Consider the following 115343-nt stretch of genomic DNA (forward strand, 5'->3'; position numbering starts at 1 on the left):
TTCTTTTAAAGCTTCATAATCATCTTTTATCGCCTTAAGCGCAAATTTACGATATAACGATTTATCAGGTACGCCAGACATAAAAACAACAACAGCACCAACCATCGCTTTACCTTGCCAATGTGCTTGATCAAAAACTTCAATATGCTGCGGTGGAGATATTTGCAAAAAATGCCCTAATTCTTGCATACCTTTGATATGCCTTTTATTCTGATGAATAATGATACTTTTTTGATCCTTAAGTGCTAATTTAGCATTTTTAATCGCCATGGCAACAAGTTTTTGTTTTGGTCCCTCCTTAGGTACCAACACATTATAGCTGGGCATAAGTTGACGAACAGCACGTGCTAATTCTTCATCTTCTAATAAAATTTCATCAGGATGTACCTTATTGTTTTGATAAAATTGTGCTAAATAGGAACAAACATCCTCAAGATGTTCATGGTAATGTTCCATCACATGTGAAGCTTTTTCTAATAAATTACCCTGCCTAACTAAAAAGACTTGAACAGCTAACCACCCTTCTTCGGCAAAAAAACCAAAAACATCTCTATTTAAACCGTCAGAAAGCATGACGCTTTGTTTAACAGCAATCGAAGCAATATCTTTCAATAATACATATAATTCCTGCGCTCGTTCAAAATCAAGCCTTTGAGAAGCATCTTCCATTTCTTGTTGTAAAGCAGACACCTTATCTTGATGCTGCCCTTTTAAAAATAACGATATCTCCTCACATATATCATTGTAACAAGCCAAAGATACGTCTTTAATACAAGGGGCAAAGCATTGATTAAGATGATAGTAAAGACAAGCTTTTTTAGGAATAACGCGACATTTACGTAAAGGAAATAAACGATCTAACAAACGTTTAATCTGTTGCGCAGCTCTAGCATGTGGATAAGGCCCGAAATAACTTGCACCATCTTTTTTAACCGTACGTGTAATCGATAAACGAGGATGTACCTCTTTACTTAAACGAATATAGGGATAATTACGATCATCCTTAAGCAGCACATTGTAAAAAGGTCGATATTTCTTGATCAAATTACACTCTAATAATAATGCCTCAATAGCATTATCCGTAACAATATACTCAAAATCAGCTATCTCTTTAACTAAATAAAAAACCTTGCCTTGTAGCACCCCTGAAAAATATGAACGAACTCTTTTCTTTAGATTACTAGCTTTACCTACATAAATGACGATTTTTTTTTGATTGTACATCAAATAACAACCAGGATTTTCTGGTAAACGCGACAACTTATCCTTAAGATTTATGTTCATAAAAGCCCCCTTAAAGAAGATTAAATATTTATGAGTAAAAAATCATAATATTAATTATAAATTTCAAAAAATATATAATTTAAATTATTGAAAATGCTGCATCATAATCATACAAATACAATTCATCGCATAACTATTGCTATATTATAATCTAAAAACTAAGATGAAAAAAATAACAAGAGTTATGCTTAATCATAGTACCTAAAAATGAATATTGTTATTAAAAACACAAAATTTATAAATCTAAAAATTAATAAAACTTAAATATCATAATTGTAATCTAAATCATTCTCCAGGATTAACAATTTATTTCTTATTATTAATAATTTATTTAATGATTAGAATTACTAGATAAATTATTAATACTAATGATTTAAAATATAATTAAACACTAGTATGAAAAATTAACAAAGATGATTGTTATTTTTGTAATCCTATGAAAAAACTTAAAATTAAAAAATACAAAAGGCGTTATTTTTTAATTTTAAGTTTTTTATTATTAATAGTTTTAGATTTATTTTAAGAAATAAATTAAAATTAATTCTGTTATTTTTTATAATATATTTAGATTATAATTATAATATATTTTAATAATATTTATGTAATTAAAACAAAAAAGTAGTAATTACCATGGCTTTTAGTGCATTCGCTTAGGTAATTAAACTTTCTTTAAAGCAATTTTTAGAAAAGTTCATAAAGCTACAACAAGATTAAATTGTTCTATATAAAGCATTTTAATACTTATTAAACAGTTTGGTAAATTTGTCTATGAATATTACGAGCATGTCCAAAAACCTATGTAAAAGCGAGTTGCAAAACCTAATGCAAAACACTAAAAGCTTATAATAACGGATATTTTGGGGTTTAAATTAACACACAACTAATTAGCTATTTAAAGTTTCTAGACAAGGCCTAATTACACGGTATAAACAAAATACAAATTTACTAATAACTTCTATTTTATAAAAATAATAATGCGTTCCATAAATAAAGATAAACAGATTTTTTTATGATTTAAGCAATATAAAATCATAAAAAAATCTGTTTATTAAGATAATAATTACATTGCTTGCGGAGGTATCTGCGATCTTAATGAATTAATTTCTTCCTTAATCTTACGAGTTTGATAACTAATTGACCTCCTTAAAATAACAAGAACACTTGATTGTATAAATTGTGGATTACGAAGATGAGGATGATCTCTTAAAATAGGTGTATTAGCTACAAAAATATCAAGTGCGGCCATATTGCCACTCATGATACGCCTTAATAAGTTTTGTAAAATAAGCATCTGCTGGAAATTATCGCGTAAAACAGCTGACCTAGGCCAAAATCTTCTCACATCTTCCATATAATCTTCCTCTAGATAAGTAACTGAAGCACTATATGCAACATCATTATGCAATACTTGTTGCGATACAAATTCTATTTCTGCCAACAAATCCGGTGGCAGTACATCTACTTCTGATGCATAATAAATATGCCCTTGATCTGCTTCTGGTAAATAGAAAACTTGAAATATAGGCGGCGGAAGTTCGATTGAATTCATATAACGATCCGGGATATTAAAGTCCCCTTTACTTAAATCACCATATTCTAAAAATTGTTTATCTGATCTAAAAGGTAATGTACCAACGATTTCATGTGGTAAATTAAATCCCGGGTTATTTAAATCTTCATATGGTGCAAATAGCTTATCTGAACCAAAAGGTAAAGTAACAATTGTCCCATTATAAAGCGGTCTATATTTTATTCTTGGAGAAGACAAAAATCGATCAAGTATCGAGGACATATGCCTACCAGAAGAACTTAAAGCTGTTGATTCTGGTCCAATATTACTAACTGGTACTAAAAATTCACGAAATTCTTTTGCTGTTTTAAATTTAGATCTAAACTCAGGGGATATATCTTCATAGAACTTATTGAAGAAATTATTATATGCTACTTTATTAATATCCTGATAGTATTCATTCAAAAAATCTATATCATTTTTATTGAATGAAGTACTTAAATCTGAATCCTTGCCTGTTATATGCAACCTTTCTTTTTCAGTCTTCTTAATCTCTTCAAATAAAAGCGCTATAAGTTTTCTATTATTTTTAGCACCCATGTTGGATAACGCCTTGTCACTCTTAAGATAGTCATAGGCTATTTGCCGTATCTCTTTGACTAATTCTGTAAAAAAATCTATATCAGACTTATCCCATTCTTGATCATTGTAAATTTTATTTTCTAAAGTCTCTAATTCCATCAAATTTAATGATGAAGAAGGTTTTTTCATGTATTTACCTAGGTAAAATTTAGCTAGGTAAATAAAATTTAATAAAAAATATTTATTTTTAGTAAAATTAAGGATAAACGGATTGATTAAAATATGGATAGCATTATCAGTATCGACTAAATTTAATAAAAACGGTGATTTATTTTTATATAATTTATATATATAAGATAAAATAAAAAACTTCTGCTCATAATATAAATACTGATGAGATCTTACTTTGAACAAATCAGCTATTTTCATACCAAAAATCGGATAATTCCAAAAAGATAGTATAAATTCCTTAAAAATATCATCGTCACCATTAGCTTTATCTCTAAAAAGAGCAGCAAAAAAATTATCAAAATTCTGATCATTAACTTCCGGAAATGAAGAAAATAATTCTTGTAACTTATCAGCCGTTATTCCTAATTCTAACAAAATCTCGGCTAACAAATAAAAACGTTGGTCTTTATCTGAAAAACCTAATCTATCTTTCTCTTCTTGAAAAAACAAATTAACTTTATCGATAATTTCTTTATCTGAAATATTACCCTTAGTATCCATACTATGCGTAATAAAATCAATGAGGCGCATCGATCTCAAATCATCTTTAATAAGATAATTATAAAAATTATCAAAATCCTTAAAATGTCCTTTTACTGTACTGGATAAATTAAAAAAAACAATACCCGCAATATGTTTAAAACCATATTCCCATAATTCATAAATACTTTTCGCTAAATCTGACTGATATTTTTTATCAAACTCTAGATCTTTTAAAGAATTTAAATTATTTAGCTTTTCAATAAATCTATAGTAAACATCATCATTAATTCCCGAAAGTAAACTTTTCCAATTATCTAGATTATTTTTAAACAATTGCAATTTTTCACCTGATAAATCTTCGAAAACATATCTTATACCGTTAATAACTTTAATTGAATTAAATATTCTTTTATATACACTATCATCATTTATCGTATCTCCTGCAAAATTTTTATCATTAAAAAAACCTTGCAATTTACTCAAAATAATATATTTAATCAAAGAATCTACTTCAATATTTATAACATCCACTAACTCTGGTTGTGTCTTAATAGAAACCATATTTAGTTTATCAGATAAAACCTTAATATTTAAAGTCGGCATCAACAAAAGGAGTATAATAAAAATCTTATTATACCTTGATATATTCATATAATTAATTCAATCCCTTAATTACATTTAAATGCTACAATATAATACCAAAAATGAGCTATCAAATAGACCTTTTGTAAAATATCAAAACATATATTATAAAAGAATCAAATATCGTCAAAATTCCTAGGCCTAAAAACTAAAATAAGTACTTGTTATTACATTGGGAATTTATAAATAATATTAAATCATAAAAAAATATAAGCTAAATATCCTCCTTATAAAAAAATAGCTATATATCGCTATAAATTTTTAAGAAAAAATCAAAATTAGGTTTTCATTTATATTATAAAAATCAAAAATAAGCACCGTTACTAATTAATAAAAAAATGCACAATAATACTCATTAATAGTGGTATATTTATAAAAAAATATATTTTTTTATAAATATTATTTTCTTTATATTTTAATTTATATGTTTTAATTCAAAAAATGTGAAAATTAAAACATATAAATTAACTAAGGAAGTAAACCGTTGACTTAATTTTTAATTAAAATTTTATATTATCCCCAAAAATCTTAAATAACAAAAAATAAGTAGTTATTTTACAATCGAATATAAAATTAATATCGTCTAGCCATAAGGGAAAAATAAATCAAAAACAAAAAATTAAAAAACAAAAAATTAAAAAACAAATCTTAACATAAAGATATAATTAGCTTATATACTCTAATAAAATAAAAAACTAATTAAGCTTATTCATATATATAAAAAAACATTATTTATTTTTTATACCTACCAGCTTGTTCCAATAGAACTGGTCTAAAAATATTAATATAGACAATTAGTATGGTCTAATTGAATGCAAAAAAATATCCATTATCATGGCTTTTAGTACCTTTGATTAGACCCTTAAACTCCCTTCAGATTGATTCTTGGACAAGTCCATTATTTGTAACTATAATTTGAACACATATATAAATATATAACAAATAAAATAATTATATCTGGCCTACAAAAATCTAAATATCGTTTAAAAACCTAATAGCATGAACTAAAAAATATATAAATGAATATTATAGATAAACATTATTATGAAAATATAATTTATATCCAAAATCAATTTAAGTCATCAAGAAATTATGAATATAATGATTTAGCTAATTATGATATAGATAATATATTTTTGTTTAAATTAAAGCATTACTAATTTTCTATATTATTAATAATCAGCTATATTAAAATTTTATGATAAGTACAATAATAAAAATACAACTAAAATTATATTATACGCACACAATAGTTAAAAATTAACATTAAGCATATTTATAAATATAAAAGATTTTTAAAGTCTGATTTATAACTTCTAATTTATAATATAATTAACTTTTCCAAAAAATATCAAATAAAAATAACATAAAGTATAATTACCTTAGATTTTAATTTGCTTAAATAATATTATTTTGCCTATACAAAAAATTAATGCTATAATCTTTAAAATAATTACAAAAATAGCTGTGCTCCTTATTGTTTCTTTCAGATATATTAGTATTCTTGGACAAGTACATATAAACACATTATTAAAAATAATCAATTATCTTTGGGCTTGCTCGGAAATATTAATATAGACGATCAGTAATAATGTAATTTAATTTAGGGACCAAAATAGCGATGATCAGCGTAGTGCCATCAATGAAGTTATTAAACTCCCTTTACAAGGGTTTTAGAACAAGCCCATACTATTCAAATATAAAATAAGTATTAACTTATAACTTCATTAATTTAAATATTAAAAATAATCATAAAAATAAAATTATACCTTTGTACCTAACTAAAAAAGGGAATCAATTGCCTGATTTTTTAAATTTGTTTTAATCTATAGATTATAATTATAAATCAAGAACATCAAGCTTCTCCTCTAAGATTTATATATTTATATATTTATATATTTATATATTTATATATTTATATATTTATATATTTATATATTTATATATTTATATATTTATATATTTATATATTTATATATTTATATATTTATATATTTATATATTTATATATTTATATATTTATATATTTATATATAAACCTAATTATTTTTGAAAAACTTTTTAAGGTTTAGGTAAAACCCGATAACATGAACCAGGTATTCTAATTAATGAAACGTTGAAATTTTATGTCGAATGTTCTCTTTTTAAAGGTTTTGGTTTGCTCTTTTTATAGGTGTAATTTAATGAAAATGATACTATAATTCGTAATCATATATTAAATCTATTTATTATAGCAGATTAATATTAGATTGTTTTATAGATATCAAAATAATTTGCAATATCTATATCAAAATTTATAAAAAACATTTTTTAGTTAAAATAAATTTTTGGTTACAAACTTTTTGGTTGTTTTTTTGGTTATTTAAAGAAATTAAAAGCAAAGCTTTATATGAACTTGCCTGAAAATATTAATATAACATATTAGTAATTATGTAATTTAAACTAAAAAATAGCAATGATTATGGCTTTTTTGTTTCATTAGATTAGGTACTTAAACTACATTTATATGGGTTATTTTGTACAAGTTTAAAGATAGAGTGCATAAAAAACAACCCCTTGTGCAATTAGAGCTAAAAAGGGGTTGTTTTTTATGACTAAAAACTACTATTAATAGTTGCAATCATTTCATCTTCTGTTTTTAAACCAGTTATTTTACCAACAATCTTGCCTTGATCAAACAGCACACAAGTCGGAATACTCATGATACCATATTTACTAGCTGTGGCTGGATTTTCGTCAACATTAACTTTAAATATTTTTACCTTGCCACCCATTTTTGCTGATACACTTTCTAAAACAGGTGCTAACATTTTACAAGGTCCACACCAAGGCGCCCAGAAGTCCACTAAAACCTTACCAGAATCTTTAGCCTCTACACATTTAGCAAAATTATTATCTGTCATTTCTAAAACAGCCATGATAAAATAACCCCCTTATTGTTAAAAACAAACATAATTACTTTATATAGAAAGTCATCAGTTACTCTCTCTGGTAGTATACCACTTATGACCGCTACATAATTAATTTAGCACTGTCTAACCATTTTGCAAAGAATTAATTAATTGAGGCAAAATAGTAAATAAATCCCCTACAATACCGTAGTCAGCTACTTGGAAAATATGAGCTTTTGGATCAATATTAATAGCAATAATTTTTTTTGCTTGTGAAATCCCAGCAATATGTTGCATAGCTCCTGAAATTCCAAAAGCAATGTATAAATCAGGTGTAATGGTTTTACCTGTTTGACCAATTTGTAAAGAATAGTCACAAAATTTAGCATCACAAGCACCTCGTGAAACACCTACAGCAGCATTTAATAAAGTTGCAAGCTTATACAATTGTAAAAAACCTTCCTTGTTCTTCATCCCCCTACCACCAGCAAGAACAACTTTGGCCTCTTCAAGACGCAGAGCTTGTTTTTCCTTTTTACATACTTCGATAACTTTTATTCGATCATCTGGTTGATAATTAAAAAATTGTTCATGCACGTTGAATATTTCTTTCGAATTAGCCAAAGGCATAAAATTATTAGGCCTAATGGTCAATACACATGGCCATTGATTTAAATGATAAGCCCCTTTAATTTTACCTGAATAGAGCAATCGCTCAAAAATATATTTTCGTTGTTGTATATTTCCCTCTCTCTCTATATCTTCCTGTTCAAGGGTAGCAATTTTTTTAAAATTTACAACATCTGTTAACAAACCCCAGTTTAAATTAACAGCAAGTCTTGGTGAAACATCACGCCCTATAGCTGTATGTCCTGTGATGAGAATGTCGGGTTTAACAAGATCTACGAGCTGTTTCCAAGCTTGAAGATAGGTATGATTAACATAAAATTCAAAGTTCTCATCATACATGGTAATAATCCGCTCAACAGGATAAGCTTCCAGATTAACTTTTTTTGCTGAAACAATGGCTAAGGTAATATGCTGTGTTAGTTGTTTAGCTAAACCTAAAGCTTCTAAGGTAACTTTTTTTAAAGTACCTTGCGAAGATACATCAGCTATCACCAATGCCTTCAAAGAATCTCCTCCTTTAAAGCAAACAGTAATCATAAGTTGTGACCAATAATATCAACTAAACCATCAGAATGTTCTAAAAACTGACATTGACGTTGCCCCACCATCTTACTCATAGCTTGTAATTTAGTATGAGGTACCGTTGCTTTCAGCTCAATCTGATGCAACAATTTACGCTTAGCCGACATAATTCCTGGCAACGTAGGATAACGTGGTTCTTCTGCACCTTGTTGAAATGTAAGAAGCATTGGTAGCGAGCCGATCAGTTTTTCAACATCCCCTTCGGCATCTCTTTCACAAAACAACAACTTATCATTACTGTTACTAACAGATAATACAGCTCCAACATGTGGCCAAGATATCATCTCCGCTAAACGCGGGCCTACTTGTCCATGTCCACCATCAATAGAAAAATAGCCACAACAAATTAAAGACATTTTTGGTAGATGATGTTTAAGTGCATCAGCTAAAAACGTTGCTAAAACATGACTATCATCAACGTTAGCATAAACAATACGCCAAGCAACATCAGCACCCATAGCTAAAGCTGTGCGAAGCATAGCTTCTGTCTGATCGCCACCGATAGTTATAACATGAATTTTAATATCTTGACCCAATTGCTCACGTAAGCGTAAAATCGCTTCTAAAGCATAAGCATCATATGGATTCATTACTTGTTCGCCCTCAAGGATAACTTTACCCTGATCAAGCAAAATCTCTTCCTCCGCAGCCAGTGTTTGTTTCAGGGAAACTAAAATATTCATCCAGATACTTCTCCCCTTTCAAACTATTTATCGCGCAAAACATTATATAAAACCTTACCTAAAACACTTTTAGGCAAATCATCTAAAAAAACATAATGTTTAGGCACTTTATAGCTAGCTAAAGATAAACGAGCAAAATTATCTAGTCGTTCTTCACTAACCGTAAATCCTGGTTTAAAAACAATATAAGCATATACTGTTTCGCCACGATAGTTATCAGGTTTACCAACAACTGCTATTTCCTGAATAGCAGGATGAGTCATAAATACACCTTCGATTTCACGCGGATAAACATTGTAACCACTGGCGAAGATAACATCCTTTACTCGACCTTGGATCATAAAATAACCATCTTCAGCCATAGAAGCTAAATCACCGGTAGCTAACCAACCATCATAAAAAACATCAGACGTAGCTTCTCCTTGTTTCCAATAGCCTTGCATAACTTGCGGTCCTTTAACAAATAATTCCCCAACCATATTAAAAGGTAATATGTTCTTCGTATTTCGGTCAACAATCTTCGCCCCTGTACCAGGTAAAGGTAAACCAATGGACTTACGTTCACTGCGATATCCTTCATAAAGTAAATTAATATGCGTCACAGGTGATGCTTCAGTCATACCATATCCTTCAACTAAAATACCTTTCGTAACAGCTTCAAATTGTTTTTGGACTTCAAAAGGCAAAGGCGCTGATCCACTAATACATATAAGATCTTTAAGTGTTTGTGGTTTTTTTTGTGCTTCTTTCAACAAAGCAATATACATCGTTGGTGTACCAGGAAAATATGTTGGTTTTCGCTTACCAAGAAACCTCCATATTTGCCCGGCATGAAAACGGGGTATAAGATATAATGTAGCACCTAAATAAATACCATAGTTCATTCCGACAGTCATACCGTAAGCATGAAAAAAAGGTAAAACAGCTAAAATACTCTCCTTACCTAACCTAGCCTTGTAATTCCAAGCAACGATTTGTAAACAATTCGCAATTAGATTACCATGACTAAGCATAGCACCTTTAGGAAAACCGGTCGTACCACCCGTATATTGTAAAACAGCCAAACTATGCTTATCAGCACGCGGTAATGGCATAAGCGTTGCCACTTCTTTAGCTAATAACGAGCGCCAAGAAGAAACATGTTTTGCTTGCTGTATATATGGCGGAACATTTTTAAAAAAATAAATCATACGTTTAAAAAAATTTAGATAATCACATAAGCCTGTCCAAATCAAATGCTGCAAAAAGGTTTTTTTATAAATTTTCAAAATACGTACATAAAGTAAATCTAATAAAATTAACAACTTCACTTCAGCATCTTCTAAAACTTGCTGTATTTCACGCCCTGTAAGTAACGGGTTTATAAAAACCACAACAAAGCCCGCTAACGAAATAGCATAGTAAGCAATAACAGCTTGCGGACAATTAGGTAATAAAATGCCAATACGTGTTCGTGGAGGGAAATTAAACCGTGCTAAAATACGTGCTAATTTATAAACTTCAGCTAATAATTGCCGATAAGTCATATTACCGCCTAAAAACCATAAAGCTGTCCGGTCAGGAAAAGCGTGTGCTGTGTTAATTAAAATTTGTGGTAACAAAAGTTTGGTCTCAAAATCCGGTTGTAATATTTCCGCTGGATAATGCTTTAACCAAGAATCGTTCATCGGCATCCCCCCTTTCAAACACCAAAAAGGTAGATTAAGGAAGGTTGAAATACATGTTCCCAGAGAATTTTATCCAACAAATGAAACCTCTCTTAGGCCAAGATTGGAAAAACTTTGCCCAAACATTGACACAAAAACCCCAAAGAAGTATCCGTGCGAATACCCTGAAAATATCTTTAGAGGACCTATTAAAACAAATAAACTTAACACATGAACCAGTACCATGGTGCAAAGAAGCCTGTTATTTACCAACTGAAGATAAACCTGGATTTCGTATAGAACATACACTTGGGTTATATTACGTCCAAGAACCAAGCGCTTTAGCTGCTGTTGAAATACTAAACCCACAACCTGGTGAAACAATCTTTGACTTATGCGCATCACCAGGAGGAAAAGCCACACAAATAGCATCGCGTTTAAAACAGCAAGGTCTTCTTTTATTAAACGAAATTAATCAACAACGTCAAACTGCCCTAATCGATAATATGGAAAGATGCGGCATAAGTAACGCTATCATCTTTAATGACCACCCTTTAAATCTAGCAAACTACCTACCAAACATATGCGATGCTATTCTAGTAGACGCACCTTGTTCTGGTGAAGGTATGTTTCGTAAGAATACCAAACTAAAAGATACCTGGCGATTATCTTATACAAAAAAATGTATGCTTAGACAACAAAAACTACTAACATCAGCAATAAAAATGCTTAAACCTGGTGGGAGAATCCTATATTCAACATGCACCTTTAATCCATATGAAAATGAAGCTGTCATCGATTATATATTAAAAGATCCTAATATAACATTAATACCAATAAAAAAACCAGGCTTTTCTCAAGGAGAAACCACATGGATTGAAACAAAGAACCAAAGTATACACAACTGCGCCCGCCTATGGCCTCATAAAATAAGGGGCGAAGGCCATTTCTTTGCCCTATTAAAGAAAAAAAATAACGATTATCAGATAAAAAAACAAAATAATAAACCATGGCCAACCAATGACCCACAATTAATCAATATGTGGAAAACATGGTCAAAAGACTATAATATAAACCTCCCCACAACAACAAATAAAATCATCACACATAAAAACAACGTCTATGCCACAGCAAATAACTTACCTTTTTGGCGACACCTACGTTACCATCGACCTGGACTACTCCTTGGAAAACGAAAAAATAAAAGCTTCATACCTTCACATGCATTAGCACGTATACAATCTACTTCTAGCAACAAAGTACCATTTCCTGTTATAGATATTGAGAAAATAACAGCAATTCAACTAGCAAAAACAGGATGGATACCTATGAACAATAGCAAGGGATTATACCTAATAACAGTACACAACTACCCTTTTGCATGGGGGAATATTAAAAACAACATCCTCCGACTACAACATCCACAAAAAGGTTTAAGAACACCAGAAGAAAAATAATAAGTAGTAAGTAGAATAATCATTTATGTAGTAAGTAGAATAATCATTTATAATGAAAATTTATAATAATTTAGATTATATAATACAATATAAAATATAATAATTAAATACATAAAAAAATAACCTTATCAAAAGGTTATTTTTTAAAGATATAAAAATAATCATATAAAAATAATCATATAAAAATAATTAAAAACTGATAATAATATTATAAATTAAAAACTAATTTTAAATATCAAAATATAGCCAGAAAAAAACTGTAAATGCTATCATAATAAAAAATTTAAAAATTAAATTTGTAAACAAACCAATAAATGAACCTAGAGCCATCCGTAATGATTTATCAGCACTATACTTTTTATGAAAAAATGCAAAAGAAAAACCAACAGCTATAGGACCTGCGATAATAGATAAGGGTCCAAGAAAAAAGAATAATGGTGTTACAAACAAAATACCTACTACCAAAGTCCAAAGAGGAACTGTAGCGCCATTTGAAATATCATTACCCCAACTAATTAATTTTTTATCCATTAACCAAAAAATGATACAAAAAATAGCAAATGCTAACCAAAAATACCATGGCAATTTAGTTGGAGCATCAAGAAAAAAACTATAAACAAAAAAAGTTGATAATAACAAAGGTAAAGCCGGAATAAAAGACACAAATAAACCTATATAAGATAACAAAATAAAAAAAATCAAAAAATACTCTTGAGTAAAATAAATAAAAATCACCCCATCTAATCATCATTATAAAATTTATAAAAAAATACATGCTATAAGATGTAAAAGATGATTAAAAACCAGTGAAGAAAGTTAAGATCTTAACTCCAATTTACGACAAAATTTGGCCAAATATGATTTATTTATTAAACTAGAGCTTGTCCAATAACCCATATTAAAGAGTGTTTAAAAACCTAATTTAATACCCAAAAAGCTATGCTAATAGCTATAATACAACATTAATAACTGGCTATATTAATATTTTTGGACCAGTCCCCTAAAATTAATAGACATTCTTTATTATACTCTTGTTTTTTGTTAATAAAATTTGTATTTTAAACCACGGGTCAAAGAATGTCTATTTTTTATGTAAAATATTAAAATATAAGATATTTAAAACTTTGAAAAGTACAGAAATTATTCTGACGATTTTAACCAATTATGCATCATTAATCCATCTTTAGGGAGATCAGGTCTATCTTTCCGACGATATTGTTCTGAAAAAAGCTCTGCTTCTTCAGGTGTCTTAACATGCCTTTTTTTCCATGTATGTAAAATACGATCTATATATCGCACATGCGGACGATCGCAAAAAATTGCCTCTCGTAAAGCAGCAAATATCATATCCTCCGTATATATACTCAACCAATTACTTACAATCTCTAACTCTAATGGCGACAAAGCTCGTCCAAAAGTTCTTTCCATAGAACGAAAAATACTATCAGGTGACTTTTGTGCCTGGTTTTTTTGTAAAGAAATCATCGTAGATATTTTCTCCCATAAAGGCAAAAAATCATATACCCCTGATATATGCTCATGTTTCTGCAAAAAACCTCCCTTAAACATCTCTATTAACATATACTGTATTTCATCTATCCCCCGCTGCATATTAGCCGCTAAAACCTCAAGCGAAGGTGGTCCATAACTTTGTTCTTGTAATAACTTTAATTGCAACAAAAAAATTAACTCCTTATCATTAAGACCAAGCTTACGGTAATGTTGCAATAATAAAACCGATATAGAAATAGCTCCCGCTTGTAAGGCTAAAATCACGATATTTTAACACCCCTCATATGCAATAAACCATCACTTTATATTGTTAAATAAAATAATTAGTATTTTTTATAAATTTTATCATCATAAGTTGGTGAAGAGAAGATTGATACAAAGTCGCTGCGCGAAAGTGATCTAATAGGAATTGCGCAATCTTGAGATAAATTTATAAAAAATCCTGAACTCGAAAAAAATAAGGACATAATTTTTGATTTTTAAAAACAAACTCCTCTGGGTTATGCACTATGTTAAATGCCCCATATCTTTAGAGGAATTCAAAAAAGTTAAAGAAGATAAAAAGTTAAGCTTGCAAAACCAAAAATATCGTAATAATAATTTTTATGATATCCAATTTCATCTTATAGAAATATAACTTAATTATATTTTATAGCTTGGCAAAAGATAATTAAAATGCTTATTTTTTAAATATTTTAAAACTATTAATAAATTTAAAACTAATAATTAATCATTATTATAGTTTATAGACCAATTTATGTATTTTTTCAAATATTTAATTCTACTTAACATGGGTTATTGGACAAGCTCATAGTAGAGAGTGTGAGAAAATATGACTTTGAAAAACAATAAAAAAGGTGGCAGACCAAACATACTCGACCCAGAAAATCAAGTATTATTGTTTTTTCATAATTTTTTCTTTGATAGCACTTATATAAGTATTGCACAAACTTTTGATGTTACTAGCAGTACTGTTAATAAAACTATAAAAAAGGTACTAGCTGTTGCAATAAAAGTACTCAATAAAGAAAATCCTAAAAATATGAAAAAACATCTAACTAGATTAACATATTGTAGATTAATTATAGATGGTACAGAAGAAATATGCATTCGACATCCTAAAGTAAATTACAAACCCTATTTATTAAAAAACAAAAAAATAAGAACTCCTTACTTTTACTTTGCTCTAGAACTGCCAAGATTTATTTTAAAAATTACACTCCTGGTAGTGTACATGATTTTAATCTTTACAAAAAATCACATATACCATTATCAGAAAACGAAACGTTGAAGGTGATTTAGGTTTTAAAGGCCTAAATCAATGCAATCATACCGTATCAAAACAGTAAATAAAAGGTTTTAAGCCAATAAGAAAAAGAGTATAACCATATTTTATCCCAAGAAAGATCCTTAATCGAAAGAGTTATAGAATGGCTAAAAATATTCAAGCTAATTGCTAATAGATATCTTAATAAACTTAAAAATTTCTCGAAGTAATTTGATCTAATCTAAGCAATCATCATTTATCTTTAGATAAATTCAAAAAATCTATATAAAATCCAAAAAAGGAATTAAAAAATCCAGACAATTTACATAAGAAATCAGCTAGGTGCAATCGATATAATTTTAGTAATTATTTAAATCTAAACAATTAAATAAAACATAAAGGGAAAACAAGTAAAACTTAGTCCCCTGATTAAACCATGTTTATTTATATTTTAACATTTTTTTAAAATTTTTTTAACATTTATGATAAAATATAAATAAATGTAGTGATAATAAAATATTTTAAGACACTTTATTAATCTTAAATACACAATGCATTAAAATTTATAAAAAAGTCCAATATCTAAAAAATATAGATAAATTTATAAAAACATTCTAATCAAATATAATAAATCTCTAATCACAAAAATTTATAATAAATATATTTTTGTGATTAGATTAAATTAAATAGAAAACGTTGATTCCAAAAGTCTATACTACCAAATCGATATATTAAATATAAATAATTTTAAAAAAATATATTAATAAAATATTTAATATAAAAAAAGACCAGCATTATAATTATAATAGGTCTTTTTTTATATAAGATAATAGATAATACATCATATCATATGTATATCATAATAAAAAACCAAATAAGAAATGCTGTCATAATAAAAATCTTAATAACCGTACTTGCTAATAAACCTACTATAGTACCAGTTGCAATACGCAGTGCTGCATCAATACTTTGCCTATGATAAAAAAATTCTAAAGCAGCAACTGCTAAAAATGGGCCTGCTATGATTGCTAATGGTCCGACAAAACCTAATAATGGGGTAAAAATCAAAAAACCAATTAAACTTGCCCAAATAGCATATTTTGAACCACCAGAGACCTTCACTGCCCAACCACTCGCCAGCCAATCGATAATAAAAGAAAAAAAACATATAATAACAGCAGCTGTCCAAAAATACCAAGGTATATCAACTTCATTTATCATAAAACGATATATTAAAAAACCAACTAAAATTAAGGGAACATCAGGTAAAACAGGCAAAACCAATCCTAGATAAGCTAGTATAAAACATATAATAACAAAAGACCAGCCAAGTATATTAGAAGTATCACCTATCATCATATGGTCATCCCTCCTAAAATCATTTTATAACTAATATTTATCCTAAAGGGAAACTGATTATAGCTGACTTATATCTACCCTATTTTTACATTTTTCATAGCTTCCAAAAGTGCCCATTTGGTATGTGCGTAACTTAAACCTCCTTGGAAATAAAGTGTATAGGGAGGCCTTAAAGGAGCATCTGCTGACAATTCTAAACTTGATCCCTGGATAAAAGTACCTCCAGCCATAATAATTTTATCACAATATCCTGGCATTGGTGCAGGTTCAGGCATAAAATGGGCATCAATAGGTGAACTTTTTTGTATGCCATGACAAAATGCAATTAACTTTTCTTTCGATCCAAGGTATAACTTTTGTACAATATCAGCACGCTTATCACGCCAATGAGGATACACATCATAACCTAGTTCATCCAAAAAAGCAGCAGCTAATACAGCACCTTTAAGCGCTTCACCAATCATCATCGGTGCCAAAAATAACCCTTGATAAACATCACGCAACCAACCCCATGTAGCACCTACCCCAGATCCCAACCCAGGTGCTGTTAAACGTTGCGAAACTCTGTTAACAAGATCAGCGCGTCCAACCACATAACCGCCACTCTTAGCTAAACCACCACCAGGATTTTTAATCAACGAACCAGCCATTAGGTCCGCACCTTGTAAATGCGTCGGCTCAAGTGATTCAACAAATTCACCGTAACAGTTATCGACAAAAAAAAGACCGTCAGGATGAAGATATGGCCGGAAACAATGCATAGCGTGCCGTAATGTATATGTATGCAAGGAAGGTCGTAATGGATCATAGCCACATGAACGTTGAAAAGCAATGACACGCGTCTTATTATTTAAATGTTTTAAAACACCATCTCGATCAATTGAACCATTATCTGTAAGGGGCACAAAATGTACTTTAACACCTAAAGAAGCTAACGATCCTAAAGAAGGATCAAAAGCCTTAGTACCTAAAACAGGTAACAATGTATCATAAGGGGTACCTGTAGCATAAATCAATTCATCCCCTGGACGTAGTGAAGCATATAAACAGGTAGCAATCGCATGCGTACCTGAAACAAAATGCGGACGAACCAAAGCAGCTTGCGTACCCATTAAATGAGCAAAAATACCCTCTAAAATTTCTCTTCCCTGATCGTTGTATCCATAACCAGTCGATCCATTTAAACAGCTCTCAGTTACATTATGACGCCGAAAACAGGCCAAAAAACGGGCCTGTTGACGTTGTACATGTTTTTCTATAAGCTGCTTTACTTCGCTTATTTTTTCTTCTGCCCTAAATAAAGAACCGAACAAAGTCGAGGAAGAGTAACCGCTCTCACATGAACCACGCATAAAACGCTTAGCCCTCCTTCAAAAAAATTCCATAATGGATAATTTATAAAATTTAACTCATACTATCGTCAGAAAGAGAAACAGGTGAAAGAGGGGTGAAAGTCGAAACAGCATGTTTATAAATCATCTGTTGCTTACTACCATCTTCATTGGAAATCATAATCGTAAAGTTATCAAAACCTTTAACAAAACCCCTCAATTGAAAACCATTGATTAAATGGATAATAACCTGAACCTTGCTTTTGCGAATCTTGTTAAGAAACGTGTCCTGAATATTGATGGATGGTTTCAAAATGGTTTACCTCCTGGCTCTCGCCAACGCAAAAGATGGACTTAAAACATCACATACAACTTTTACGCCAAGTTTACTATTTCACAAACAAAACAAAACACAAACTAAGGTAATTTGGCATGGTATCTCATTTTTACCTAACCATCAAACGCCATTTTATACCCATCATTATACTTCCTACGCAAACGAGATTCAACGTTAGCAAAAAACCACAACCTCTTCATAGTATAATAACGGTTATGGGAAATCATAAATAATCAAAAATAAAAAAATCTAAAATAAAGAAAACTAAAAAATAAAAACATTAAAAAACAAAAAATAAACAAAACCAACAAAAATGATCTAAACTTAGAATATCAATTTAAATCATACTCGATCAAGTCCTCACAGGTAAAGAAAAAGCACCTTCAATATCAACTAATAATTTTACTAAATAATCAGGCTCTAATAAATCAACTTGCACCATATTAGGCCAACGACGCCACCAAGTACGCTGTTTCTTTGCCAACAACTTTGTAGAAGACCAAATATTGTCCATCGTTTGCGAAAAACTACACTTTCCTTCAAGATATAAAAACCAATCTCGATAACCAATCGCTTGCATAGCATGCCAAGAATCATTAGCACCTAAAGATTTTAACCAACGAACTTCATTTAACCAACCCTCTTGCACCATTTTATACAAACGATCTTGCAAATATTGCACCAAAACATCAGGCGGTAACTTAAGCCAAAAAACAAGTGCATCAAAATTAATACTTTTCTGCACATGCAACGGCTCTCTATGAGCAGACATCAAAGATACTTCAAGCGCCCTAATAACCCTTTGTGTATTATGAGGATGAATCTTCGTATCAGGTAACCGCTTACATAAAACATCATACAAAGCATGCCGCCCAAAACGTGTCACAAAACGATCACACGCTGCACGAAACAACTTACAAGGCGGAACACTTGATGCCGTAAACCCTTGAAGCAAAGTAGCTACATACAATCCTGTCCCACCAACCAAAAAAGGTATCTTACCCCGCCTATGAATATCAGCAATAGTCTCCACAGCCAACCTATAATAATGAGACAGAGAAAACGTATGCCATGGATCACAAACATCTAATAAATGATGACATACCTTGTCCTGTTCCATAAACGTCGGCTTAGCCGTACCCACAGAAAAACCCCTATATACTTGAAAAGCATCAGCAGAAACAATCTCACCATTTAACAACTTAGCCAATTTAATTGCAATATTTGTTTTACCAACACCTGTTTCTCCAGCTATAACAACGAGTTTCATGATGCCTCCTTTATCTAGCATCCAAAAATAAGTACAATAAATAACAAAATACAAAAATAAAATAATAATATAACAACATGAAAAAATAATAATATAACAACCAAAAATAAATAAAACTTTACATACATAACGGGCTTGTAAAGAAATATTAATATAGCCGGTTAATAATGGTGTAATTTAAACACAAAAATAGCCATTATCATAGCTTTTTTTGCATTAAATTAGATTCTTAAACACTATTTAACATGGGTTATTGGACAAGCTCAAAGATTGTAAATTAAATATAAAAAAAAATTCTCTATAAAAATGTTGCATGAAAAATATTATATCAAAAAATAGTAAACACATTTGTATAAGATTAAAAATATATAAAAAGTTAAAAAAACCAAAAATAGTTTATTTGACTAAAAACAATATCGTAACTGTACATGCCGGAAAATGCAGTAAAAAATTGCAAATTAATTTTAGGCGCAGTTTTCCTATACAACTCTTAGTTGTTTTTGAATTTGGCTAAGAGAAACACCTTCTTGAGTTTGTTCATATATATATTTAATAAAACAGCGTTTATTTTCTTTTCTATATATATTTAGACCATTAAGCAGATTTACTTCACCTATATATATGCATAAAATTGAAACAAACAATATCAAAGAAAAGTAACGATCCAAGGACTTTGTGGATCTAACTTGATATCTATCAAGGGATAGATTAACTTTTACTGTTCTAAAATAAGTTTCAATTGACCATCTTTGTTCATTAATCAACGTTATATCTGTGCTAATAAAAACTCCCATTTTAGCAGGATCAAAACCGTGACCATATTCTAGGGAAAGAAGAAGAACAGCATTATCAATTTTATTAAGCTTTCTCTCATAACGATATATCATATAACGGCCATTTTTGATGATTACAACATCAGTATCTGACTTTTTGATATAGGCAGAAAATTCAGTTATATATTGCTTAATTCCTTATGGATAAAAAAAGCGATTGGTTTTGAATCCAGCAATAATATAACAACCTTTTTGACCTAATTCCGGTAATTGTTTAATTATATTATCTGCTATATTAAGTTTATTATTTTATTTTATGTTTTATTTTGTTTTTTAGGAACATATCTTTCTGTAGCGAATGGATATATCGAATAACCAGTACGCAGCATCGATTGAACAACAGCATGACCATAAACTTGTTTTTTATCTAATAAAGAATAATGACAAATAGCTCCTTCTATAGAATTAACAGCCCGTGACGAGAGCTCTGTTTTTCTACAGACAGTATCGTAAATTATAAAAAAGATTAGTTGGTCATTTTTCTTAGCTTGCGTCTGGATTTAATCATAAAAAACTTGACTAACTATTGTTTTTAAAAATCCTTCATCCCATTTACCAGGTGAAAGCATATCACCAATGCTTCTTATATCCCGATTATGCAAGCTTTCACGATGAATATCTGTCAATGTACCTTTAAAACCCATCGTATAATATTTCACCTACTATATGTGTAATATTATTTAAAGAAGGCTTGGCAAAATAGATTTATAGCTTACATTCTTTAAAACATTTGCTTAAACCCTCTTTTTGTGGTAAATTATTTGTACTAGACATACTTTTCTCCTCCGCGTGGTTTATTTTTGCTACTTATATCTTACAAAGAGGAGAAAGGTATGTCTATTTTTATACCTGTTTTCCTTCTTAAAATCTAATTTACAATTTTTTACTGCATTTTCCGGCATGTACAGCATTATCATAACTTCCCGTACATTCGACTAGTTTCTTACAACTTATTTACATTCCTTTGCGTTTATTTACATGGTTTTTTGAACAGGCTCAAGTAAATTATTCGTCATAAATATCCCTTTTTCTGCTCTGATCAGGTTAATACTTATATCTTACATAGAAAAGAAAGTTATGTCTATTCTAATTTTTAAAATTCAATTTACGTATTTTTATTCTATTATTTAAGAAAAAATATTGAACTTGCCAAAAAAATAATATAGAAGATTAGTAATATAGAAGATTAGTAATAATGTAATTAAAACACAAAAATAGACATTATAATAGTTTAAAATGCATTAAATTGAATTTTTAAACCCTATTTAACATGAATTTTTGAACCAGCTCATTATTAAATTTATTTTTTTAAACCAAAAACTAATGAAGGAATCCTCGATATAAAAAAATAGTTTGTAATCGTAATTATCATCCAAAAATATGATGATAAATTTAAAGAAATAAATGAAATTTGATTTATCCGAGAAGGTAGATCAAAATATGAACTATAAATACAAGGAACAATAATTCCATAGAATAAAAACGCAAAACATAACATCTTATTTATAAAATAATGATTAAATTTAAAACAATCCCCCAAAATTTTATTTTCATATATTTTCTGAATTTTAATAACCAAAAACCATATAAAAATACCAACAGATATAAATAATGAATCATAAATTAAAAATACTAGAACAGAAGTACCAAGTAAAATAAATAAGCTAAAAAGATAAAAAAAGAAAAAAACCCTTGTGTTATGTTTTTGTTTTCGTAAGCATATTTATATCTATTTTTAAAATCTAAAACAAGATTTATCCAGTACTCTTTAGTTACAGATGAATAATTAAATCCATAAATTTTTTCAAAATTTTTTTCTAACATTATCTTTTGATAAAAAATCATCTTTTGTTTTATTATTATACAAACCTAAAAATAAACATAAGCAACATAAGATTACAACTGTTGACAATATAAATTTTATATTCAGAAAATTCTCAATAAATATTTTTGGACCAAAAGCTATATCTGTCACAAAACTAAGCAGTAAAGGTAAAAGAATAAAAAAACCACAAGTTAAATAATAAAACAAACGAAAAATAAAAATACTTTTATTTTGATCTTGTAAAAAATTTAATTTATATATAACATAACCCCCTTGTTTTATCGAGATATAAATGTAAAATAAAATTATATCTAATTAAAAAATAATAAAAGATTAATAAATGTAAAATTAAAAATTATTATAATTGACATAAGCATAATTCATATTCATATAATAGAATTGCAACTTTTATTGCTATAAAAGTTGCAAAAATAATGATTGATGATGTTTTTATATCAAAATTAATTTATAATACATGTATTTATCCTAAATTCGCAATTTTAGATCAACCATCATGAAAAAAAACACCATAAGAATGCTTTCTTGCACGATGAATGGCGGAAAAACAAAATTGCTCAAAAGGAAAGCAAGGTGATGCTTTAAGCATAATGGCGCGTTTGGCAACTCTTTTAGCCATTTCCATAGCTTCTAACGTAAATGGGGCAAAGTTAGCAAAATAACGCAAGCTTTGCATAGAGGATGACTTTATAACTGTATTTTTAAACATAGGGTCAAAATAAACAACATCAAATGACTTTTCTTTTAAGGTTTTTAGCTGCTTTGTATAATCCATATGGCGTGTTTTAATCTTTTGCATAGCTAAAACAAGCTCATTGTAACCGGTTTCATAATGCTTAAAACCTTCCGTCGCTAAAATAAATACTGGCCATTGACTCTCCCATCCTTCAACATAACCAGTATCCCCTACCAGATAAGATGCAACAATCGCATCAGATCCTAAGCCCATTGTTGTATCTAAAAAGGTTTCACCAGGTTTTAAATTTAACAAATTTAAAAAAGGATCTGATCCCCCTTTATTGAGATTTTTTAAACGCAACATCGCACTACCAGGATGAAAAAAAATGGTTTTTGCCAGTAAATTGGTGAAAACTTGTCCATTCGCTTTACAAACTAAAGCAACTTCATGTGAATTCTCAGCTAAAAGTTTCGGGATAGCTTTCCTTAGACGATCTTGGTAAATAAAGTTATACTTATGAGCCAATCGCTTAGCTTTTGCACAAATATCATTTTGTGCCATAATCGATGTCGTAACTAATATCTTCATTGGCCACGCCTAAACATTTTCGCTAATTCATCTGTAGAAATCTTTACCACTACAGGTCGTCCGTGAGGACATGTCGCTGGTTGATCACAACCTGTCCATTGAGAAACTAAAGATGTTAATTCCTCCGATGATAATTTGGAAGAAGCCTTAATTGAAGCTTTACATGCAAAACGACTTGATAAATCAATCAACCACATATCCTTATTTACTACTCCTTTCGAAGCTATATCACGCAACCAATCAGGCAAAATCGCCATCGCATCGCTTTCTTTCCATACAGCAGGATAAGAACGTACTAAAATTGTACACTCACCAAATAAAGTAATATTAATCCCAACAGACTGCAATTGATCAAACATTGGTTCTAGGGTACAAATTTCAGAACGCGTAAGCTCAACCTTAATCGGTAATAATAAGGTTTGCTGTTTATGTACAGAATCTGCTAATGACTTGCAAAAACGCTCATAATTAACACGTTCATGTGCCGCGTGTTGATCAATCAAATATAAGCCATCTTCAGCTTGAGCAACAATATATGTAGCATGTACTTGCCCAATAATCTGTAGCTGGGGCCAAAGTTTCCGCGAAGCTATATTAGGTACCATATTCATCTTTTCTTCTTTAAAACCATAAGATGCTTTAGCTAAATTTGATCCATCATAAATTGTCTGAGCTAAACTATGAGGTTTACCTTCACGCATATTTGTCTTTTGTGCATTTGACTGATTAAACAAATAATAATTTTGGCTTTTTTTAGCCTTTAGATCTTCACCTAGTTCTTGATTATTTTGTGAATAATAAGCTTGGCTTGTTTTAGACTTTAGATCCTCACCTAGTTCTTGATTATTTTGTGAATAATAAGCTTGGCTTGTTTTAGACTTTAGATCCTCACCTAGTTCTTGATTATTTTTTGTTTGTGCTATCTGGAACAAATCTAGTTTAGGAATTAATTGCTTACCGATTAAATTTTCTTGTATAGCTACAAAAAGCTCTTTACATAAAGCTTGTTCATTTTGGATTTTCACAATTTCTTTTGTTGGATGAATATTCACATCAATTAATTGTGGATTAATTTTTAAAGCTAATACAACCATCGGGTATCTGTTTTTTGGTAATAAAGTGCCATAACTACGTAAAATAGTATTAAGGATAGCGGCTGAACGAACAATACGTCCATTGATGATTAAAAACATATGACGCCGATTTGCTCGGGTTAAAGCAGGTAATGATAGTAAGCCATTTATAACGATTTCAGGCGTCTTAAAAGTAAAAGGTACCATATCTTTCGCTACTTTATGCCCAAAAATAGCATGAAAAACATGCAAAAGTTCACCATCTCCTGGCGTGCTTAATAACTGACGACCATCCTGTTTAAGGGTAATACGCATATTAGGTTTAGCTAATGCCAGTTTTTGAATCATATAAATACTATGTCCTAGTTCTGTTGCTATTGTACCTAAATGTTTTAAACGCGCTGGCGTATTATGAAACAATTTCGTTATTTTAATCTTTAAACCTTGTGTAAAAGGAACAATTTCTGCTGCTGAGGGTTTTCCATGAAAAACACGATAAGAACGACCAGATTGTTCATGCTCCTGACGCGTAACTAAAGTAACATTTGCTACCGCAGCAATACTAGCTAAAGCTTCCCCTCTAAAACCTAGCTCCATATGATGCTCCAAATCATCCTCTGTTCTAATCTTACTAGTCGCATGCCTAACAAAAGCTAAATGAGCATCTTCATCATCCATACCCTTACCATTATCAATAACTGTAATGGCAGAAATACCTCCCTCAACCAATGAAATTGTAATCTTGCTTGCACCAGCATCAATCGCATTTTCCACAAGCTCCTTTAAAATAGCTGCTGGTCTCTCCACGATTTCACCCGCAGCTATTTTCATCGCTACTTCTTCGGATAAAATACGAATAAAACCCATTAAAAACATCCTTTCAAATAAATTAACCCAACAAGAAACGCTTAACCTTCATTTGCCATTTTTCAACTTCTGCTAAAGTTAAAACAGGAGATTGTTTTAAATAATCCCAACCAGATATTTCTTTAAATAATAAAATTACTTCTATTGGAATTTCTCCCTTATCTTTGTTTTGTTCTTTAACTGTCTCTTTGTTTTGTTCTTTAGCTGTCTCTTTGTTTAACTTTTCTTTTGCTAAAGAAACATGCGTCTTACGCTGCTCTAATTCATCTAAAATAACTTGCGCACGCTCTAAAACCTTATCTGGCAATCCAGCTTGTGCGGCTACTTGTAAGCCATAGCTACGATCAGCAACACCTTCGATCATTTTATACAAAAAAACCACTTTGTTCTCTTTTTGGATACAATTTGCTTTCAATAATAAAAGATGAGGCAATGGATCAAGTGCTAGTTCATGATAATGGGTTGAAAAAAGAACTTTAGCCTTAACTTCATAATGCAAATATTCAAGAATTGCTTTAGCCAAAGCCATCCCATCGTAAGTAGCTGTCCCGCGTCCAATTTCATCTAACAAAATAAGGCTATGTTTTGTTGCTTGACGTAAAGCAACATTTGTTTCGCTCATCTCAACCATAAATGTACTTTGACCTCGTAATAAATCATCTGCAGCCCCAATACGTGCAAAGATCTGATCAACCAAAGCTAGCTTCATGCTAGCCGCAGGCACGAAACTACCGATTTGTGCCATGATAACTAGTAAAGCAACTTGACGCATATATGTACTTTTACCCGCCATATTAGGCCCTGTTATAAGCATGATATTTTTTTTATCATTAAAATCAGTATCATTAGAGATAAAATTAGCCTCTTCATAAGAACTTAAAATCGGATGGCGACCTTCAGTAATATGTAAGTCAACACTTGTTTGTGATGATATCAATGATGGTTTAACATATGCTTCTTTTTGGGCCAAACTAGCTAACGCTTGTAAACAATCAACTTTAGCTATCCATTTAGCTAAACGTTGGAAATGATCTATATGAGCTAATTGTTTTTGTCGAAACAAGATAAATTGTTCATGCTCATAACGGATAGCTGTTTGCTGAGCTTCAATAATCGAACGTTCTTTTTGCTGAAGTTCATCCGTTGAAAAACGCTCTACATTAGCCAATGTTTGTTTCCTCTTGTAGCGATCTTTCGGCACACTAGCTAAATGTGTTTTTGTAACCTCAATATAATAGCCAAAAATCCGATTGTAACCGACTTTCAAAGAACGGATACCTGTTAAATCACGTTCTCTTTTTTCAAGTTCTTGGATCCATTTCCGACCATCAGCTTCCTCGGTCCTTAATTTAAATAGTATTTCATTATAACTGTCACGAAAGATTAAACCTTCTTGCAACGTCAAAGATGGTGTATCACAGATAGCAGCTAAAATATCTTCCGCAGCTTTAAAACAAGAAGTTGTGTCTGTTAAAACAAAAGCGGGACAATCAGTTAATAAAGCTTGTAAATGAGGCACTTGCATCATCGACTTAGCTAACCAGAGTAAATCACGCGCATTAGCTCGTTCATAAGCGAGACGAGCAACCAAGCGTTCAATATCATAAACGCCCTTTAATAGCTGCCGTAGATCATCTAACAAAAGCGGCTTTTGTAAAAAATATGATATAGCATCCTGTCTTGCTAAAATAGCAGATATGTCTCTAAGCGGCTGTTGTAACCAACCCCTTAATAACCTGCTACCCATTGATGTCACTGTATGATCTAAAATATGCCAAAGAGAACCTTGTTTACGATGATCTTTAGGATTCTTAATTAGAGATAAATGATGCTGTGCTAATGAATCCATCATCAAATATCGTTTATGGTCTTTTTGCTTGAAATTTTTCAGATGAGGTAATATTTGACGCTGTGTCTTAAAAATATAATTATAAAGACATTGTAAAGCCTGTTTCTGTAAGGGTAAAATATCCGTCATCATCGAAGGTAGCTCACACAAAGGTTGTATATCAACTTCTGTATAAGGTATAAAAGAAGGTATCTTTTTTTGCAAAAGTTCAGGCAAAGCATATCCTACTAATTCACGCGGTTGATAACAAGTAAGTTCTTCCCATAAAAGTTGATAAGAACCCGTAAACATACCAATATGACCCTCACCCGTTGAAAGATCAACAGCAGCAAAGGCCCACTGGCTATCTGATGATTTATCTTTCGTTGTTTTTTGATAAGCCAGTCCAATGAGAAAACAATGGTCAACATCAGATGATAAATCATCATCCAAAAATGTGCCCGGTGTCACTACACGAACAACCTCACGCGGAACCAACGTTTTCTTATTAGCAGGCGTCATTTGTTCACAAATAGCCACTTTATGCCCAAGCTGAACTAATTTCTTGATATAACCATTCACAGCATGAAAAGGAACTCCGCACATAGGTACTTTACCATCGCGTGTGGTTAAGGTTAAATCTAAAAGTAAAGCAACTTTTGTCGCGTCCTCAAAAAATAGTTCATAAAAATCACCTAAACGAAAAAACACAAAAGCATCTGTATGCTCTTTTTTTATTTTTAAGTACTGCTGCATCATAGGTGTCAAATCATAACCCCCTTTAAGATATTTGTAAATATTTTACCATAATAAATGTAATAAGTTATCTCACTAAATATTAAAACATTTCTAATATTACAAAAAAATCGAATAAATACCAAACCGTATAAACTGTACCCACTGTGCCAAAAATGGGCATAGGGGGTATTTATTTGTTATCCAAGCAAAGAATTAAATTATTATCATATATCATTTGCATAATATTTCTATCACTTTTAATTCAACTTTCATGGATAAACCAAAAAAAAAACCATTTATGGGCTTTAAAAACAATCAACCAACACAAAAAAGCTATCCGTTTAGATAGCGGGCGCGGTAAAATTGTTGATCGCAAAAACAAAATTATGGTCGGCGAACGACATCCTTATTTATTAATTTTTCCACAAACAAAAAAACATATTAAACAATACAATAAAAAATTTACACAACTAGCTAATTCGTTGAATATACCTTTTGTTGAACTCATAGAACAACTTTCTCAAATTAGAAAACCAACTTTTCTAAAGAAAGAAAATAAAAATGAAAATAATAAAAACAACAACAGTAATTATAAAGAAAATACTTATACTTCATATAAAATACCAATACATATCCATCAACAAATCAATAACCTGAAAATCCCAGGTATACAACTCGTATGGGCTGAAAATCGTCTTGCGAATGATCAACCATCTATCATAGGTAATATTGCACGTTTCCATAATCATAAAAAAATTGTCGCTCATACAGGTCTTGAAAAAACATTTGATCCATTTTTAAATGGTCAAGCTGAAAAACTTCTTTGGTACAAAACCAATGTTAAAGGACAACCATTGAATGGTCACCCTACAAAAAGCAGTTGGCATCCACTTCTAGGACCAGGTTACGATTTAGTTGTAACATTAGATAAAGAAATCCAAGAAATCGCAGATAATTTGTTAAATCAATTTAGCATCAAAGATGGCGCTTTAGTTGTACAAGATATAAATAACGGTGATATCTTAGCTATAGCAAGTAAAGAACCGCAAGATGAACCCCAAGGTAATCGTGCCTTGATGGAAGCAGCTCCGGGTTCGATATTTAAAACAGTCGTTGCTGCTGCAGGAATGGAAGAGGGATTAGTAAACCCTCAAAGTACATCAAATTGCAAAGGTTCATTAGCTAAACTAGGTCTAAGAGAAAAAAATAAAACACAAGGTCATGGTGAACATAGTTTTAGTGAATCATATGCAAATTCATGCAATATTGTTTTTGGTAAACTAGCTGCTCAGTTAGGCGCAAAACGTTTAGCAGCTTATAGCGAGAAATTAGGCTTTGGCAATAAATTATTATCATATGGTAACAATAAGATAAAAAAACAGTTCATCGAAGAACACCAAGGTGTCATTTTTAAAAGAAACTTAACGGAATATACAAAAGGCGAATTAGCACAAACTGGTTTAGGACAACACGATGTACTAATTACACCCATACAAGCAGCTCATGCCATAACAACAATTTATCATCACGGAAATCCACCCTTACCTCGTTTAATTCAAGCCATTCGCAATGAACAAGGAAAAAATATCATTGAAATACCAAAAATTTGGTCCAACACAACAAAAAAATTAGCACCAGAAACTACAAAAGGCTTACAAAATATGATGCGTAATACTGCTATCAAAGGCACAGCTTCCCCATGGTTATATAATGCTAAATGGCCATTAGGTGGTAAAACAGGAACAGCACAAGTAACAGATAAAAATAAACGCAACCTGTATCATAAATGGTTTATTGGTTTTGGGCCAACAGATAACCCACGTTACGCTGTAGCAGCAATAACAAGATATGTAGATGATGCAAATGATAAGAAAGCCATATTGTTATTCCGAAATTTGATGGATAAATTGAAATAATAAACATTTATAAATATTGATAAATATCTAAAACTAATCATCATGTTATTTTATAAATAAGAATGGGAAAGCATAATTAAGTCATGGTGAGATCGATCGGCATGGTTAAAGGAGTAAGGAACCATAATGAAGATCACTATCAATTTGACAAAGGCGGAACTAGATCTGATAGAAGAAGCACTGCTACAGTATCAAAGTTTATTGCTAAAATCAGAAAACCAAGACAGCATGATAAATTATGAATTAGCACTTTGTCAACGTATTTTCGAAGAATTCGGCATGGAAGATTTAGAAGCAAATAATAACGAGCCATCTCCACCACCCAATAATTTTAATCCCCCTCATTATCCACCCCCAAATCAACCATATAACCAACCCCAACAACAACAACAACAACAACAACAACAAAAAAGAAATCCAACACATTATAACAATGCAACACATTATAACAATCAGACACCTAATCAATATCCATTTTCACGTTAAAACGAAGCTTTCTTTAACACATAAGAAAAGCTTCGTTTGATTATAAAAAATAAAATATAAATTCATTTTTATCTAGATTTCATATTTTGGACTTGTCCAAGAATCAATGTGAATGGAGTTTAGGTGTCTAATCAAAGGCACTAAAAGCTATGATAATTGCTATTTTTGTGTTTAAATTTCATAAATAGTGTTAAAATATAAAAAACGAAGATTTTTGTTTTAGGGATTTTATTAATAGGTTTAATTTGTCATTTTTGTATTTATAAACAATGAAATTCTATTAAAAGCACCTAACTAATACATATGTAAATTGTCAGAATTTTTAATTTTGCTATTTAGCTTGCTTTTTTATCTTCTTTAACTTCTTGGAATTTCCCTAAATCTAGGTGAGAATTAAACATTGCGCATATTAAATCAAATTGTTCTGGAAATTTTTTAGGATTATTAAGATATATATTAGAAATAATCTTAAATATTTTTAACCAACCTATAACTCTTTCTACCAATGATCTTTTACGAGAAATTTTTTGATTATACTCCTTTTGTTCCTGAGTCAAATTCTTTAACTTACTTCTTTTATATGGTAAAAAAATAGCTTTTGTAAGCCCTGCAAGCCTAAATCAGAGATTAAAGTGGCATATTCAGATAACCATGGAATGTACGAATCTTTAAAAAGCTTAAAATCATGTGCACTCCCGGGTGCAAAATTGGTGTAGACAATAGAAGCTGTTTCAGCACAAATTGCAAGGAAAGACTTCATTTTTGGATACTTTTTTCTTCCGGATTCATATTTTTTATTATCTTTTGTTGGTCTTTCTATGCGCAATTAAGTACAATAGAATATAAACAAACCAAATATGAGAGATGAAAAATATGGGCTCTGATTTGCAGGATATCTTTTGGATAATACTTTCTTGGCGATAACTTGTATCTTTTGTATGATGTTATTAACCATGCTTTTACTAATACCAAAAATTTGTGCAATTATTCTATTTGTAAGTCCAAGAAAAAAATTATGAAAAAATAAGTATACTTGATTTTCAGGGTTGAGTATATTTTGCCTTCCACCCTTTATTTTGGTCTTTAAATCTATTTTTCTAACTCTATTAACTATTTTTTCAAAGATGATTTTATCTACACTGATAGCATACATGAATTTACCTTCATCAAATGCTGCTATTTTGGAATATTACATATTCAAGTATTTAAGTTTAGATTTATAAATATATGCTTAATCATCTCTTTTAAATATAAAATTTTATAGTAGTATATATCAACAAAAAATCACAATGTTATATTAATATTGTGATTTTTTGTTGATATATTACAATATTAAATTCAAAAATATTAGAAAGAGATAAAATTATTTTATATAAACTTATTTTTTTTGGCATAAACTTAAAAATATTAATAAAATATATGAATTTTGATATATTTTATTAATATTCAAATAATTAAAAAATTAGTATTTATATATCTTAAAAAATATATAAAAGGCAGATTTATTGTTTATTTTAAGCTTTTTTAATAAAATTTGAAAATTGACAATCCCTACCAATAATCTGCAATAATCGGATATATTAGCATTCTTGGACAAGTCCTTTAAAAAAATTCCAAAATATTAATCATAGATAAATTAGTATTATGTTTTTAAAATTTTCTTTTTTTTAAAAAATTTTCAAAATAATAATTAATAAATAATAATTAATAAATAATAATTAATAATTAATAAATAATAAAGGATAAAGGATAATTAATCATCTATACTATGTTTAGGCAAAACTTAAAATAATATTTTGAAAATATATTATTTTAAGTTTTAGGAACAAGCTCATAAAAGTAATCCAGGTAAGTAATTATAGAGCTTGTCCAATAACCCATGTTAAATAGTGTTTAAAAACCTAATTTAATGCACAAAAAGCTATGATAATAGCTATTTTTGTGTTTAAATTACAATATTACTAATCGGCTATATTAATATTTCTGGACAAGTCGCTAGATAAATTCATAGAAATAATAAAAAGAACTTGATAATATATTATGAATAAAATGAAAGAAAATAGATGCCCATAAACCATACCGTTTAACAAACCAACCCCAAATTAAGGAATTTAAAAACAAAATTATAACTCCGGAAATATCATATTGAATATGAATAATAGCAAACCAAATACTTGTCCACACAATACCTAGCTTAGGCTGCAAAAGTCCTCTGAAAAATAATTCCTCTCCTATAACAGGGAATATACAAAGTGCTAAAATAACCCAAAAAGTTAATTGATATGATGAATCAATTAAAGTAATAGGTTGATCCATCGTACTGTTAAAAACAAATAATAAATTACGTATATATGTTTCTGAAAAAAATAACGAAATTCCTAAAACTAAAATAAGCAATATAATCTTAAAAGAAATAGCACGATTCAAACCTAAACGTTCCATAATTTGCCTAGGTGTACGATATAAATAAAAACCTAGACAAGCTAAAATAACGAAAATGCAAAACAACATTGTTTGAACCATACCCCAAATCGAAGGACTACTAAGATAATTTTCCGAAATTTTAGATAAAACATCTGACTTCCTAGTAAAAATAAATATAAATAACTGACTAATAAAAGTAATCAATACCAAATGATGCGTATATCGCTTAAAATCCAAATCAAATTTACGCATCATTTTCTTTCTTATATGCACAAAAAATGGACAGGAAAAGAAAAAACTAATAACTAAGGCAATAGCTATAACATATAAAACTTCCTGAACTTCCTGAATATGATAACGCAAATCCCAAAATATATATAATAAAACCCAAACTAACCATACACTAAAATTAATAAAAAACATCTTATATCGATAAAAACCATACCCATTAGCTAATGTCGCTCTCTCCAAAAAACATCTTTCATCTAACTTCAAAACACCAATTATTAAAAGAGGAAAGATAAAAAACATTAATAGCCATAAAAACATGATTACCCTCCCAAAAATAATAATCATGACATTTCATAAAGATATTAATTTAATAAATATTTAATTTATATAATAATAATAAATAACAAAAAAATAATTTAATAAAATAAATACTTATTTGAAATTAAACATCAATATTTTATAAAAAACAAAAGTTTTAAAAGATCGTTTATTGAAAATATAAAACATAACACCACGAACATACTCAAAATTCAATAAAAAAATATATAATAAAATGATAAAGATATACGCCAAACATAAAAATCAAAAAAATCATCACTAATTATATTAACCCTATTTAAAAAAATTCAGAAATTTCCAAAATTATTCTTCTGATAAATTTACATATAATAAGTATGGTATATATAGAAAATAATAATTAACATATAATAATATAAACTAAAATTGTTATATATATTTAGAGTAATTTATTTTATAAATAAAAAACAATAAAATAAATAAAAAAATAAATTTATAATTAATCCCATACATATATATTATAATTAATTATAAATAAATAATCAAATTAATTATAAAAAATATAATATAAAAAATATTATTATATATAAAACAATATTATTTTTAATTTTAAGATTTTTGATAAAATTTTTAAAATTAAAAATCAGATCCAATCGCTTGGAATAATACTATATATTGGACTTGTTATAAAACAGATATTATATAAAGATAAAATATAGTAAAAATACATCATTTAGCCTATAAGGACTTGCTATTACATTTAAAATTTATCGATAATATTAAAGTATCAAAAAATATAAGCTAATTCTTAAATTTAGTTTCCCTTAATTTATATTTATGTTTGATGTATATATTTAAATATCAAACATAATAAAATTATATCTTTGGCATCTAACTAAATAAGAAACATTAATTATCTGATTTTTTTAACTTTCCAATTTATTTTAATTGCTTTAAAAAACTAATTTTATTAATAAAAAATTGCATTATATTATTTTTTAAAATATAAAAAGCGCTGATTATATTTTATCAGCGCTTTTTTATTTGCTTTTATATCCTGTGTCCAAAAAACAACCAAACCCAAAACATCAATAATTTCAGAATTATCTAATTTTAATTTATGTACAAAGGTTAATTATAATAAATTTTTATTGTTTTTCAAATCATGTTTTATTACACTTTCTACTATAATTAAAAAAGTTATTTTATAAAAACCTAAAGTGGACATCAATTACTTGCCAGTGAATTTTGCTATTTTTGCATATTACATATTTACATATCTCTTTTTAATATTAGAAATAGTTATGTGCTCTTTTCTTTTAGTGTTAAATTTCATATTAATATTAATATACATATAGCTAAAAAACAACACAATTTAATAATAGTGTTGTTTTTTAGCTATATGTATAGACTTTATATTTTAATTTATATAGACGTTATATTTTAATTTAAAGATATAAAGACAAAAAAATGTATCTTTTTTAAATTTCATATCTTAATGAAATCCCAAAACTAGTAGTAATATATATAATATTTGTAAATTTATTCCTATTATTATAAAAATAAAGTTAATAAATAAGAACAGCTATCGAAATTTTATTTTTTTAATAAATTTTTAAAAATACCAATAAATAGCAATTATTGGTATTAATCGCCTATACTGTATTTAAGCACAAGTCCTTTTATATAGAGTACAGATGATAAAATATCCTCCTATTGTATTTTGTATGTAATTAAAAGTATGATTTAGCAATGTATTTGTTAATTAAATCTTTAAATATAAGATGTTGAAAACTTTGGAAGTGCCATAATATTTCCTGGTTTTTATGAACAATTTATATTTTTTTGCTTTTTTCATGTACAGTAATTTATATTATCTGGCCTTGACATGGATTCTTGGAAAAATTCCCTGTTTTGTAACAAGTCTACTTAAAACTTGTTGATTTAAATAGTATGGTAATAATATCTAACTCGTATAGTAAAATAGCCAATTGATTTTTATCTATAGTATAAATGGTTAAAAATATATAATTAATCATAATAAAAAAGAGCTAATCAAAGCTCACCATAATACCAGCTAATATATTATTTATAAAATGCATTAGTATTGTTGACCATAAACCATAACGCTTAGCAAACCAACCAAAAACTAATGTACTTAAAAAAAGCACAAAAATCCATATAACATTGTACTGCATATGGACAATAGAAAACCAAATACTAGTCCATATAATACCTATTTTTGGTTGTAAAACACCACGGAAAATTAATTCTTCACTTATAGCTGGTAAAATACCAATAAATAAAATGCCTAAAAAAGAAAGTTTAGGTATAGGTTCAGACATATCAATAAATGGTTTACCCATGGCCAGATTCAAATTCAAGAGCCAATTTATAATATAACTGGTAAAAAAATGCAATAAAATAGAAACAACCAAAATAAGTAAAATAACTTTAAGCGAAAGGGGTCTATTTAGTCCAAGACGTTTGATAACTTGCCTTGGCGTACGATGAATATATAAACCTAAACTAACCAAGGTAACTAAAAACAACAATATCGCCATCTTAAAAGCCTCAAAAATTAATTTGTCTTCCTCATCCCATTTTACAAGGTCTGAGAATATTTCAGGTGTACGAGAAAAAGCATAGTTGTAACAAAAATAGATAAACATAATAAATGTTAATAAATGAGCATATCGCTGCGGTTCTAAACCAAATTTAGACACAATTTTTTGACGAGGATAAGTAAAAAAAATACTCAAACCAACAATTAAGCAAACAAAACAAACCAGACGCGAAAATATTTCAGAAATTTCAATCCATGGATATTTTTCTATAAGCCAGATATATCGATTAATTTCTAGATAAAATAGCCGTCCTAGAATTAATGCCCATATACACGAAAAGATAAAACTAATAGTCATGATTCTTCGTTCATTAAAAAAAACTTTTTTATCTAAATTATGATCGAATGGTTCATTTAATGCTAAACGTCTTTGATCAAATTTCAAAACAGCGATTAAGACTATGGGCACAATATATATCCAAAAATCACCTAATAAAGAGTACATATCTAGCTTGCCTCCTAGCCAATTTTAAGCAAACCACCAATAACAAATCCATATAGCGGAAATAAAACCAATCAAATCAGCCATAAGACCCACAAAAGGCGCATAGCTAGCTTTTTTGATCCCTAGCGCACCAAAATAAACAGTTAATACATAAAGAGTTGTATCAGTGCTGCCTTGAATCGTTGAAGCCATAATACCGAGCAAAGAATCAGGTCCATGAGAACGTAAAATATCCTCAACAAAAGCTAACGAGCCTGTCCCTGAGAGCGGTCGAAGAATACCAATAGGAAAAACGGCCGCTGGTATAGACAAAAAAGCTAAAATAGGTTGTATAAATTCCATCAACATCTCCAAAGCACCACTATGGTTAAAAATAGCAACAGCCATCATCATAGCAATGAGATGCGGAAGAATAGAAAGAACAATTTTAAATGACTCTTGAGCTCCTTCAACAAAAGTTGTTAACAACGGCACCTTACGAACATAAGCAATCAGTGGAATAATCAAAAGTAATAAAGGAACAAAAAATTGGGCACAATTCATTAAGAAAACCACCATTGATTAATACACCTCTAATGCATAAAACATTTTATTAAATTTAAAAAAATAGTTTTTAATCTTTTTTTTTTTGTGCATCTTTGTTTTATTGTTCATCTTTGTTTTTTATTGTGCATCTTTGTTTTTTCTTTAGAAAAGTTACAAAAGTATAATATAGGCATTCATAAATAAAAATTTTTTTATTTCTTTAAATCTTGCTTTAAATCTTTATTAACGCTTAATAAGGGTACGCTGTTTGCGATAACGGCAAAAACGATCAATGAGTAAAGCAAACGTGGTAGCAATTGCAGTAGCTAATAATGTTGGCCCAATAATGGATGTTGGATATACTGCATTGTATTGTACTCTTAGACCTAGGAGCAATGTAGGGACTAAAGTTAAGCCTGATGTATTTAAAGCTAATAAGGTACACATAGCAGGTGTTGCTTCATCTTTTCGTGGATTTAATTTTTGCATCTCTTGCATCGCTTTTATCCCACTGGGTGTTGCTGCATTACCTAAACCAAATAAGTTAGCTACAATATTAGATACAATATAGCCATGTGCTTTATGATCTTTAGGTATATCAGGAAACAATTTATGCACAATAGGATGTAACAATTTAGCGATAGCCTTTAAAATACCAGCTTTTTCGGCTAAGCGCATCATGCCCATCCATAAAGACATGACACCTATTAAGCCAATACATACTTGAATCGCTCCTTGTGATCCTTGTAAAACAGCTGTTGATATTTGATCAACACGCCCAGAAAAAAATGAAACGATGATCCCTACCATAATTAATGATAACCAAATGACATGAATCATCTTATACCTCCTTGTGAAAAGGCATATTCCAACACATCAGACCAACAATCAGCTAAAGAACGTTGTTTAGAAATGAATTGCAATGGAACGGAACCGATCACTTTATTACCTAATAAGATACGCACAACACCAATGTTTGCTTTAGCTGTTGGGAAATGGTTTAATGGGTAAGTGACAATGGGTTGCATTGATACATCAGCTAATTCATTTTTACTCATCGGGTACATAAATTTTTTTGTCGCAATAATTTGAATATTCCCATCATTAACCGGTACTAATTGCGCTTCATATAATAAGACTTCTAATCTATAATGTTTGAACCCATATTCAAACATCATCATCATATCTTTCCAATCATTACCATCGTTAAGTGTAACCGCTACCAACTGCATCCCATCTTTAGTCGCTGAAGAAACCAAGGTGCGATGTGCTTTATGCGTAAAGCCAGTTTTAACACCATCAGCATATTTATATAATCGCAACATTTTATTTTTATTATAAAATTTATAATCATGATTTTCATCTGGTCCAGGCAGAACAATCGCCTTGGTACTAACAATTTCCCGAAATTGTTGATTAGAAAGTGCATAAGATGCAATTTTACCCAAATCATATGCTGAAGAATAATGTTCTGGCTGATCAAGTCCGTGTGGATTAGTAAAGTTTGTATTATACAAACTTAATTGTTGAACTTTTTCATTCATAAGATAAACAAAACCTTCAATCGAACCCCCAACATACTTGGCAATTGCCATGGCAGCGTCATTACCTGATCTTAACATAAGGCCATATAGGAGGGTTCTTAAAGGTACACAATCACCTACTTTTAAATAAATAGATGAACCTTCAACTTTAATGACATCTTCTGTAATTTCAACCATATCATCTAGATCGCTATTTTCTAATGCAATAATAGCTGTCATAATTTTTGTCGTGCTAGCAATCAATGATCGCTTATGCTCATTTTTAGCATACAACACCTTACCCGAAGTACGCTCCATGAGAATAGCTGAAGTAGCTGTAGGTGCTAAATCAGGTAAACTTTTTTGCGTCTGATCGTTACCGAAAGCAAATATATGGGACGAAATCAACGGCAAGAGTATAAAAAAATACTTAAGTAATCTATAAAGCGACATATTAATCACAGACCTTCTCTCCTGATCTGGGATTTACAAAACAACTTGTATCATCCTAGACAAAATATGTCTTATGATGTTTATTCATACCAAGCAACCTCGAAAATAATCCATCATAAACGTTGGTATATCATCTGTAGAGGATTATTTAAGCTATTAAAATATAAAAAAGAAAAGGAAGAAATATGAAAATGGTCAAATATGAAATTTCACGCGGCGGTAAACATATAAAAGTAGCTCCTGATTTGAACCGTTTCTTTGTCGTACCTGGATATAAAAAGTCATTAGAAAGAATCAAAGAGCTAGAAGGCGTACAAAATGTTAGCTATCTATCACCAACTAACTGTTTTGTCGATACTGTCCATAAAGACGACAAAAAGACGTTAGAACAAATTGAACGCGAAGTTGTAACTATGCACAATACTTACTATATGGCTGAAAATGTTATAGAACAATACAATGTAACCAATAAATTACTCTTGTCATTCAAAGATCATGTTTCAGTTACCCAAAAAGAAAAAATCATAGAAAAATTCCACCTTAAAATACTAGGGGAAGAAAAAAACCACGTCCTGGTAGAAATCAACCATAATCTAAATCCCTTAACAATCTCACGTGCCTTAGAAGACACAAAAGAAGTTAAATCTGCGGAACCTAATTTATATCAAAAATTTATCCATTACAATCAACCATATATCCCAACAGAAACCCTGTTTGATAAACAATGGCACTTATATACTAAAGAACGCCAAATACAATTAGTGACAGAAGCAAGCATCAATGCCCCCTACGCTTGGAGCACCACACGTGGATCAAGAGATATTGTGATTGCTGTGATCGATGATGGCTTTGATCTTAACCATCCTGATTTTAAAGGTATAGGAAAAATCGTCGATCCTATGGACTATGCTGATGATGATACAAACCCCTCAGCAAAATCAAATGAAAACCATGGCACAGCTTGTGCTGGTGTAGCCGTTGCCGAAGAAAATGGTTCAGGCACACTAGGTATAGCCCCTGGTTGCGCTTTCATGCCTGTACGAATGAGTATGTTCATCGATGATGCCACACTTTACCATATGTTTAACACTGTTGGAAGAAAAGCCCATGTTATTTCATGCAGTTGGGGACCTGCTATGCCAGCTTATGCACCCCAAACAACAAAACTTAATGAGTTATTTCATGAACTAATGCTAACAGGTGGCCCAAAAGGTAAAGGTTGTCTCATATGTATCGCGGCCGGAAATTCTAATCTACCTCTTAAAGCGAATAGTTTTTCATATATACATAAAGGAGAATTATATACCATCGACAAACCAATTCTCAATGGTATGGCGATACATCCTGATGTCGTCACTGTAGCTGCATCAACAAGTATGTATAAAAGATCTAAATATTCTAATTGGGGAAAAGAAATAACTTGTTGCGCCCCTAGTAACAATGGATGCCCTTATGGACATATGAAACACACCCCTGGATTAGGTATCGTCACAACAGACCGCGAACCTGGTGGTTATGCCAATTCATCTCACTATACCAATAACTTTGGTGGTACATCAAGTGCAACACCACTCGTTGCAGGTTTAGCAGGGTTAATCTTGTCTGCTAATCAATCTTTAACAGCAAGTGATGTTAAAGATATCATCTGTAAAACAGCAACGAAAATTGAAGATGATGAACCAGATGCATGCGGACAAAACTACAGTGATTATGATCAAAATGGACATAGCATGTGGTTTGGTTATGGAAAAATCGATGCAGCAAGGGCCATCCTAGCTGCGATCAACGCTTAAGCATTATTAGAACCATTAACGGATTCTCCTGCATCTTGTGTTTGCTTACTATCCTTAAATACCATATTACGAAACTTTTCCATTAACATCGGTGCTGATTCTAACAAGCGCTCATACATATGATGACTACCTTGTAGATCTAATAATCGCACCCCTTTATCATTAACGACCAAAAAAGCAACCGGTGTAATGGAAACGCCACCCCCACTACCTCCACCAAAAGGATAAGCCGCAACTTTTGTCTCACTAGAATCAACCGTTTTCTTACCAAATTCCGTCCCACCAGCGGCAAAACCAAAGCCAACACGTGATACAGGTATAATTGTTTGACCATTAGATATTTCCATGGGATCACCAATAATAGTATTAACATCAACCATTTCACGTAAATTTTCCATCGCCGTTTCCATCAAACCGCGTATAGGATGTTGTCTTTCAGTCATAAAAGCACATCAATCCCTTCTCATCGACCATAAAAAACTAATTGCTTATCAAATTCATTTCTTATCTTTGATCGTTTGCAAAGCATAGCCCCAAAGAGTATGACTAATATTCTTGCATAGACCATATACCACGGCAAGTATAGCATAACCCAGTCTAAAACAAATAATACTATGAAATTCAAAAATTAACTTTTTTTTATTAAAAAGAGGCATAACATTAATCAAAGGTTTCTTTTCCATATGAAAAATTTCTGACAAAAAACAAACAAAAAATGATTTAATCATCCACAAATAAGCAGTTAATTGCCCAACTTCTGCTGCATCGCCTGTCCCAAATTCCGTTCTAATATACAAAGATTTACAAGTAGCATCTTTAAAAAAAATCCTTAAAACACGTAAAAACAAAGGTAAATAAAAATACAAAGTTTCAAAAATCATAAAAACCTCTGTAAGTATTTTTCGATCAATTGGAATTTTCTTATCTTCCTTCGTATTAATTGCCTTTCTATGATCAGCTTGAAACTTACTTTTAACACGCGCATCCCCACTTAAACCACTCCGTTGCTTTTTAAAACCCAATTTTGATAATTCAACACGATAACGTAAAAGACCATATAAAACAGAAATAGAAATCATACTAACTTTTTCGCTAACACCTTTATGAAGTTGAAATTCAATACATAATGGACTAAACCATAAAACGAGTACAATAGTAATAATAATGACACTCAAAATTATAAGCCACATAAATATCTCCTATCAAAACAAATTAGGGATGTTATAGCTATTTTAGCCAAATTGACACGCGTTCATAATATAAGTCATTTATAAATCAAGTTATGTAAATAAAAACACAAAAATAAAATAATATAAATAAAAAACAAATAAACAAAAAAACACCTTTTCCCTTACATAGGAAAAGGTGTTTTTATCTAAAAAGTATAAACATAAACCGTTTTGCCCCCGGTCGGTGTATATTCTCTCTAGATTTATCTAAATCTACAATAATTCATTCTACAGTAAAAACTAAGTGGAATCAATACAAAAACATCTAATTATTTAAAAAATAATTTTTATTAGAATTCACAACAGTTAAGAATTATCGCAAATCATTGTAGGAAATAACATAAGCTCATACAATCAGATCGCTGCTGTTGCTATCCACTTCGTCAGCGCTTCTTATTATTATTACGACGCGCCGCCTCTGCTTTTCGCTTACGTCGCGTGCTTGGTTTCTCATACCGCTCGCGGCGACGAATTTCGGAGAGGACCCCGTCTTTAGCGCAGGAACGCTTAAAACGACGCAATGCACTATCAAAGGACTCATTCCTCCGTACGCGCGTCTCAACCAATCTTGTTCCCCCTCTCCTTACGAAACAAACAACATCGACCATATAATAACTATAAGGTAAAAAAATAATCTACCATAAACTTATTATAAGTGTCACAACAAACATAACCAGACAGCACAAACAACCAACACACACTAAATATTATATCATGATAACAAAAAAATTGTCAAAGATTAACCAGGTGGCCAAGTAAGCTGTCTATCACCTAAAATATGAAAATGCAAATGAAAAACTGTCTGACCAGCATCTTTACCTGTATTTACGACAACTCTAAACCCTTTAGGCGTCAATTTTAACAAATGAGCCGTTTTACATACAGTCTGTAATAAATTCACCGCTAAATGAGGTTCTTGCTGTTCCAAATCAACCAATGACACAAAATGACGTTTAGGAACAACTAAAGCATGTGACGGAGCAGCTTTTGCAATATCATGGAAAGCTAATGTATGCTCATCTTCGTAGATTTGCTTACAAGCTATCTCACCAGACACAATACGACAAAAAAGGCAATCGTTAATAAAGATATACCCTCTTCCTTTTATGAATTAAATAATAAAACACCAGAACTTGTTCCTAAACGATCAGCCCCAGCTGCAAGTAACTGCTGAGAGAAATCAGCTGTCTTAACTCCACCTGAAGCTTTAATACCTAACTCTTCCCCTACCGTTTTAGCCATCAAAGCAATATCTTCTAATGTTGCACCACCTGTACCAAAACCCGTTGATGTTTTAACAAAATGCGCTTTAGCCTTAGCTACTAAAGAACATGCCCTAATTATTTCTTCCTTCTGCAAATAACAAGTTTCAATAATAACCTTAACAATACGCCCCTCAGCTGCAGCCACAACTTGCGCAATATCATCTAAAACAAGATCATCATTACCCTCTCTTAAAGCCCCCAACTGCAAAACCATATCCAACTCCAAAGCTCCATCAGTTATCGCACGACGTGTTTCAGCTACTTTCGCCTCTGTCGTTGTCGCTCCTAAAGGAAAACCAATCACCGTACATACAGCAACATAACTATTAGCTAAAGCAGATTTAGCACAAGATACAAAAGCAGGCAAAACACAAACCGAGGCAAAACGATGCTCATGCGCCTCATAACATAATTTCACAACATCATCAGTTGTCGTCAATGGATGAAGTAACGTATGATCAATCCTTGGCGCTATTAAAGGTTGTGTATCATTTAGCAAAGCTATACGTGTTAAAGCTTTGCTAAAAACACGTTCATAGACATTATAACCTGATTGTCTAATCTTCCATAACGCATCATCCGCTTCATACCAACAAACAGATGAAATTTCTTCTTCCAAAGGAATGGCTGTACCTTCTATGTATGGCATTAAAAAACACTTAACACGCTTATGAATCTTCTCGTCATCTCCATAAACATAATAAACCGTCAACAAAGACTCCTGAATACCCGCTGTAATACCTGTTTCTTCTTTAACCTCACGTATCGCGGTTTCTTCTAAACTTTCACCAACCATTTGCTTACCTTTAGGCAAATTAAAATAACCAAAACGATCCTTAATCAACAAAATACACAACTTACCATCCCGATAACAGTAAACAACGCCACCTGCAGCCACTTCTTCTCTTACGATAAGCTAACACCTCTTTAATCTTTTTATATACAAATATATTAATAATACAAATATATATTAAAATTATAAAAAACTAAAACAAAGATAACAGAAAACATATATAATGCAAGCAAAAATCATAAAATACCTAAAACAGAATATAATTATACTAAAAAATTTTAAATGAATTTTTTTCAGAAATAAAATAACAAAAAATAGACATACCTTGTCCAATGTGCAAGAGTAGAAGATTTAACCAACCACACTACAAAGAAGAGAATAAAGAATGACTAATGTAAAAAATTTAGCACAAAAAGAGCTTTTGAGCAAATTAAGAAGAGATTGTCCAATAACCCATTTTAAATAGTGTTTAAGAAACTAATTTAATAAACAAAAAGCTATGATAATGGCTATTTTTGTGTTTAAATTACACCATTACTAATCGGCTATATTAATATTTCTGGCAAAGTCCGAAATAAAATAGCAAATATAATTTTACTTTAATAAACTAGCTATAAATCATACCAGCCAAAATATACTTGTTTCAAAACCACGATGAAAGATCTTTTCTCAAAACTAATAAATCATTAAAATAAATTATTATAATTGATTTTATACTTAAAATATATCCATATTATCAAAATATAGTATTTTCTTCTAATAAGTATGCATATAATAAAATATTATCTATAGCTATTTTTTACTGGCCTTGTAAAAAAATCCTAATCTAGAATATTATTTGATGATTCAGGAGGATTTGACATATATACCTCGATAAATATCAAAGGATAGGGATTGCCGGATTATTATCATGATAATTTCATCATTAAAATATAATTACAGATTTTTTTGCAGAATATAATAAGTATTTTCTCATATAGCTTGCCTAAAAAATTCATTGACAGAGCATTTAAGAACTTAATAGACTACACTAAAAGCTACTATTTTCGTGTTTAAATTACATCATCACTAAATATAATATATTAATATTTCCATACAATTTCATGCGAATATAATAAGTATTTTCTCATAGATAAATTCATAAATATATCTAAATCAAATGACAAAAAAATATTTTTTCTAAGCAATGTTCATAAAAAAAAAACACAAATTTATTAGTATTTGTGTTTTTTTTAAAATCAACATTAGAAATTAATATAAAGAAATAATATAAAGAAATAATATTGCTATCATAAAATTACTTAGATGGAAAATATAAAATTTTTAAATAATTATCCATTAAAAAATACATATATACTAACTTTTTAGAAAAGAAAGAAAAAAGTTTTATTTCAGTTTTTCTTCTATAAAATCATCCAAACCTTTTTTGTAGTGGTAGCTAATAGGGATACTAAAAATTAAACTTGAAATACGGCCTATCATATACAAATAAAGGATACACATTAAGATCATCATAAAAATGAGAATACCTACAAATAAAGATTCATTTGGAAACAAATCCCATAAATAAATAGTGAAGATAGGAAAGCTAGGTGCTAAAAAGACATATATGAAAATAATAAGAAATAATCCTTCATTAGATGACTTAGGATCTAAACCCTTAGGGCTATTGAAATGCGATTTTTCTATCTTTTTTTGTATAATAATAAGAAAACACCAAATTAAAAATCCTACACGCACACCCCAAAGAGATGGCCAAGTAAAAAACAAAGAAATTAAAGAAATAAACAATATTGTATTACTGAGACAATATAATGACATAAAATAAAATTTAGTCATTTTCTTTTTCTTAGCATGAGCTATCTTATAACAATTATCATAATAATCGATGATGAAATCCCAATATCTATTTCTATATACTTGATAAAAATTAACATAAAATGATTGGGCATCTGTTGGAATATCATTAAATAATGCGTCAGCGAAACTTGGATCCTTTTCATATTTAGCTTTAAACCTAAGATAATCAGTATTAAATTTCTCTTTCATACTCTTAGGTAATTTCCTAAATATTGACCTAGCAAAATTTTTATCTTTAACTAAGTTAATATATAAATAAAATGTAAAAGTCAAAATAAAAAAAATCATTTGTAAAAGAAAAACAATTTCTAAATTTTCTATGCTCGCCAGTAATCCTAAAATGCCACCTAAATTGTTTTCATCAAAAATGTCTCGAAATAACCAAATAAAATTATGAAAGCATAAAAATAGACCTAAAAAAAATAAGCTTTGCGTAAAAGAATCAAAAATTTTCATCACTTTAATCGTTTTATCTTTATCATGCAAAAAATAATTATTAAAATTACGCAAAATAAACACCTCATCCCATCACGAAAAATTCAAAATACTAAATTTATGATAATAATTAAATTTAAAAATTAACTTATATTTTTGAATAATTAAATATTATTAATAAATTTTAAAAATAATAACAAGTCATTATGGTATCTTTTAGGCCAAACTATACATTTTGCCTATAGTGTAGCTTCCTGTAATGTTTTGCAACATGTCTAATAAAAAATCGTTTACAAAGTATCTCCCTGTTTATTCCTAAAAATGAAGTGAAAAATCCAAACATAGCATGGAAAAAGCATGAAATCCTTGGTGATTTTTTTGATTTAATAAAGATAACCACCTGATTAAGCTTGTTAATTTATATAATAAAATATATTTTTAAACCATAAAATAATAAGCCATCAATTATGTTTAATATCTTATCCCCCCCTACTTGTTTAGTAAAGCAAAATGATAACTACCATATTATTTGACATTTCTTTTTTGCTCCCTGTATTTTGTTAACGCAGATATATTGCACAAGAGAACCATTTATATATATTTTAATTTTTAAAATCTAATTTTCAATTTTTGACTTTATTGTAATGGATGTACAATTATCTTACTCATTTTATCATAAATTTAGAATTATCGTCATGAATTAAAAAATATTATTAAAAATCTTACATTAGCATATGAAAAATTTTCATATGCACCTACCATGAAGCGGATTAAAAAATAAAAAAATTAATTACAATGAGATGAATTTAAAAAAAACAATTTTAATTAAAAAGAAAAATTAAAAGTATCAAAAAATATAAGCTAATTCTTAAATTTAGTTTTGCTTAATTCACCTTTGGACTTGTCCAAGAATGCTAATATAGACGATGAGTGCATATTATTAGTAGTTATTGTCAATTTTAAAATTTTATTAAAAAAGCTTAAAATAAACAATAAAGCTGCCTTTTACTGTACTTGCCAAAAAAAATAGGCCATAATTTTTGAAAATCAAAAATTAACTTGAAAAGTTTATTATAATCTAAGTTTGAACATTATTTGTTTATACAAAAGAGCGTTTTTTTTAGAGTACTTTAGCATCCTTTTTTGGTACGTGATAAAATAAGCTTCACAGATATATGCGTAGGGATATCTAAATATGATATTATCTCTTTCAGAGATGAAATTAATATATCAATCATATCTTCTATTCGATCAGCTTCTTTTTTAGCCTGATATTTACGTAATCCCTTTAGGAGATTACCATTACCTGTATGTATACAATACATTGCTACAAACATTTGTAAAATTAAGTATCTATCTAAAGATTTGCTGGATCTGACTTGGTATCCTTGTAAAGCAAGATAATTTTTAGCTGTTCTAAAATAGGTTTCGATTTCCCATCTTTTCGAATAATAATTTAGAATTTCTTCATTACTTAGCTCCATATCTGTGCAAATAAAAGCTTTTGCTTTAGATATATTTTGACCTTCCTTAACACAAATAAGGACAACCGTATTGTCAATAAAATTAAGATTACCTTCATATCTATAAACACGATACTTTTGTTTTTTAATTTTAACAACTTTTGTATCTGTATTTTTTATAAAATTTAAAAACATTTTTATTTGATTTTTAATGCCTAAAGGACAAATAACAATATCGATTCTTAATGCACCTATAAAATGAAATCCTTTTTTTAAGCTTGTTTTGATGATCTTTTTTGAAATATACCAAGAATCTACGCAAACATATGCTTTACGATCTGGCTCAGGAGCACTAGATATGATATAGCAAGCAGTATCCATTTTATTTATTTCTGTTTTATTAGCACATTTAATTTCTATAGGATAGCTTAAACCATCTGCATTTAACATAGCTTGAACAATAGAATGACCATATACACTTCTTTTATCTAGATTAGAATAATGATAACCCGCTGCTTGTATAGGGTGTTCAGCTAATGATGATGGCTTTGTCTTATGGCATACTATATCGTCAATTATCAGAAAGTAAGGTTTATTTTTTATCTTAGCTTGATGGATAACTTCTTCATAAGCAACATTTTTAATGGCATCACTAAGTATTTTTTCATCCCATTTTGAATTAGTCATCATATGGCTTATCGTTTGACGGAACCTGTTATAAAAGCTTTTTTTATGAATATCTGAAAAAGTTCCGTTAAAGTTTTGTGATAACATACCATCAATAATCTGCAAAATATGATTAAAAACAGATGAAGTAAATTGGGATATTAACCCCAATTTACGAAAAAATTTGACCAAATGAGATTTATTTGTTAACCTACAATTCTTTATCCTCCTGTTGTGTTTGTTATAATACTTACATTTTACAAAGGGGATTGGGGAATGTCTATTTTTGTTTGTAAAATCGGAAAATATAATATATTGTAAACTTTGGAAATACAATAACATTTTATTATTTTTATTAATAATTTACATTTTTTTGCTTTTTTTGCATGTACAGAACTAAAAAATGTGTTTTAGCATATACAACAAAAACAGTAATAATCATAATATATTTTTATACCTTTCGGTATATTAATTGCAAAAATGACGGCAAATGAATTTTTTTATAAATTATATATCCTCTCTAAAAAGGTGCGTGATAAAGTGTCGCAAGTGAATATTCCATAAATAACCTTTTTAATTTAATTTTTAAAAATTAAGAACTTGTTGTTTAAACAGTAAAAATAAATTGATATGAAAATTCAAACTAATAGATAACTAAAAAATGTGTTTTAGCATATACAACAAAAACAGTAATAATCATAATATATTTTTATACCTTTCGGTATATTAATTGCAAAAATGACGGCAAATGAATTTTTTTATAAATTATATATCCTCTCTAAAAAGGTGCGTGATAAAGTGTCGCAAGCGAATATTCCAAATATAACACCCGATATTACAGTTAATAGAAATGACGCCTTAAAAATAATGATTGCAGCTATCGCCATGAATGAATTAGGACTTAGCCACGTTTAATTTTTTTAATTAAACATATTCTAGATATATAAATATATATCTAATGTTGAAAAATCTACATGGATGAAGCAAATGAACGATATATTAAAAATGTCCAAAATAAAACTTGTATATATTCTTTATGTGGCTAAGAATATATAAGTACTCCAAGTAATTTCATCGCATCCATGAGATTTAAAAATAACAAATAAATCTTTTAAATAAAAAATTAGCGTTCTTCGGAGTTAGAAGTTGTTAATATCAACTACATGGCCAAAAGAACAGGTTGTTTATTATCATTTAAATTATCTTGATTTGAAATCGCAATCAAATTAAATGATCTAATATAACCGGAAAGCCGTATGTATTGTAAAATGCTTGTACGGTTTGGGAGGGGCTATTAATGAGCTACCTCGTATTATTAATACCGAAGGTGAAGTGCGACACGTTATTGTATAATGCCATTATTTTAATTTATATAAATTATTTAAAATAAGTGACAAAAAACAATCTTTTAATTATATAATTTTAAAATTAAGTTAATTAAAGAGAACTAAAGTGTTTTAAATATAAATGCTTACTATAAAACCTGCCTATATTTAAATAGGAAGCCAGGTGCAGAGTAGAAAATTATCTAAGGTGAGGTAAACAAAGAAATTTCTTTCAAGTAAATGATTGTTAACTTAATTTTCACCTAGGAAAACAATTATATTATTTTACTGTCTTGAATTAATATATAGGGTTTGTTCGTGTATTTTGATTATTAATTAAGAATACTGGGTTAATTATAGCATTAGTGTTATAGATTTAAAAATAAAGGACAATCATATGGGCTAGTCTTGTTGAGCATGTCCAACGATTTATTATATTTATATAAAATAAATATAATAAAATATAAAGATAAGCATAAAATATTATCATTTTACTTGCTTGATTATTTCCACCTAAGGATATGGCAAAAACACTTTGGAACGTGGTAAATAGATTTGTCTATGAAAGTAACATCATCTGATGAAGGAAAGTATCTAAAAATACTCGACAAATCGATGTTATGAAAAAAACTTTTTATAAACGCCGTATGAAATGAAGTGCGACACGTTCTTAGCTAAATACTAAGCATATATATGAACTAAATGATTAATCTATTTTAATAAATAGAAAATTCAATGCCTGTTTGTACACATATATTGGTTGATAAAAACAATTGACTAAATATCTGAAAATAGTATAAAAAGCCAGGTAAAGATGTATAAAAGATATTTAAGGCAAGAATTTTATTAAGCAGCTATACCTTAATAATTATCAAAGAAATGAATATAAAGGTTTCGGCGACAGATAAATTTGTTAAATGCTAATTTCATTTGGTAATAACAGAGTATATGTTCAAATATACATCATTATCTAACCTATAGTTTCTGCCTAAAAATATCATAGATTACTTTAATCATTTGGAACGTGGAAAGCAAGATATATAATTATATCTTGGGAGAGTGCAAATCATCTAACCTAGAATTCACCTAAAAAATGCTGAGGAATAGATTTGCGATAATTTATGATATATTTTATGGTTTTTCATTTATAAAAAATTATAAAATGTATCTTAAATAACTTAATGCCATGTGAGGTGAAAATCTCATGCGTGGTATATGTGTAAAAAAATAATTTTTATAGTATGTTTTATAAAATTATAAAGATTAAATATACAAATAGTTTCCTGTATGGTGTAAAGCAAGAAATCATATTGCTATAAATTACAATATATTTTAGGTACTTTAGAGGGCATAACAAATCCTAATCCTCCGACAATACAAGATTTGATTGCCCTTAATAAAAGTATCAAAAATAACATGTCATATATCGCTTGTCAAGAAACTGCGTTGACTTCACAACTTGATATTGCACTAAAAGAACTAAATTCATTATCCTTTGGACCTACCGGACCAAAAGGTCCTCAAGGTACTCAAGGACCACCTGGACCCCATGGAGCACCAGGGAATATCGGACCTACTGGACCTATTGGTCCTACTGGACCTACCGGACCAATTGGTCCTACTGGACCTATTGGACCTATAGGGCCTACAGGATTTCAAGGTCCTCAAGGTTTCCAAGGACCACAAGGAGCCCAAAGCATGGGACCTACTGGTAACGCTGGAAATACAGGTGTACAAGGAAATACAGGACCAATTGGACCTACCGGGGCTATAGGACCAGCCATTTTGGCCCCCGGTACAACAGGACCTACGGGATCTACTGGACCGACAGGCTTTAGCATTACAGGACCTAGTGGACCGACAGGTATCACAGGTACCACAGGATCTACCGGACCAATTGGTCCTACTGGAATTACTGGTCCAGGAATTACCGGACCTACTGGTATGACAGGTATTACCGGAAATACAGGTAGCTTAGACTTTGGTCCGATCAATCTTTATAACTCTAATCTTAATCAAACGAATGTTCAAAATACAAGCAACAGTTTTCTAGACCTAGCATCTATAAGTTTAATAAATCCTACCTATTCACCAGCAATAGTCCTCTCGGCAGATCTTACTACGTTAACCCTTTTAAATGCTGGATACTACACCGTTTGGTTTACCTTTGGTTATATGAGATCATCCTCAATAGATATGCAAAATGTCAGTATGGGTATTATGCAATTGCTTGTAAATGGTGTACCTTACCCAGGTGGCACAATCTTTGGTTCAACATTAAATCCAGGATTCACAAATGCACCTTGCGGTATAGGGGTAACCAAAGTTTTAATCAATGCGAATGCAAATACAAATATAAATATTTTACCCCTTATAGGTTCATACACTGGTGCTTCAGGCACTACTCTTCCTTGCTCAACTTTCATAGTGTCTGTGCAACAAATAGGTTAATTTATATAATTTTATAAAGTTCTTAAAAAATAAGGATGGAAAATGATGAGTATATTAGTAGGACCCACAGGCCCGACAGGACCTACAGGTGATACCGGTGTGCCCGGAGGAGCCATAGGTATTACAGGCCCAACAGGTCAAAGTATGACTGGTATAATGGGTAATCAAGGTCCAAGTGGTATACAAGGACCAATAGGTATAACAGGCATAACAGGCCCAACAGGTATAACAGGTATAACAGGAATCACGGGCATATCTATAACAGGCCCAACAGGTACAATAGGTTTTACAGGAATAACAGGTCCCACGGGATTAACAGGCCCAACAGGAGAAACAGGTCCAGTTATATTTATATCTGGTATAACAGGCCCTACAGGGCCAACAGGTCCTACAGGTATAAATATAACGGGTTCGACAGGTATTACAGGATTCCAAGGTATAACAGGTACTACAGGGTTACAAGGCCCACAAGGTCCGCAAATCTCACCAGGACCATCGGGAATACAAGGAAATCAGGGCCCGATAGGACCTACAGCAAGTGCTGAAATTGCTTCTTTCAGAAGATTTGCATTAGCAAATGTAACTACATTTACAACACCAGTAAATTTCAATAGTCAGTTTAATACTAGTAGCAGTATATCATTGTTAAGTAATAATACTAATATTAGTATACAACCAGGTACCTATATATTTAATTTTGGCGGTCTGGTATGGGCACATGGTGGAAGTTCAGTAGTCGAAAATGAATCCGTTGTCTACCTATCATTAGTTTCAGGTAGCTTAAATACCTATGGTACGAATATCAACCAACCTTATGGTTTTGCTTCTACTTTAACACGTCAAAATACCTCATCAGCATCCTACCTATACGGAGGTATGCTGTATCAATCGGCAGAGTATATGATCCAAGTCACAGCCGCAGCTGTTATTCAAATGCGTTTGTATAACTCAGTAGCTACAACTGCTCCGCCGACAGTTGTTCCATATAGCCCTATTGATAGTTATATTACTATTAGAAAAATAAAATAAGCAACAAGTATACTAAAATTAGTAGTTAAGGAGATAATCAAAAAAATGTCACAAGCAAATATCCCTGGCATATCTCCACAAATTTCCCTTAATCAGTCAGATGTTTTAAATTTATTGCTTGCGTCCTCAGCAATGACTGAACTAGGACTGAGCCATCTATTAAATGCTGAAGCTGAAAAGGTGCAATATATTCTAGGAACACTGCCTGGTGTAACTAATGGTAAGCCGCCTTCTCTTCAAGACTTATTAGCTATAGATAGAAGTTTAAATGATATTTTAAGAATTACCTCTGTAAAATTGGAGTCTATAAATGAACAATTAAATTCTGTGATAGGTACAATTTCGCAACCAGGTGCCACAGGTCCAACAGGTCCAGCAGGTCCAATGGGACCTGCTACAGGTGATACTGGCCCAACAGGACCTACTGGTCTTTATATTACCGGCGATACTGGTATTACAGGAGTAACAGGTAATACAGGACTTACAGGTGCATATGGTGCTCTTGGTACTCAAGGCCCAACAGGCCCTACAGGACCCATAGGTTTATCTATAATAATGGGTAATACAGGGATAACCGGCAACACAGGTGCAACAGGTTATACAGGCGCAACTGGTGTTACAGGCCCTACAGGTATTATTTCGCTCAATCAAGGTAACACAGGTTTTGTTGGACCTACAGGTCCAACGGGTAATACAAGTCCAACAGGCCCAACAGGCCCTACAGGTGCAACCGGAATAACAGGTATAACTGGAAATACAGGCATAACGGGAGTAACAGGAATAACTGGTCCTACAGGTGCAACCGGACTAACGGGTATTCAAGGTGATACAGGACCTACAGGGGGATTTGTGCTAGGCGCAGGTTCTTTTGGTCTAATAGCTAACGCATCCCTTTCTTTGGCTGTCAATTTACCTTTACCCATCAATTCTTTCAACAACGTATATGGTGTGGGTATTTCATTAACCAGTACCGATACCATTACCATATCACCAGGTATTTACTCCATAGATTATGGAATGACAAATAATCCGCGTGGTCCTTCGCCTTTGCCAATATATGGTTGTCAACTATTAGCAAATGGTGAGGCTATAAATGGCAGTGCTATCTTTATGGCACCCCAAAATGACATCACTATAGGTCCTTTTCCGAATTTCTTTTGGTGGATTTACGGTAATGTTGTTATTAATCCCACCGTTACAACAAATATAAATATTGTACCTTTGATATCAAATTTAGATTTTCAAACAACAACCGCTGTCATATCTTTGGCTGTAACTAATATTCCTACTTTAGCTAGTATCAATATTTTGAAATTAGCTTAAAAAATATACCTTTGCTAAAAAAATAAAAAAATTTTATTATTTCTCAAGTTTGCAAGATCTTATAATTTTAAGGGTTTTCAAAAAATATAAGTTCCAGAGAAGAATGATATAGACAATTAGCATAGATGATTTTTATTTATTATTTTTAAAAATTTATCTAAAAATTAAAAAATAGTGTTTATATATCTAAAAGTATATAAACACTATTTTTTCTTTATACATATGTATTGTTAATAGTTATAATTTAATAGTTTTAAATTTCTTTGGAAACAATATTGAAGGCAACTTCTTTTATTTCTTTACAATATATTTTATTAAAATTAAAATATATTTGATGTATCTGATTTTTTATATTTTACCATTATTTACATAATTAAAATATAAAAATTACGGGATTTAAATACAAAAATAGCTATTATCATAGCTTTTAGTTCATTCGATTAGGTTCTTAAACGCGCTTTACGTTTTTGTTTGGACAATTTCTATAGTAAGGATGGATATATTAGGCATGGATATGTTAATAGAATTAAATGGATTTCTAAGTAAATCGATTGTGAAATAAGAAATAAGTTTTTTCTTTAAAAGAAATTGCTTTTTTTTTGCTTGCGTATTGATTGGGAATCGTTTTGGTGTTGTTTTGGTATTTATTTATCTTCTATATCTATTTTGTGAATTACAATGTATAATAATATTCTGTGATAAACATAAACACAAATATCTAGAAATTGTATTTATGTTATTTATCGGTATTTAATTTTTTTAGATGAATATTTAATAATGAAAATATTTTTATTATTAATTTAAATTAAATAAAATTAGTTTATTATTATATTTACCATATCATTTCTCCTATAAACATATCTACGTTATCAGCTAACATTTTTTGCAAGTCTATTTGCATCTCTTTTCCTTTTTCAGAATTCAATGCGGTTTAAAGTTTTTCTTTGTCTGGGAATAACATGATTGTTTGCATATAGTAACTATTTTTTTTGTTTCGTCAGTCGAAGTAAGTCTTATAACTTCACAACCTAGAATATGTGGCATTTGTCTTACAATATTTAGATGTGTGCCAAAGTAATGTTCTTTGAAAACGTTTTCATCATGTGGTTGTGGGTATAGAGCTACTAATTTAGCTAATTTTTCCATCGTTGTATCATCCTTTTGTTCTGTACTTGCCAAAAAAAATAGGCCATAATTTTTGATTTTCAAAAATTAAATTTAAAAGTGTATTATAATCTAAGTTTGAACATTATTTGTTTATACAAAAGAGCGTTTTTATTTTTATAGTAATTTATCATCTTTATGTTTAATTACTATAAAAAGATAATTTATATATTTGTACTTTTATAATGAATTTAATTATATTTATGTATGGACTTGTGCCTAAACTTTAATGCAATGTGTATTTGAGACTAATAAAGTGTCTTCAAAGATGTTATTATCATTACTTTCATGATTATATTTTATCATAAGTGTTAAAATATCAATAAACATGTTTTAATAAGGAAACTAAGTTTTACTTATTCCTCTTATATGTTTAATTTAATTATTTAAATTTAAATAATAGCTAAAATTATATTGATTTGATCCAACTGATTGTTCGTGTAAATTGTCTGAATTTTTTAATTTATATTTTTGGATTTTATATAGATTTTTTGAATTTATCTAAAGATAAATGATGATTGAATATTGCTGAGATTAGATCAAATTGCTTTGAGAAATTTTTCAGTTTATTACGATATCTATTAGCAATAAGCTTGAATCTTTTGAGCCATCCTATAACTCTTTCAACTAAGGATCTTTCTTGGGATAAAATATGGTTATAGTCTTTTTCTTCTTGGCTTAAAACCTTGTATTTATTGTTTTGATAAGGTATGATGGCATACAAATGATATTGGTTTAGGCCTTTAAAACCTGAATCACCTAGCAACGTTACGTTTTCTGATAATGGAATACGTGATTTTTTGTAAAGATTAAAATCATGTACGCTACCAGGAGCGTAATTTGTAAAATAAATCTTGGCAGTTTTAGAGCAAATTAAAATTAAGGATTTCTTACTTGTTTGTTTTTTACGTCCAGATAAATAGGGTTTGTAATTCACCTTAGGACGTTGAATGCATATTTCTGTAACATCTATAATGAATCTGCCATATGTTAAGCTAGGTAGATATTTTTTCATATTTTTAGGATTTTCTTTATTAAGTACTTTTGTTGCGACAGCTTGTACCTTTTTTATAGTTTTATTAACAGTACTGCTAGTAACATCGAAAGTTTTTGCAATACTTCTATAAGTACGACCAAAGAAAAAATTATGAAAAAACAATAACACTTGATTTTCCGGGTCAAGTATGTTTGGTCTACCACCTTTTTCATGGTTTTTCAAGTCATATTTTCGCACACTTTCTACTATAATTGAAAAGGTTATTTTATCGACGCCTACGGCGGACATAAATTCTTTTTCTTTTAATTTTGCTATTTTTGCATATTCCATATTTACATATCTCTTGTTAATATTAGACATAATTATCTGCTCTTTTCTTTTAGTGTTAAATTCCATATTAATAGTAGTATATATACATAAAAAACAACAAAATTTAATAATAGTGTTGTTTTTTTATGTATATAAAGAAATTGCATTTTAATTTAAAGATATCAAAACACAAAAATTTATCTTTTTTCATATCTTAATGAAATTCCAAAAAAATAATAATATATATAATATTTTTTAGTTTATTCAGATTATTATAATAATATAGCTCATAAATAAGAATAGATATTGAAATTTTATTTTTTAAAAAAATTTAAAAATATCCATAAATGACAATTGTTCGTCTTAATCACATGTATTAAAGTTTAGGCACAAGTCCAATGGTCAAAAAACAAATCTAGCTTTTTTAGTTTTTTTACCATATCTATCCTTTTTAATTGCATTTGCAGATTTAGGCCACCTCTTTAAATTGATAACAATAGAACCTTAGTGCTGCTCTGAATCCTTTTTTCGCACGTGATAAAATAAGCTTCACAGATATCTGCGTAGGAATATCTAAATATGATATTATCTCTTTCAGAGATGAAATTAATATATCAATCATATCTTCTATTCGATCAGCTTCTTTTTTAGCCTGATATTTACGTAATCCCTTTAGGAGATTACCATTACCTGTATGTATACAATACATTGCTACAAACATTTGTAAAATTAAGTATCTATCTAAAGATTTGCTGGATCTGACTTGGTATCCTTGTAAAGCAAGATAATTTTTAGCTGTTCTAAAATAGGTTTCGATTTCCCATCTTTTCGAATAATAATTTAGAATTTCTTCATTACTTAGCTCCATATCTGTGCAAATAAAAGCTTTTGCTTTAGATATATCTTGACCTTCCTTAACAAAAATAAGGACAACCGCATTGTCAATAAAATGAAGATTACCTTCATATCTATAAACACGATACTTTTGTTTTTTAATGGTAACAACTTTTGTATCTTTATTTTTTATAAAATTTAAAAACATTTTTATTTGATTTTTAATGCCTAAAGGACAAATAACAATATCGATTTTTAATGCATCTATAAAATGAAATCCTTTTTTTAAGCTTGTTTCGATGATCTTTTTTGAAATATACCAAGAATCTACGCAAACATATGCTTTACGATCTAGCTCGGGCGCACTAGATATGATATAGCAAGCAGTATCCAGTTTATTGATTTCTATTTTATTAGCACGTTTAACTTCTATATGATAGCTTAAACCATCTGTATGTAACATAGCTTGAACAATAGAATGACCATATACACTTCTTTTATCTAGATTAGAATAATGATAACCCGCTTTTTGCATAGGGTGTTCAGCTAATGATGATAGCTTTGTCTTATGGCATACGGTATCGTCAATTATCAGAAAGTAAGGTTTATTTTTCCCCTTAGCTTGATGGATAACTTCTTCATAAGCAACATTTTTAATGGCATCACTAAGTATTTTTTCATCCCATTTTGAATTAGTCATCATATGGCTTATCGTTTGACGGAACCTGTTATAAAAGCTTTTTTTATGAATATCTGAAAAAGTTCCGTTAAAGTTTTGTGACAACATACCATAAATAATCTGCAAAATATGATTAAAAACAGATGAAGTAAATTGGGATATTAACCCCAATTTAAGAAAAAATTTGACCAAATGGGATTTATTTGTTAACCTACAATTAATAGATATTCTTTATCCTCCTGTTGTGTTTGTTATAATACTTACATTTTACAAAGGGGATTGGGGAATGTCTATTTTTGTTTGTAAAATCGGAAAATATAATATATTGTAAACTTTGGAAATACAATAACATTTTATTATTTTTATTAATAATTTACATTTTTTTGCTTTTTTTGCATGTACAGATTTTAACACTATTGATGGAATTTAAACACAAAAATAGCTATTATCATAGCTTTTAATGCCTTTGATTAGACCCTTAAACTCCCTTCACATTGATTCTTGGACAAGTCCTATATATCAAAAAAAATAACAATTTTATATTGATATTGTGATTTTTTTTGATATATATTACAATATTAAATTCAAAAATATTATAAAGAGATAAAATTATTTTATATAAACTTATTTTTTGGCATGAACTTAAAACTATTAATAAAATGTATGCATTTCAATATATAATTATCAATATTCAAATAATTAAAACATTAGTATTTATATATCTTAAAAAATATATAAAAGGCAGCTTTACTGTTTATTTTAAGCTTTTTTAATAAATTTTTAAAATTGACAATAACTACCAATAATCTGCACTAATTGGATATATTAGCATTCTTGGACAAGTCCAAGGTAAATATGAAGTATGCGAAAATACTATCATATCCAAGATATCCTGTGAATCAATTTGAATATTTTTGATCTCTAATATTAGATATGCTTACTGTACATGCAAAAAAAGCAAAAAAATGTAAATTATTAATAAAAATAATAAAATTTTATTATTTTTCCAAAGTTTACAATATATTACATTTTAATATTTTACAAACAAAAATAGACATTCCGCTATCACCTGTGTAGAATGTAAGTGTTAACAAAAAACCAACAGGAGGATAGAGAATGTCTATTAATTGTAGGTTAACAAATAAATCTCATTTGGTCAAATTTTTTCGTAAATTGGGGTTAATATCCCAATTTACTTCATCTGTTTTTAATCATATTTTGCAGATTATTGATGGTATGTTGTCACAAAACTTTAACGGAACTTTGTCAGATATTCATAAAAAAAGCTTTTATAACAGGTGCCGCCAAACGATAAGCCATATGATGACTAATTCAAAATGGGATGAAAAAATACTTAGTGACGCCATAAACAATGTTGCTTATGAAGAAGTTATCAATCAAGCTAAGAGAAAAAATAAACCTTACTTTCTGATAATTGACGACACAGTATGCCATAAGACAAAGCCATCATCATTAGCTGAACACCCTATACAAGCAGCAGGTTACCATTATTCTAATCTAGATAAAAGAAGTGTATATGGTCATTCTATTGTTCAAGCTATGTTACATACAGATGGTTTAAGCTATCCTATAGAAGTTACACGTGCTAATAAAACAGAAAGTAATAAAATGGATACTGCTTGCGATATCATATCTAGTGCTCCTGAGCCAGATCACAAAGCATATGTTTGTGTAGATTCTTGGTATATTTCAAAAAAGATCATCGAAACAAGCTTAAAAAAAGGATTTCATTTTATAGGTGCATTAAGAATCGATATTGTTATTTGTCCTTTAGGCATTAAAAATCAAATAAAAATGTTTTTAAATTTTATAAAAAATAAAGATACAAAAGTTGTTACCATTAAAAAACAAAAGTATCGTGTTTATAGATATGAAGGTAATCTTAATTTTATTGACAATGCAGTTGTCCTTATTTGTCTTAAGGAAGGTCAAGATATATCTAAAGCAAAAGCTTTTATTTGCACAGATATGGAGCTAAGTAATGAAGAAATTCTAAATTATTATTCGAAAAGATGGGAAATCGAAACCTATTTTAGAACAGCTAAAAATTATCTTGCTTTACAAGGATACCAAGTCAGATCCATCAAATCTTTAGATAGATACTTAATTTTACAAATGTTTGTAGCAATGTATTGTATACATACAGGTAATGGTAATCTCCTAAAGGGATTACGTAAATATCAGGCTAAAAAAGAAGCTGATCGAATAGAAGATATGATTGATATATTAATTTCATCCCTTAAAGAGGTAATATCATATTTAGATGTTCCTACGCATATATCTGTGAAGCTTATTTTATCACGTGCCAAAAAAGGATTAAGAGCAGCACTAAGGTCCTACTGTTATCAATTTAAAGAGGTAGCCTAAATCTGCAAATACAATTAAAAAGGATAGATATGGTAAAAAAACTAAAAAAGCTAGATTTGTTTTTTGACCATTTATAAATATAATTAAATTTATTATAACAATACAAATATATAAATTCTCTTTTTAGAGTAATTAAACATAAGGATGCTAAATTACTCTAAAAATAAAAACGATCTTTTGTATAAACAAATAATGTTCAAACTTAGATTATAATAAACTTTTTAAGTTAATTTTTGAAAATCAAAAATTATGGCCTATTTTTTTGGCAAGTACAGATGCTTATCTTAGATTTTGCTTAAGTTCTTCTAGAAAAACAAAAAAAAGATAAAAAAATAATAATACAAAGAATAATTAATAATACAAAAAATAATAAAGAATCCAGAAGAAAAAAGAACCTGCCAATAAAATTTTTACTTGTAATTTATAATAAAAAAACTTTGATTGGATAGACAAATTTTTCAACTGGGAGTTTACATGATTTTAAGCTTTTTAAGAATTCACATATTCCATTGCTTTTTAACAAGATCAAAATTTTTGACTTCATTATTTATATTTAAAAAATATAAATAAATAAATATAAATAACTAAAATAAAGACAATTGATTTGTTGGAGGTAAATTTGTTAAACACTTGGCTTGTTTCAATGCTTCTACTACAGCACTAGTAACGCGTGTTCTATCCTGAAAATCCTCAATTGAATGAAATACACCATCTTTACGTGCTTTTACAATATTTAAAGCGGCACTTTCGCCGATCCCACTAAGTGAAATAAGCGGTGGGATTAAGCGTTGTTGGTCAATAACAAATTTTTTAGCCTCAGATTTATATAAACTAAGTGGTGAAAAAGCAAAACCACGGGCATAAAATTCTAAGACTGATTCCCATACAACTTGCTGCCCTTTTTCTTTAGCTGTAACCTTTTTTCCTTGTAGGTGAAGTTGTGCTAAAGATTGTTTTAAAAACACCACACCTTTATCAATTAAATGCCAATCAAAATCACTTAGTAAACGCCGGAAATAAGTTGCATAATAAGCTATAGGGTGATGAACTTTAAACCACGCTATACGTAAAGCCATCATTACATAAGCTACAGCATGTGCCCTAGGAAACATATAGCTGATTTTTTGACAAGAATTAATATACCAGTCTGGTACATCATGTTTTGCTAAAATCTTAGCTTCTGCTTCAGTAATACCTTTTCCTTTACGTACGTTTTCCATAATCTTAAAAGCTAAAGACGCAGGACAGTTTTTACGCATAAGGTATAACATAATGTCATCTCTTGTACAAATAGCTTCAGATAACTTACAAACACCACTACGAATTAATTCTTGTGTGTTACCAATCCATACATCTGTACCATGCGATAAACCAGAAATACGAATTAATTCAGCAAACGTCTGGGGCTTTGTATCTTCTAACATCTGACGAACAAATGGTGTCCCAAATTCAGGCACTCCTAAGGTTCCTGTACTAACACCGACGATGTCTAAATCACCAATAGCATCTTTACGATAAAATAACTGTAAAACCTGTGGATCATCAAAAGGAATTGTACGTTGATCAACACCCGTTAGATCTTGTAAATCACGAATCGTTGTTGGATCTTGATGACTAAGTACATCTAACTTTAACAATTTACCACTAAGCGCACGATAGTCAAAATGCGTCGTCCTTACACCTGATTTACGATCATCAGCAGGATATTGAATTGGAGTAAAGTCATGTACATCCATACCCACAGGAATAACAATTAAACCTCCAGGATGTTGACCTGTCGTACGTTTAATCCCTGTACAACCTTGTACCAAACGTTCAATCTCCGCCACACTAAGTTGTAATTCTTGATGTTGCTCATATTTTTTCACAAACCCATAAGCTGTTTTATTCTGTACATGACCAATCGTACCCGCACGATAAATATAATCCTTACCAAACAATTCTTCCGTATAAGCATGTGCACGTGCTTGATAATCAGAAGCAAAGTTTAAATCAATATCCGGTATTTTATCATCTTTAAAACCTAAAAAAGTTTCAAAAGGAATCTGCTGACCATCTTTAATTAATGCTTCATTACATTTAGGACATGCCTTATCAACTAAATCAAACCCCGATTCATAAGAACCATCAGTAACAAACTCACTATACTGACAACCAGGACATCGCCAATGAGGTGGTAAAGGATTTACTTCTGTAATGCCACTTAAAGTAGCAACTAAAGACGAACCAACAGAACCACGTGAACCAACAAGATATCCTTCTTCCAATGATTTACTTACCAAGCGTTGTGAAATAAGATAAATAACCGCAAACTCGTTTTGAATAATACTCGTTAATTCTCTCTTTAGCCTTTTTTGTACGATATCAGGTAACGGATCCCCATACCATTTATAAGCCTGTTTATAACATAATTCCGTTAATTCTTCCTCTGCACCCTCAATTTTTGGTGTGGCTGTTTGTGCAGGAAAAAGTTCGATTGTATCATCAATCTTGTCCACAATAGCTAAAGATTGCTCAACAACAACTTCTTTCGCCTTTGCTTCCCCTAAATAAGCAAAAGAATCTAACATCTCATCAGTTGTCATAAAATGAGCCGGTGGTAACGGAATTTTTTGCCGAAACCCAGTATGATTACTAACAATGATATCGCGAAAAATCGCTTCTTCTTTATTCAAATAATGAACATTACCTGTCGCTACAACAGGTTTCTTTAATTGTGCACCAAAATCAACAATCAACTGATTTGTTTCCTGAAGATGCTTAATCTCACGGACGATACCACGATCAACTAAACTTGTCTGACATTCACAAGGTTGCATTTCTAAGTAATCATAAAAATCAGCACAAGCTAAAGCTTCTTCTTTCGTTCGATGTAAAACGGTTTCATAAAACTCACCATTCATACAACCAGAACCAATTAACAAACCTGCACGATTTTGCATCAAATGACTTTTCAACAACCTAGGCACACGATGAAACCACTTAAGATGAGCATCACTCACAAGTTGATAAAGATTTTTCAAACCCCCTTTATTTTGCACCAAAAGCGTCACATGAAAAGGACGCAACTTCTTGTAATCCACAGGATCAAGACTATTAAGATCATACAAATCAACGATCTCATTCTGACGTACCTGTTTCAACAAATGATCTAACAAATATGCCGTTGCTTCAGCATCATGAATTGCCCGATGATGCTGTGTTAAAGAAATCCGAAAATGTTCTGCAAGTGTACTCAAACGATAATTTTTAAATTGCGGATATAAATGCCTAGCCAATTCCAATGTATCTAAAATAGGATTACGAAAACCATCAAGACCCAACTTTAAAGACGCTGTTTGTAAAAAAGCAGCATCAAAACGTGCATTATGCGCGACAATAACATCTTCACCCACAAAAGTACAAAAATCAGGCCACACATCAGACAAAGACGGTGCATCTTTTAAAAGATCATCATTAATCTTCGTCAATTCCACAATTTCCGGTGGAATTTCATAACCTGGATTAACAAACGACTGCCAACGATCAACTATCTTCCCTTTATCATAACGAACCGCAGCAATCTCAATAATATCATGATAACGTACAGTCAGACCTGTTGTCTCAACGTCAAGCACAACATATGATCCATCCAACCCTTGATGCTTTGGATTAAAAACCACAGGCAATTGATCATCAACAACATACGCTTCCATACCTAAAACAACTTTAACACCATGCTTCTTCCCAGCCCTAACAGCCTCAGGGAAAGCTTGTACATTACCATGATCAGTAATAGCAACAGCAGAATGACCCCAATCCGCAGCACGCTTAATCAACAGATTAACATCAACCATACCATCCATCGTCGAATTAGATGTATGCGCATGCAACTCAACCCGCTTACATAAAGCATCATCTGAAACTAAATTTTTCTGAGACAAAACTTGACCAGTCTTAATCATCAAAACACAATCATTAATAAAAGTATCCTGCTGCATATTACCCTGCAACTTAACAAACTGACCAACATCAGCCGACAAAAAAGCATACCTACGCCCACTACTACTACCCCGCGGATGAAAAAACATCTTACAAATAAGCGAACAACGATCATCAGTAACCCACAGAATAAGCATCTGCTTACCACTCTTAAGCATCTTGAGCTCTTTTTTAAAAATACTCCCCTCAACACACACAGGTCCAGAAGTAGGCAACTGACACAAAGACATAACACGACCTTCCCCATCAAAACTACCATCCAACTTCTTCCTATCAGAAACCTCATCCAAAACAACATCTTGCACACCATCAACATCTATAGGCTTATCCGAAGAAAATACAAACGACACATCAACATCAGGTGCAAAAAACGCCTTAACATGAGCACAAAACAACTGACGCCACTGCACAAGCAAAGGACCCCTAGTATGCACAAAAACTTCCCAAGCAGCACGCTCGCGACTAACCAACACCTTAATAATCTTCGCACCAAAAAAATGCTCCCTCACATCATCAGGCAAACCAGTCTCTTTACATAAATTAGAAAAAGCAACATCCTCCGCCAACAAATCTCCCACCTAAACACCCCCATTTATCCTCTAAATACAAATAACAAACATAAAAGAAAAAATAAGAAAAAAGAAAAGAAAAAGAAAAGAAAAAGAAAAGAAAAGAAAAAGAAAAGAAAAAGAAAAGAAAAAACTAAAAAGCAATAAATAATAAATAATAAATAATAAATAATAAATAATAAATAATAAATAATAAAAAAATAAAAGAAATAAAAAACCATAAAAGAAAAAACAAATAAAATAAAGATATATCTACTAACATCATCTTAATTTAATATAATTTTTTACACATTTTTACACAAAATACCTTTATGCAAAAATACATAAAAACCAACAAACCAAGCCAATATAAGCGATGAAGACAAACTTCATAAAATCATTTTTAATAATCATATTTGATAATTTAATTTATGCTGTTTAATTGATGCAATTTAAAGATAAAAAAATAACTTTCTTGCTTTTAATTTTATAGCAATCATAATATATATTTCTGATTTTCAAATTCTGTAAAAGCTAATTTCCTTTTAATGGTTTGTTTTTATAATATGGTTTATTGTTCTCTTGGTTTATCTTTATCTTGGTTTACCTTTACCTTGGTTTGTTTTTTCCTTATTCCTTTTTCTCTTTGTTTTTTAATGAAAAAATCTTTTTTAAAAAAGATTTTACCTTTTTAAAACTTATTTAAAATCATTTCTGTTAAAATATTATATCTATGCACAAATATTATCTTTTTAAGAAATATTTTTCTTAAAAAGTACACTTGAAGTCCTTTTATAATAATTTCTTTGTAGATAATTTAGTCATAATAATTTTACGATATTTTTACAATATTTATTTTTTTTCATAATCCTGATGATACTTTATATATATATCCCAATCCAATGGTGTTGATCGTATGATACCCTGTCCCATTATTTTTCGCAAAGATGGATTGAAAAAATGGTTAGACATATCAAATCATGGTACGGCTGATCGTTGGCATCTTGCTATTGAAGCCGCATCCTTACTATGCTCCCCTTCTTTTAATCGTTTGCAATCGTTAAAATATTTAACAAATCTTAAACCACTTAAACATCAAATAGCTGTAGCTAAAAAAGTTATTCATGAACTAAAAGGTCGCGCTATTTTAGCTGATGAGGTAGGCTTAGGAAAAACAATTGAAGCTGGTTTAATTTTAAAAGAATATTGGCTACGTAAACAAGTCAAGAAAGTTCTCATCCTTACACCATCGTCGCTTGTATTACAATGGGTACGAGAATTACAACAACATTTTCAATTACAAATACGCGCCCAACAAAAGGAATGGATGTGGGAAACAGAGGACTTGTTGGTAGCATCGCTTGATCGCGCTAAAAGGTCACCTCATTGCGATATTATTCTCAAACAAAAATATGATCTGTTGATTGTGGATGAAGCACATAAGTTAAAAAAAATGGAAAATCAAAATTGGCGCTTCGTAAATGAAATCAATAAAAAGTATTTCTTGTTGTTAACAGCAACTCCTCTTCAAAACAATTTAAATGAATTATACAGTTTGACGCATTTAATAAATCCGGATTTACTGGGTACAAAAAAAGAATTTACTAAAAAGTATATCCGAGGTAAACATGGTATTGATCAAGTTGCAACATTGCAATCTTCGCTAGCAAAAATGGTTATTAGGACTAAAAGACTTGATACAGATGATTTCCCTAATATAAAACGTTATGTAAATTGTGTAAAAGTTAAGTTAAATCCAAAAGAACGGTCGCTTTATCATGCCGTAACGGATTTTGTGAAAAAAAATTATCATGAAAAAAAGATCTCTATCTTGCAATTAATTATTTTACAAAAAGAAATCTGTAGTAGCCGTAATGCCGCTTTTGAGGGACTTGTCCATTATACAAAACATAAGACAAAAGATATTGATGAGATGTTAGCACTCTTTGAACTTTTAAGAAATATTGATTATTGTAGTAAAGCTGATAAAGCCATAAAATTAATTGAAAAATTACAACCTCATAAAGTAGTGTTATTCACTACTTTTAAAGCAACGCAGAAAATGCTTATGCATTATCTAAACAAAGCTAAGATTAAAGCTGTCGCTTTTACCGGTAACTTTAGTCGTAACAAAAAAGCTTGGATGATGGAGCAATTCGACAAAAAAGCTAATGTACTAATTACCACGGAATCAGGTGGCGAAGGACTAAATTTACAATTTTGTCACAACCTGATAAATTTTGACTTACCCTGGAATCCCATGCGTATGGAACAACGTATTGGTCGTATCCATCGTTTAGGTCAAACAAAAAATATAAATGTCTATAATTTTATTACAGAAGATACAATAGACCATTATATCTGGTCCATTTTACAAAAAAAAGTGTTACTCTTTGAAAAAATATTCGGTTCTTTGCCTAAACTACTCGGAGACCAAAATATTTTACAAGAATATCGCTGGGAAAAAAATTTATTTCATAAATTAATGCATATGGAAGATCAAGCATCACCAAATCTGTTAAACAGTGCAGGTGGTTAAAATATGACGAATGATCAACAAGCACTTGCGATAACTAAACGTTATCTAATGAATTATAACGCTTCTTTAATAGATGAGAACAATGTATCAATCACAGCGGACCTACCTATGTGGTTAGATAAAGAGTTGTTCCCTAGAATAATGATGGATTTTATGAAAAAACCAGACAAAGTACAGCGTACTTTTTCCATTGATCCTAAAGCACCTATGTCTTCAAAAGATGTGAGATGGGGCTCACCCCTTTTTATGCATCTACTAAGCAGTGCAAAAAAATTAGGCCGCTTTGTCATGCTTTATACTAAAAATCATGGTGATAGGAAAGTAATATATGAACCATGGCTGCTGATGCATTTTAAAGTTCAATATATATGTTCTTGTAATAAAAGCTTTATGTTAAACTGGGCCTTCCAACTAAACGACGCTAAAATAAAAGAAAATATCTATCCTAGATGGAAAAAATATACTTGGGAATCTTTTGACAAAAATACAAAATTAAATTGCTTACCTATCCGTTTTACGTTACGCGAAGTAACAAATAAATTACAAGATGTCCTGTTAAAATCACTAGCTAAAAAAGATCATACGTGGGCACATGAAAAACAATTGAACCATATGGAAGACATAATGTATAAAATGAATAACAAAAATCATAAAATAGCCCAAATAGAAAAAACAAAAAAAATGGTACAAATAACACCTGAAGAAAAAATAAATTATAATAAATCACATATAATAATTGAAATATTTTCTATAGCATTTATGTACCTTTAGATAATAAATAGAAAACAATGACATTAAGTAATTATAAATATAAAGTATAAAGTGAAATAAAATGAAGTGAAATAAAACAAAAAATAAAGAAAAAATAAAAATGTAATAAAAATTACAAAATATAAAAATAAAATTGATAAAAAAATGTAAAAATCATTAAATAATATGAAAAAATGATTAAATAATAATCAAATCGAAACTATATAAACATCAATCTATACAAGAAAATAAACCCATGGTACCGGAACAGGATATGGTGCTGGGTAAGGTGATGGATATGGTACAGGAGGATAATAGGGCGGCCACGGATAAGGCCTGTATCCATAAGGATCACGGTAATAAGGTCTATTAGGCGGACGGTTATAAGGTCTATTAGGCGGACGATTCTGGATATTGTTGTAAGCCGGAGAAGGTTGAGAAAAGATATTTTCTTTTAATGGTGCTTTAACTTCTTCTTTGTAAGGTTTTTCCTTAATCAATTTATCAAGTCGTACGATTTGAAAACCTTTTTGATTTTTTAACATCTCAATAATCTTTGGTAAAGCATGTAACATTGATGTGCGATCTCCACCACCATCATGCATTAAAATAATGCTACCATTTTGGACATTTTTTGAGACAGTCTCTAAAATTTCCTCTGCTGTCTTTTGGACGTTCCAATCACTTGGATCTACTTCCCAACCAACCATAATATATCCAGCTTGGAATAACCATTTCCTTCTCTCTAAGTTTTCATAGCCATAAGGGAAACGAAAGTAACGCACCCATTTACCACAAGTGGCATGGATAAGGTCGCTTGTTTTTTTAAGATCTTCAATAACTTCTTCACGATTCTTTTTTAAAAAAGAATCGTGTTTCCATGAATGAGAAGCAACTAAATGGCCTTCATTCACTATCCGATTTACAATGTTTTCCTTACATGGTATATTATCACCGACCAGAAAAAAAGTGGCTTTAACATCATATTTCTTCAAAATATCTAAATAAAAAGGCGTGGCCAATGAAGGCCCATCATCAAAAGTCAAAGTCACTTCTTTTTTATTACGCGACCCATGACGTATAATTGATAAATTATCACTTATGTATTTTAAATCAGGATTATGTAAATTATTGTACAAAAAAATCCAACTTTCTTTAGGTTTTTATATCAGCACTTTATGTAAAAAACATCATACGAGTGACAAAAAAAACACAAACATGAACATCGTTTGTGTTTTTTTTGTCCTAAGAACTCCAATCATTAAAAGCACTTCCTGTTAAAGCACGTTCGCAATCCATAGCAGCCATACATCCTGATCCTGCAGCTGTAATAGCTTGGCGATATGTATGATCAATCACATCTCCACAAGCAAATACATAAGGGATATGCGTACGTGTTGTACCAGGTTCTACAACAAGATAACCATTATCATCTGTTTTAAGCTGATTATGCAAAAAAGACGTATTAGGTGTATGACCAATAGCAACAAAAATACCATCTGTAGGTATAATCTGTTCTTTGTTTGTTAAATTATGCACAACCTTTAAACCAACAACCTTATTGTTTTCACCTACAACACTTACAGGACGACACTGCAAAAGCCACTTAATCTTCTTATTATCACGTGCTCGTTCTTGCATAATCTTTGAAGCACGTAACTCATCACGACGATGAACAACACAAACTTCCGTTGAAAACTTCGTTAAAAACATCGCTTCCTCTAAAGCTGAATCTCCCCCACCGACAACCAAAATCTTTTTACCACGAAAGAAAAAACCATCACAAGTAGCACACGTACTTACACCAGAACCCATGTATTCCTTCTCACCAGGGATACCTAACAACCTAGCTGAAGCACCCGTAGCTAAAATCAACGAACTAGCCAACAACTTATCCTTACCCATCGTAACCTTAAAAGGCCTCTTAGATAAATCAACATGATCAACAATACGCTGCATCAACTCAGACCCAAAACGCGCCGCCTGCTTACGCATACGCTGCATCAACTCAGGTCCCAAAATACCCTCTTCAAAACCAGGAAAATTCTCCACATCAGTCGTCATCGTCAACTGACCACCTGGTTCAGGCCCTTCTATAACAATCGGCGACAACCGCGCACGAGATAAATATAAAGCAGCTGTATACCCAGCAGGTCCAGATCCAATAATAATAGGCCTAGCTTGATTATTCATAAATAACCCCCCAAATAACAAACATAACAAACTACATACACATTTCCATCTTATATCTTGAAATATAAATAATATATATTTAAAGATATAAGATACCATAAAAAATAACAAAAACCAAAAATAACACACAAATAAATAAAAAAATCACTAAATATCAACAAACAACATCATAATTTAGAACTAATATCATAATAAAAAACCAAAAAATAAAAACACAAGCACTTCATCTTAGCTAGCTTAAAATATTCTCCATTGATTATAATCGAGCTTGTCCAAAAACCACTGCAAAGAGAGTTTAATAACCTAATAGCATACACTAAAAGCTATGATAATAGCTATTTTTTTAAATTACATCATTACTAATCAACTATATTAATATTTACAGGCAAATCCCACAAATAAAAATGCAAATACTTCATCTTAGCTAGCTTAAAATATTCTCCATTGATTATAATCAAGCTTGTCCAAAAACCACTGCAAAGAGAGTTTAATAACCTAAGCAAATGCACTAAAAGCTATAATAATGGCTATTTTTTATTTAAATTCCATAAATATTTTTAAAATGAGCTTGTACCCATAAAAAAAGCAAATATATTATACTTTGAATATAAATACATCTAAACACACACAAAAGTATTTGAATCAGATTTATTTTTTTAAAAAAATTTAAAACTATCAACAATATATATATCGAAAATATTAGTTTTTATATATTCAAAAATATACAAAAGGTATTTTTTATTTTAAGTTTTAAATAAAGTTTTACAATAAAGTTTTATAATAAAGTTTTATAATAAAGTTTTAATTTTTAAATAAAATCTTAAAAAAATAAAAAACGTCAAGTAACTTTGATAATTATATATATCATCATTTATAGACATGTTCAGCAATACCCTACCAAACATTATAATAGGTATTTTATGGAACATCTAGCAAAGCACTAGCTATTAAAAAAAACCAAATATGGGTATCTATAAAAAAACAAAAACTAATTATAAAATAATAATATATTTTTAAAAAATATTATAAATAGATATTAATTTTTTAATTATAATATTTTATAAGAATATTATAATTAAAACCAGATGCTTAAAATTAAATTCCATTACATAATTAATACAATTAATACAATTAATACAATTAATACAATTAATAATAAGGGACTTGTGCCTAAAATTTAATGCAGGGTGTATTTAAGACTGAGCTTGTCCAATAAACCCTGTTAAATAGTGTTTAAGGCTCTAATTTAATGTACAAAAAGCTATGATAATGGCTATTTTTGTGTTTAAATTACACCATCACTAATAGGCTATATTAATATTTCTGAACAAGTCCACTAATAAAGTGTCTGAAAAGATATTATTATCACTACATTTAAGAAATTATTATATATAATTTATGTCATTATTAATAAATAAATATTTTGATAAATAATGATGAAAAGCAATAATAAAAAATAATGATATAATAATAGCTTTTTTATATGCTAATGTCATTGAAATTAAATTATTTAAAAATATAAATTTAATTTAAAAATATGTAATAAACAACTCATATGACAAACATTTGCGTGATCTTTGATCCTACTAAAAAAAGTACACTAAGTAATATTTATTTTTTTATATTTATTATCTTTTTATTTAATTTAAAAAATATTATTTATTAAATTAAATAAAAATCATTTTTTGATTAATATCAAGAATAAGACTAATAATATTATTATATTACATTAATATTTAATAAAATTATCAAAAAATAGCCATCGTAGTTTCAATTTACATTAATGGGTTATAATTGATTCGTAAACACGTCTTTACATATGAAGTACGATGAATATAACTAAGGATTATGTCTCAACATAAAAATCACAAAAGGAGTTTTTAATTTATGAATAAAGACCTCATTAAAGGTCTGCAAGAAGACCTTAAATCAGAGTTAACAGCTGTTCATTACTACATGTATTGCGCATCTGTTATTACAGGTATAGGCGCACTTACTTTAAAACCACTTTTTTTAACAGAATCGCAAGAAGAAATGGTCCACGCGCAATATTTAGCGGAAAAAATCAAATTATTAGGAGAAGAACCCCAGTTTGAAACTGATAAAATAAAGCATACAGATTGCGCGCGTACTATGCTAGAAACAATGCAAAAAATGGAAGAAGAAACAATTAAAAGATACCAACATCGTATTAAACAAGCCTCTGAATCACAAGATTTTGAGCTTAAATTTAAGTTAGAAGAATTTTTGGCTGATGAATCCAGACATCGCGATAGTATGCGTATGCTGCTAGCGGGGAAAGGTTTCTAAAAAATCACTAATTAATATAACGATAAAATATAAATTAAAATAAAAAATAAAAATTAAAAAATATCTCAACTAAATTCATGAGATATTTTTTAATTTTAAATAAACTCTTTAATTTTAAAACAGATAAACAAATCCACAAACTTCCCTGAGCTTGTCCAATAACCCATGTTAAATAGTGTTTAAGAACCTAATTTAATACACAAAAAGCTATGGTAATGGCTATTTTTGTGTTTAAATTACAACATTACTAATCAGCTATATTAATATTTCTGGACAAGTCAATAGAACTAATTAAAATGACTTTGTCTGTTGTTTACATAAAGGATAATCAATGATTAGAAAGTAAGGTTTACTTTCACTCCGATGCTTGCTGAATAACTTTTTATAAGCCACATCTTTTATCGTGTCACAAATTAATTTTTCATCCCATTGAGAATCGATCATATCATACGACTTATAGTTTAACGTACCCTATTATAAAAGCTGCGTTTATGAATAACAGACAAGGTTCTGTTAAAGTTTGAACTTATTCAAAAATCAATGTAAATAGATAAAAAAATAATCAAATACACTAAAAGCTATAATTATGGTTATTTTTATGTTTAAATGACATTGTTAATAATCGATTACATAATTTCCGGTCAATCCAGTTGGACATACAATCCATAATATGCAAAAAATGATTAAAAACAGGTGAAGAAAATTAGGAAGTTAAATCTAATGTATGAAAAAATTTGATCAAATGAAATTTATTTGTTAACCTACAATTAATAGACATTCTTTATACTCCTGTTGTGTTTGTTATAACAATTAAGTTTTACACAGGAGATCAAGGAATGTCTATTTGCTTTATAAAAGCTGATATTTTAAGATTTTATAAACTTTAGCAATGACATACATTTTATAATTCTTATGTAATTTGTATTTTTTAATTCATATTACTTTTTATGTACATAAAATGGTGATAAATCTAATCACTAAAAGCACAAAAAACAATAATATGAGCTTATGCTTCAAAAATTATATGCTTTATACATTTAAAACATATAATAAAACAAAGTAAACATGACGCCAAACTAATATACAAAAAACAACCTCTTGAAATATACAAAAACCTATTAGCACGCATACATTTAATTTTATTCAAACAAACGAAAAGAGTGGTACGGTGTCTTATCCAAACATTCCAAATATAACACCTGATATTAATATAAATCGTACCGATGCTATCAAAATTATCATAGCAGCCTTAGCTATGGAGGAATTAGGACTTAGCCACGTTATTAGCTTGTAATATAAAAAATAGGTACTAAATATACACCTATCTATAAATCTCATTGGATGAAGCAAATGAACGAAAAAACAACAACTAAATGTCCATAAATCATTTCTTGTATATACCCTTTATGTGGCTAAGGTTATATAAAAAAACATATTGTGTTTAAAAAAACACGAAAATAACAAGAAATATAACAAAAAACCGCATCCAATAGATTTAATATATCCAAAACAAAATATTACAAACAAAAAATGAATTTTCTTGCGTTAGAAGTTGCTAATCACAACTACAAGGCAAAAGAAAATGGTTAAATAAGATACTTTAAAAAGATCAAAAACTTTAATATTAAAGCTGATCAAAACTAAAAAGATCTTTGCTAACTTAAAGCCGTATGTATTGTAAAATGCTTGTACGGTTTAAGAGGGGATAAATTAAAGCTACCTCGTATCATAAATACCGAAGGTGAAGGGCGACACGTTATTAAATAAGCACACTGTATAAACAATAGACATGTTGCAAAAATATAATATAGGCGAAGGTTTGAAAAAAAATTTAATATAATTAATAACACAAAATAAATTTAAAAATTTAAAAAACAAGATAATTAATGCTGTTTATTTAGTACAAAATATATAATTTTATGTTTTTTTTACATTTAAATATATAAATCAAAAACAAAGCAAAATCTGTACTTACCAAAAAAATAAGATAATTTTTAATTTTTAAAAATGAAATTAAAAAGGTTATTATAAAATAAGAATAAGCTTATATTGTTTGATACTTTAATATTATTGATAAATTTTAAACATAATAACAAGTCATTAACTCTTGAGCCAAAAAATTTTACCCATAGCTTATCTTCCTATAATGTTTTGCAACATGTCTAATACAACGTGACGAAATTAATCATTTTATATCATTTAAATTTTATATAATTGGAACAAAAAATACTAAATGATATGAAAAAGAACTAAAATGTGAAAAAATATACCTGTTAGCATGTTTATTTAAAAAACAAATAAAACAACCATAAAAAAAACAATTTAAACAAACAAGTTAAAAGCCAGGTATATAAACCTCATCTAAGGTAAGTTAAACCAAGAGCCTTTAAACAGCACATGTTTGTTACTTTTTTCACCAAAGTAATTACTAATATATGCATTAAACCCAATATATTACGTGCTATGCTCTACCTAAGGATGACAAAAAAAAAACACATTTTGGAACGTGGTAAATAGTTTAAACCAAAAACTATGAAAGCAACATCATCTCATGAAAGACAGTATATAAAAATACTTGACAAATAGATGTTATAAAAAACGCCATATGAAATGAAGGGCGACACGTTCTTCCTTTAACTTTACGAAAAAACAACAAAAAAAGAAATAAAAACAATAAAGAAAAACAATAAAAGAAATAAAAACCTGTTGTGATAAAAGTAAAGTTAAACAGCTTAGCTATTAAAAATAAAAAAAAGCTAAGAACTAAATGATTAATGTATAAAAAATACATTCTAATTACTGTTTGCATTGTTATTAAACCATAAAATAACAAAGTAAAAAGCCAGTTAAATAGAAAACGCATACATTATTAAAGGCAAAAAATAATAGACAAAATGTTTAGTATTATCTTTCATTATAGAACAACATTTATATATTATTAATTAAACAAATAATTAAACAATAAAATCAAAAAAATATATACAATGCCTATTATACAAACAAAAACCTATTAATAAAAAAGAAGCTTTAATCATTTGGAACATGGAAAACAATAAAAAATCATACCTTTATTGTGGACTTGTGCCTAAACTTTAATACATGTGATTAAGACGAACAATTGTCATTTATGGATATTTTTAAATTTTTTTAAAAATATAAAATTTCAATATCTATTCTTATTTATGAGCTATATTGTTATAATAATCTGAATAAACTAAAAAATATTATATATATTATTATTTTTTTGGAATTTCATTAAGATATGAAAAAAGATAAATTTTTGTGTTTTGATATCTTTAAATTAAAATGCTATTTCTTTATATACATAAAAAAAACAACACTATTATTAAATTGTGTTGTTTTTTTTATGTATATATACTACTATTAATATGGAATTTAACACTAAAAGAAAAGAGCAGATAACTATGTCTAATATTAACAAGAGATATGTAAATATGGAATATGCAAAAATAGCAAAATTAACAGAAAAAGAATTTATGTCCGCCGTAGGCGTCGATAAAATAACCTTTTCAATTATAGTAGAAAGTGTGCGAAAATATGACTTGAAAAACCATGAAAAAGGGGGTAGACCAAACATACTTGACCCGGAAAATCAAGTGTTATTGTTTTTTCATAATTTTTTCTTTGGTCGTACTTATAGAAGTATTGCAAAAACTTTCGATGTTACTAGCAGTACTGTTAATAAAACTATAAAAAAGGTACAAGCTGTCGCAACAAAAGTACTTAATAAAGAAAATCCTAAAAATATGAAAAAATATCTACCTAGCTTAACATATGGCAGATTCATTATAGATGGTACAGAAATATGCATTCAACGTCCTAAGGTGAATTACAAACCCTATTTATCTGGACGTAAAAAACAAACAAGTAAGAAATCCTTAATTTTAATTTGCTCTAAAACTGCCAAGATTTATTTTACAAATTACGCTCCTGGTAGCGTACATGATTTTAATCTTTACAAAAAATCACGTATTCCATTATCAGAAAACGCAACGTTGCTAGGTGATTCAGGTTTTAAAGGCCTAAACCAATATCATTTGTATGCGATTATACCTTATCAAAACAGTAAATACAAGGTTTTAAGCCAAGAAGAAAAAGACTATAACCATATTTTATCCCAAGAAAGATCCTTAGTTGAAAGAGTTATAGGATGGCTAAAAAGATTCAAGCTTATTGCTAATAGATATCGTAATAAACTGAAAAATTTCTCAAAGCAATTTGATCTAATCTCAGCAATATTCAATCATCATTTATCTTTAGATAAATTCAAAAAATTTATATAAAATCCAAAAATATAAATTAAAAAATTCAGACAATTTACACGAACAATCAATTGTATCAAATCAATATAATTTTAGCTATTATTTAAATTTAAATAATTAAATTAAACATATAAGAGGGATAAGTAAAACTTAGTTTCCTTATTAAAACATGTTTATTGATATTTTAACACTTATGATAAAATATAATCATGAAAGTAATGATAATAACATCTTTGAAAACACTTTATTAGTCTCAAATACACATTGCATTAAAGTTTAGGCACAAGTCCTGTGTGAGTGAAAATCATCTTACCTAGTAAAACAAAAAACTGTTTAGGAATAGATTTTCAGTAACCTAGGTTACTTTATGCTAAGTGATATGAAAGTATCCCGCTTAGTATATAAGCAAAAAATAATTTATCTAGTTAATAAATAATTGAATTTACTTAAAATAACATAACAAACAAAAAACTAACAAAAAAACAAAAAAACAAAAAAATTAATTAACTAAATAAAAAAATATGCTAATAGTTTCCTGTATGGTGTGTTGCAATAAAAAATTGCTATAAACTTCAATACATTCTCGGTACATTACCTGGCATAACAAACCCTAGTCCACCATCAATAGCAGACCTAATTACCATCAATCAATATATAGCGCAAAACATGACTTCCCTAACAAACCAAGAACAAGCCATAAGTGATAACTTAGACTCCGCCTTATCTGAATTAAACACACTATCTATAGGAAAACCAGGACCTACTGGACCAACAGGTACAACAGGACCTTTTGGTCCACAAGGACCCCAAGGACCCCAAGGACCACCACCACCTTTTGCAGAAACAGGACTAACAGGACTAACAGGACTAACAGGTACTACTGGAACACAAGGACCATTAGGACCTCAAGGCCTACAAGGACCACAAGGAGCTAGAGGCGCAACAGTTTTTGGACCGGCAGGACCTCAAGGACCAACAGGTATGACAGGCTTAACAGGAGACACAGGACCTCAAGGGCCAACAGGACCAGACGGATTCAGCCCCATAGGACTAACAGGAACCACTGGCCCCACTGGACCAATAGGACCTAGCACAACAGGACCCACCGGCCCCACAGGAATCACAGGCATAACAGCAAATGGACCTCAAGGACCTAAAGGCGCCACAGGACCACAAGGAGCCGCAGGTATAACAGGCACAACAGGACCTACAGGTGCTAGCTTTAATATTTTGAATGTTATATCATGTCAAGCACCATACTCTAATACTGTTCCCATACAATCCGGTCAATATTTTATCTTAGCCGTCGGTAATACAACAAACACCGCTTATACCCCTGGTATGACCATATCTGCAGATAAAACAACCATAACTTTAGCCACCACAGGTGCTTATCTTATTTACTACGGATCAGGTATATTGCGTCCTACAAACGCAACACTAAAATCCCTGAATTTAAGTATGATCCAATTAGTCGTCAACAATCAACCATACCCTGGTAGCCAAATATATTCAGCTTTCAACTGTACCCCCGTAAGGAACGAATCAAGCTTGTACAGTACTAATAAAATTCTCCTAAACACAACAACCCCAAACTCCACAATAAAAATCATCGGCTTACTCAGCAATTACAATCCCAGTTATATAGGTGGCTATTCAAATATACAAATATCCATTCAACAAATCGGATAATACAAGGAGTTATTCAACTATGAGCATTCTAATAGGGCCCATGGGACCTACTGGACCAACCGGCCCCACAGGTTATCCTGGTGGTCCTCAAGGTCCTCAAGGACCCGCTGGTCCAAATATTTATGGTGCTACTGGTGCTACTGGTGCTACTGGACCACAAGGTCCTCAAGGTATTCCAGGCAACACAGGTCCATATGGTTTGCCAGGTATAGACGGCTTAATCGGTTCCTCCATACAAGGAGGACCAGGCCCTATAGGTAACACAGGAATAACCGGAGCTACTGGAATGATAGGTGCCACTGGCCTACAAGGAAATATATTCTTTGTCCAAGGTAACCCAGGCCAACCTGGCCCAACAGGACCACAAGGAATATCAATCACCGGACCAACAGGACCACAAGGTGCCACTGTTACAGGTAGCACAGGCGCCATAGGTTTACTAGGCTCCATTGGACCAAAAGGAACCACAGGCGCCACAGGTATAACTGGTGCCCCTTACCTTTCAAGCGAAGTAGCTTACTTCGCCCAAATCTTAACCTCACCTGTGAATATTACTAGTCCTATTGCTAACTTCAATTATCAAATTAATCGAAGTAGTAATATTACCCTCGTTAGCCCCACAAACATCCAACTCCAACCAGGTGGTTATTCAATCAGCTGGGGATTTACAAAAACACCTCAAACTGCTGGTAGTAATTATATAAATATCCTGGAGACTATCATACTACCTGGATCAGGATCTTTACTCCCTTCGGCGAATAACCTGAGTTTTCGGGATTTGGGAGGTATCGCCGGAGGAAACAATGGCATATATAACATCATACAAATTGACGAAATTTTAATCGTAACCGCAACCACTCAAATACAATTTGAGGACTACAACATAGGGGCCACCGTCAGCTACACCCTCTTCAACAACAGCCCCATATGGCCCACTGTGTTACCATATGGCCCTGTATATGCATATGCCTTAATTCGTAAAATTAAATAAATTTAAAAATTCCTAAAAAAGGGGTTTAAAGCTAAAAATGTCACAAGCAAATATACCAGGTATATCGCCAAATATTTCTTTAGACCAAGAGAATATCTTAAATCTGTTATTAGCAGCAACTGGTTTAAATGAATTAGGCTTAAGTCATTTATTAAATGCTGAAGCTGAGAAGTTGCAATATATTTTAGGTACTTTACCAGGTGTTACAAATAATAATCCTCCTCCGACGTTAGAAGAGTTAATTTCTTTAGATAAAACGCGAAATTCTTTGTTTAAAAGTATTGGTAATAAGAGTGATATTTTAAGTCAACAAACAAATTTAGCTTCTTCTGCATATACAACAATAGGGCCAACAGGTAATATTGGACCAACAGGACCAGTTGGACCAGCTACAGGTGCAACAGGACCAACTGGCCCAACTGGTATAGGGATCATGGGTCAAGCTGGTATGCTAGGATCAATTGGTCCTGTAGGATATCAAGGTCCATATGGTCCTCAAGGAGCAATAGGTCCTACAGGAAAAACAGGTGCTGATGGTGTATCTATTGCAGGTCCAGCAGGTGTTCAAGGTCCTATGGGTGCTCAAGGACCTATTGGTCCAACAGGTCCAACTGGTTTACAAGGAACAACAACTGTCCCAGGACCACAAGGTGTTGTAGGGCAACAAGGAGCACAAGGGCCAACAGCGCCAGTTATAACAGGCCCTACTGGTGATACAGGTATTAGTATAATTGGTGCTACTGGTGCTACTGGTGCTACTGGCGCTACTGGAACAACTGGAGCTACAGGCGCAGCAGGCCCACTATCACCAACATCATACTACGCATTAGGCGCAGGTTCTTTTGGCTACAACGCTACAGAATCTGTAATATTCCCCATAGATACACCTATACCACTTAATTCATTCGCTAATATATTTGGTATAGGTATATCATTAACAGACCCAGATACCATTAACTTAGACCCTGGTATATATATCGTCGACTATGGTTTAATAAGTAGTAATAACAACCCAAACCAATACAACCTTACAGCTTGTGAATTATTAGAAAATGGTACACCTGTAAAAGCAAGCTTTATGTATTCATCATCAACTAATTCAAATAACCAATATAGTAATACAAACTACGTCGCCTCATGGCTATATGGCACGATTTTATTAACTCCTACCGTACCAACAACGTTACAACTTGTACCACGCATATCACCCTTAGACTTCTATACAGATCAAGCTGTTGTACAACAAGCACTAAGCGGGGGTAATACTCCTGTTTTAGCCAATGTCACTGTAACAAAAATTCAATAAATTCTGTATTTTTAATATATAAAAGAACAACCCTTTAAGATATTTTGGGTTGTTCTTTTATATATTAACACATTATACTCATCCACTTAAAAATGCCGAGGGTCGGAATCGAACCGACACGGCCGTAATGGCCGCAGGATTTTAAGTCCTGTGCGTCTACCAGTTCCGCCACCCCGGCAGAAGAATTATCAAAATCAACAATTATGATTGTATCATAAAAAAAAACAAAATAAAAGGGGTTTAGGAAAAAAATCTTAAATTAGCTTTTTGTTGTTATTTTTGTTACTTTGCTTGTTTTATTCTTTTTCTTTGTTTTATTATTTGCATCACTTTATTTTTTTATTTGTCTCATTGTCCTTCAACATCCTCTTTATCCACTTGTTGGCGCCAATTGATGCCCTCTACTTTATATACATCTACATGTGGTGCAATTCTTTCCATTAACCGTCGTGCTTTTATTATTTCCATACCGCCCTTATCTGTTCTAGCTAAATGGTCAGTTAATTCGTCTAAAGGTAAATTGGAAGTGTATACCACAGGCTTACCTTCAGCACTTCTGTATTGCAAAAGGGAACCAAAAATTTCATCTCTTTTCCAAGGGGTTAATGTTTCAGCCCCTATGTCATCAAGGATTAATACATCTACTTCTTTAAGTATCATCATTTGACGACCTACATTGTTTGATGCAACAGCTTCTTGAAGTTCACGTAGGAAATCAGGTACATGAAACATATATGATGAACAATTGTCTATTACTAAACGATTAGCAATTGCTGCAGCAATATGGCTTTTACCTACACCAAAAGGGCCATATAAGTAAATGCCTTTGATGTTTTCTTTTTTTTCTCTTACATCACGACAAAAAGTAGCTGCTGCTTTAATTGCTTTAGAACGATCAACGTCAATTAATAGTGATTCAAACGTAGCATTACGGACATCTTTTGGAATACGATGCGTTTGAAATAGTTTAGCCTTTAATTTATCAAATCTATCTTGTTGTAAGTACTCACAAGGCCGTAAAAGAAGATCAATCGTGCCACGGTGAAAGACTAAACGTGATGTATGCCCTTGTAAAGCGTTTTTACAATCAGCTAAACTTTTACAAGAAACACAGTTATCATGTTCATTCACAAATTGACGAATCCGTGGCAAAGATTGACGCAACATCTGTTGTGTCAATTCTTCATGCTGTTCACATAACGATAATACGGTATTATGTTTTAATAAACGATCAATATCAAGCTGTTTATTATATTTACGCAACCAAGCAGGGATTGTATCTGAGCATTTCTTGATCTTCATCACCCCTTAGGAGACGTCAGATAATTCTTATTACCTTTTTGATCAAAATCACGTAATAAAGCATCTACAGCTTCTCTTTCAGCAGCCAATTCCTTAGGCAATTTAAGCATCTTTTTAGGTGATTGATACGTTGGTGTAATATTTTTCATATACTTTTCTTTCTTATATTTAACCTGATGAGCCGGTTTACTCATTTTAACAGCTCGTCCATAATAACGAAAATCAGGTTCCTGACGCGCCTGAAACACAGCCTGTTCTAACGTACCAATACCCAAACGCCGCCAATGAGCTGCTATCTTCTCCACTAATTTTTTAGGCAAACGATAGTTATGCTTCAACATAACATATTCTAATAAAACATTTACCACATCAGGAGCCAATTTATAATCATGCAACAACTCATCAACTAAACGAAGTTCACTCTCGGGCACTTTACCACCTTTTTGATAATTCGTTAATAACTTAAGAGGCGATATCGTAGCCAACATTGTAAAGTGAGCAGCCTCTGTCTCATCTTTAGCGATGTTAGCAACAAACCAACGCTTTGTATAATCTTCATGTTCACAATCTTCTGGTTTATAATCGTATTTTTGTGGATCAACATAACTTTTTTCAGCATAATTTAATTGTTCATCGTTTTGTACATTTTGTACATTATCAACTAAAATTTCCATATCTTCTTCATCATCAACAAAACTATCCTTAAGCCTATTAGATTCAACAACAAAAGACTCTGGTATTGCCACAACAGGTTGTGGCAATGGTGGAACTTGTACTTGTAGTACTTGTGATTCTTGTTCTGCTGCAAGACGACTTTGATTCGTCAATGCCGCTTGTTGTTCAAAAGCTTGTACAACAATTGTACCGTCCAATTGTACAACGCGTGGATTTTGCATAATCTTGATAATGTCCCAATTATCAAGATTATAAATAAATTTCATTGTAGCTACCCAATCACGCAAATGCTTGTCCCATTTTATTTTAACACCATTTAACAACTCCGTTGGTAAAGGTATATTCTTTGGTTTATTAGGCGCAATCGATATTGCAGGAATTGTACATTGTTCATCAATTAATTTTTGCTGTGCTTCGTTAGAAAAAAACGCATCGTCAAATTTTTCTTTTTGTCCCCATGTTTCTTCCTTAACAAACTTTTCTTTAGGCTCCCAAGATGGTTCATGGGCAATACGTTCAACAGGCTTGTTAAATACTTCTTCAAATTTTTTCGTAAGTTCAACAAACTCATCTTCATCTTCATGAAAACCTAAAACAAGTGGAAGAAAACGGTTACGTAAAGCCAAAAAACGTTTATCACCTAATAACTTTGCTAAAAGTTTTGCTAATTTGTCATTAGCAAAAAAATTCTCAGGATTATTAGGCGTAATTAATTCATACTCATAATAAATCTCACCATCATTAGTCCGATCAAACGTCCTCAAAAGACCTACTGCTTCCAAACGATACCTAGCTTCAAGCAATTTTTCAAACGTAATCCCACATGTTTTAAGAAGATCACCCGTACGACGTACAGGTGAAGTACCAAAACGTTTTGCAGGCAAATGATAAATAAGTGTTTGATATAACGATATACCAACACTACCTACTAAGGGCTGATATAAGTATAAAAGACTTTCAAGGTCGAACAAGATAACTTGACGAGTCCGACAACGCCACCCTGTCTCGCGACCTACCATTTTTAAGCCCCCTTCCCTAGAATGAAAAGTTAAGAGTTTGAACAATATTAGTTATCATATGTAATTTATGCTGCCTTTTTGGGCTAAAAAATGTGCTTTTCTACTTTTTTGTTTTTTCTTTATTTTAATTTTTCTTGGTTTATTTTCTTGTTGTATTCTTTTTTACTTTATTACTTTGTTTTACTTTATTACTTTATTACTTTATTACTTTGTTTTCTAATCTTATTTATTTCCCTATTTTTCTTTCTATCTTAATTTTTTCTTTGTTTTTAATTGTTTTATTTGTTTATTTTTACTTATATTTTTCTTGTTATTTTATTGCCATTTTACCTTTTCTTGTTGTTTTTCATTGTTTATGTTTTTTATTACTTGCTTTTGGCTTTTTTATTTATGTTTCTTATTGTTTTTTCTTTTATTGTTATTTTATTGTTTTTTCCTTGTTTTTTTCTGGTTGTGTTATTTGTTTTCTTATTGCTTTATTTGTTATTTGTTTTCTTATTGCTTTATTTGTTATTTACTTGCTTTTTAATTTTTATTTATTTTATTGCTTTATTTGTTTTCTTGCTCTTTACTTATTCATTGTTGTTTGCTTATTGTTTTATGCTTTACCCATGTATTTTAAAAGGTCAACTACTCTGCAGGAGTAACCCCATTCATTGTCATACCAGGCTAATATTTTGGCATGGTATGGCTCTAAGACCATTGTGGATAAGCCATCGATGATGACGGAAGCGTCATGACCGTTTAGGTCATTGGAAACTACAGGGTCTTCTGTGTAATCTACGTATTGATTTATTTTTGCTTCTTTTTTAAAAAATTGGTTAATTTCGTCTACTGAAACCCCTTTATTTAAAAAGAGGGAAATATCTAATAAAGAAACATTGGCGACAGGGACACGAATAGCCATTCCTTGTAAGCAACCATTTAGGACTGGTAAAATTTCTTCGATCGCGTGAGCTGCACCTGTTTTTGTTGGAATCATCGATAAAGTACAAGCTCGTGCACGACGTAAATCAGTATGGGGGTTATCAAGTAATTGTTGGTCGCTGGTATAAGCGTGGATGGTTGTAAATAAACCTCGTTTAATATGGTAGCGTTGATTTAGTAGAGCTAGTAAGGGGGCTAAAGCATTTGTTGTACAAGAAGCAGCTGAGATTAAATGATGTTTATCAGCTTCATAAAGGTGATGATTTACACCCATAACAAGCATTTTATCAAGCGATTTACTAGGTGCTGTAACTAAAACCTTTTTCGATCCTGCTTTAAGATGCTTTTTCGCACCTTCTCTATTTATAAATTTACCGGTAGCTTCAACAACAATATCAATACCTTCTTCTTTCCAAGGAAGTAATGATGGATCGCGCTGAGCTAAACAAAGTATCTTTTGGTCATTAATAATTAGATACTTATCTTTAATCTGGATATCATGTGAAAAAGTACCATGCACGGTATCGTGTTTAATAATATAAGCGAGTGTTTCTGGTGGATAACACGCATTAACAGCAACAACATCAAGCTCATCTTGCAGCACAGCACGCCTTAATACCATCCGCCCAATACGACCCAATCCGTTGATAGCTATGGAAAGCTTTTTCATGATTAAAAACCCCTAAAAAACATGTTTTTTTATTTTATTTTTGTTTTATTTTCTTGTTTTTTTGTTTGTTTTATTTTCTTGTTTTGTTTGTTTGTTTTATTTATTTAATTGTATTTTATCTACTTAACAAAATGTCCCATAATTGTTTTGCCTGAACAAATGTTTCTTCTAACGTGCCTTGGTTATCAATACACCATGTGGCTTGTTTAATTTTACTTGCTAATGTAAGTTGTGCTGCTAACCTACTATTCAGTTGTTGTTCTGTAAGTGTATCGCGTTTTTGTAAACGTTCTCTTTGTAAAGCGTAAGGTATATGTACAACAATTATCCCTTTTGGGAATTTTGTCTCCCAACCTAGCTCAAAAAGCAATGGTATGGACCAAATAATTACCTTTTTTGGCTCCGTTTTCAATATTTGTTGTTTTTCTAACATTTTTTGCCAAATCAATGGATGTAATATTTTTTCTAATTTTTCCCTTGCATCATGATGACAAAATATGTAATCAGCTAATTTTTTTCTAAGTAAGTTATCTTGTTCATCAAAAAAAAATCACCAAAAGTATCTTTAAGCTGTTTAAAGCCCTCTTCACCAGATCTAACAACTTCTCTTGCGACTTCATCAGCATCGATGATCAAGGCACCCAAGGAAGTTAACATATTACTAACCGTACTCTTCCCTGTTGCCCAGCCACCTGTTAAAGCAAAACCAAGCGGATCATTCGCTGTCTGTTCAGTACGATATTCAACCACTACTTTATCATCCCTTCACCGTACAAAAAAGTGGCTTCAAGATATTTTTTGACAATGTGGACAAATATATGTACCTCGTCCTGCTATTTTCATCCGTACAATCAATGTTTGACAAGTTACACAAGGCTGCTTTATCCTCCCATATGCACGTAGTTTAGCTTGAAAACGGCCGATTTCTCCGTTACCTGCTTGATATGAACGGATGGTCGTACCACCTAATTTAACTGCTTCTTGCAATATATCTTGTATGGCAAAAGTTAAGCGTTTAAGTTCTTCTTCTTTTAGGGTACCTACAATCCTTAAAGGGTGCAATTTAGCTAATGATAGTATTTCATCAGCATAGATGTTACCAATACCAACAATATTATGTTGATTAAGCAAAAAAGGTTTCAATTTACTCCGCTTATCTTTCATTAATGCTTGTAAATATTCCCAAGAAAGTCCGAAAGGTTCTCTTCCTAATAATAAAAGAGGTGGTTTTTGATCTGCATCATCGATATGATGCAGATCAAAAGTGCCGAATTTTCGTACATCCTGGTAGCATAGTTCATAACCTTGGTCTAAAACAAATACTACATGTACATGCGGTAAGATCTCATCACCTGTCTGGCGTAAAAAGTATTTTCCTTCCATCCTTAAGTGGGAAATTAATACCCAGGGATCTACGAAAAAAAGCAAGAATTTACCACGACGTTTAACTGTGGTAAATGTCTTATGAAGCAAGCATTCCTTAAATTGCTCAGGTAATGGTTGTCTAATCATTTTAGGTAGATGAAGTTTAATATCTAAAATTGTTTTCCCAACAACGTTTTCATTTAGAAAATTTTTGATCGTCTCTACTTCTGGCAATTCAGGGATCGTTATCAACTCCTATTTAGCTTCGTACCAGTTTTTACCACAAACAAGCTTTACCCTTAAAGGGACAATTAAAGGAACCACATTTTCCATTAAATAGACCACTTGTTTTTTAAAAGCTGTTAAATCTTTTTCTGCCTCAAAGATCAATTCATCATGTACTTGTAGGAGCAATGTAGCCTTGTATTGCTTGTTTTGTAACACATGGTATATATCAACCATTGCCTTCTTAATCAAATCAGCTGCTGAACCTTGGACAGGCGTATTAATAGCCATACGTTCAGCCATCCGTCTTTTAGCAGAATTCGCTGAATGAAGATCTGGTAATAACCTTCGTCGACCAAATAAAGTCGTTACATAGCCTTGTTCTTTAGCTTGCACAATAGTATCCTGTTGATAAGTTTTTACCTTTGGATAAGTGGCAAAGTATTTATCAATAAATACTTTGGCTTCCTTGCGTGAGATACCCAATTGTGTGGAAAGACCATAATCGCTCATACCATAAATAACGCCAAAATTAACCGTTTTTGCTTGTTGTCGCATTAAATCAGTCACATCTTCCTGTGAAACAGCAAAAATTTGTGCTGCTGTTTCTGTATGCACATCACAACCAGCTGTTAAAACTTCACATAACAAAGGATCCTGTGATAAATGAGCTAAAAGATGCAACTCAATCTGTGCATAATCAGCAGCAATAAACTCCCAATCAGGCTTAGAAGGCACAAAAGCTTGTCTAACTTTACGACCAAAAGCTAATTTGATCGGTATGTTCTGCAAATTAGGCTCCGTACTGCTTAAACGACCTGTAGCCGTCATCGTTGTTTGAAAAGTTGTATGTAAACGTTCATCCGCTGTCAAAGCTTTTAACAAACCATCAATATATGTAAAACTAAGCTTACTTAACTGACGATAATCTAATAATCTTGCTACAACTTCATGAAAAGGAGCGAGTTTCATTAAAACATCGACATCTGTTGAATACCCCGTTTTCGTTTTCTTCTGTACCGGAAGTTTTAATTTTTCAAATAAAATATACGCTAACTGTTTAGGTGAATTTAAATTAAACTCCTCACCCACGGATGCATATATCTCATCTTTTATCTGAGACAATTTTTCCGCTAAAATCACTTGCAAATCTAATAACTTTGTTTTTTCAATTTTAACACCATGCCATTCCATATCACCTAAAATAGATAATAAAGGCATCTCAACATCTTTAAACCAATTCTCTAAACCATGTTCTATTAATTTAGCATATGCTTTCTCTATAATCAAAGGCATATAATATGTTTGATAGCATAATAACAAAGCCCTTTGTTCATCAAAAGGGGCTTTTTGCTTATCCTCAGGTATATAAAGATCAGCATACTTATTAGCTAAATAAGGAATCGTTGGCTTAGCATAATTAGGATCCAAAAGATACCCTATTTGTGCTAAATCCCTGGTATTACCAGCAAAAGTATAACCATATCGCCTAAAAAACACCTGTAAACGCTTACTATCATAAGTAAACTTAGGAATCATTGGATCAGCTAACCAATGCTTAAGATACGGCCAATTATGTAACGTTTCAAGAGAAAAACAAACAAGTACATATTCGTCAATCGCCAAAACAAAAGCAACAAACGAAGCTTGCCGAACATTTTCTTCGGTCGTCTCTAAAAAAAGTGACGTCACTTTTTTTTCCTTAGCAGCTTTAGTTAAAATTGTTTCAAACATCGCAAAAATTTCTTCTTGTGATTTACTTTGATCATTCTTATATATTTTATTTTCTTTGTTGTTCTCTTTGTTGTTCTCTTTGTTGTTCTCTTTGTTGTTTTCTTTGTTGTTCTCTTTGTTGTTTTCTTTGTTGTTCTCTTTGTTGTTTTCTTTGTTGTTCTCTTTGTTGTTTTCTTTGTTGTCTTCTTTGTTGTTCTCTTTGTTGTTCTCTTTGTTGTTTTCTTTGTTGTTCTCTTTGTTGTCTTCTTTGTTGTTCTCTTTGTTGTTCTCTTTGTTATTCTCTTTGTTGTCTTCACCTAGCATAAAAACCGAAACATTTTCTGGTAAAGTAACTGTTTTACTTGGTTCGGGCATTATCTCTAAATGTTCACAACCAGGTAATTGTGGCATTCTTTTGAGTAATGAGTGAAAAGATTTATCCAGCATGTAATCATACATTGCTTGAAAATCAAGGTTTTTGATGGCTAATTTGTCAAGGTCATCTATTCTTAATGGTACATTTTTTACAATTGTTGCCATCTCTTTGCAAAGAAGGGCTTGTTCCATATATTCTTTTAGGTTAGTTTCCCATTTTTTCTTTGCTTTCGTTGATGTTTTAACATGGTCAATTGCTTTTTCTAATGAACCAAATTCTTGCAATATTTTGGTAGCTGTCTTTATACCAATACCAGGAACACCGGCTAAGTTGTCTGAACTATCACCAGCTAATCCTTTGTAATCAGGGATTTGTTCTGCGGATAGACCTAGTTCTTGTTCTAAAGTTGTATGATCATACTTTGTATGGTTGGTAAATCCTTTACGCATGATGTAAACGCTTGTATTATCATTGACCAATTGACATAAATCACGATCACCGGTTAAAATCTCAATCTGTATTTCTGGGGAAAAACGCGTTGCTAAGGTACCGATAACATCATCCGCTTCGTATCCTGGGGAAATCAATTCAAGAAAGCCTACCGCACGAAAAAAAGAGCTGAGAGTTGGCATTTGAATTGCCAACTCATCAGGTGTACGTTCACGCTGGGCCTTATATTCTTTGTACTTAGCATGACGAAAAGTCGTCTTTCCTGTATCAAGCGCAATTCCGATATGTGTTGGGCGAAGATCAGCAATTGTATTGATCAAAATAGAAATGAACCCATAGACAGCTTGGACAGGCCTTCCTGTTTTATCTTGTAAGGTAGGTAACGCATAGAACGCCCGAAAAGCTAAGCTATATGCATCAATCAATAATAGCTTATTCATCTTTTTTCTTTGTTCCCTTTCATCAATTGAGATCAGCAAGTCTCCCTGTCTCTGTATAAACGATATGTTCGGCAATATTTGTTGTATGATCAGCGATACGTTCTAAATAACGTGCTACAAAACAAAATTGCAAAGCCGAAAAAGCGCCATCGTTTTCTCTCGAAAGGTAAGCTCCCCACTCAAGAAGCGCTTCGCGATAATAATGATCGACGATATCATCTGTCTCAGATAACCTGCGCGCACCTTCGCTATCACCTTGAATATAACTTTTAATGCTTGCGCGAACCATTTGTGGAATCAATTCCGCCATTTTCATAATAGGGTCTGTCTTTAAAGGCGGCTGCTCATGCTCATGCAAACGGATCGCAGCTTTAGCGATATTTGCCGCTAAGTCAGCCATACGTTCTAAATCGGTGGCGATGCGCAAAGTAGAAATCAATTTACGTAAATCTTTCGCCACCGGTTGTTGCGTAGCAATCATCTTTAAAACCTGATCATCAATTCTTGCTTCAAGTTCATCTATTTTATAGTCAGCATCTTTCACCGACTGCGCAAGTTCAATATCTTTATTTAAAAGCGATTGAATCGACTTTTCAATCGCTCCAATAACTTGTTCACACATCTGAAGCAATCTCTCTTTAAGTTCAGCCAACTCCTGATCAATTGAGCGTATTCTCACACCCATTATCTACCTCACTTTCTCTAACCAAAGCGGCCCATTATATAATCTTCTGTTCTTGTTTCTCTAGGTGTTGAAAACAACTTTGATGTTACAGCACACTCAACCAACTTACCGGCTAAAAAAAACGCCGTATTATCAGATATCCTAGCTGCTTGCTGCATATTATGCGTCACAATAACAATTGTATAATGTTGTTTAAGTTCTCTTAATAAATCTTCAATCTTTGCCGTCGAAACAGGATCTAAAGCAGATGTCGGTTCATCCATTAATAAAATAGCTGGTTCAACAGCTAAAGCACGCGCAATACATAAACGTTGTTGCTGACCACCTGACAAACTTGTGGCACGTTTATGCAAACGATCTTTAACTTCATCCCACAAGGCAGCCAATTTTAAACTTTTTTCGACAATCTCATCTAACACTTTCCGATCACTCACACCATGAATCCTCGGTCCATATGAGATATTATCATAAACACTCTTTGGAAAAGGATTCGGCGCCTGAAAAACCATCCCGACTTGGCGCCGTAAAAGACCAACATCCATATTTGGGCGATAGATATCTTCACCATAAATATATACTGACCCTGTGACCCGAACATTAGGAACTAAATCATTCATCCTGTTTAAGGTACGTAAAAAAGATGACTTACCACAACCAGAAGGTCCGATAAGCGCCATAATACTACCACCGGTAACTGTCAGGCTGATATCACTAAGAGCATGTACCTGGTCATAGTAGAGGTTAACACGCCTTGCCTCAATAGCTGGCGATTTCACATATTTACTCCCTTCACTCAACTTGCTGTTTACATACGTGATCTCTCTCTAACATAAAGAGCGATAATATTTAACACTAATAAGACAACTAACAAAATCAAAATACCCGCTGCAGCTAGATTATGAAAAGCAACCTGGGGTTGTGAAATCCAATTATAAATTTGCATCGGCATAGCCATAAAATTATCCAAAGGTCCTGTAGGTACTTTCGTTAAAAACACCGCCGTACCGATCATAATCAATGGTGCTGTTTCACCAATCGCCCGTGAAACAGATAATAACATGCCTGTGATAATACCTGGTAAAGCACAAGGAATAACCACATTACGTAACGTCTGCCAACGCGTTGCACCCATCGCATAAGAAGCTTGTCTTAACGTTTCTGGTACACTACGGAGTGATTCTCTAGCTGAAACAATAATAATCGGCAACATCATCAGGACAAGGGTAAGCGAAGCAGCTAACACACTTGAACCCATTTTTAATGTATGCACAAAAACCGTTAAACCCAACATCCCATAAACAACAGATGGTACAGCTGATAAATTAGCTAAGTTAAGATTGATAAAATTACGCAAACGACCAGAACGCGTATACTCCTCTAAATAAAGTGCTGTCGCCACCGCTAAAATAAAAGCTAAAGGCGTTGCAATCAACATAACAAACAGAGAACCTAAAATCGGGCCAAGAAAGCCCGATTTCGTTGGAATACGCGAAGGCATTGTTTCATTAAAAAAAGTTGACGTTAAAAAAGGAAAGCCTCTGACCAAAACATCTAGCAATAACCACATAACCAAGGCGACACTAGCCCACGTAGCTAAGCCGCTTAAAAGGTGCACCAAACGATCTAACCATTTACGGCGTATTTGACGTGGTGAATTAGCATTCGACGGCCCCATAAGCGCCTGAGGAAAAACCGCTTTGTCATCATCACCTTTAACTCCGAGCAGAGATGACGAAGAAGTTTGCATACTCAGCTATGCCTCCTTTGTAGACGACCAACAATATGTACGGAAAGAAAATGCAGGAGAAAAGTAAATAAAAACAAGAGTAAGCCTACGGCATAAATAGCACGGTATGAAATACTATCGACCGAAATATCACCCGAAGCTGCTTGAACCATAAAAGCCGTCATTGTCTGAACAGCTTCTAAAGGATTAAGCGTCAAATTAGCCGTTGCACCAGCCGCAATTGTCACAATCATTGTTTCACCAATCGCACGTGAAATGGCAATCGCAAACGAAGCAACAACCCCTGAAATAGCAGCTGGTAAAGTTACCCCAAAGGATACCTCTAAACGCGTGGCACCTAGAGCATAAGCAGCATCTTTAATTCGTGGTGGAATATTCTGCATGGCATCTTCACTCAAAGAAGCAATAATCGGTAAAATCATTAAACCAACAACAATACCTGCAGACAAAGCATTAAAAAAACCAATCGATGGAAAAAATAGCTTTAAACTAGGTGTCACAGCAATCGAAGCAAAAAAACCATAAACAATCGTCGGTATACCTGCCAACAATTCCAAAAAAGGCTTCAAAATACGCCTAGACCTTGTCGAAGCATACTCACTTAAATAAATAGCACTACCAAGACCCAAAGGCATAGCAATAACAGCAGCAATAACTGTAACAAGCACAGTGCCTGTAATTAGGGGTAATACACCAACACGTTGTTGATCAGAAGCAAACAACATCGTCCACTGTGTATCTGTAAGAAATGAAACAAGCGATACCGATTTAAAGAAAAGAATAGATTCCAGCAAAAGCGTTACAATAATTCCTAAAGTAGTAAGAATAGATAAAGATGCCGCTAAAAAAAGCAAAATGGGAATTAATTTTTCAAAACGTTGTTTCCAAAAACGCATTGTTTTCATACGAAACAGCAGTTGCCGCAAATCTGCTCCTCCTTCTCATTTCACCCCTAACCAAGAATGCCATATCTTGTACTCCTCTTTAGCCAAAGGCACGCCGTGAATACCAATCAATGTGGCCAGGTTTTCTAACAAGAAATTTAAAAAAGCTCGTGTTATAGGGTTAGCTAAAGCTTGTTTGGAGGTATATAAATATAATTGCCTTGTCAAAGGATAAAGGCCATTTTTAATTGTATCCTCTGTAGGTTCAACGATACCAAACCCATCATCGATACTTAAAGCTTTCAATTTATTTTTATTTTCTAAATAATAACCAAAACCTAAATAAGCCATCGCAAAACGATTACCCGCAACCGCTTTCACTAAAATATTATCATCTTCATTTTGCTGATAATCTGTACGACAAGACTTCTCTTTACCAACAACCTTCTTCGTAAAAGCATCAAAAGTACCAGAAGAAGTACCCGGACCATACAACTCCAATTTCTCATCCGGCCAAACAGGGTCAACATCACGCCAAGTACTTACAGGACTTTTAGGTTCCCATATTCTCTTGAGTATACCTGTATTTACACTTTCCAGCAACGGATTATCTTTATTAACGATAATGACAATACCATCACGCGCTAAAGGCAACTCAACCAATTCAAAACCATTTTTTTCAGCCAATGCACGTTCATCATCCTTTATCGGACGCGAAGCAGTCGCAATATTAATCTTACCCTCAGCTAAACGACGCAAACCGCTCCCCGTACCTGACTCAGACACCTTTATCTCCAACGATCGATGCTCACGCCCATACTCTTCAGCCGTCGCTTGAACAATAGGATAAACCGTACTAGAGCCATCAATACTAATCGTCCCATCTGTTTTCTGCTGCCAATCACAACCTCCTAAGAGGCACAAAAAAACACTTAGAAAAAACAAAGAAAAAAGATGAGAAGTACGGGAAAAATAAGAAGAAACAAAAGAACGAAAAGAAGAAAAATAAGAAAAAAAGGAAGAGAAAAAAGCAAAAGAAGAAAACAAGCCCGTTTTTTTCATCTAAGCTTTCCCCAACATAGAAATCATCGATTTAACAGAATCAGCCGATTTGGTCAATTCTTTTTGTTCAGCAGACGTAAGCTGCATATCGATAACTTTCTCTACCCCCTTAGCACCGATAATAGCAGGTACACCTAAATAAAGATTTTTGTGACCATACTGACCCTTTAAATATGCAACCGTTGGTAAAAGACGTTTTTCATCCCTTAAAACAGCTAAAGCCATTTCAACTAATGACGCAGCAGGAGCATGATAAGCACTACCTGTTTGTAAATAATTGACGATTTCTCCGCCACCTTTACGCGTGCGTTTAACAATACGTTCGATATCTTCTGCAGACATCATCTGTCTTAAAGGCACGCCACCAACCGTCGTGTAATTAATAAGTGGCAACATATCATCACCATGCCCACCTAAAACAAGACCATGTATATCTTGTGCAGAAACATTTAAAGCTTCAGAAACAAAATGACGAAAACGCGCTGTATCTAAAACACCAGATTGACCCATAACGCGTGTATGACAAAAACCAGTCTCTTTATAAGCAACATAAGTCATCACATCAACAGGATTACTAAGTACAATAACGACAGCCTCAGGAGCCAATTTCGCAATATTTTTACTTATATGTCTAATAATTTCACTATTAACCCGCACCAAATCATCACGGCTCATACCAGGCTTACGTGGCAACCCAGCAGTTACGATAACAACATGGGAGCCCTTAAGCAAATTAATATCACTACCACCTGAAATACGGCTACTAAAACCTAAAACAGGTCCAGCCTGTGCTAAATCTAAACTTCGACCTTTAACAGCATTCTCAACCTTAGGTATATCTAACAAAACAATATCGCCCACATTTTGCTGAACCAACAAAGTAGCCGTCATCATACCAGTAGCACCAGCACCTAAGATAGCAACTTTTTTACGCGAACAACACATATTATCACCCCTTTTGAAATTAAAAGAACATTAAAAAACAAAACAAAAATGAATAAAAATACAAAATAAAACTCAAATCCATAATCAATCAATAATCAATCCAAAAACAGATTAAACAAAAATCATCTAAGTCATATTAGCAATAACTTGGTCAGCGAATCCTGTACAAGATACTTTTGTAGCATTATCCATTAAACGCTCTAAATCATAAGTAACCATTTTTTTAGCAATCGCGCCCCTAATGCCCGCTTCAACTAAATCGGCTGCTTTGATAAAACCAATATGCCTTAACATCATCGAACCTGATAACAATAAAGAACTAGGATTAACTTTATTTTGCCCTGTATAACGAGGTGCTGTGCCATGTGTAGCTTCAAAAACGGCATGACCTGTAACTTCATTAACATTTGCACCAGGAGCTACACCAATACCGCCTACCTGAGCTGCTAAAGCATCAGAGATATAGTCCCCATTTAAGTTAAGCGTAGCAATGCAATCAAAATTTTTCGGACGCAATAAAATTTGTTGTAAAAAAGCATCAGCAATAACATCCTTAATAATCAACTTACCAGCAGACATAGCATCCTTCTCCGCTTTATCAGCCGCTTCTACACCTTGATCACTTTTAATCGTCTCATATTGCGCATAAGTAAACACTTTATCAAAAAAATTCGCTTCAGCAAAAGCATAGCCCCACTGCTTAAAAGCACCTTCGGTATATTTCATGATGTTACCTTTATGCACAAAAGTGACACTCTTACGATTAAAACGCAAAGCATACTTAATAGCTGATAAAACTAAACGCTCCGTACCACTTTTTGAAACAGGTTTAATCCCAATACCACATGTTTCAGGAAAACGAATTGTTTTAACATGCATCTCATTTTGTAAAAAACTGATCAAACGCTTAGCTTCTAAAGAATCAGCTTCCCACTCAATACCCGCATATATATCCTCAGAATTTTCACGAAAGATAACCATATCAACATCTTCAGGTCTTTTCATCGGCGAAGGAACAAACGGAATATACTTGACAGGTCTCAAACATACATAGAGATCCAAAGCCTGCCTAATAGCAACATTTAACGATCGTATACCACCACCAACAGGCGTAGCTAAAGGTCCTTTGATCGCCACACGATACAACCTTAAAGCTTCCAATGTTTCCTCAGGTAAATAATGGCCACAACGCTGATACGCTTTATCACCTGCATATATCTCTTTCCAAAAAATCTTCTTTTTCTTGTCATAAGCTAAATCAACCGCAGCATCAATAACTTTACGGGTAGCAGGCCAAATATCAGCACCAATGCCATCCCCTTCAATGAAGGGGATAATCGGATAATCATTAACAATTAAAGATCCATCTTTAAAAGAAATCACTGTGCCCTGATCAGAGCGTGAACAAGATACCATGTCATAACCCCTTATAACCGAAATTTAGAAGCATACAAACATAAAAAACTAATGAAATAAACATGAATGAAATAAACATGAATGTAACAAACATAAATGAAACGAACCTATATAAACAAATCACACGAAAATTTCAAAAATAAACTTACTAACATCTTTGATTCATCGGAATATACGCACGCGCCGCAGGACCAACATAATTAGCACGGGGTCTAATCAATCTGTTATCAGCATATTGCTCCATAATATGCGCTGTCCAACCAACAATACGACTCATGGCAAAAACAGCAGTATACAAATCAGAAGGTATGCCGAGATAGGCATATAAAGAAGCGGAATAAAAATCAACATTAGGACGCAACTTCTTTTGATCAAAAACAATTTTTTCAATCTCTAATGACATATCATACCATTTCATATCATTAGCTTTTTTAGCCAATTCACAAGAAAGCATCCGTAAATGTTTCGCCCTAGGATCACCATCTTTATATACACGATGCCCAAACCCCATAATTTTTTCTTTCCGACCTAAACGATCCTTAATATCACGATCGACCATATCCTTAGAACCCATTTCACGCAACATAATCATCACACGCTCATTAGCCCCACCATGCAATGGGCCCTTTAGTGTTCCTAAAGCAGCCGCTACAGCAGAATGTACATCTGTCAAAGTTGCTGCAGCTACCCTTGCAGCAAAAGTAGAAGCATTTAACTCATGATCAGCATGCAACATAAGCGCCTTATCAAAAGCTGCCACATCTAATTCACTCGGCTCTTTACCTTTCAAAAGATAAAGAAAACTGCGTGCAATACCCATCCCACGAGGCAAATCAATTAATGATTGTCCCAAACGAGCTTGTGCAAAAGCCGCAATAATCACAGGAATTTTTGCTGTCAAGCAAATAGCTTTTTTCCAACAAGTCTCTGTAGTCATACAATGCGCATTTTCATCATAAACGGACAATGCAGCCACGACCGATTGCAACACCGTCATCGGATGAGCATCGCGCGGGAAAGATTTAATATAGGCGTGAACAGGCTCAGGTAAATGAAATTCTTTCACAAAATCAGATTGTAAGCCGCGATGCTCTGTTAATGTCGGCAGACGACCATACCATAACAGATAGGTAACCTCTTCAAATGAAGCATTCTGCGTCGCTAAATCATCTATGTTGTAACCTCTATAAGTGAGCTCACCCCCGTCAATAGAACTTATCTCCGAGGAAAGAGCAACGATATCCGCTAAACCCTTAGATACAACCACATACAAACCACCCTTCACTCGCTCTTTGGCGAGTTTTAAATATTTTAAAATACAAAGAGAAAGCTAACACTAGCAAAAAATAATAAAACAAAGCTTAAACAAATGTTCTGTTTAACTTAAAGTTAATTTGCAAAATATAAAAAAACCACTTATGCTTTCAGAAAGGGTAGACCATCTCTTTGGGCCAATTATAGCTAGTAGGAAAAGACGTTTCAAATTTATCGTTATAATTGTCACAAGATTTTTTGCCACTTCATCCATTATAATCATTATGGTGAGAAAAAAAGACAAATAAAAACAATAAAAAATTCAGCATTGTATATTTAAAACCATATTAAAAACAATATTTAAAACCTTAAGCAAAAAGGAGTTATAAATTGCAATCTTTAAAGATCAACAGCCCTTGGTTCCGTTTTAGCTTAATCATTATCATAACTTTTTGCATCTATCTCTTTATACAATTTGGAATACATCTCGTATATCCATTTGTCGTTGCATGGATAATTGCCAGTTTTTTGCACCCAATCGTAAAATGGCTTGAACGAAAGATAAGATTTCCGCGCATTCTAGCGATTATCCTGGTCTTATGTGCTGTTATTTTAATCATGGCAGCTTTAACAGCTTTTATGATTTTTAACATTATCAGCGAATTAACCAATTTGGCAACTTTTTTACCTGAAACAATAACTATTGCCCAAAACAATCTCATAACTTTCATACAAAACAACGATGAAATAAAAAGATTTACTAAAGCATTCCAAGATTATTTTGCCAGTCACCCAGAATATGAAATGGAATTATATAGTAAAGTGATGGAACAAATTAGCTTATTGGCCAATCAAAGCACACAAATTGTAACCAAAATACTAAAAGGACTCGCAGCTTGGTTAGCTAATCTACCATATTTAATTACTTTCATTATGTTCTCCGTCCTAGCAACACTGTTTATTTTAATAGAATGGCATCATTTAAAAAACTTGTTGATTAAAATTTTACCGTCATCAGTGATCGAAAAATCAGGTATAATTTTATTAGATATCAAAAAGGCAATTGTAGGATTCATCTATGCACAAATAATTCTTATTTCTGTCACAACAGCAATTGTTATGATAGGTCTAAAAATCTTAGATGTACCATATATAATTATTATCTCTTTAATCATAGGACTATTGGATTTATTACCATACCTAGGTATAGGCCTGGCACTCCTACCGTGGATAGCTTACCTCTTCATAATAGGCAACACCAAAATGGCCATTGGCCTCTTAATACTATATAGCATAATTGTAATCATAAGAAACTTAATTGAACCTAAGATAATTTCGACGCACGTAGGAATATCACCTCTGCTAACACTCTTCTCCATGTTCATCGGCCTGCAACTAATCGGCATCTCCGGCATAATCATCGGACCATTAACAGCCATTTTATGCTTAGCAATGGTCAAAGCAAATGTCTTTCAAGACATAAAAAGATACATCCAAACAGGATCACCTCTTCCAAATAATAAAAAAACAAAAATCCAAATTAAATAAAAATGAAAAACAAACAATGAAAAACAAAAATTAAAAACAAAAACAATCCTAACTCAAATAATAAAAAAAAGAAAGAGATAGAGGTAACCTCTATCCCTTCCATATTAAAAACAACACAACAGCTTAATTATAAACAACATAAAAATATAAACATTAAAAAACAAAATGAGTCAACATATAATGTAAAAAATATGCTTGCAAAAATTCAACTATAAAACCATAAGAAATGATTTGGCTATAAAATAAAATGCATAGAAAATATATAAATAAATATATAAACCATAATTATAAAATGTATTATATAATTAAAAAAATATATAACTAAAAAATTAAAAAACTAACCAATGTGCAAAAAACAAAAAATAGTTTGAAATAAAGCAACGAAAACAACAGCAGAAATAAATAAATTGATAAAAAGCAAAAATTATAAAGGAAAATACAAAATAAAAAACTAATTTTATAATATATATTTAATTTTGTTATTCATATTCATATATGAAATACTTAAAATTAAATATAATATGTATTGGGAGATGATTGATATATTATGCCATTCACAAAATTTAATTGTACTATTTTTTTTATACTGATTTGAACTATTCTAAATATTCTCCTTAGCCCCTAATGCCACCTTGTCTTTCATTTCCTGCGATATTTGCGACTGATGATGCAGCACAACGCGGTAGTTTTTAATTCCTGGCCAAATGTTGTTTGGTGTAAATAGCGGTAACCAGGCTTGTAATGTATGGTAGCTCGTGCTGTTTCTTGCAGCAATCCATACTTCATCTTCCTGACCTAATGAATAAATACGAGGCACATCGGTAAGGAGTGATTCTAGCGCGGTAAGGCAACGTAATGGTTTAATCCCTTGTAAAGGTAACCTATCAACTTCTTCACGCCTTAGATACCATTCTTGCTGCAGCATACGTTCTAAAGTAGCATATATTAACGATGATAGGTGAAGTACATTCACGAAACCTTGCAGAACGGTTGGTTCTTCCCAAGGTATGTCACCAATAAGAAATGGATCGTGTAAAAAACGTAATGTATCGCTAACGCGGTGTGCTAAGCGATGCCTATATAGTAAATCTGAAGCACTAAATGATTTTTCGGTTAATGTTGTTAGAAAAATCTGTGTAGAATCTGTCCAACGAGAAGGTCTTGTAGCACTTTGAATCGCTATAACACGAAAAGGTCGATCAAATAATGTTTGCTGACCTAAATCTTGTATGCGAATGCGATATCCAGGCCGTGGACTTAAAGATGCTTGCGAGACCCATTCACCACGGTCAATTGCTTCTTTTTTCCAACAATCTGTTTCTTCACTGCAACGTTCTGAAAGCGGAAAAATAACATCAGCACCATTTTGTAAAATGCGTTGCAACCGTGTTTGTCTAACCGCATGCCTGTCCAGACATAGAACCCATTTAGGTGGTGTTTGTTGTTGTTCTTGCCACTGTTTCTTAAGAATATCAATCCGCATGCTTTCATCTCCCAAACTACGACGCCAGCGACCTTCTAATGATTGTAACTGAAAAGGCAATCCATCAACTTGTGTAACCGCAGCTTCTAAGAAGTATGCATGTGATAAATCGAGTGATGTTTTAGCAGGAAGCAACCCTTGTTGAATCTGGGGATAAAGGATACAACGTACAGATCCAATACGGATAAAACGATAATGGGCATCAGGGAGTAAATGATTAGACGTGACGTTTAAACATTGAATACTGAAATTACTCATAAGTTGGCGAATTATATCTTTATCGATGGATCCCATGCAACGTAACAGCTTGACCAAAAATTCTTTTTTAAAGGTTAATTTTTCCCAATCAATCAGATGTGATGAAAAAACATTTTTTTTAACAGCATCTTGTCTTTCTGTAATATCGATACTTTCTAACCAACTAGTAAAAGCACGATTCATCAACATATAAACAATAAGTTCTTTCAAACATTCTTCAAAGCTATCTATTTCTTCAAATTCAGGGTGTTTCTTACAAAGAACGACGATATCCTTTAACCATCCCCATTGGTTTAATAAATTACCGATAAGTTTTGCCACAGAAAAACGACTCAATATATACTTTTTATTAGATCTATTTTTGACACGGTCACTTTTGTTTAATAATAAATTTTCAAAAGTTTCTGTATGATCAATTGTCATAAATTATTAATTCCTCCCTCATAGCTGTAAAAATAAAATAAATTTCAATATTTTTAAAATTAATAATTCCGCTCAACAGATGCCTAAAAATTATAAAAATTTATTATAAAGATAGCTGGACCCCATTACGACCTTGTTTTTTTCGTAATATTCGGAGGTAAAAATCCAAGCACATCAAATAAACCTTTTATTCAAGAAGCAGAATTAGTATTATAGTTTAGTGAAGAAATGGGCATGGGACTAAAATATAGACAAACAGACATGGAGAAATAAACAGCCTTTTGTAAGGAGTGGATAATTTTGATCTTTGATTGGACTAATCTAGACAAGAACACCATCTTAAATTTAGCTGCTATAGCGATTTTCTTAATCACATACGCAGTGTTAATCACAGAAAAATTTGATCGAGCCATGTTAACATTGGCCGGCGCCACGACGATGATTATTATAGGCATTGTCGAAATGAATCAAGTGCTCAAAACCTATATCGACTGGCAAACAATCATTCTTATTATCGGTATGATGATGCTCGTAAATATCACCCGAAAAAGTGGTATATTCACTGCAACATCATGGTATCTAGCTAAATTTGCCAAAGGTAGTCCTATTAAAATCTTAATCTTATTAGGAACTTTTACCGCCTTAGCTTCTGCTTTACTCGACAATGTAACGACAGTCCTCTTAGTAGTACCTGTCACATTATCGTTAACCAAAATGTTGCGTGTAAATCCCATCCCTTTTCTGATCACAGAAATTATAGCCTCTAATATTGGTGGTACAGCAACCTTAATCGGCGATCCACCAAATATCTTAATAGGAGGAGCTAATCCGCATCTAAGTTTCAACGCCTTTCTCATAAACTTAGGCCCGATAGCACTTATAACTTTATTCATTATCATGGGTTGCTTATATTTCTTTTATCGCAAACAATTAAAAGCAAGCGAAGAAAATATTAGCAAAATTATGGAACTTAACCCTAAAGAAGCAATCGTCGATCACAAATTACTGTTTAAATCACTTACCGTACTTACCTTAACCACCATCGGTTTTATCTTACACTCAGTTCTACACCTAGATGCTTGCCTCATCGCCATAACCGGGGCAACAGTCTTAACATTGTGGTCCATACGTTCATCTTCTCAAACAGAAAAACTATTAGCAGATATCGAATGGGGCACTGTCTTTTTCTTTGCCGGCTTGTTCTCATTAGTAGGTGGCTTACAAGAAAGAGGTATTATAAAAGAGCTAGCTAACCAAGCACTAAACTTCACTGAAGGCAATACAGCATTAACAGCTACGTTACTATTATGGATAGCTGGTATAGCGTCAGCCACCATCGATAATATACCTTTCGTAAGTACACTCATCCCTATGGTTAAACAAATAGCAGAAAATCTCAATCTCACACCAACTGACCCTGAATTAATGCGCATTTGGTGGGCGCTATCCCTAGGAGCTTGCTTCGGTGGTAACGGAACAATTATCGGCGCTTCAGCAAATGTCATTGTCGTTCAAATGGCTAAAAGAGCAGGATACAATATTGGTTACCTCAAATTTTTAAAAATAGGTGCACCAATAACCATTCTTTCACTCGTTATCGCACACATTTATTTATATCTTCGCTATATTATGTAATTGCTGAACTTTGCATTTATTTGTTTCTAAATTATAATTTAATCTCAAGTGATTAATATCATTTATTTTCATTTTTATATTTAAAATTAAACAACCCCTGATCTAACGATTTATGGATCCAGAGGTTGTTTTTAATCGTATATGACACAATTAGTGTTTAAAACATGTGACAAATATGGTAAAATATACCTGGATCTGAAATAGATCTCACAATGAAAAATCAACAAGCATCCAAAAAAAAGGAAAGAAAACATATATAAATCAAAAGTTGGCAATTTAGAAAGGAAAATAACGCGACATGACATGCCACTATTTTCTGGTGATACAGAATATTCATAAAAGTATCTATTACGACTAGTCAGTTAATTATCAAGAAAACCAAGCCTAAGAAACCATACCAGAAAACAACAGAACTCGCCATTGCTCAGACAAAAAAAGATGTTGGACAAAGCCCAAAAGAGTTGTCCTCCTCCATAAATAATAAATTATGTCATTATTATGTCACAAACATGGTCGTTTTGGCAATCCTCTTCCCTAAATTTATAAAATTTGACGCTAAATTCTTAAAAAAAGCACTTTGTTATAAATTAACTATACTACTTTGTAACTAATATTCTGAAAATTACTTCAAAAATAATTTTGTTTTTTCTTATTAATATAATTGTTATTAAAAACAATAAAGATTATAATCAATAAAAAAGACATGGCATAACCATGTCTGTTACCTAAAATTAGGTATCGATGGATCAGAAGACAAAACATCACGCAAACTACCCACACGCAAATTACGCGCTCTAGCCATATCAATAAGCGTACCTAATGTCTGTGTTGTAACTTTCTTAGGATGCATCAATAATAACGTCCCATTTGACATCTTAGGCCGAACACGCTCGATAATTTTTTCCACCGTAGCATCGGTACGCCAATCAATTGTATCCGCCGTCCAAAGAACCGTGTACATCCCTTGACGCTTTGCCTCATCAACAACACGTGCATCATAATCACCTGATGGAGGTGCAAAAAAACGACTTCTTGTCCCCAATATTTTTTCAATCAGATCTTCCGTATTACGAATTTCATTTATAATCTGTGCTGAACTTATACGACTCATCGACTTATGACTATAGCCATGATTAGCAATTTCATGTCCATCATCTAATATATTACGAGCTAACTCAGGATGGGCTTTCAGCCAAGAACCATCTAAAAAAAACGTTGCTTTCGCATCTTTAGATGACAAAATACGCAAAAGATCCCTTACATAATCCTCCCCAGTCGCAACATTAATCATCAATGCAAAACCAGGCTTATGCTTCGAACCACGATAAATAGGGGACGTTGGCAAATCATCTAAATTAATACGAGGTGCAACAGTTTTCAAAACCCACTCTATCTTCTTATAGCCATATTTCTTAGTTTTAGCTAAAGTAGCTTCCACATCTACCTTAACCCCATCCAAACCCGGTATAGCACCATAAATAGGATCAATATATGCATTCTGAGGCATAACATTCTTCTGCTGTGACTCTTGCGAAATACGCGATCTTAAAGCTGTATCTTTGTCAGACAACCAAAGTAAATCCATATCCCATTCCCAACCAGAAAACAGCAAAAAAGCAGACAAAATAACCGCTCTCATTTGCACCAAAAACAAAGAAGATATCACATTTGACCAATCCTATTCTCTGACATAAAATCATAAATCTTTCCGTAAAATCATAAATCTTTCCAGCTATATACGTGTTATAATCCTTATATATTCAAAACTCATAATAATTAGTACGTAAAATTATTAACATAAAAACAAAGCATTATAAAAAACTAACAAAAAATAAAATAAAAACTAACTATAAAAATATATTTAAATACAAGATATAATCCCGAAAAGATACGTTATAACAGCAAAATAATAAGATATCATATCTAAAAAATGCGATTTAATATTAAAACATAAAATATAATATTAAAATATTAATAAAAAAACATATCAAACGGTCAAAATCAACAAAAAATAGTCAAAATCAACAAAAAATAGTCAAAATCAACAAAAAATAAAAACAAAAAAGATATTAAGTAAATATATTAAATAAACAAACCTACATATTGAAATAAGACCTAAAAAGAAAAAAGATAAAAAACTCATTAAAAATCTGAAAATAAAACATCAGACCATTAAATGGATTTTATAATATTATAAATCATTGTTATATAGAGAAAATATCAAAAAAATAAAGGGGATGGTGCCTGTGAAGTCAGATCTTAAAAAAATCAGTTGGATATTTTTGGGTTTGATTTTGATTATCATATTATATGTTTTTATAAACAAAAGTGACGAAAAAGCTGTCAATGTAAATATAAATAAACCAAATATTGAAAATAATATTCCAAAAGCAATAAATGACACTAACTTCAATACCGAAATTCTTAAATTAGGTTTTCAAACAGAAAATTTTATAATTCAGGATGCAGCTAATCTAGAGCGGTACTACAGCATATACACTACACACAGTAATACGAAATGTTATCAAAAAATTGACAACAAGCTACAAAAAGTTGACTGCACAGATGTTAAAGATAAGTTGAGTAATTTCACACTAGAATATACTTGCCAGCAATCATTAATACCCCATCTTCCAAACAACCTAAAAGAAAATATTTTAACATTGAACTTTATAAAACCTCTTAATAAAACAGACGAAACAGCTCCATGTGATAACAATGTAATTTTAGCTCTAAAAACAAAATTTGATCATTATGAAAATAAAGAATTATCTATCAACGATGTTAAGCTAGCAAAAGCTCATTTTATACCCGCGAATTCACCTTTCATCCAAAATCAAAACACTAGTTTCCATGTAAACTATGAATTATATAAAGACAGTCTATCTATAAAAAAAATAATTGAAAAACGAGCAGAAGAAGGATATACCCAAAAAATTCTCCTATATTTCGGTTGCGAGGAAAATATATGTATCAATTGGAAAAAAACATTACCTCCCATACAAGAATCAGAATTAGATTCATACAATGAGCCGGATAAAGAACGTAATGACAAAAGGCAGAAATTATTTAAAGGCATAGGTGCGCCTCCACAGTTTAACTATGAATCAACAGATCATATAAATACCGGCGAATTAGTTACAACTTATAAGCATAATTTATCAGATGAAGTATAAAAAACCTCTTTCTAATAAAAGAGGTTTTTTATACTTCTTTTGTTGTTTTAATTGTTGTTTTAATTGTTGTTTTAATTGTTATTTTAATTGTTGTTTTAATTATTTTATGGTCAACTTTATTCTTAAGATACTAAAATCAAGCAAAAAATTGCATATATCTTAATATATATTAAAAAAATAAATTATAATTTTAAGCTTTAAAATATAATGATCAATATATTTGTTTTTTTGCAAGTACAGTATTTAAATAAGTTTTAATAACTGAATTTTAAATAAAAAATCTTATTTTATACTAACATAATTTTTTATCTTTTTAAAAAATAACATTAAAATATTTACTTTGTATTTAAAAATATAAAAAAATATAACTTAATAGCACATTTGAAATCATACAGAGGTTTCGCGAATTAAATTATAACTCTTAGGAAAAGTAGTATTCTTAGGCGAGGCAGTCACAATCGACTTAAGAAAAGGAGGAGGCGGTGGTTTAGGAATAAAATTCACAGTACTATCTTTATCAAGAACCAACTGTCTAGCAGGATCACTGAAGCGGCTATAAGAATCAGAAACTTTTTCCGGTGCTAGCAGATCCTTATAACGAATAACCGTGGAAGAATCATAAGGCTTAGAAGCATAAGCCTGCTGATCAAATGTAATCATGTTCGTCGTAATGTAGTCTTTAATATTTCTAGCAGAGCTACTACTACTTGCATCACTAACGGATGAACTAGGAGGAAGATTCAAAGAATCTTGAGCAATTTTGGAACCAACAGCTTGAAGCTTTCTAGCAGAGATACTACTCGCATCACTAACGGATGAACTAGGAGGAAGATTCAAAGAATTTTGAGCAATTTCGGAACCACCAGCTTGAAGCTTTCTAGCAGAGATACTACTACTCGCATAACTAATTGGTGAACTAGAAGGATTATTACTCAAATAACCAAGAGACATAACAGATGATTCTTGGTTGCCTCGGTATGATCCAGACGCTGTTTGTAAATCATATGAATCACTCCTTTTTCTAGAGATTTGTCTAGAAAAATTTGCAACCCGTTCCTTAGTTGTTTTAAATGTATTCTTAATAAAAGATGGTGTTATTTTGAACCAAGCATTCGACACAGGTGTAGTTAAAGAAAAAGTTGAAAGCATAATCAAGGGTATTATATATTTTTTCTTCATCTCCAAGATCGCCACCATCTCTTATGTGAAATATTTCATCGTTTAATATATATATATATATATACATATATATATATTAAATCATATTAAATTAATAAGTCAAATTAAGTATAATTTTTTTGTTTATGGCAATTTAACCATAATATATAATATAAGCAAGAATATTAAAAATATAATATCTTTTAACCAAAGCATACAATAAATTTATAATCAAATATAATAAATATACATAACGGAAAATACAGTAAACAATTTAAAGCAAAATATTCCTAGGTCTTGCCTGAAAACAAATGCAAAAAGGGGTTAAGAGCCTAATAAAATGCATTAAAAACTATTATAATGACTGTTTTTGTGTCTAAATTAAATAAATAATATTAAAATATAAAAAACACAGATTTTGGTTTTAGTGATCTTGTCGATGGATTTGATTTACCATTTACGTGTTTATAAACAATAAAAATCTATCAAATGCATATAACTAATACGTATAAATTATCACAATTTTTAATTTTATATTTATCTGACTTTTTTATCTTCTTTAACTTTTTGGAATTCCCCTAAAGACCAACGGGAATTGCGTATAGCAAAAATTGTGCTGGGAATTTTTTTGGATTATGATAATATATAATTATAAGTAATATTAAATCTTTTTAATCAACCTATAACTATCAAAAATTGTCTTGAGAAAATTACTCTATGTATACCAACATCAGCCATCAATTCCTTGAAATATAATAATGCTATTTTTGTATATTATATATTTAAGTATTAAACTCTAGATTTAGATGCTAGATTTTTAATCAGCTCTTTTAAATTTAAAAATATAAGAAATAGATAAAAAATTTTATCTAAATTTATTTTTTGCATAAATTCAGAACTATTTAAAAGTATTAATAAGCTATATAAAAATCATCTATGATAATTAGCTATATTAGTCTGTTCTACATTGTAACAACATCAATAAGCTTTAGTATTTTTTATATATCCATTTGATATATAAAAAATAAATATCAGAAAAAATAAAAACCTAAACTTAAAATATTTTATTTTTTAAAAATAACTTTTGCTATGTCCAAAGGCTTATATTAGACTTGCCTTTTTATCCTCTGCATAGATTAATTATAAAAACTTGTATCTTACACAGAAGAGCAAAGGCATGTCTATGTTAATTTCTTATTTTTAAATCATTTTTTTAGAATTATAAATTTTATTTTTGATCATTTTTTATTTCATTTATTAACTTATTAACTTATTAACTTATTAACTTATTAACTTATTAATTTTTATATATTAAAAAATGAATTATTATTCATCTAAAACATTAAAAGCAAAAGAATACTCATCTACAACAACTTTATCTCCTGTTTTAGCACCCTTAGATATTAAAGCTTTATATATACCTGTTTTAATTAAATAATTAGCGAAATAAAGTCGGCTATCATAATAAGCAAAGTTAACACGGGCAATCATTCGAGATATACCTTTTCCTTCTACAATATAACCTTCGTCGGATTTATTCACTGTAAAGGTAAGTTTTTTTGATACATAAACTTCGTCCTCCTCATCCACGGTATATACAATGGGTTCCAGGTTAGAGATCTCGGATGATAATTTATAAATAAGTTTTTTAATCTGATCATTTGTCGCAGCTGAAATAGGATATATCGCTTCTCCATTTAAATTTTGTGAAAATTTAGTGATATTTTCTTTTGCTTCAGGTAAGTCAATCTTATTTAAAGCAATCATGTACGGGCGTTTTGCTAGCACATCGGAATAACAAGCTATTTCTTCGCGCAAATCAAGATAATCTTGCCAGGGATCTCTTCCCTCTGTACCTGCAATATCAATCACATATAATAAAAATCTCGTACGTTCTATATGCTTCAAAAAACGATGTCCTAAACCTAAACCTGTATGCGCACCTTTGATTAAACCAGGTATATCAGCCATTACAAAATTAGTCAGATCATCAACATATACCGTACCAAGATGAGGTTTTAAAGTTGTAAAAGCATAGTTAGCAATTTTAGGTCGGGCAGCTGAAACACTAGACAACAATGTAGATTTACCTGCATTAGGCAAACCAACTAAACCAACATCCGCTATTAACCTTAGTTCTAGGTCAACTAATAAATGTTGACCTTGCTCACCCTTTTCAGCCATATGCGGAGCCTTATGTACAGCATTTGCAAAACGGATATTACCCCTACCACCACGACCACCTTTAGCTACAATATATTCTTCACCAGGAACCACAAGATCAGCCAATATTTTACCTGTTTTCTGATCCCTAACGATTGTCCCCACAGGCACCTTAATCAACAAATGTGCCGCATTAGCACCATGCTGAGACTTCGCACGACCATGTTCACCTGATTTAGCAGAATATTGTTTAGAACGGCGCAAATCAAGCAATGTACGCAAACTAGGATCAGTCAAAAAGATAACATTACCACCACGTCCTCCATCCCCACCAGCAGGTCCTCCACGCGGAACAAACCTTTCACGACGAAAAGCAACTTTACCATCTCCTCCACATCCACCTTGGACAGAGATCTGCAATTGATCAACGAACATTTCAATACCTCCTTATATAATTTATAAACATTACTCAAACTAAAATATAAAGTTAATAACAATTTATTATATATTATTAATTTTAAATAAATGAAAAAATATATAAAACACATACAAGAAATATAAAAAAGATTAAATAAAAAGATTAAATAAAAAGATTAAATAAAAAGATTAAATAAAAAAATAAAACAAAAAACAATATAAAAATCATTCCATCATACATCTTATACCATTAGAACATAAATACCATAAACCTTTTTAACAATATCACAAAATACCAACAAAAATAGGACTTTCACAAAAGAAGATCAGTTGCGTAACTGTTGATTCATAGGTTTAGATAGTTTTAATAATAAATATTTGTTTTGCAAAAAGTATCATCAAATATAAGGAATTAAGAATGTGTCCGGAAATAATGATATAGACAGGACGTCAAAAAACTAATATAGTCAATTATTACAGACTATTACCAATTATTTTAATTTTAAAATTTTATAAAAAATGCAAAATAAAAAATAATGCCTTTCATATATTTTTTAAGACATATAAATAATAATGGTATAATTATTAGAATTATTCTTTATTTATAATAAAATAAATATATCTTATTATTAGTTTTTAATTTATAATAAAAGACAGGTCCATATAAAAACCTTTGATTTATTTCTGGTATTTTTGCATTTAAATTGCAATATATATCAAAAAGACATAAAATCAATATAATATTGATTTTTTTGGATATATATTAACATTGAAATAGAAGTTAGCATTTAAAATAAAAGATTAAATATCTATATATAAATCTGAAAGCAAACAATTAAATATAGAATATAAAAAATATCATCATTAGATTCCGGTAAATGTATGTCTGTTTTTTGTATAGATAAAATAATGTTCTTAAGAATAGTTAAGAAAGTCAAAAAATAGCTTTAAAGAACCAAAAAATGGGAGTATACATAATTTGAAACTTTTTAAAGATTCACATATTTAATAGGTATCAAAATTCACCGATTTAATCGCTAATTTAGGCTTTCAGGGCTTATGAAAACTGTTTAAATTAGGTTCTTAAACTCTCTTTACATTGGTTTTTGAACAAGCTTGTAATAAAAAGTCCTTTCTTCATGTAATATTTGTTTTATGAAATTTATTATTTATTCATGATAAAATAAAAAACATAAAATCAAAATAATGCTCTGGGGGGTATAATTATTGTTTAAAATAAAATATAAAATCAAGTCTTTGCATATCTATATTATAATATTATCTTTCTATCAAGGTAACGCATACGCCCAAAATCAAGAAAATAATTATTCGCAACCCTCAGCTAAAAAATCAGGTTTTTTTTATGATGTACTATTAGAATTCTTGAATCAAACAGATCCAGAGTCAACTGATATATTCAGAAATTATTATTTTAGTTTGAACAAATCTGCTGAAGAAAAATATACAGCATGGAACAATATACAAAAACATTTTACCAATTTATATACAATCATAACAAATGACTTAAATTCAAATATTACAGGATTAATCTATTCAGAATGGGTAAATATTTTAGGAACTAATTTAGATGAAGCTAAAAAAAATATCGAGCTTAGAAATCAAGAATATAATACTAAAAGTAATAATTATGCTGATATTAATGATACTGATATTAATGATACTGATATTGAAAGTAACAGTTATAATACTGGAATAGATAATTATTATGATGGAATTGATAATGATGCCGAAGAATATAGTTATAATAATGAAAGTGATAATTATTATGATGAAAATGAACATAAAGAACCTTATCGTTCTGAAATGGCATTTTATAAACGATTATTACAATTTTTAGATAATGAAAATAATGGCACTTCTATATCAGATTATTATAAAAAAATATCTATTTTAGATATAAATAAAATGCAAAAAGATCAGAAATTAGTAGAATTTTATAATTATTTTTATGGCCAATTGGATAAATCTATTTTATATAACTTTGATTTATTAAAAGAAGGATGGATCGAACTTTTAGGTTTAAATCTAAAACAAGCAAAGCAAAATATTCAAAACAGATTAAAAAAATTGCAATCAAAAAAATATGATTTCAACTATATACACGAAGATACGGCTACTACAATTTATCATTTAATTGAAAATAATGATGATATTAATAATAATGATCTTAATAATTATTATTTTACTTATAGTTTTGAAATTCCACAAGCACAGGAAAATGGAATTTTAACAGATGTTGTTATAAATAAATTAAATGATTTTTATAAATGGATTTCAACCACCAATCAATATAGATTTTCTCCTATAAATAAACGTGATTTATATGAATTTAAAAATAAAATTGAAAAAAGTAATAAATATACAAAACAAGATGAAATTGATTTTAAAAACTATCTTCTGAATTGCCGTGAAGAAAATTTTAAAAACTTTAGTACATATTTTAAAGATAGGCTTGACTTGATTTTATCTGGAAAAATAAAATTAGATGAAAGCGTATTGAGATATATTTTAGATAAAAATACAGACCAAGGTATTATAAAGATCCAAAATTTAATTGAAGATAATACTGAATATGCAGAACAAGAATATCTTAAAAAAGATGAATACGCAGATTCAGGACATCAAATTAATTCATCACCATTGTTATCAGTGTTGGATATTCTAGGAATTGATATACTCGGAATTCTAACTAAAATAACTAAAATAACTAAAATAACTAAAATAACTAAAACTCCTAAAATAAATAAAACTCCTAAAATGACTAAAAAACAATCTAGGCGTACTATTGAACCCCCATCCAAATCTAATCCAGGAAGAATAAAAACTCGTAATAATAAAGACAGAAGAACACCTCCTCCTTCTTATGAAGAAGATAATACTGGAGGGGGAGTAACTAGCACTCGTAATAATAACAATGGTACTTCTTCTATATCTGGTGATTATTCTACAGATAAACTAAGGACAAAAAATATAGAAAATGCAAGGAAATCTAAAGAGGATATTAAGAAAGAAATAACAAAAATAAAAGCAGAGGTATTAAGCAATCCCACGGAAATTAACAAAAACAAATCCAAATTAAAAGATGCAATAGAGGCATTACAAAATATTGATCTATCTATAGAAAACGATGGCATAGTAAAAGCTCAGAAAGCAGCAGATTATGAAAATCCTGTAAATGAAAAAACAGCAAAAGAAATGTAAATTATTAATCCAAAATAAAAGATATGATGGCAAGTCCAAAGTTTAAAACACTTTAGACTTGCGCACAAATATTAATATAGCTGATTAGTAATGATATAATTAAAAAATAAAAATAGACATTATAATATCTTTTAGTGTCTTCGATTAGGTTCTTAAAATCTCTTGACAGAGGTTTTTGGACAAACTCATTATATTTTGTAAAAACAAAGATCGAAATTCATCTCATATGTAAAATGTGAGTGATCCACACAAAATATAACAAGATAATGCTCTTGTAAAGGAATACTAATATATCCGATTAGTAAAGACAATTGGTATTTATTATTATTTTTATAATTTTATTAAAAAATATAATTAACTGCAATTGAAAAAATAAGGATCATCATATACGCTATTTTCTTTACTGAGCTTGTCCAAGGAATAATGTTAGTTTAAGAACGTGATCAAATATACTAAAAAATATGATAATAACTAATTTTATATTTAAATTATACATATTGAAAATAACAAGCTCAATAGTAAAATGGTTTTTCAAACAAATATATAATAAAAATAAGCTAAAATTCAATATTAGCATAAAAGGAGTAATTGATATGACAAATCCAAAAGATACCAACACATAATATTTAATAATATAATTATTAAAATCCACTAAGATAAACAGCGCTGATAAAAATAACATTTTTTAAAAAATATTATTTATTTTCATTACTGGTTATTAGTAAAAATAATTACATAAAAACCTCTCCTTATATAAGAAAGAGGTTTTTATGTTGTTAATCATCAACATACTTTCTGTATCTTTTGTTCTTGCTGTAAATAGCTTTTTTTAAGCGGGAATATAACGGAAATCACTTGTTCTCGTTCACGTAAAAACAGGCCTTCGTCATCAGCTAGGAGAGCTTCAATAGATTTAATAGATGATGTCAGACGAATATTTATCACATTTTTCTGTTTTTCAAAGTGGAAGATGATCCATTTAGGTGATATTTTTTTTATATGTAAAATAATTTCTTGTAAAGTATAGCAAATATCTC

General features: G+C 31.0%; 78 protein-coding genes, 1 tRNA gene and 2 pseudogenes (2 of these 81 cut by a window edge). 22 read left to right on the plus strand and 59 right to left on the minus strand.

Annotation, left to right across the window (positions count from 1 at the left end; all coding sequences use genetic code 11):
• The 6 genes from uvrC to VS182_RS06235 all read right to left on the minus strand — a co-directional run.
• A protein-coding gene (uvrC, locus tag VS182_RS06210) for an excinuclease ABC subunit UvrC (RefSeq protein ID WP_479484294.1) crosses the window boundary here: on the minus strand, positions 1-1284 show its 5' portion. 519 nt of this gene lie to the left of the window's left edge; 1284 of the gene's 1803 nt are visible here — the first part of the coding sequence; the start codon lies at positions 1282-1284; the stop codon falls past the left edge of the window.
• A gap of 1060 nt (positions 1285-2344) precedes the next feature.
• A complete protein-coding gene (locus tag VS182_RS06215) occupies positions 2345-4693 on the minus strand; it encodes a hypothetical protein (protein WP_479492497.1) in 2349 nt (782 codons plus the stop codon).
• 2633 nt (positions 4694-7326) lie between these two features.
• Complete coding sequence (gene trxA, locus VS182_RS06220; protein ID WP_479484297.1) at positions 7327-7650, minus strand: thioredoxin; 324 nt, start codon at positions 7648-7650, stop codon at positions 7327-7329.
• Positions 7651-7767: 117 nt separating this feature from the next.
• Positions 7768-8757 (minus strand): electron transfer flavoprotein subunit alpha/FixB family protein, encoded by a 990-nt coding sequence (locus VS182_RS06225; protein ID WP_479492498.1) that lies wholly within the window; start codon positions 8755-8757, stop codon positions 7768-7770.
• Between the two features lie 29 nt (positions 8758-8786).
• Positions 8787-9518, minus strand: coding sequence for an electron transfer flavoprotein subunit beta/FixA family protein (locus VS182_RS06230; RefSeq protein ID WP_479484299.1), 732 nt, complete (start codon positions 9516-9518; stop codon positions 8787-8789).
• Between the two features lie 23 nt (positions 9519-9541).
• Positions 9542-11185, minus strand: a complete 1644-nt coding sequence (locus VS182_RS06235; RefSeq protein ID WP_479484300.1) for a long-chain-fatty-acid--CoA ligase — start codon at positions 11183-11185, stop codon at positions 9542-9544.
• 53 nt (positions 11186-11238) lie between these two features.
• Here VS182_RS06235 and VS182_RS06240 point away from each other — a divergent pair, with 53 nt between their 5' ends.
• On the plus strand, positions 11239-12621 hold the full coding sequence (locus VS182_RS06240; RefSeq protein ID WP_479484301.1) for an RsmF rRNA methyltransferase first C-terminal domain-containing protein: 1383 nt from the start codon (positions 11239-11241) through the stop codon (positions 12619-12621).
• Between the two features lie 228 nt (positions 12622-12849).
• Here VS182_RS06240 and VS182_RS06245 read toward each other — a convergent pair whose 3' ends face one another.
• Together VS182_RS06245 and VS182_RS06250 are read right to left on the minus strand one after the other, a co-directional pair.
• Entirely contained in the window at positions 12850-13284 is a 435-nt protein-coding gene (locus tag VS182_RS06245; RefSeq protein ID WP_479484302.1) for a DUF456 domain-containing protein, read from the minus strand.
• A gap of 477 nt (positions 13285-13761) precedes the next feature.
• Positions 13762-14397, minus strand: a complete 636-nt coding sequence (locus VS182_RS06250) for a DnaD domain-containing protein (RefSeq protein ID WP_479484303.1) — start codon at positions 14395-14397, stop codon at positions 13762-13764.
• A 574-nt stretch (positions 14398-14971) separates the two neighbouring features.
• Between VS182_RS06250 and VS182_RS06255 the strand changes: the two genes are divergently transcribed.
• Positions 14972-15424, plus strand: a complete 453-nt coding sequence (locus VS182_RS06255) for a hypothetical protein (RefSeq protein WP_479492499.1) — start codon at positions 14972-14974, stop codon at positions 15422-15424.
• An 822-nt stretch (positions 15425-16246) separates the two neighbouring features.
• Here the strand turns inward: VS182_RS06255 and VS182_RS06260 are convergent.
• The 9 genes from VS182_RS06260 to mutS form a co-directional block, all read right to left on the minus strand.
• Positions 16247-16759 carry a DUF456 domain-containing protein gene (locus VS182_RS06260; protein WP_479484305.1) on the minus strand — a complete coding sequence of 171 codons (513 nt, stop codon included), beginning with the start codon at positions 16757-16759 and terminating at the stop codon, positions 16247-16249.
• Positions 16760-16833: 74 nt separating this feature from the next.
• Positions 16834-18111 carry a methionine gamma-lyase family protein gene (locus VS182_RS06265; protein WP_479492500.1) on the minus strand — a complete coding sequence of 426 codons (1278 nt, stop codon included), beginning with the start codon at positions 18109-18111 and terminating at the stop codon, positions 16834-16836.
• A gap of 52 nt (positions 18112-18163) precedes the next feature.
• Entirely contained in the window at positions 18164-18403 is a 240-nt protein-coding gene (gene hfq, locus VS182_RS06270) for an RNA chaperone Hfq (RefSeq protein WP_479484307.1), read from the minus strand.
• Positions 18404-18779: 376 nt separating this feature from the next.
• Positions 18780-19697 carry a tRNA (adenosine(37)-N6)-dimethylallyltransferase MiaA gene (gene miaA, locus VS182_RS06275; RefSeq protein ID WP_479484308.1) on the minus strand — a complete coding sequence of 306 codons (918 nt, stop codon included), beginning with the start codon at positions 19695-19697 and terminating at the stop codon, positions 18780-18782.
• A 479-nt stretch (positions 19698-20176) separates the two neighbouring features.
• A complete protein-coding gene (locus tag VS182_RS06280) occupies positions 20177-20584 on the minus strand; it encodes a hypothetical protein (RefSeq protein WP_479484309.1) in 408 nt (135 codons plus the stop codon).
• Between the two features lie 446 nt (positions 20585-21030).
• Positions 21031-21174: a hypothetical protein gene (locus tag VS182_RS06285; RefSeq protein ID WP_479484310.1), complete on the minus strand. Its 144-nt coding sequence runs from the start codon at positions 21172-21174 to the stop codon at positions 21031-21033.
• Between the two features lie 1686 nt (positions 21175-22860).
• Positions 22861-23640 (minus strand): class I SAM-dependent methyltransferase, encoded by a 780-nt coding sequence (locus VS182_RS06290; protein ID WP_479484311.1) that lies wholly within the window; start codon positions 23638-23640, stop codon positions 22861-22863.
• Positions 23637-25580, minus strand: a complete 1944-nt coding sequence (gene mutL / locus VS182_RS06295; RefSeq protein WP_479492501.1) for a DNA mismatch repair endonuclease MutL — start codon at positions 25578-25580, stop codon at positions 23637-23639. Before mutL ends, VS182_RS06290 begins: the two co-directional genes overlap by 4 nt.
• Before the next feature lie 22 nt (positions 25581-25602).
• Positions 25603-28167 carry a DNA mismatch repair protein MutS gene (gene mutS / locus VS182_RS06300; protein ID WP_479492793.1) on the minus strand — a complete coding sequence of 855 codons (2565 nt, stop codon included), beginning with the start codon at positions 28165-28167 and terminating at the stop codon, positions 25603-25605.
• 173 nt (positions 28168-28340) lie between these two features.
• On the opposite strand from mutS, the gene VS182_RS06305 reads away from it, so the two are divergent.
• The gene (locus VS182_RS06305; RefSeq protein ID WP_479484313.1) at positions 28341-30062 is read left to right on the plus strand and encodes a peptidoglycan D,D-transpeptidase FtsI family protein; all 1722 of its coding nucleotides are present in this window, start codon (positions 28341-28343) and stop codon (positions 30060-30062) included.
• A gap of 126 nt (positions 30063-30188) precedes the next feature.
• On the plus strand, positions 30189-30548 hold the full coding sequence (locus VS182_RS06310; protein WP_479492502.1) for a hypothetical protein: 360 nt from the start codon (positions 30189-30191) through the stop codon (positions 30546-30548).
• 335 nt (positions 30549-30883) lie between these two features.
• On the opposite strand, the gene VS182_RS06315 is transcribed toward VS182_RS06310, so the two are convergent.
• From VS182_RS06315 to VS182_RS06350, 8 genes are all read right to left on the minus strand, one after another.
• Positions 30884-31105, minus strand: a complete 222-nt coding sequence (locus VS182_RS06315; RefSeq protein ID WP_479484315.1) for a transposase family protein — start codon at positions 31103-31105, stop codon at positions 30884-30886.
• Between the two features lie 5 nt (positions 31106-31110).
• Positions 31111-31374, minus strand: coding sequence for a hypothetical protein (locus tag VS182_RS06320; RefSeq protein WP_479492503.1), 264 nt, complete (start codon positions 31372-31374; stop codon positions 31111-31113).
• On the minus strand, positions 31375-31701 hold the full coding sequence (locus VS182_RS06325; protein WP_479488613.1) for a transposase family protein: 327 nt from the start codon (positions 31699-31701) through the stop codon (positions 31375-31377).
• Positions 31702-32543: 842 nt separating this feature from the next.
• A complete protein-coding gene (locus VS182_RS06330; RefSeq protein WP_479484317.1) occupies positions 32544-33521 on the minus strand; it encodes a CPBP family intramembrane glutamic endopeptidase in 978 nt (325 codons plus the stop codon).
• A 2030-nt stretch (positions 33522-35551) separates the two neighbouring features.
• Complete coding sequence (locus tag VS182_RS06335) at positions 35552-36571, minus strand: lysostaphin resistance A-like protein (protein WP_479484318.1); 1020 nt, start codon at positions 36569-36571, stop codon at positions 35552-35554.
• Positions 36572-36595: 24 nt separating this feature from the next.
• A complete protein-coding gene (locus VS182_RS06340) occupies positions 36596-37129 on the minus strand; it encodes a spore maturation protein (RefSeq protein WP_479484319.1) in 534 nt (177 codons plus the stop codon).
• Between the two features lie 210 nt (positions 37130-37339).
• Positions 37340-37936 (minus strand): nucleoside recognition domain-containing protein, encoded by a 597-nt coding sequence (locus VS182_RS06345; RefSeq protein ID WP_479484320.1) that lies wholly within the window; start codon positions 37934-37936, stop codon positions 37340-37342.
• Positions 37933-39072 carry a serine hydrolase gene (locus VS182_RS06350; protein WP_479492794.1) on the minus strand — a complete coding sequence of 380 codons (1140 nt, stop codon included), beginning with the start codon at positions 39070-39072 and terminating at the stop codon, positions 37933-37935. Before VS182_RS06350 ends, VS182_RS06345 begins: the two co-directional genes overlap by 4 nt.
• Positions 39073-39257: 185 nt before the next feature.
• Here VS182_RS06350 and VS182_RS06355 point away from each other — a divergent pair, with 185 nt between their 5' ends.
• On the plus strand, positions 39258-40865 hold the full coding sequence (locus VS182_RS06355; protein ID WP_479492504.1) for a S8 family serine peptidase: 1608 nt from the start codon (positions 39258-39260) through the stop codon (positions 40863-40865).
• On the opposite strand, the gene ytfJ is transcribed toward VS182_RS06355, so the two are convergent.
• The 8 genes and pseudogenes from ytfJ to VS182_RS06395 all read right to left on the minus strand — a co-directional run bounded on the left by ytfJ (position 40862) and on the right by VS182_RS06395 (position 48768).
• Positions 40862-41308 (minus strand): GerW family sporulation protein, encoded by a 447-nt coding sequence (ytfJ, locus tag VS182_RS06360; protein WP_479484322.1) that lies wholly within the window; start codon positions 41306-41308, stop codon positions 40862-40864. The genes VS182_RS06355 and ytfJ overlap by 4 nt on opposite strands.
• 54 nt (positions 41309-41362) lie before the next feature.
• On the minus strand, positions 41363-42055 hold the full coding sequence (locus tag VS182_RS06365; protein ID WP_479492505.1) for a DUF2953 domain-containing protein: 693 nt from the start codon (positions 42053-42055) through the stop codon (positions 41363-41365).
• A 422-nt stretch (positions 42056-42477) separates the two neighbouring features.
• Positions 42478-42660 (minus strand): 30S ribosomal protein S21, encoded by a 183-nt coding sequence (rpsU, locus tag VS182_RS06370; RefSeq protein WP_479484324.1) that lies wholly within the window; start codon positions 42658-42660, stop codon positions 42478-42480.
• A gap of 173 nt (positions 42661-42833) precedes the next feature.
• Positions 42834-43151 (minus strand): HIT domain-containing protein, encoded by a 318-nt coding sequence (locus VS182_RS06375; RefSeq protein ID WP_479492506.1) that lies wholly within the window; start codon positions 43149-43151, stop codon positions 42834-42836.
• A gap of 47 nt (positions 43152-43198) precedes the next feature.
• Complete coding sequence (gene deoC / locus VS182_RS06380) at positions 43199-43834, minus strand: deoxyribose-phosphate aldolase (protein WP_479485164.1); 636 nt, start codon at positions 43832-43834, stop codon at positions 43199-43201.
• Between the two features lie 114 nt (positions 43835-43948).
• Positions 43949-44257, minus strand: a pseudogene (locus tag VS182_RS06385) (NUDIX domain-containing protein); the annotation flags it as partial.
• A gap of 1281 nt (positions 44258-45538) precedes the next feature.
• Complete coding sequence (locus VS182_RS06390) at positions 45539-46522, minus strand: hypothetical protein (RefSeq protein ID WP_479492507.1); 984 nt, start codon at positions 46520-46522, stop codon at positions 45539-45541.
• Positions 46523-47577: 1055 nt separating this feature from the next.
• A complete protein-coding gene (locus tag VS182_RS06395; protein WP_479492508.1) occupies positions 47578-48768 on the minus strand; it encodes a transposase in 1191 nt (396 codons plus the stop codon).
• Between the two features lie 546 nt (positions 48769-49314).
• On the opposite strand from VS182_RS06395, the gene VS182_RS06400 reads away from it, so the two are divergent.
• The 4 genes from VS182_RS06400 (at position 49315) to VS182_RS06415 (ending at position 54704) form a co-directional block, all read left to right on the plus strand.
• Complete coding sequence (locus tag VS182_RS06400; RefSeq protein ID WP_479492509.1) at positions 49315-49491, plus strand: hypothetical protein; 177 nt, start codon at positions 49315-49317, stop codon at positions 49489-49491.
• 1826 nt (positions 49492-51317) lie between these two features.
• Positions 51318-52352: a hypothetical protein gene (locus VS182_RS06405; protein WP_479492459.1), complete on the plus strand. Its 1035-nt coding sequence runs from the start codon at positions 51318-51320 to the stop codon at positions 52350-52352.
• 45 nt (positions 52353-52397) lie between these two features.
• Complete coding sequence (locus VS182_RS06410) at positions 52398-53381, plus strand: BclA C-terminal domain-containing protein (protein WP_479492460.1); 984 nt, start codon at positions 52398-52400, stop codon at positions 53379-53381.
• Between the two features lie 45 nt (positions 53382-53426).
• The gene (locus VS182_RS06415; protein WP_479492461.1) at positions 53427-54704 is read left to right on the plus strand and encodes an alpha-helical endospore appendage domain-containing protein; all 1278 of its coding nucleotides are present in this window, start codon (positions 53427-53429) and stop codon (positions 54702-54704) included.
• A 921-nt stretch (positions 54705-55625) separates the two neighbouring features.
• Here VS182_RS06415 and VS182_RS06420 read toward each other — a convergent pair.
• The 3 genes from VS182_RS06420 to VS182_RS06430 all read right to left on the minus strand — a co-directional run bounded on the left by VS182_RS06420 (position 55626) and on the right by VS182_RS06430 (position 58879).
• Positions 55626-55883: an EthD family reductase gene (locus VS182_RS06420; protein ID WP_479492510.1), complete on the minus strand. Its 258-nt coding sequence runs from the start codon at positions 55881-55883 to the stop codon at positions 55626-55628.
• Between the two features lie 463 nt (positions 55884-56346).
• Positions 56347-57261, minus strand: a complete 915-nt coding sequence (locus VS182_RS06425; RefSeq protein WP_479492511.1) for a transposase family protein — start codon at positions 57259-57261, stop codon at positions 56347-56349.
• A 382-nt stretch (positions 57262-57643) separates the two neighbouring features.
• Complete coding sequence (locus tag VS182_RS06430; RefSeq protein WP_479492512.1) at positions 57644-58879, minus strand: transposase; 1236 nt, start codon at positions 58877-58879, stop codon at positions 57644-57646.
• Between the two features lie 924 nt (positions 58880-59803).
• Between VS182_RS06430 and VS182_RS06435 the strand changes: the two genes are divergently transcribed.
• Positions 59804-61075 carry an IS701 family transposase gene (locus VS182_RS06435; RefSeq protein ID WP_479492513.1) on the plus strand — a complete coding sequence of 424 codons (1272 nt, stop codon included), beginning with the start codon at positions 59804-59806 and terminating at the stop codon, positions 61073-61075.
• Between the two features lie 584 nt (positions 61076-61659).
• Here the strand turns inward: VS182_RS06435 and VS182_RS06440 are convergent.
• The gene (locus VS182_RS06440; RefSeq protein ID WP_479492514.1) at positions 61660-65634 is read right to left on the minus strand and encodes a PolC-type DNA polymerase III; all 3975 of its coding nucleotides are present in this window, start codon (positions 65632-65634) and stop codon (positions 61660-61662) included.
• An 886-nt stretch (positions 65635-66520) separates the two neighbouring features.
• Here VS182_RS06440 and VS182_RS06445 point away from each other — a divergent pair.
• Both VS182_RS06445 and VS182_RS06450 read left to right on the plus strand, forming a co-directional pair.
• A complete protein-coding gene (locus VS182_RS06445; RefSeq protein WP_479484328.1) occupies positions 66521-68143 on the plus strand; it encodes a DEAD/DEAH box helicase in 1623 nt (540 codons plus the stop codon).
• Between the two features lie 3 nt (positions 68144-68146).
• Positions 68147-68914, plus strand: a complete 768-nt coding sequence (locus tag VS182_RS06450; protein ID WP_479484329.1) for a YqhG family protein — start codon at positions 68147-68149, stop codon at positions 68912-68914.
• 215 nt (positions 68915-69129) lie between these two features.
• Here VS182_RS06450 and VS182_RS06455 read toward each other — a convergent pair whose 3' ends face one another.
• Complete coding sequence (locus tag VS182_RS06455) at positions 69130-70032, minus strand: polysaccharide deacetylase family protein (protein ID WP_479492515.1); 903 nt, start codon at positions 70030-70032, stop codon at positions 69130-69132.
• 106 nt (positions 70033-70138) lie between these two features.
• Entirely contained in the window at positions 70139-71086 is a 948-nt protein-coding gene (gene trxB, locus VS182_RS06460) for a thioredoxin-disulfide reductase (protein ID WP_479488619.1), read from the minus strand.
• Between the two features lie 1887 nt (positions 71087-72973).
• Between trxB and VS182_RS06465 the strand changes: the two genes are divergently transcribed.
• The 6 genes from VS182_RS06465 (at position 72974) to VS182_RS06490 (ending at position 81668) form a co-directional block, all read left to right on the plus strand.
• A complete protein-coding gene (locus VS182_RS06465) occupies positions 72974-73396 on the plus strand; it encodes a ferritin-like domain-containing protein (RefSeq protein WP_479487377.1) in 423 nt (140 codons plus the stop codon).
• Positions 73397-74564: 1168 nt separating this feature from the next.
• A complete protein-coding gene (locus tag VS182_RS06470) occupies positions 74565-74690 on the plus strand; it encodes a hypothetical protein (RefSeq protein WP_479487376.1) in 126 nt (41 codons plus the stop codon).
• A gap of 2095 nt (positions 74691-76785) precedes the next feature.
• Positions 76786-77700 carry a transposase family protein gene (locus VS182_RS06475; protein WP_479492400.1) on the plus strand — a complete coding sequence of 305 codons (915 nt, stop codon included), beginning with the start codon at positions 76786-76788 and terminating at the stop codon, positions 77698-77700.
• 645 nt (positions 77701-78345) lie between these two features.
• A complete protein-coding gene (locus tag VS182_RS06480) occupies positions 78346-79371 on the plus strand; it encodes a hypothetical protein (protein WP_479492516.1) in 1026 nt (341 codons plus the stop codon).
• 19 nt (positions 79372-79390) lie between these two features.
• Positions 79391-80362, plus strand: a complete 972-nt coding sequence (locus VS182_RS06485) for a hypothetical protein (protein WP_479492517.1) — start codon at positions 79391-79393, stop codon at positions 80360-80362.
• Positions 80363-80399: 37 nt separating this feature from the next.
• On the plus strand, positions 80400-81668 hold the full coding sequence (locus tag VS182_RS06490; protein ID WP_479492518.1) for an alpha-helical endospore appendage domain-containing protein: 1269 nt from the start codon (positions 80400-80402) through the stop codon (positions 81666-81668).
• Between the two features lie 93 nt (positions 81669-81761).
• On the opposite strand, the gene VS182_RS06495 is transcribed toward VS182_RS06490, so the two are convergent.
• The 15 genes and pseudogenes from VS182_RS06495 to VS182_RS06565 all read right to left on the minus strand — a co-directional run bounded on the left by VS182_RS06495 (position 81762) and on the right by VS182_RS06565 (position 98836).
• A tRNA-Leu gene (locus VS182_RS06495) sits at positions 81762-81846 on the minus strand.
• A 170-nt stretch (positions 81847-82016) separates the two neighbouring features.
• Positions 82017-82970 carry a primosomal protein DnaI gene (dnaI, locus tag VS182_RS06500; protein ID WP_479488622.1) on the minus strand — a complete coding sequence of 318 codons (954 nt, stop codon included), beginning with the start codon at positions 82968-82970 and terminating at the stop codon, positions 82017-82019.
• Positions 82970-84664 (minus strand): DnaD domain protein, encoded by a 1695-nt coding sequence (locus tag VS182_RS06505; protein WP_479492520.1) that lies wholly within the window; start codon positions 84662-84664, stop codon positions 82970-82972. Before VS182_RS06505 ends, dnaI begins: the two co-directional genes overlap by 1 nt.
• Before the next feature lie 598 nt (positions 84665-85262).
• Positions 85263-86261: a type I glyceraldehyde-3-phosphate dehydrogenase gene (gene gap, locus VS182_RS06510; protein ID WP_479484348.1), complete on the minus strand. Its 999-nt coding sequence runs from the start codon at positions 86259-86261 to the stop codon at positions 85263-85265.
• Positions 86262-86376: 115 nt separating this feature from the next.
• A pseudogene (gene coaE, locus VS182_RS06515) lies at positions 86377-86918 on the minus strand (dephospho-CoA kinase).
• A 129-nt stretch (positions 86919-87047) separates the two neighbouring features.
• On the minus strand, positions 87048-87878 hold the full coding sequence (gene mutM, locus VS182_RS06520; RefSeq protein WP_479484349.1) for a DNA-formamidopyrimidine glycosylase: 831 nt from the start codon (positions 87876-87878) through the stop codon (positions 87048-87050).
• A gap of 3 nt (positions 87879-87881) precedes the next feature.
• Positions 87882-90830 carry a DNA polymerase I gene (gene polA, locus VS182_RS06525; protein WP_479492521.1) on the minus strand — a complete coding sequence of 983 codons (2949 nt, stop codon included), beginning with the start codon at positions 90828-90830 and terminating at the stop codon, positions 87882-87884.
• Positions 90831-90852: 22 nt separating this feature from the next.
• Positions 90853-91515 carry a phosphate signaling complex protein PhoU gene (phoU, locus tag VS182_RS06530; protein WP_479487366.1) on the minus strand — a complete coding sequence of 221 codons (663 nt, stop codon included), beginning with the start codon at positions 91513-91515 and terminating at the stop codon, positions 90853-90855.
• 17 nt (positions 91516-91532) lie between these two features.
• Positions 91533-92291, minus strand: a complete 759-nt coding sequence (gene pstB, locus VS182_RS06535; protein WP_479484352.1) for a phosphate ABC transporter ATP-binding protein PstB — start codon at positions 92289-92291, stop codon at positions 91533-91535.
• A 29-nt stretch (positions 92292-92320) separates the two neighbouring features.
• Complete coding sequence (pstA, locus tag VS182_RS06540; RefSeq protein WP_479484353.1) at positions 92321-93262, minus strand: phosphate ABC transporter permease PstA; 942 nt, start codon at positions 93260-93262, stop codon at positions 92321-92323.
• Positions 93263-93264: 2 nt separating this feature from the next.
• Positions 93265-94167, minus strand: a complete 903-nt coding sequence (gene pstC, locus VS182_RS06545; protein ID WP_479485166.1) for a phosphate ABC transporter permease subunit PstC — start codon at positions 94165-94167, stop codon at positions 93265-93267.
• A gap of 36 nt (positions 94168-94203) precedes the next feature.
• Complete coding sequence (locus VS182_RS06550; RefSeq protein ID WP_479492522.1) at positions 94204-95208, minus strand: PstS family phosphate ABC transporter substrate-binding protein; 1005 nt, start codon at positions 95206-95208, stop codon at positions 94204-94206.
• Positions 95209-96153, minus strand: coding sequence for a malate dehydrogenase (gene mdh, locus VS182_RS06555; protein ID WP_479484355.1), 945 nt, complete (start codon positions 96151-96153; stop codon positions 95209-95211).
• Positions 96154-96279: 126 nt separating this feature from the next.
• Positions 96280-97569 carry an NADP-dependent isocitrate dehydrogenase gene (gene icd / locus VS182_RS06560; RefSeq protein WP_479492523.1) on the minus strand — a complete coding sequence of 430 codons (1290 nt, stop codon included), beginning with the start codon at positions 97567-97569 and terminating at the stop codon, positions 96280-96282.
• A gap of 148 nt (positions 97570-97717) precedes the next feature.
• Positions 97718-98836, minus strand: a complete 1119-nt coding sequence (locus VS182_RS06565) for a citrate/2-methylcitrate synthase (RefSeq protein WP_479484357.1) — start codon at positions 98834-98836, stop codon at positions 97718-97720.
• A gap of 377 nt (positions 98837-99213) precedes the next feature.
• Here VS182_RS06565 and ytvI point away from each other — a divergent pair, with 377 nt between their 5' ends.
• Entirely contained in the window at positions 99214-100371 is a 1158-nt protein-coding gene (ytvI, locus tag VS182_RS06570) for a sporulation integral membrane protein YtvI (protein WP_479484358.1), read from the plus strand.
• Between the two features lie 601 nt (positions 100372-100972).
• Here ytvI and VS182_RS06575 read toward each other — a convergent pair.
• Entirely contained in the window at positions 100973-102535 is a 1563-nt protein-coding gene (locus VS182_RS06575) for a hypothetical protein (protein ID WP_479484359.1), read from the minus strand.
• Positions 102536-102871: 336 nt separating this feature from the next.
• Between VS182_RS06575 and VS182_RS06580 the strand changes: the two genes are divergently transcribed.
• Positions 102872-104170 (plus strand): ArsB/NhaD family transporter, encoded by a 1299-nt coding sequence (locus VS182_RS06580; protein ID WP_479492795.1) that lies wholly within the window; start codon positions 102872-102874, stop codon positions 104168-104170.
• Between the two features lie 721 nt (positions 104171-104891).
• Here VS182_RS06580 and VS182_RS06585 read toward each other — a convergent pair.
• Positions 104892-105836 carry a polysaccharide deacetylase family protein gene (locus VS182_RS06585; RefSeq protein ID WP_479492524.1) on the minus strand — a complete coding sequence of 315 codons (945 nt, stop codon included), beginning with the start codon at positions 105834-105836 and terminating at the stop codon, positions 104892-104894.
• A gap of 580 nt (positions 105837-106416) precedes the next feature.
• Here VS182_RS06585 and VS182_RS06590 point away from each other — a divergent pair.
• A complete protein-coding gene (locus VS182_RS06590) occupies positions 106417-107346 on the plus strand; it encodes a hypothetical protein (protein WP_479488626.1) in 930 nt (309 codons plus the stop codon).
• 387 nt (positions 107347-107733) lie between these two features.
• Here VS182_RS06590 and VS182_RS06595 read toward each other — a convergent pair whose 3' ends face one another.
• Together VS182_RS06595 and obgE are read right to left on the minus strand one after the other, a co-directional pair.
• A complete protein-coding gene (locus VS182_RS06595; RefSeq protein WP_479484362.1) occupies positions 107734-108525 on the minus strand; it encodes a hypothetical protein in 792 nt (263 codons plus the stop codon).
• A 1305-nt stretch (positions 108526-109830) separates the two neighbouring features.
• Positions 109831-111102 (minus strand): GTPase ObgE, encoded by a 1272-nt coding sequence (obgE, locus tag VS182_RS06600; protein ID WP_479484363.1) that lies wholly within the window; start codon positions 111100-111102, stop codon positions 109831-109833.
• 1209 nt (positions 111103-112311) lie between these two features.
• Here obgE and VS182_RS06605 point away from each other — a divergent pair.
• Positions 112312-114306, plus strand: coding sequence for a hypothetical protein (locus tag VS182_RS06605; RefSeq protein ID WP_479492525.1), 1995 nt, complete (start codon positions 112312-112314; stop codon positions 114304-114306).
• 783 nt (positions 114307-115089) lie between these two features.
• Here the strand turns inward: VS182_RS06605 and VS182_RS06610 are convergent.
• Positions 115090-115343: the final stretch of a hypothetical protein gene (locus VS182_RS06610; RefSeq protein WP_479492526.1), read on the minus strand. Its footprint extends 388 nt past the window's final position; only the last 254 of its 642 coding nucleotides appear in the window; its start codon lies beyond the right edge, outside the window — the gene reads right to left on this strand; its stop codon occupies positions 115090-115092.

It is taken from the genome of Pasteuria ramosa (assembly GCF_056496785.1).

Bases quoted from the DNA above. Each gene is read 5' to 3' on its own strand.
- VS182_RS06215 (WP_479492497.1), bottom strand. From the start codon at position 4,693: ATGCCGACTTTAAATATTAAGGTTTTATCTGATAAACTAAATATGGTT.
- trxA (WP_479484297.1), bottom strand. From the start codon at position 7,650: ATGGCTGTTTTAGAAATGACAGATAATAATTTTGCTAAATGTGTAGAG.
- VS182_RS06230 (WP_479484299.1), bottom strand. From the start codon at position 9,518: ATGAATATTTTAGTTTCCCTGAAACAAACACTGGCTGCGGAGGAAGAG.
- VS182_RS06235 (WP_479484300.1), bottom strand. From the start codon at position 11,185: ATGAACGATTCTTGGTTAAAGCATTATCCAGCGGAAATATTACAACCG.
- VS182_RS06240 (WP_479484301.1), top strand. From the start codon at position 11,239: ATGTTCCCAGAGAATTTTATCCAACAAATGAAACCTCTCTTAGGCCAA.
- VS182_RS06260 (WP_479484305.1), bottom strand. From the start codon at position 16,759: ATGATGATAGGTGATACTTCTAATATACTTGGCTGGTCTTTTGTTATT.
- VS182_RS06265 (WP_479492500.1), bottom strand. From the start codon at position 18,111: ATGCGTGGTTCATGTGAGAGCGGTTACTCTTCCTCGACTTTGTTCGGT.
- miaA (WP_479484308.1), bottom strand. From the start codon at position 19,697: ATGAAACTCGTTGTTATAGCTGGAGAAACAGGTGTTGGTAAAACAAAT.
- VS182_RS06280 (WP_479484309.1), bottom strand. From the start codon at position 20,584: ATGATATATCGTTATGAGAGAAAGCTTAATAAAATTGATAATGCTGTT.
- VS182_RS06285 (WP_479484310.1), bottom strand. From the start codon at position 21,174: ATGGGTTTTAAAGGTACATTGACAGATATTCATCGTGAAAGCTTGCAT.
- VS182_RS06290 (WP_479484311.1), bottom strand. From the start codon at position 23,640: ATGAAGATATTAGTTACGACATCGATTATGGCACAAAATGATATTTGT.
- mutL (WP_479492501.1), bottom strand. From the start codon at position 25,580: ATGGGTTTTATTCGTATTTTATCCGAAGAAGTAGCGATGAAAATAGCT.
- mutS (WP_479492793.1), bottom strand. From the start codon at position 28,167: ATGATGCAGCAGTACTTAAAAATAAAAAAAGAGCATACAGATGCTTTT.
- VS182_RS06310 (WP_479492502.1), top strand. From the start codon at position 30,189: ATGAAGATCACTATCAATTTGACAAAGGCGGAACTAGATCTGATAGAA.
- VS182_RS06325 (WP_479488613.1), bottom strand. From the start codon at position 31,701: ATGTATGCTATCAGTGTAGATAAAATCATCTTTGAAAAAATAGTTAAT.
- VS182_RS06330 (WP_479484317.1), bottom strand. From the start codon at position 33,521: ATGTTTTTATGGCTATTAATGTTTTTTATCTTTCCTCTTTTAATAATT.
- VS182_RS06335 (WP_479484318.1), bottom strand. From the start codon at position 36,571: ATGTACTCTTTATTAGGTGATTTTTGGATATATATTGTGCCCATAGTC.
- VS182_RS06340 (WP_479484319.1), bottom strand. From the start codon at position 37,129: ATGGTGGTTTTCTTAATGAATTGTGCCCAATTTTTTGTTCCTTTATTA.
- VS182_RS06345 (WP_479484320.1), bottom strand. From the start codon at position 37,936: ATGATTCATGTCATTTGGTTATCATTAATTATGGTAGGGATCATCGTT.
- VS182_RS06350 (WP_479492794.1), bottom strand. From the start codon at position 39,072: ATGTCGCTTTATAGATTACTTAAGTATTTTTTTATACTCTTGCCGTTG.
- VS182_RS06355 (WP_479492504.1), top strand. From the start codon at position 39,258: ATGAAAATGGTCAAATATGAAATTTCACGCGGCGGTAAACATATAAAA.
- ytfJ (WP_479484322.1), bottom strand. From the start codon at position 41,308: ATGACTGAAAGACAACATCCTATACGCGGTTTGATGGAAACGGCGATG.
- VS182_RS06365 (WP_479492505.1), bottom strand. From the start codon at position 42,055: ATGTGGCTTATAATTTTGAGTGTCATTATTATTACTATTGTACTCGTT.
- VS182_RS06400 (WP_479492509.1), top strand. From the start codon at position 49,315: ATGACGGCAAATGAATTTTTTTATAAATTATATATCCTCTCTAAAAAG.
- VS182_RS06405 (WP_479492459.1), top strand. From the start codon at position 51,318: ATGTCATATATCGCTTGTCAAGAAACTGCGTTGACTTCACAACTTGAT.
- VS182_RS06410 (WP_479492460.1), top strand. From the start codon at position 52,398: ATGAGTATATTAGTAGGACCCACAGGCCCGACAGGACCTACAGGTGAT.
- VS182_RS06415 (WP_479492461.1), top strand. From the start codon at position 53,427: ATGTCACAAGCAAATATCCCTGGCATATCTCCACAAATTTCCCTTAAT.
- VS182_RS06425 (WP_479492511.1), bottom strand. From the start codon at position 57,261: ATGGAATTTAACACTAAAAGAAAAGAGCAGATAATTATGTCTAATATT.
- VS182_RS06435 (WP_479492513.1), top strand. From the start codon at position 59,804: ATGTCTATTAATTGTAGGTTAACAAATAAATCTCATTTGGTCAAATTT.
- VS182_RS06445 (WP_479484328.1), top strand. From the start codon at position 66,521: ATGATACCCTGTCCCATTATTTTTCGCAAAGATGGATTGAAAAAATGG.
- VS182_RS06450 (WP_479484329.1), top strand. From the start codon at position 68,147: ATGACGAATGATCAACAAGCACTTGCGATAACTAAACGTTATCTAATG.
- trxB (WP_479488619.1), bottom strand. From the start codon at position 71,086: ATGAATAATCAAGCTAGGCCTATTATTATTGGATCTGGACCTGCTGGG.
- VS182_RS06465 (WP_479487377.1), top strand. From the start codon at position 72,974: ATGAATAAAGACCTCATTAAAGGTCTGCAAGAAGACCTTAAATCAGAG.
- VS182_RS06475 (WP_479492400.1), top strand. From the start codon at position 76,786: ATGGAATTTAACACTAAAAGAAAAGAGCAGATAACTATGTCTAATATT.
- VS182_RS06480 (WP_479492516.1), top strand. From the start codon at position 78,346: ATGACTTCCCTAACAAACCAAGAACAAGCCATAAGTGATAACTTAGAC.
- VS182_RS06485 (WP_479492517.1), top strand. From the start codon at position 79,391: ATGAGCATTCTAATAGGGCCCATGGGACCTACTGGACCAACCGGCCCC.
- VS182_RS06490 (WP_479492518.1), top strand. From the start codon at position 80,400: ATGTCACAAGCAAATATACCAGGTATATCGCCAAATATTTCTTTAGAC.
- dnaI (WP_479488622.1), bottom strand. From the start codon at position 82,970: ATGAAGATCAAGAAATGCTCAGATACAATCCCTGCTTGGTTGCGTAAA.
- VS182_RS06505 (WP_479492520.1), bottom strand. From the start codon at position 84,664: ATGGTAGGTCGCGAGACAGGGTGGCGTTGTCGGACTCGTCAAGTTATC.
- gap (WP_479484348.1), bottom strand. From the start codon at position 86,261: ATGAAAAAGCTTTCCATAGCTATCAACGGATTGGGTCGTATTGGGCGG.
- polA (WP_479492521.1), bottom strand. From the start codon at position 90,830: ATGAATAAGCTATTATTGATTGATGCATATAGCTTAGCTTTTCGGGCG.
- phoU (WP_479487366.1), bottom strand. From the start codon at position 91,515: ATGGGTGTGAGAATACGCTCAATTGATCAGGAGTTGGCTGAACTTAAA.
- pstA (WP_479484353.1), bottom strand. From the start codon at position 93,262: ATGCAAACTTCTTCGTCATCTCTGCTCGGAGTTAAAGGTGATGATGAC.
- pstC (WP_479485166.1), bottom strand. From the start codon at position 94,167: ATGAAAACAATGCGTTTTTGGAAACAACGTTTTGAAAAATTAATTCCC.
- VS182_RS06550 (WP_479492522.1), bottom strand. From the start codon at position 95,208: ATGAAAAAAACGGGCTTGTTTTCTTCTTTTGCTTTTTTCTCTTCCTTT.
- mdh (WP_479484355.1), bottom strand. From the start codon at position 96,153: ATGTGTTGTTCGCGTAAAAAAGTTGCTATCTTAGGTGCTGGTGCTACT.
- icd (WP_479492523.1), bottom strand. From the start codon at position 97,569: ATGGTATCTTGTTCACGCTCTGATCAGGGCACAGTGATTTCTTTTAAA.
- VS182_RS06575 (WP_479484359.1), bottom strand. From the start codon at position 102,535: ATGACAATTGATCATACAGAAACTTTTGAAAATTTATTATTAAACAAA.
- VS182_RS06595 (WP_479484362.1), bottom strand. From the start codon at position 108,525: ATGAAGAAAAAATATATAATACCCTTGATTATGCTTTCAACTTTTTCT.
- obgE (WP_479484363.1), bottom strand. From the start codon at position 111,102: ATGTTCGTTGATCAATTGCAGATCTCTGTCCAAGGTGGATGTGGAGGA.